Genomic DNA, 107,284 nt, shown 5'->3' on the forward strand with positions numbered 1-107,284 from the left:
TCGCGGCTGGCTCACCACCCCCGACACCGGGTTCATCGAAGCCCGCAGCCTGTTCGTCGACGTCGAAGGCGGCGACCTCCGCAAGGCCGCCAAGGCGGGCATGGCGCTGCGTCAGGCCATAGGCCGGCTGCCCCTGCACTGCCCGGACCCGATCGAAGACCAGCTCAAGGCCGACACCGGCATCAGCATGGTCGCCGGCGGGCCCACCGGAAAAGGCACCGCGGTCCAGGCCGAGGAGGAGCCGACGATCCTCGACCACATCGTCAAAGCCGTCACCGCCACCGGCCGCGGCGAAGCGACCCGCGGCGAGGTCTTTGCCTACCTGGCCACGGTCGACGAGCGGTACGAGCGGGGTGACTCGGAGAGTGACGCCCAGTACGGGTCGCGGGCCGGGAAGCTTCTGTCCGCCGACCTGGACGCCGACGAGGTCGAGCTGAAGGCCGTGAAGGTGTCGACGGCGGACGGCGGGGAGGGGCGCGGGTTCAAGCTCGCCGCCCTCCATGCCGCCCTATAGATCACATTTGTACCCTGTCCCGACCCTGCCCGGACTCGCGTCACCGCAGGTCAACGAACCGAGCACCCTGCCCCGACCCTGCCCCGTCCGGGCAGGGTCACCCAGGACCGGAACCGCACCCAGCCCGACCAGGCAGGGGCCGGGCAGGGTCGCCACCTGCGGAAACATGACCGCCGGGCACGGTCCAGGCAGGGTCCAGCACCCCCGTACTCACTTCGAAGGAGCCCTCTCATGCAGCTGCCCGAGCAGCCCGTCGCCGGGCAGCCCGACCCCACCGACCGTGCCGAAGTCCGCAAGCTCGCCCACGCCGTCGAGACCGTCCTCCTGGAGGAGATGGCCACCTACCACCGGGACGACACGGAGCTCCCCGCGGTCGGCGACACACCGCCCGTACCGCAGCCGGGTCAGCCTCCGATGTCGCAGTGGGCGATCGACGTCAGCGGAGTCCTCAAGGCCGTGTCCGTCGCCTCGCTGCCCATCGGTGGGGCCCTGTGGATCGTCGGCCAGGTCGAGCCGCTCACCCTCGGCATCATCCTCGGCTCGCCGGCCGTCGCAGCCCTCGCCGTGGCCCGGCTCGTCGCGAAGGTCAAGGACGCCAACCAGGCCGCCCAGCCCGTCGTGCAGAACTACTACGGCAACGTCCACCACGACACCCGCACCGTCACCAGCACCACCCGCGGCGTCATCGCCAACACCCGGAACCACAACTGAGAGGACCATCTGCATGCCCCGCTTCGCCTACCTGATCCAGAGCGCCGACAACGGCCGCCGCATGAGCTCCGGCGTCATCACCGCCGGACCAGACCCCGACACCGCCGACCTGGCCGCCCACCTCGTCGAAGACAACCGCGCCGGGCACTCCTACTACACCGGACCGCGAACCTGCTGGATCTGGCCTCACGACGGACGGCAGAGCCTCACCCGCCTGGAGACCGCACCGGACGTAGCTGAGCGCTTCGACCTCTGACGGCTGTCACGCCTCCGCAGTTGCCTCACCGGTTCACCGCACAACAAGGCCCCGGACCTCTTGGTCCGGGGCCTTGCGTGTTGCGCGGGCGATCCATGCTCCACCGAGCCGGTCCGTGGGCGGCAGGGTCACCTCGACGTCCAGCAGCCGGCGCAGCTCATCCAACGCCTGCTGGCATTCCTGCTGGGTGCGGCCGTGGACCGTGAACCTCGCCATGGGGGCATTCTGCCGGGGGAGTGGGGGTGGCGGGCGGGAACGGTTAAGGCCGCCACTCCGAAAGGTAGTCCGGGTGGTCGGCGTAGACGGCGGCGAGGGCCTTGATCGACCAGTAGTGCGCGGCGGCAAGGGCGTCGACCTCGGCGACGTTCATGAGGCTTCCTCGGATCCGCCGGGTGTCGACCATGAGCCCGCTGCTGGCCTGTCGGGCTGCTTGGCGCCGCCCTCGTGGACGTACCAGCGGAGGAATTGGCGGAGCACCTTCGACATGTCGGCCTCGGGATCGGGGCTGGCTTCGACTGCGTCGCCGAAGCGTTTCCACAGGTCAGTGGGTGCGCGGAACTTCCGGTAGTTCGACGGAGCCTTTGCTGGCGTCACGGGTCCTCCTTGTGGGTTGCTTTGTGGCCACAGTAATGGTCCCACAGGTGTTGCTATGTGGCCACAGTGCGTACTACGCTGTGGCCACAAGAACGAACGAGGGGGACCCGTGAACATCAGTCGCCGTATCGCCCGCATCCACACCGCCGCCCGCCACACCGCGAAGGCCCTCCGCTACCGGTGCCTCTCCGGCCTCATCGCCGTCGCCGTCGACGCCGGCACCCTCATCCGGGTCAGCACCTACCTCACCGGCCTTGGCCTCGACGACGAGTTCATCGACCGCTACGGATCTCCCTTCGGTAAGCACGTGGTGAAGGCGCACCGGGCGGACGGGCGCGGCGAGCCGGTGCGCGTGTGGATCTGCAACGCCCGCGGCCGCTACGTGCACGTCTTTGCATACCGGCCCGGTGACCAGGCATTGCATGCCGCAGTCGCTAGCTACGCCCGCACCCGTCACCTAGTCCAGTCCGACCTTGCGGAGGCCGCCTAAACCAACTTCATTCCCTTTGGCCACCCCAGGAGTGGATGGACGATGCACGACGAACTACGCGAACTTGTAGACAACTGGACCCCGAAGGCGATCACTATGGCCAACGGGTCCGAACGGCTCGTAACCCAGCAGGTCATCCGGCGCTTCGCCGAGAAGATAGAAATCTCGACCGACGGCTGCTGGCGATGGACTGCCAGCCTCGGCCCGGCTGGCTACGGATTCTTCAAGGTCCAGCGGATCTCACTCGGGGCTCACCGCTTTGCCTACCTAGCGTTGCAAGGTCCGATCGCCGAGGGCCTGCACCTCGACCACCAATGCCACACGCGAGCAATCGCAGCGAGCCAGTGTGCCGGCGGGGGGACGTGTTTGCACCGACGGTGCGTCAACCCGATGCACTTGAAGCCCGTGACTCCCCGCGAGAACACCCTCACGAGTCTTTCGTGGGCGGCTGAACATGCCGTCAGGACCGAGTGCGTCAACGGTCACCGCCTGGAAGGGCCCGACCTCTACGAGCGGCGTGGGGGTGGCAGGGCCTGTTACGTCTGCCATCGCGAATCTGATCGACGCTTGAGACTGGCAAAGGCCGAGCAGGAAGGTCGCGTTCTGCGCCCGCCGCCAGCCGATCGAACTCACTGCCCGCAAGGGCACGCCTACGACGAGGCAAACACCAAGTACAGCCGCGGGCAGCGAACCTGCCGAGCCTGTAGCGCCGAGAGCTCCCGCAGATACAACGCCCGCAAGAAGGCCGAGCGTATGGCTTCCCGCACGCAGGTCGACCCAATGCCTCCTGCGCCCCCTGCCCTGTCTCCGGAAGGACCTCGATGATTCACACCGCCCCCGCGCTCACCGCCGAGCAGCTCGCGGACCTCCTCCTCACCCCCGGCATCAACGAGGCCGCGGTCAACGCCGAGATGGCCGCCGAGCTCGGCGCCCGCCCCGCCCGCCGGCTGCTGGCCGCCGCGCACGGCATCGCCGCCAACCGGCTGTGGGGCGACCCCGCATGACCATCCCAAGCCGGAGGACTCCGATGACCCCGCACCCGCTGCTTGCCACCATCCCGGCCGACCGCCTGGGCGACGTCCTCGACACAGTCCCTGTCGGCGCCGGCCTCATCACCGTGACTGCGATCCCGGCCGGCCAGTGGGGTTCGCGGGCGGTCATCGCCTGGCGGCCGGCTGACGGCACGGCCCGGGTCGTTGCGGCGACGAGCCTGATGCACGCCGTTGATGTGCCGGGCGCGGTCGCCGAGTTCACCGCGACGCTCCGGAAAGTGCTCGCTCTCGAAACGTTCAGAAAGGGCACCCGATGACCGACACCCCGATGACCTCGGACGCTGCTCTGGCCCGTCTCCGCCAGTACGGGGAGCGCACCTCGACCTGGTCGACGGCCACGTACAACGACGGCACGGAGAGGGCCCTGCACCAGATCGCCGTCACGCTCGCCGGGGAGGTGGCCGATCTCCGGGCCCGTGTCGCTGAACTGGGGTCGGCGTTGGCCGATGCCACCGAGCCCGACGTGGACGGCGCAGGCCGGACGTACCAGGAGTACCAGCCGCCCGCCACGCGCGACCTTCGCTCGGGCGCCGCAGCGGCCCGCAGGATGCTTCGTCGCCGCGGCGCCTGCTTCACCTGCGGTGACGTGCCCGACGAGTGGTGCCCGGACTGCGCCTGCTGCAAAGCCGGCTGCGACGGCGGGCGCACCAACAACCCCTGCACCCACCCCAACGCCCCCTGGAACACGGAGGCCAGCCAGTGACCCCGCCGCCTGCCCCGGCCCCGTTGCCGCCGTGGGAGGAAACCCTGGACGAGATCAAAGCCTGGGACCGGCACTGGTTCGACCAGGACTATGACAACGACAACGAGGAATGACATGAACGAGTACCCGTACCTGCCCGCCGAGTGCCGCAACAACCGCTGCGACCACGAACCCAACCGCTGCGTCCGCTACCGGTCCCGCCGTTGCCTCTCCGGCGAATGCACCCACGCCCGGCAAGACCTGATCTGCGCCGTGAACTACCCGACCGGCGGCGACCAGCAGTGACCGCACCCAACCCGATGGGCTGCCACTGGTGCGGCATCGACCAGCGGGAACACATGCAGCAGTGGAAGCCGCCAACTGGCTGGCACACCTGGACCCAGCCCACCCAGGACCAGATCAAGAACCGGATGCGCGCCCGGCGGGCAGCCCGCACGGAACGCATCCGGCACTCCGGGCCCGACACCCGGTTCTGCGTCCTCTGCCTGTCAGGGGAACACCAGCGCATCGACAACGAGGAGTAGACCGATGACCACCAGGAAGTCCCGGAACCCGTGGCGGGTCATCATCACCGGGCCGGACGCGAACGCCACCTCCGACCACACCAGCGAGGCCGAGACCTACGCCCTCGTGTGCGTCGCGCTCAGCGACCAGCCCTCGCCGCCAGACCACAGCGAGTGCATCGGACCCCACCTCGCCCCGGACGGCGAGCACATCGACTGCGACGGGAACCTCCTCTGAAAGTGCCATCCGGCCAGCCAACAACACTCACACACTGCACCCCACCCGAAGGAGACTGACCATGACCGAAAGCGCCCGCCCCAGCGATGTGCACGACGCGACCGAGCACATTGTGCGAGAGATGACCGAAGCCCAGCTGAAGCAGGCAGGAATTCAGGCGGACTACTGGCACGGAGGTCCGACGTACTACCGCGACGGGCGGGAACTCAACCCGTGCGAGAAAGTGCTGCTCCCGGCCGTCGCCCCCGACACTGCTCCGGTCGATCAGCAGACGGAGAGCACCTGATGACCGGCACGTCTACGCACCGCACCTGCTGTAAGACCGGTACTTGCTTTACCTGTGAGTTCTGGGAGGAGAAGGTTCGCTGGGCTGCGAACGGGGACGAGGCGCCCGCCCTAGGCCGGGACGCCGCCGCCCCGGTGGCCAGAGTCAACGGCTGGCACTACATCATCAAGCCCATGGACCGAACCAGTCCGCCTTCAACTCTGGGGTTCGGGGGAGCCCTGTGGACGTTCCGGCTCCACGACGGGCGCACCATCACATCGAACGACGTCATGTGCCAGGGCGAGATCCCCGCGCACTTCCGCAGCCGGCTCCCCGACAACGCGATCACCGCCCCGCCGAAACCATCATCAACGAAGGCCCCGTTCGGGAGATTCGAGGGACTGCTGTGACGTGCCCGCTCCTCGCCGCCGCCACCATCATTCGTCGCAAGGAGGACCGGCCATGACTCCCGACCCTGTACCCATGGGCCCCGTCCACACAGCTCCTCGCGGCTTCGTCTCCGGGCCGGACCAACACCAGCAGATGCTCGCCGTACTCGCCGACGCCAGCGTCGACCTCGGCGACTACGACCACCGCATCGTGGACTGACTCACAGAGTCCCCCGGCCAGGACTGGTCCACCGTCGCCACCATCGCATCCTGGATCCAGCGAGCCGCCAACCGCACGTCCTAACCGCCCCTGGGCCGCTGTGTACGGCACGGCGGCCCACAACCCGAAGGAGAACACCGTGGAACCGCAGGAGCGCGCCGACCTGAAGGCGTCCTACTTCTACCCGAACGGGGTGCACAGAATGGCCTGCCCCTCCGACGAAGACGGCGTACCCACATGTATGGGGGACACCGGCTACTGCGGGTACAGCCCGGAGCTGGACACGCAAGTCTGCGTAAACCTCGACACCGCCGAGGAGCAGGGCTGATGACCGACCACGGATACGCCGGGATCAGCCTCGCCGGGCGCTGGGAGTGCGGTACCTGCGGCGCATCCGGAGACGGCTGGTGGGACGAGGACGACGGACTGCGTCTCGACGAGGACCACGAGTGCGAGGAGCCCCCGCGATGATCCAGCCCGGACAGACCCGCGACGGGGCCGCCGAGCCGTACTGCACCGGCGACCGGTGCGCCGACTGCGAACCACCGGACCCTGACCACATCCACGGCGAGGACGACTGCTGCGAGGCCACCTGTGGATGCTGCCCCCGCGTCGAAGCCCACGGCCACTGCTTCCTCTACCCCGGCAGCGAAGAGGACTCCCACTACTGCGACCAGCACGGCGAAGGCACCCTAAACGACCGCCACCCCGAAGCCGAACGCCGCTACCAGATCCTCCGCAACGCCTAGCCATCCCCCACCCTGGGCCCGTCCTGAACCAGCAGGCGGGCCCGAGGCGCGCCGAGACCACCATTGGCCCAGGGTTGTCATCCCGCCAGCGCACAATTGGCCTACAAGCCACTTGCTTCCCGCACCCACCACGAGGAGCCGCTGTGCACGACAACTATGACGACGACAGCTACTCGTGGCCCACATGCGCCGCAGGACCCGAAACTGGGGCGCGCAGCCACAAGCTCTGGGCCGCAGAAGTAGGGCGACTCGTTTGTCGCCCCTGCGAGGACCAGACGGCCAAGCGTCTCGCCGAACTCGGGCCGCTGTTCCGCCTGCTCAACGAAACCGCCACCCTGATGCGCGGTGCCCGCCGGCCCGGCGGTGCCACGTCTGGTTCCCGTACCCCGCCGATACCCCCGCGCCTCGAAGTGTTGGCTCTCACCGCGAACGGGGGAGTCGCCACCCGGTTGCAGGCCATCGAGGACTCGTGGCGGCAAGCCCTCGGCTGGGAGACGTCGCCGACGGTGGAGGGGCGGACGACGTTCCCTGTCACCCGGGACGCCGCCGGGCGCACCCAGGTTGGGCGGCCGGTGAAGGGCGACCGGGTCTACCCGCACTGGCGCACCCAAACCGCCAGCAGTGCCGTCCCCGGGCACCTCACGTTCCTGGCCAACAACCTGCCGTGGGCGGTGTCGAGCTACGAGTCGGTCGGTCAGGACATCGACGACCTCCGCCGCCTCCACGCCGAATGCGTTGCTGTGGCCGCCAACGAACACCGGCCCGGACGCGTTCAGATCGGTCGATGCCCCACCCGGGGCGACGACGGCAACCTGTGCCGGGCTGACCTCACCGCCACCGCCAGCAGCCACCGCGTCCACTGCGGGGCCTGCGGGGCACGGTGGGAAACGCTGGGGGAGTGGAAGCAGCTGCGGGAACAGCAAGACGCCGTACTGCGGGAAGACGCGGGGGTCGCGGCATGAACAAGCAGGACCGGCTTGAACACCTCAACCAGATCTTCTATGTCGACCTCGGGCTCTGCGGATGCGGCGACCCCGAAGGCGCCTACGACCTCGTCCGAGACCTGCTCCAACTCTGCCCCCTCTACGAAGAGCAGCGCTGGGAGAAAGCCCAGGAGCTCACCGGAGGCGGCCCCGCCCACCACATCGTCATGTCCACACTCGATACCGCAGGCCTCATCGAGCACGGCTCCACCATCAACGGATCCTGGCTCGCAGAGAAAGGAACCTGGTTCCTCAATGCGGCGAAGGGCGTCCCCTTCTCAAGGTTCGACGATGCCGGGCTACCCCACGACAGCGGCGAAACCTGCACCGACCAGTGCTGGCAGGCACCCCCAGAACTGCCAGCGCAAAGCAAGGCCAGAGCATGAAAGCTCGGTAGAATTGGGGCAGTTGAGACCCCGGCGAGGTGGCTAGACCTCCCGGGGCATGGTCGACCTAAGCAGGAGATCGACATGCAGCAACTTACCGTCCGCTGCGGTTGCGGGCGAACCATGGCGCCAGAGAACCGAAGAGGCGCTAGGCACTACCGCTGCGGCTGTGGCGCCCGCATCTACGCCGCCATCACCGAGCCCGACAAGCGCGTGTGCTGGTTCAAGGGATGCAGCATCCTCGCCACCACCGCCGACCCCATCCAGCTATGCCACGAGCACGAGAAGGAGACGGCGCGGCTCGTCGTGCACGAAAGCGCCAAGGGCGTGATGAAGGGTTGGGTCGAGGCGCGAAGCCTGAACGGCGACGAATGGTCGCGCCCGCTCGACAGCTACGCGCGCGTCAGCCCGGAGTTTACGCAGCCCTGGGTGTACTTCATGCAGCGCGAGAGGCTCATCAAGATCGGCACGACGTACCACCTCAAGCAGCGGGCCGCCGTACTCAACGCGGTGATCCTGGCCAAAACCCCCGGCAGCTATAGCGAAGAGGCGCGCATGCACAAGCGGTTCGCCTCACTGCGGCGGCACGGCGAATGGTTCGAGCCCGGACCCGAACTGCTGAAGCTGATCAATGAGCTGAGGAAGGCTGACGGCGCCGGGCCCATAACGGGTTGACTGGATCTACTTGCCAGCAGATCAACGGGACTGTATCTTCCGTAATTGAGGCTCGAAACCTCCGTCACAAAAGCCACTGAGACCCCCGCCGTGAAGCATCCGGCGGGGGTTTTCGCGTACCTATGGGAGGTGCTGTGGTCGCCTACCCCAACCCGCCCGCGGACGAGATCCACTTTGCCAGCGTCGAGAGCGGCGAACGTCAACTCGGAGACCGGGAGGCGGCAGCACTGGCCGCCGGGGTGAAACCCGGAACCATCCAGGTCTGGGTAAGCCGTAAGAAGATCGAACCGGTCTTCACCGGCCCGGCAGGGCCGATCTTCCATCTGCCCACAGTCAAGCAGGCGGCTGAGGGCGGGGCCGCCCACAGGCACCCCACGCCGTGGCTCAATAGCCGTGGCCCACATGTCCACGCCGCCTAACCCCTGATCCCCTGCGCTGGTGGGCGCAGGTCGGGCCTTGATGCGCCACTGCGCTCGGCCCACTCTGTCCGCCCGGTCGAGGGTCCGGGCGGACACAGACCCGAGGCCCCCAGCCTCGCCGTGACCCCGCCGTCGACACCTCCCCCGTTCGACGGCGGGGCCACAAACCGCGAGGGGAGGCCGCCATGGCACTGCCCGACGACCTCCCCACCGTCACCCTCACCGGCACCTACACCCACCCCGACGGATCCCCGATGAAGGGCTCCGTCAGCGTCACCCCCACCCCCGGGAAGGTCGTGGCCGCCGACAGCGGGCTCACCATCCAGGGCCGAGCCAAGCAGAAGATCGGCAACGACGGGCGCGTCACCCTCACCGTCCTGGCGACCGACGCCCCTGGCATCAACCCGGAGAACTTCACCTACCAAGTGAAGATCGCGTTCCCCGACGCGCCCGGCGACGAATTCACCATCGAACTCCCCGCCGCCGCACCCGAAGTCAAGCTCCCCGCCATCACCCCGGCCACCCCGTCCGACGGCGACTACGTCGTCATCACCGGGCCCGAAGGACCGGAAGGGCCAGCTGGCCCCGCAGGTGCCGACGGCGAACCCGGGCCGCAGGGAGAGCCCGGCGTAGACGGCAGCAACGCGGACGCCGAGCAGTACACCGACGACGCCCTCGCCGCCGAAATCACCCGCGCCAACGCGGCATATGACCCGGCCGGCTCCGCGACTGCGGCGCGCACCGCCGCCATCAACACCGCGGCCAGCGACGCCACGACCAAAGCGAACTCGGCCCAGACGGCAGCGATCAGCGCAGCCGCCGCCGATGCCACGGCGAAGGCGAGCGCCGCACAGGCCGCCGCCATCGCAGCCGCAGCAACGGACGCCACCACCAAGGCCGCCGGCGCGCAAAGCGCGGCGATCAGTGCAGCCAGCAGCGACGCCACCACGAAGGCAGGCAACGCGCAGACCGCGGCAGTGTCCACCGCCGCCTCGTCGGCCGCCGCCCTGTACCTACCGAACGCCATCCAGACCGTCGACGCCTACCTGGCCGGCGCCACCCCGTCGGATCCGCGGTTCTTCGGACACCGCGGCGGTGGCATGGTGCGGCCTGAGCACACCCTGGTCGGCTACCGGTCCACTGCCGCCATGGGGTTTCCCCTGGAGGTGTCCGTGAACGTGGACGCGTCCGGCGAGTTGTGGTGCCTCCACGACCTCACCCTGGACCGGACCACGTACCAGACCGGGGCCCTGAACACGTACACAACGGAGGAGGTCGGCCAGGCCGTCCTCACCAACGGGCGGACCCTGCTGGGGCCGGGGTGGACCGACCAGCGGATGGTGCCCCTGCGGCAGGTTCTCGACGAGTTCCTCGGGAAGATCCCGATCCTGTTGGAGCCGAAGGGTAACGACGCCGTCGTGCCCTGCCAGACGTTGCTCGACACCTCGTACCCGCACGCCCCGCGGTCGGTGATCTGGAAAGCGCACATCGGCACCCTGTCCCTGCCGTGGGCGAAAGCCCGCGGCTACCGGACGTGGGTGTACCTCGACTCCAACACCACCGACGCCACCATGGACGGCAAGGACTCCATGGTGGACTACTGGGGCGTCTCGACCACGTTCACCGACCAGCGCATCCAGCAGGTTGTAGCCCGTGGCAAGCCGGTCTTCGCCTGGCCCGTCTACCGGCGCAGCCAGGTCGCCCGGCTCACCGGGCTGGGTGTCGTCGGAATGATGTCGTCCGACCCCCGGTACGTGTCCACCAGCGTCCCCCAGCGCACCTTCAGCCGGTGGGGGCTCGCTGTGAAAGAGTCCGGCGGCACCCCCACCCTGGACTACGACACCGCCTACGCCCTCGTGTTCGGGGAAGGTGCGGACGCCGGCTGGGTCAGCATCAACGCCCTGCCGAACCAGTCCTACGGGCTCGGCACCTACAGCCCCATCCAGGGCAGCGCGGCCGGCTACCGGATCGCGTTCGACATGAAGTACAAGGTCCTGCCCGGGGCAACGGTCCACGGAGGCTACTACTTCGGCAAGGCGAGCGACGACGCGTACCGGTTCGGTACGGCGAACACCACCGGCGGGTATCACGTGGTGATGCGTGCGTCGGGGGACATGCAGCTGTACCGGCACACCCCCGGGGTTACGGCGGGAACGCAGATCGGCAGCACCATCGCGACCACCGCGCCTGTCGCGGACGGTGCGATTTCGTTCCAGATCAACGTCACCCCGACCACGGTCGAGCTGCGCCGCACGGACAGCACCGGGTGGACCACCGGGCCCATCGCGGACACCACCTACCGGGGCGGGTATCACGGGCTGTCGAACGGCAGCATCACCGACCTCAACACCCGCCCCTACTGGCGGAATCTGATCATCACCCAGCTGTAGAAGGGCCCGCGCCATGGCCGACGATCTGCTCGTCATCATCCCGACCCGAGGACGCCCCCAAGCGATGCCCGCGCTCGTGCAGGCGTGGGACGAGACGGGGGCGACCGCAGACCTGCTGTTCGCCGTCGACAACGACGACCCGGAGCTCGACGCGTACAAGCGCGAGGCCGCGAAGCTGAAGGGCGACGGGCGCTTCCGGTTCGTCTACGGGAAGCGCCTCCGGCTGTGCGGCACCCTGAACCAGCAGGCGGTCAAGGCGGCGAAGAAGTACCGCTACCTGGCGTTCCTCGGCGACGACCACCGGCCGCGCCCGGCAGCCATGCCGTGGGATGCGCGGATCCGGGAGTGCCTGTCCGGCGGGCCGGGGATCGTGTACGGCAACGACCTGCTGATGGGGGAGCGGATGCCGACGGCGGTCGCCATGACCTCCGACATCGTGCGCACCCTCGGCTACTTCAGCCCTCCGGCCCTGGTGCACCTGTGCCTGGACCTGTGCTGGCTGGAGTGGGGCCGGGGCATGGCACGGATCACCTACCTCGACGACATGGTCATCGAGCACCTGCACCCGGCCGCAGAGAAGGCGGAGGTCGACCAGGGCTACGAGGAGTGCAACAGCCCGGAGCAGGTGTCGGCCGACAGCGCCGCCTACTACGACTACCGGGACAGCGGCGGGCTCGACACCGATCTGGCCAAGCTCCGGAAGCTTGTCGAGGAGGCGTCGTGAATCAGCCTTGCGGTTGGTGGGTGGGCCCCATCTGGAAGGAAGGCGGCGAGACCTGCGTCTGCTCTCTGGCCCCTGACCACCCCATGCCGCACGAATGCACCTGCGGTGCCTGGTTTGAAGGCTGCGGCTACCCTCCGGGAGCTCCGGCCCCTGAGAAGAAGGGGGCATCGTGACCGCCGACGACGTCATCCGGGCGTGGGACCAGGCCGACCCCACCGCAATCCACCCCCTGCGGAACGTGTCCGAGGACGCCTACTGGGAGTCCGGGAAGGGCCAGGCCGCCATGCTCGCGTCGGTCATCCCCGACGGGGCGAAGGTGCTCGACTTCGGGTGCGGGGACGGTCGCGTCGCCATCCCCATGGCCGGACTCGGGTTCGAGGTGACCGCCGTCGACGCCTCCCAACGGATGCTCGACCGGCTCGGCGAACGCGACCCCGACATCGCCACAGCCCAGGCCGACGCTGACGGCATCGCCGGGCACCTCGGACGGCGCCGCATGGACGCCGTCTACAGCCTCGCCGTCCTCATCCACCACAGCTACACCGACTGCCTGCACATCATCGGGCGGCTCCGGGCGGCGACCAAGCTCGGCGGGATCCTCGTCCTCGACTGGCCGCTCTCCGAGACGCCCGCCGAGACCGACGGCTGGATCGGCGTCACCACCTGGTCCCGCGAACAACAAGACGAAGCGTGCGCCGCCATCGGGCTGGAGCCCGTCGACAGCGACCTACCGTGGGGCGTCTACCGGGCCATCAAGCCGTGACCTCGCGCAGATGTACCTGTCATCACGAAGCCGACCAGCACCCCAACGGGCCCTGCACCGGAACTGACAGCTACGGGCTGCCCTGCGAGTGCCCCAGCTTCGAACCCTGCCCATGCGCCGCAACCGACGAGGAGGGTGACTGATGCGCGTCCTCCTCAGCGGAGCGTCAGGCTTCATCGGGCGGCACCTGCACCGGGCGCTGCTCGACCGAGGCGACCAGGTGTTCGGTATCGACCTCAACCCGACTCCCCTCGCTCACAGCGGTGACGCCCTCGACTTCTTCCGCCGCGACAACGAGCGCTTCGACCTCGCGATTCACGCGGCGGCGAACGTCGGCGGCCGGGCCAGCATCGACGGCTCCCCGCTCGCCGTCGCCACCAACCTTGCCCTCGACGCCTGGTATTTCCAGTGGTTGGTGCGCACCGGAACACCGCGCGCCGTGTTCTTCAGCAGCAGCGCCGCCTACCCCGTTGAGCTTCAGCAGCCCGGCGACATCCACCGGCTTGTCGAAGACGACATCGACCTGGACAACTTCCGCCTCCCGGACGCCAGCTACGGCCTCGCCAAGGTGACGGGGGAACGGCTCGCCCAGTACACCGAAGCCGAAGGATGCCGCGTCCACGTCCTCCGGCCCATGTCCGGGTACGGGGCCGATCAAGACGACTGCTACCCGTTCCCCGCCTTCATCGGCCGGGCCAAACGCCGCGAAGACCCCTTCGAAGTCTGGGGCGACGGCAGCTCAACCCGCGACTGGATCCACGTAGACGACATCGTCGGGGCCACCCTCGCCGCCATCGACCACGACATCACCGGCCCCGTCAACCTCGGCTGGGGCCGGGCCACCAGCTTCGACCAGCTCGCCGGCTACGTCACCCAAGCCGCCGGCTACACCCCGCGCATCAAACACCTGCCCGGCGCCCCGCAGGGGGTGCATCACCGGGTGTGCGACCCGACACAAATGCTCGGCTTCTACCAGCCCACGGTGACCCTGGAAGAGGGCATCCGGCGGGCACTCGACTCCTGACGGAGGTCCATGTGCCGACCGCCATCTTCAGGTACGAGGTCCCAGTCGACGACTGCTGGCATGCACTCGACCTGACCGGCCCGATCGTCCACGTCGCCAGCCGCAGTGTGCACACCGTCGAGGTGTGGGCCGTCCACGGCGACCAGCCCGTCGTCCGGCGCGGGTTCCGTGTCTACGGCACCGGTCACCCCATCCCCGGCGACGCTACCTACGTGGGTACGGCAATCCCGCCCGGCGGGCAGCTCGTCTGGCACCTTCTGGAAATGCCCGAGACCACCTGACCCTCATCGGAGCCCGCGCCATGGATCTCCACACCTGGATCACCCAGCAAGTCGAGGCGACCGAAGCTGAGGGGCGAGCGATGCTCATCGACCCCACGCCGATCCTGCGCCGCTGCGAGGCGGATCGCCGCATCCTCGCCCGGCACCAGGTCGACCCTGACGCTGCCGACAGCCGCCTGTTCGCGACCGCCTGCCACGGATGCGGCACCGAAGGCGAGTGCTACGACCCCGTCACCGACAACCTCAACGACTGCCCCGAGCTGCTCGACCTCGCGCACGCCCACGGCATCACACCCGACATGCTCGCCGGACTCGACCGGCCCCAGACGCCCGAGCCTGACCGCAACAGCGGATACACGATGCGCGTCACCCACTGGCCCACCTCAGCCATCACCACCAGCGACGTGCCAGAAGCACTACGCGGACCCCGCTGGAAGCCCTAACCCACCACACAGGAGCCCGCGCCATGGCCCGATACGAGATCAACTACCTCGACGGCAACACCGACACCGTCACCAACGCACCCGGCCACGAATGGTCCGCAGGCGTCTTCCTCGTCCTGGACGCCCAGAAGCGGACGATCTACCTCGCCCCCACCGCGAACATCCGCAGCATCCTCATCCACGACGAGACGGCGACCGACTGATGGCCGCCGTACCCAGCTACCGGGAACTCGCCGCCCGCACCCTCGGCCAAGCCGCCGACGACCTCAACGCCATGCCGCAGGGCAACGTCGCCAGCGCCGAGATCCAAGCCCGCGCCGCCAAAGCCCAAGCCATCGCCACCATCGCCACCGCCCAAGCCCTCCTGGAAATCGGCGACATCCTCCGCGAACACCTCAGCCGAGGAGACGCCTGATGGCCCGACGACGCGTCCCGCAACCCGAGCACGAAGCCATCCAGCTGACCCGACACCTCGGCAAGGGCACCACCGTCGACGTCGCGCCCCAACACGCCAAGATGGCGGTCGACTACCTCGCGCACCCCGGCACGTACCTGCGGGTTGAAAGCGGCGACATTGTCATCGCCGATCAAGTCGTCTACCGCATCACTGGCTACGACCCCACCGACTACACGCTCACCCTCGAACTCGTCCAGGACTGGCGGCCCGGCCAGAAGGACGACCCCAGCCGCACCGAGGCTCCCCATGGCTGACCAGCAGATCGGGCAACTCCTCGACACCCTCGGCGTCACCGCCGACCTCGCCATCGAAAACGGGCGCTACGTCAACATCGCCGAAGACGACGACTAGGAGGCGGGTATGAGCGGAGGGTGGGCAGGATCCCGACGCCGCCAACGCCTCCCTGCCGGATGGGCCAAGATCCGGGCGCGGATCCTCGAACGCGACCCGATCTGCAAGATCTGCAACGTCCGACCCTCCGCCTTCTGCGACCACATCGTCGCCATGGCCGATCAGCATGGGCCAGCAGACCTCCAGGGCGTGTGCGGACCATGCCATGATCAGAAGTCAGCCCGAGAGGGCGCAGCCGCAGCCAAGGCCAAAGGGCGGCCCAGCCGCACCAGGCCGCCGGAGCAACACCCCGGCCTCCTCTGACAAGGCGGTGACCATGACCGCCTACCTCATCCGCCACCCCGGCAAAGCCCGCGACGACATCCTCATCCAGGACGACCCGCTCACCCTCACCTTCACCGGGAACTGGGCCGTCTTCACCGACACGGACGGCACCTGCCTCGCCATCCCATCCGAGGCCGGCGCCCACATCGAACGCGTCGACCAACCCCCAGAGCACGAGCCCGCGCCGCAGAAGGAGTGAGAACTGTGGCAACCAAGGGACGAAGCCGACGAGGCAACGCCGCCGCACTCAAGGCGTACTGGGGCCCCGGAAAGGGCGGCACGACCAAGGTGCGGTGGAACACACCCGGCGACCACACCCGCTGCACCCGCCAACTCCGCAAGTACCTCGGCGGCCGAGCCCCCGCCTACTGCGCCACCCTCCACCGGCAAATGACCGGCGTCTGGCCCGGCGACCGCCGCAACACCGGACGGAGGCGCCGCCGCTAAACCCGACCAACAGAGCGGCATAGGTGGGACAATGAAGAACCCCGGCGAGTGCTGGTAACACTCCCGGGGCATGGCCGACCTGAGCGAACAGGACCGACATGACCCAGGCTACACACGCCTGCCCTTACTGCAGCGCGCCCCTCACCAACCCCCGCCGAGTTCAATGCGGGGCACCCGAATGCAAACGCCAGTACCGCAACAAACGGCAACGCGACTTCCAAGCCAAGCACCGCACGGCAACAGGACGCAGCTACAGCCGGCAGTACGACAAGCCGCAGGCTGCAAGACACCGGATCACGTGCGCCGAGTGCGGGGTCGAGGCCCTAGTGAGCAGAGCTGACGCCAGATACTGCTCGCTCGCCTGCTGGTACGAGTCAAGCCGAAAGGCCAGTCGCGCTCGCCATTCTCAGGTAGAGGTCGCCTGGAAGCCGACGCTCAGGCCAACATGCACCGTCGGCGTGACCGTGTTGCGACCACTGCGGAAGCGGTGGTTCAGCGCCTGCTGCCCCATGTGCCGATTGTGGTTCATCACGGACAACCCCCGAGACCAGAACTGCTCGCCGCAGTGCGGCCGGCGAGCAGCCAAGGACAAGCGGCGAGCCCTGGAACGGCAAGCCTTCGTCGCACCCGTGAGTCGACCTCAGGTGTACGAGCGGGACCAGTGGACATGCCAGCTATGCCGTGAGCCAGTGGCGCGCGACCAGGTCGTTCCACACCCTCAAGCGCCGACCATTGACCACATCATTCCGCTTGCACGAGGCGGAACGCATGAGCCGGCGAACGTCCAGCTCGCGCACTACTGGTGCAACACGATCAAGAGCGATGGCGAGTGGGTCCCGCGTGGCGAGCCAGCCGCTTGATGGAGCCAAGCACCCTGGCGGCCCCTCCCCCCGCCCGGCCTCTGGGACATCGGGGCCGTATAGCTCTCGCCTGTCTGTACGGGTTCCCAAGGCCCTTGGCCTGCGAGAACGCGTGACCAAGCGCTTAGGCCGCTCTTCGGGGTGAGCCGTACCGGTCACATCTGTGCAGGTCAAGAGGCTGTAGCCGTGACATCGGTGCGCTAGACTGGCCCCATGACCGCGACCGTGCGCCGCACTTGCTGCGAGGACTGCGCTGGCCCGATGCCGCTTCTGGCTCGGGCTGATGCGCGGTTCTGCGGCGCGACGTGCCGGAAGCGTGCGCATCGGGCGCGCACTTCGGCCGACCGTCAGCGTGTGGCTTCTGAGCAGGCGGCCCGCGTCCCGACGGAGCTGACGTCTCGTCCCAGGTGGGTTCGCTTCAGCTCGCGCAAGGTTCCGCTGCGGGTGGACGGCAGGTTCGCTGCGGTCAACGATCCGTCGTCCTGGTCGGACTTCGATGCAGCCGTCACTTCGACGGCCGGCGAGGGGATGGGCTTCGTGCTCACCCCTCATGACCGGTTTGTTGTCGTGGACCTGGACCATGCGGTGGAGGACGGCCGGGTGTTGCCGTGGGCACAGCAGATCGTGGACGCTCTGCCGCCGACGTACATGGAGCGTGGTCGGTCCGGCGCTGGCCTGCACCTGTGGTTCCGCGGTGAGGTTCCTGCTGGCCGGCGGATCCGGAAGGGCGGGCTGGCGGTTGAGGTGTACTCCGACCGCCGGTACATCATCGTCGGCGACCGGGTGTCCGGGACGCCTCTTGAGCTTGCCGAGCTGCCTGATGCGGCCGGTGTGATTGCCTCGCTCGTGTGACGCCCTGGCGGCGTCCCTGAGGGGGCGTTGTCGTTGATTCAGCCCTTCGCGCGTCCTGGTGGCGTGCTTTGACCCTGGAGGTCGTCATGGGCGCGCACGGACCTATCCCGAAGCGTTCCGAGGAGCGTCGTCGCCGTAACAAGGATGACGGCCCTGAGCTTGTCCAGGCCCCTTCCGGGGCGCCTGATGATCTGCCGGAGTTGCCCGGCCCTGATCCGCTGTGGCACCCGATCGCGTCAGACTGGTATCTGTCGCTGCGGGAGTCGGGGCAGTCGGCGTTTTATGAGCCGTCGGACTGGCAGATGGCCCGGTATGCGGCGCATGTGATGTCGCAGGTGCTGCTGTCGGACCGCGGTCCGAACGGGCAGCTGGTGGCGGCGCTGAACAGCGTGATGTCGTCGCTGCTCACGACGGAAGGCGATCGCCGCCGAGCCCGGATGGAGCTGGAGCGCAAGAAGCCTGACGGCCCCACGCTGGCGTCGGTGAGCCCTCTCGATTCGTACCGTGACATAGCGGGGGGCTGACGTGCTCAAGTACGTGATTTGTGCTGCTCGCAACGATGAGGCGCGAGCCTGGGCGAGGGGGCACGGGATTCCAGAGCGCCAGTGCATCTACGCGGGCTCAGTTCGGACGCTGGATGGCCTACGAGACTTTGCGGTGGTTCGGCTGCGGAGCTTCTTCGACCGTCCTGACCGGGAACAGATCGAGGCGGTTTTGCAGCGCTGCGAGATGAAGATGCCGTCACCTCTGGCTGGCCACTATGGCGCAGGAGGCTGAGGAGCAGGCCCCCAACGTCGTCGAACCCTTCACGCTCGGCCCCACGTGGCAGCGCGGCGAGGACGGCCGTTTCGTACTGCCGGAGTACACGCTGGGCTGGCATGCGCTGGCGTGGGCGAAGACGTACCTGCAGCACTATGTCGGCCGGCCGTGGCAGTACACCCCGGAGCAGGCGCGTTTGACCTTGTGGTGGTACGCGATGGACCCGGTGACGAATCGGTTCCTGTGGCGTGACGGGGTGCTCCAGAGGTTGAAGGGTTGGGGTAAGGACCCGGTCAAGGCGACGTGGGCGGGGTTCGAGTTCGTTGGCCCGTGCCGGTTCGACAGGGTGGCGGACGAGGCCAACGAGTGGGGTGTCCCGCCGGGGCAGCCGCTCGGCATCCAGCATCCGGCGGCGTGGGTTCAGATCGCCGCGGTGTCGCAGGATCAGACCCGGAACACGATGACCTTGTTCCCGTCGATCTTCACGAAGCGGGCGATCGAGGAGTACCGGATCGACCTCGGCAAGGAGATCATCTACGCCGACAAGGGTCGGGCCCGCATGGAGGCCGTGACGAGTTCCCCGCGGGCTTTGGAGGGCGGACGGCCGACGTTCACGTCGATGGGGGAGACGCACCACTGGCTGGAGTCGAACTCCGGGCACGAGATGGCTGCGGTCATCGAGCGCAACGCGACGAAGTCGGCAGACGGTCAGTCCCGGACGCTGGCGGACACCAACGCGTTCGAGCCCGGCGAGGACTCGGTGGCGGAGCGCACGCGTGACGCCTACGAGGCTGTCGAGGCGGGCCGTGCGGCGGACACCGGCCTGTTCTACGACTCGCTGGAAGCCCCGCCTGAGGCGAAGCTGACAGAGGCCTGGATCGAGCCGACACTGCGGGCGGTTCGCGGCGACTCGACGTGGTTGGACATCGGACGGTTGAAGTCGTCGATCCTCGACACCCGTAACCCGCCGAGCCGCAGCCGGCGCTTCTGGTACAACCAGATCGCCGCAGCTGAGGACGCGTGGATGGCCCGCTACGAGTGGGACGCCTGCAAGCGCGAGGATCTTTCGCTGGCGGATGGCGACGAGGTCGTCATGTTCTTCGACGGGTCTAAGAGCGACGACGCGACCGGGCTGTGCGCTTGCCGCATGTCGGATGGTCTGGTGTCGACGCTGGGGGTGTGGCAGAGGCCGCCGAACTGGCCGGCACCGGAGTCCCCGGGGTATGCGCCGTGGCAGGTGCCGCGGGAGGACGTCGACGGTGTTGTGCAGAACGCGTTCGCCCGGTTCAAGGTGCTGGCGTTCTTCGCCGACCCGGGGTCGGGTCAGGACGAGGACGGCGAGATGTACTGGGATGCGTTCCTGGACCGGTGGGGGCAGTCCTATGGCAAGAAGTTGTTGCTTCGCGCTGTGGTCGCTGGCCCAAAGGCACACGCGGTCCGGTGGGACATGCGTGACCGGCGGAACCAGGAGACGTTCACCGATGCGGTGAAGCGGACCCGTGAGGACATCTTGCAGCGGCAGCTCGTCCACGACGGGCACAAGGTGATGCGAACCCACGTGATCAACGCCCGGCGGCGAACGAATGCTTGGGGGGTCACGATCGGTAAGGAGCACCGCGAGAGCGCCCGGAAGATCGACCTTGCGGTCTGCATGATCGGCGCCCGGATGCTGCGTCGCACTGTCTTGAACAGCCCGAAGAACCAGAAGCGCACCACTGCGCGCGGCCGTGGACGGGTGGTGGTGCTGCGATGACCGTTTCCATCCCTGAGCTGCCGCTGCTGCATCTGTCGGACGACGAGATGGCCTTGGTCCAGGTGCTGCGCGCGGACATGATGCGCGACCGGTGGGCGCTCCAGTTGCGAGACGCCTACTTCAACGGCGAGCAGCTCGTCCGCGACCTGGGGATCAGCATTCCGCCGCAGCTGAAGGGCCTGCATACGGTCATCGGCTGGCCGCGGGTGGGTGTGGAGTCCCTGGAGGAGCGTCTCGACTTGGAGGCGTTTCGGTGGGCGGATGGCAGGGATTCGTCGGAGCTGTCGGAGATCGCCGAGGCGAACGACTTGTTCGACGAGTCGTCGCTGGCTCACCTGGATGCTCTGGTGTACGGCCGGGAGTACCTCGCGGTGGGCTCAGGCACAGATGACTCCCCGCCGCTGATCACTGCCGAGTCGCCGTTGGACATGACGCTGATGTGGGATGCCCGGCTTCGGATGGGCACGGCGGCCCTGCGCGAGTGCGCGGCCGACAGCTACATCGAGTCGGGCCCTGAAGAGCGGATGCTGGTCCTGTACTTGCCGGATCAGACGGTGATGTGCTTGCCGTCGGAGTCTGGTGGCTGGGAGGTCATCCACCGGGACAAGCACAACCTGCGCGCGGTGCCGGTGGTGCGGATGGCGAACCGCCAGCGCACCGCGGACCGGGTCGGCAAGAGCGAGATCACCCCCGAGGTCATGTCGATCACGGATGCGGCTTGCCGCCGACTGATGGGCATGGAGGTGGCGGCGGAGTTCTTCGGGGCTCCGCAGCGGTACATCCTCGGAGCGAGTGAGTCGGCGTTTCAGGATGCGGATGGTACGGCGAAGTCGGCGTGGGAGACGTACATCGGCCGTGTGCTCGCCTTGGAGCGGGACGAGGACGGTGCGGTTCCGACTGTCGGCCAGTTCGCTGCCCATGACCCGACGGGCATGACGAAGATCATTGACCTGTTTGCGCGGATCATGTCCAGCCAGTTCGGTCTGCCGCCGCACATGCTCGGGTACACCACGGACAACCCGGCTTCCGCGGACGCGATCCGGAGCACCGAGGCGAAGCTGGTAAAGCGATCTGAGCGCCGCATCCGACGCTTCGGCCGTTCCTGGCAGGACGCGATGCGTCTGGCGCTGTGGGTGCGGGATGGTGAGCCGCCGGACAAGGCTCGTCGTATCGAGACGGTGTGGCGGAACCCGGCGACGCCGACGGTGGCCGCGCAGGCGGACGCGACGGTCAAGCTGGTCCAGGCTGGCATTATCCCGGCGGAGTCGGACGTCACCCTGGAGATGGCGGGCCTGTCCGAGGGGCAGCGTCAGCGGGTGCGCGCGGATCGTCGCCGCTCCTCTGCTGGTACCGGGCTGATGGACCGCCTGGCTCAGCTCGACGGCACGGAGAGTGTGCCGTCGGGGGTGACTGATGGCGTCGACGGTCTCTGACGGGGACGGTGCCGCAGACCGGTACCGGCGTGCGCAGCGAGGCTTGACGCGCCTTCTGCTGCGGGACGTCGGCCGGTTGTGGCGTCTGTTCAGCCCGGCCCAGCCAGCGTTGTTCCCGGACTGGCTGGAGGCCGCCAGCGAGGTGGTCGCCCGGTATGGCGACATGTCGGCGTCGCTGGCGGCTGAGTTCTATGACGCTCAGCGGGCCGATGCTGATGTTGATGGTGCGTTCACGGTGCCGTTGGCGGATGCCGTTCCGGACCAGGCCGAGGCTTCTCTGCGGTGGGCGACGCACGATGTGTGGCCGGCCGAGGGCGAGGCGGAGGCGGGCCGTGATCCGTTGGCTTCGCGGTTGGCGGTTGCTGAGCGTCGTACCGAGGCGGTTACGCAGAAGCTGGTTGCGGATCAGGGCCGGGAGACGGTGCGGCGTGCGGTCCGCGAGGACCGCCAGGCTGTCGGGTATGCCCGCGCCGCTGCCCTGAAGGCTTGCGCCTTCTGTCGTTTGATGGCCTCCCGCGGGATGGCCTACAAGTCGGCTGGCACTGCTGGACGGGATGCCAACGACCGGTTCTCAGGGGATGCGTCGGTGGCCAAGTTCCACGACGACTGTCATTGCGGCATCATCCCCGTTTTCCGCGGGCAGCGTTTTGAGCTGTCCGCCCATGCGCAGGAGTGGGACCGCTTGTACCGCGAGTACGCGGCCCCATTTCCGGGTGATCAGTTGCGCCGGTTTCGGCGCGCGATTGCCGAGCACGGCTGAGGCCGTTGCTCATTGATTGATGTGGTCGCCCTGGTGGCGGCCTTTCTCATTTCGACAGCCCCTGGAGGGCCGATTCGTCATGCCTGAAGAGACCGAGAGTACCGAACAGCAGCAGAGCGAGACCGGCGCTGAGGACACCGTCGAGGAGACGGGAACCGAGGTGGAGGACGGTACGGAGTCCGCGGAGGCCGCCCAGGAGGCGGACAGCGACGAGGACAAGCCGTTCGACCGGAAGAAGTTCGAGGCTGAGCTGCGGAAGAAAAACAGCGAGGCCGCGAACCTTCGCAAGCGGCTCAAGGAGCAGGAGCCTCTGCTCGCTGAGCTGCAGAAGCGGAAGGACGCCGAAAAGTCCGACACGGACCGGCTCAACGACCAGCTGACCCGAGCCCAGGAGCAGATCACCAAAACGCGTCAGCGTCTGGTGCGTTCCCAAGTTCAGGCGCTGGCGATGGCCGGGTTCGCGGACCCGGAGGACGCGGTCGGCGCGCTGGAGCTCGACTCGTACATCGACTCTGACGGTGACATCGACGAGGCGGCCATCAAGGCGGACCTCGACGCGCTCTTGGAGCGCAAGCCGCACTGGGCGAAGAGCCAGCCCCAGGAGGGCCCGCGGCGTCCCGCACCGGATCGCACACAGGCGTCCGGCGCCAACAAGACCAGGCCCCCCGCCCCTGGCGATGAGTTCGCCGGGTGGCTCGCACCGCAGCTCAAGCAGTAGCTGCGGAGAAGGTAGGACCTCATGGCTACGGCCCCAATCAAGCTCTCTGACGTTCACGCGTCACTCCTCCCGCGAACGCTGGCGGGCCCCATCTTCGAGAAGTCGGTCGAGCAGTCGGCGGTGATGGCGCTCGCCCGCCCCGCCCCGCTGGCAATCGACGCAACCACCTCCGTCCCGATCCCGATGGACGTGCCGACGGCCGACTGGGTCGGCCAGGCGCAGCGGAAGCCGCTGTCGTCCGGCAGTGTCGGCATCAAGGAGATGACGGCGAAGAAGCTGGCCGTTCTCATTCCGGTCGCTGAAGAGGTCGTCATGACCAACGCGGGTGGCCTGTGGACGCAGCTCCAGCGCGACCTGCCGACCGCGTTCGCGCGGGCCTTCGACCACGCGGCGATCCACGGCAAGACAATGAAGGGTGCCACCGGCCCCTTCACCGAGTACCTGACGATGACTTCCAACGCGGTGGCGCTGGGCACAAATGCTCAGGGCCAGGGCGGCATCTGGGCCGACCTCGTCGAGGGCATGGAACAGGTCATCGACGAGGACTGGGACTACACCGGAACCGTCGCGGACCACCGGTTGAAGCCGAAGCTTCTCCTCGCAACGGACACCACCGGCCGGCCGATCCTCGTCGACACGCAGACCCCGGGCACGAACATGGCGGCGGCGGGCACGCTGATCGGGGAGCCGCTGGCTTACTCCCGGTCGGTGTCCGGCAAGCAGCGCCGGCAGTCGGCGTCCAGCGACTCGGGCCTGCGGGCCATCGGTGGCGACTGGTCGCAGGCGGCCTACGGGGTCGGCATGGACATCACCGTGCGGATCTCGAAGGAAGCGACGTACATCGACGAGGACGACAATGTCGTGTCGGCGTTCCAGAACAACCTCGTTCTGCTGCTCGCCGAGGCGTACTACGGCTACGTGCAGGGTGACGCGGACGCGTTCGTGAAGTACACCGGCACTCCGAGCGGTTCCTGATGGCTGCGGTCCCGGCTTCCGCGCCGGGCGGGACCGCCAAGCCGCTGTCGATCGTCGCCCGCGTTCATGCGATGCCGCCGGAGCACAACGCGGGCGCCGAGCACATGCTCGTGTCGATGCTCCGGCCGCTGGTCGAGCGTGGCCACGACGTGCAGGTGTGGCTGTCCCGGTACGGGAAGGCCCACAAGGAGTACGAGTACCGCGGCATCCGGGTCATCCCACTGGAGTCCCGCCTGGACTTCCCGACCGCGGTCCGTCGGGCGGACGCCTTGGTGGCGCATCTGGAGACGGTGCCATCAACGGCCTCCCTGGCCCGCGGATATGGGGTGCCGTTGGTGGTGGTGTGCCACAACACGCATCGGCCGACGTTCCGGGACATGGCCGCTGGGGGCACTGCGCTGGCGGTGTACAACTCTCGGTGGATGGAGCGGGAGGCGGAGGTGTTCTTCGCCGAGTTCCCGAAGTCCGTGCGCCCTGCGTCCAGCCTGATTGTGCGTCCGCCGGTGTTCGCCGAGGACTACGCGACGAAACCCGGCAAGGCAATCACGCTGGTCAACTGCAACCCGGAGAAGGGCGGCAAGGTTTTGAAGGCCCTCGCCGAGAAGATGCCGGACCAGCAGTTCCTTGCTGTGAAAGGCGCCTACGGGGAGCAGATCCTCCCGGACCTGCTGCCGAACGTGGAGATCGTCGACCACGTCCGCGGGGAGGACATGCGGGAGCAGGTGTACGCCCGCACCCGCGTCCTGCTGATGCCGTCTTCCTACGAGTCGTGGGGGCGGGCCGGCGTCGAGGCGTTGGCGAGCGGCATTCCGGTGGTGGCTCACCCCACCCCGGGGCTCACGGAGTCGCTCGGCGAGGCCGGGGTGTTCGTGGACCGAGAGGACCTGGACGGCTATGAGGCGGTTCTCCGGAAGCTACTGACGGCTCCGGAGTACCGGCTGGCGTCGAAGCGGGCGAAGGCCCGGTCTGCGGAGCTGGATCCGGCCGCCGAGTTGGCAGAGTGGTGCACTGCGATCGAGGGCCTGGCCCACTAGGAGGTCCCGATGGCGTTCGTGTCCCCGACCGCTGAGCAACTGGGCATGTACCTGGGGCTTCCGGAAATCGACGGCGACCGGGCTGATTTGCTGATTCAGCAGGCGGTGTCGCTGGCCGAGTCGGTGGTGAAGCCTCTCCCTGAGCAGGCGACTGCTGTCGTTCTGTCGGTGGCCGGCAGGGCTTACGTGAATCCGCAGCAGGTGTCTTACGAGACGATCGGCCCGATGTCGGTGCAGCGACCGACTGGGTCGGGGGGCTTGTACCTGACGAAGGCGGACAAGGCGGCGTTGAAGTCGCTGGCGGGTCGTGGTGGTGCGTTCACTGTGGATCCGACGCCGACTTCGGCGGATCCGTCTCCGACGTGGCCGATTGACGAGACGTACTTCGGTAACGGGTTCGAGCCGGGGTGGTCGTAGTGCCTGCCCCGTACCCGTATGGGGAGACGGTGCGGATCCTGCGCACCGGGACGTCTCCGGGGCGTGATCCGCGCGGCCAGCCTCTGCCCGGCCCAGATGAGTCGTTCGACTTGGCTGGGTGTGTGGTGGCTCCCCGTGCGGAGACTCCGCAGGTGGGTGGGGATCAGCAGCAGGCCCGGGACACGGTCATCGTCGGGTACACGGTGTACGCCCCGCCGGGCAGTGTTGTCCTGACGACGGACCGGGTTCGGATCCGTGACGAGACGTGCGAGATCACCGGGTTCCCGGGCGACTGGGGCCGGTCTCCGTTCACGGGCACCCGCGGCCCGGTGCAGTTCGCTGCGGACCGGGTGACCGGTTAACCGCGGGCCTGCTCGACAGCCTCGACCAGCATCGCGGCTGCGTCGTTGGCGCTGTGCCGGATGGACAGGCTGTGCGGGTCGGATTGGGGCGGTCGCCCTCCGGCCATGAGCCCTTTCTCCTCGATGGCGGGTGCGCTGCCGGGGAGCACGAACTGCACGTAGCCGTGGAAGAGGCGGGTGGCCGGCTTGAGTCGGGTGCCGGTGACGTCAGCAGCCCGGATTCGGTAGTCGCGTTGCTGCTGGCCGACTTCCTTCTTGGTGATGGTGATCCATTCGCCGTCGAAGTTGATGGATCCCATGACGCCTTTGACGTGCATGCCGCCCCCTGTGTGAGTCGAGGTGGTCATGATGCCCGCGAAGTTCAAGATGTCCAAGAAGGGTGTCGGGCAGCTGCTCAGGTCTCGGATGATCCAGGCGGACATGCTGGGCCGGGCCGAGGCGATCGAGGATGCGGCTATCGCGATTGCCCCTGTTGGTGGGCCGTCGGATCCGCACCCTGGCCGGTACAAGGCCGCCTTCACGGTGACGACCACGGCTCGTGGTGGCCGCAGTAAGGACCGGGCGACGGCGACGGTGACGAACACCGCCTACTACGCCCGGTGGGTGGAGTACGGCACAGAGAAGGTCCCGGCGCACCATGTGCTGCTGCGGGCCGCTCAGGCTGGCGGTGGTCGCTGATGGCCGCCACGGTGCACGTCACCCCGCTGAACGACCTGATCGAGCACGACACCGACAGCGAAGAACCGTCGTGCGTCTGCGGCCCGCAGACCGTGTCGGTTGAGGTCGGCGGGCTGATCGCCTGGGCCTACGTCCACGCCTCCCTCGACGGCCGCGAGTTCGAAGAGGAGGTTCCGTGACAGCACTCCTCGACATCGAGGCGGAACTGATCGGCAGGGCCACCCCGGTATGGCCTGCTGCTGTGGTCCGTGACGAGCTCGACAACAACCTGCTCGCCGAGTTGCCGACGATCCAGTTCGAGCAGATCCCCGGTGGCAGCGAGGACGGGCTGCGACTTGCCCGCGCCCTCGTCGACACGAACATCTACGCCAGCACCCGGGCCGGGGCTTTCACCTTGGCCATTGAGGTACACAACTGGCTGACCCGCACAGTGCGGGGCAGCACCAGCGACACGGCCGTGATCGGCCGCGTGGGCTGCCTGATCCTGCCCGCTGTTCGCCCCTACGAGAACGTTGGTCTCCGTCGCGTTGGCGGCACCTACGAGCTCTTCGTTCACCCGGTCTCCTGACCGGCTCATAGCCCGCGCCGCGCCCTTCTGTCCCGCCCGTGCGCGGGCTCTTCCATGTCTGGAGACTCATCATGGTCAACATCACCCGCGCCGCTGACCTGGCGCTCGTCGGGGCGAACGGTGGGGGGTGGGTGGCGCCGGTCGGTACGGCGGCGCCTGTGTCTCCGCTCGCCCAGCCCGCTGGCCCGTGGGAGCCGCTGGGGGCCATCTCGGATGACGGTCTGACTTACGGGTTCGACGAGGACTCGCAGACGTTCACCCCGTGGGGTCTGACGTCGCCGTTCCGTACCCAGATCACCCAGTCGATCCGGACGTTCGGGCTGACGGTGTGGGAGACGAACCGGGTCATCGTGCAGTCCCTGCAGTACCGGCTGGATGCGGCGGAACTGGAGCCGGACGGCGAGGGGCTGACGAAGTACGCGGAGACCGCCAGCCCGGTCCCGGACCGGCGGGCGTTCTGGTTCCTCGTCATCGACGGCGACGCCTACAAGGGCTTCTACGTCCCGCAGGGGGAGATCAACGACCGGTCCGACGTGACGTTCAAGCAGGACGAGATGTCCGGCTACGAGTGGACGATCACCACGTACCCCGACGAGGCCGGGAACACGGTCTACCACGTCGACAAGCTGCCCGTGACGCCTGAGTACACGGGCTCCTGAGCTGGGTGGGCGGGCCATTTCTGCTGGCGCGGGCCCGGCCCGCCCGCCCTTCACTCTTCTGCCCGCGCCACAATTTGAGGAGGCCCGCGCCGATGGCCGCGAACAGCCGCACCACCACCCGAAGGACCACAACCGCCCGCCCTGCCCGGACGCCCCGCGAGCTCGCCCCTGCGGTTCGTGAGGACGACTTCGACGACGAGGCCACCCCTGCCGAGGCGCAGGAGATCGAGGCCGAGGGACACTACGTGACGGCGGTCCTCGCCGACGAGGAGATCCGCATCGTCCCCCCGGGGGCGTGGCGGCAGTCGTGGCAGACGGCGCTCTCCAACGCGAACTTCCAGTTCTTCGCCGAGCAGGTCGTTCACCCCGACGACCTCGACCTGTACTTCGAGATCGACCCCACCAACGACGAGTTCGAGGCGTTCGTCGCGGAGGCCGCCCGGCGCGGCGGTGAGAGCCTGGGGAAATCGCGTGGACCCGCCGCATCGTCGAGGCGCACGCGGAGGCGGTAGAGAGCGACCTGTGGCGCTACTACCAGCGCGACTTGCTCGACGTGTACCGCGGCAGCATGTCCTGGCGGCAGGTACGGGTCCTCATTCAGCACTTGCCGCCTGAGTCGGCAACGATGACCGGCCTGCGGAACGCCCTGACTCCGGAGGAGTACGAGGAGCAGGCGAAGTCGGGGAAGCCTGAAGAGGGCCGTTGGTCCATGGACCAGCATCTTCTGGCGGGGGTCTCGGATTCGTTGCAGCAGATTCAGTACATCCTCGTGCGCGCGAATAGTGACAGTAAGGGGCCGAAGCCGAAGCGGCCGGAGCCGATGCGTCGCCCGGGTGTGGGCGGCCCGAAGAAGCGCGACAAGATCAATGAGGCGCAGGCGGACACCCTCTTCAAGCTGATCAACGGCGGCGCGGCCTGATGCGCGGGAGGAGGCTCCGTGGCGATCAGCGTGGGCTCGGTCGAAGTCGACGTCATCCCCAACACGAGAGGTATCTACCAGCGGCTCCAGCGTGGTCTTGTGCCTGCTGCGACGCGCGCCGGTGAGGACGCCGGTAACGCGGCGGGCCGGTCGTTCGGCCCGGCGATGCAGGGGCAGGTCGGCGACATCGGCCTCCGTATCGGTCAGCAGATCGGGCAGCAGATCGCGGCGCGCATCACTGCGGAGATCCGTGGGTCGTTGCGGCAGGGTGTCACTCAGGGTGGGGCGGCGGCTCGGGCGTCGGCGGTCCGGCAGGGTGATGAGACGGGCGGTGCGTTCTCCCGTGCGTTGAAGACTCGGCTGGAGGCTGCGTTCCGGTCCCTCCCGAAGATCACCATTGATGCGAACACCAGCGAGGCGGACGCCGACTTGCAGGCGCTCCGGGTCCGCATGGAGACCCTTGCGAACAAGCGCATCGGCATCGACATCGACGCCGGGGCGGCGAAGGCCGAGATCAAGCTGATCGAAGCTGAGCTGACCCGTCTCGGGGCGAGGCATCCGAACGTGCAGGTGCGGGCCGACACGGCGCGGGCTATCGCCGAGCTGACTGCTGTGCGGGCGCAGATCGCCGCTGTCGACGGGAAAACCGCCCGGGTCAACGTGAATACCACTGGGGCTGTGGGGGCGATCCTGCACCTAGCGGTCGCGATCGGCGGTCTGGCCTTGATCCCAGCGATCCCTGTACTTGCCGCGGGTATCGGTGCGATCGGCTCGGCCGCGGTAGCTGCGGCGGTTGGTGTCGGCGCTCTGGCCGCAGTGGCTGTTCCGGCGATCATCAGCATTGCGGGGGTTCTCCAGGCGCAGAAGGCCGCCCAGGACGCCGCCTCGGCGGCCACGATCAAGGGTGCGCAGACGTCCGGGCAGGGCGCCTCGAAGGCCCTGCAGATGGCTGGCGCCCAGCAGGCATTGGCGTCGGCGCACCGGAATGCGGCCCGGCAAATCACGCAGGCCCAGCAGGGTGTTGAGGATGCGGTCCGGTCGGCGTCGGAGGCGAACCGGCGGGCCGCCCAGCAGGTGAAGCAGGCCCAGCAGTCTTTGGCGGATGCGGTGCAGCAGGCCGCGGACCGGCAGCGCGAATCGGTTGAGGCCGTCGTTCGCGCCGAGGAGTCCCTTGCGGATGCCCAGCGCACGGCCCGGCAGGCCCAGCAGGATCTGACGCAGGCCCGCCGGGATGCGGCTGAGCAGCTGGCGGAGCTCGCTGACCGGGTGGCGAACGCCCAGCTGTCGGAGCGGGACGCGGTCCTCGACGTGCAGGAGGCCCGCGCCCGGCTTCAGGCTGTCCAGGCGGCCGGTTCGAAGGCGACGCTGCTGGAGCAGCAGCGCGCCCAGCTGGCCTACGACCAGGCTGTGCAGCGACTCAAGGAGCAGAAGGCCGAAACGAAGGCCCTGTCCGACGAGAAGAAGAAGGCCGACAAGGCCGGCGTCGAGGGCTCGGACACGGTCAAGGAAGCCCAGGAACGCATCGCTGCGGCGGAGAAGGCGGTCGCCGACCAGGACAAGGCTTTGGCGAAGGCCCGGGAGGATGCGGCCCGCCAGAACGTTCGGTCCCAGCAGGACATTGCGGAGGCCCAGGAGAAGGTCGCCGAGTCGCAGCGCAACGTCGCCACCACGCAGGCGGACGGTGCGCGGTCGGTTCAGCGTGCCCAGGAGTCCCTGGCCGCCGCCCAGCAGTCTGCTGCGGATTCGGTGGCGTCGGCTCAGCGTCAGGTTGCCTCCGCCGCGCAGTCTGCGGCCGGGGGTGTGGATCAGGCTGCCGTCGCGCAGGCGAAGTACCAGGCCGAGCTGGCGAAGCTGACTCCTGCGGCCCGGGGGACGTTCAACGCGTTCATGTCGCTGCGGACCGCGTTCAAGTCGTGGTCGGAGTCGCTGCAGCCGCAGGTGATGCCGTTGTTCACCCGGGCGCTCAACGGGCTGAAGAACAGCCTGCCGGGCCTCACCCCGTTCGTGCTGGCCGCGGCGAAGGCGATCAGCGGACTGCAGGACCGGGTATCTGCCGGCTTCAAGTCGCCGTGGTGGAGGAGCTTCAAGAAGGACCTGGCGGGTTCGGTCGAGCCGGCCATCACGGGGCTCGGTGTGGCCTTCGGCCGCCTGTTCAAGGGGATGGGAGGGATCGTCCAGGCGTTCCTGCCGCACATGGGGTCGATCTCGGAGACCTTGCAGGGGCTCACCGGGCGGTTCGCGAACTGGGCGACAAACCTGAAGGGGTCGCCCGCGTTCGAGAACTTCCTGGCGTACTCGGCTGAGATGGCGCCGATCATGGCTTCCGCTTTGCGGGACATGCTGGGTGCGGTGCTTCGGATCGCGAAGGCGCTCGCCCCTGCGGCAACGCTCGTCTATCTGGCGCTTGGTGCGGTGGCCCGAGTGGTCGGGACGATCGCCGAGCAGCTGCCGTGGCTGATCCAGCTGTTCTACGCGGTGTGGATCGCGACGAAGCTGTGGACCCTGGCGATGATCGCGTTCAACCTGGTCATGGCCGCGAACCCGATCACGCTGATCATCATTGCGATCGTGGCGCTCGTCGCCGCCGTCGTGTATGCCTATAAGAATTTCGGCTGGTTCCGCACCGCAGTGGACGCGGCGTGGAACGGCATCAAGACCGTGGTGCTGTGGGTGTGGGAGAACGCCCTGAAGCCCGCGTTCGAGAACATCTGGGCGGCTCTGCAGACGGTCGGCCGGTGGGCGATGTGGCTGTGGAAGAACGCGATCAGCCCTGCCTTCAAGTTCATCTGGACGGCCGCGAAGATCCTCCTCACGATCATTGTGATCACCGTCTTCCTGCCGATCATCGGGGTGTTCAAGCAGCTCGCCAAGGTCGGCATGTGGCTGTGGAAGTCCGTGATCGGCCCGGTGTTCGGGTGGATCGGCGGCAAGGCGAAGTGGCTGTGGGCCAACGCGCTGAAGCCCCAGTTCGACTTGATCAAGAAGGGGTTCGGTCTCGTCGGCGACGGGGCGAAGTGGCTGTGGAACAACGCAGTCAAGCCCGCCTTCAACTGGATCGCCGACAAGGGCAAGTGGCTCTGGGACAAGGGGCTCAAGCCCCAGTTCGACGGGATCAAGAAGGGGCTGAAGCTGGTCGCCGACGGCTTCGGCACCGCCAAGAACTACATCAGCGAGCAGTGGTCGAAACTGTCGGCGATCACGAAGAAGCCCGTCGCGTTCCTGGTGAACACGGTCTACAACGACCACCTGGTGCCCACCTGGAACAAGGTGGCCTCCGCCTTCGGGGCCCCGACCCTAGACAAGGCGAAGGGGTTCGCGAGAGGCGGCATCCTCCCCGGCCAGTCGACGTTCCGGCAGGGTGACGACCAACTGGTACCGATGCGCCGCGGCGAAGGCGTCTACGTATCCGAGGCCATGCGGGACCCGTATGAGCGGGCCCGGCTGCATGCGGTAAACGCCGCAGCGATGCGCGGGCAGTCGCTGTCCCAGTATCAGGGGTTCGCGAAGGGCGGGATCTTCGACTGGATTGGGAAGACCGCGTCGAAGGGTGTCGACCTGGCGAAGGCTGGTGTCAGCTGGTTGAAGGACGGCATCAAGGCGTCCGCTCAGGCGGGGCTGAACAAGGTGGTCAAGCCACTACTGGACAAGATCGCCGGGTCGAAGTCGGTGTACCGGGACATGATTTCCGGCATCCCGAAGAAGATGATCAGCACGATCCTCGACTTCTCCGGCAAGGCCGACAGCAAGATGGAGGCCGCTGGCATCGGCGGTGGCGGGTTCAAGGCCGGTCTGAAGTGGGTGCGCACTCAGCACGGCCTGCCCTACCAGTGGGGCGGCAACGGCAACCCCAGCTGGGACTGCTCCGGGCTGGTCAGCGCCATCGAGTCCGTGATTCGCGGGCAGAAGCCTCACCGCAGGTGGGCGACCGGCGCGTTCTCCGGGAAGACCGCCCCGCCGGGCTGGGTCCTCGGCGGCAAGTCCCCGTACATGATCGGCATCACGAACGCCGGTGTCGGCCACACCTCCGGCACGATCAACGGCGTCAACGTCGAAAGCCGCGGCGGCGACGGTGTCGTCATCGGCTCCAAGGCCCGCTCCTACAAGGACAGCCTGTACACCCACCAGTACGCCTACAAGGGCACCTACGACCAAGGAGGCTACCTCCAGCCCGGCCTCAACCTCGCTTACAACGGCACCGGTCGGCCCGAGCCCGTATTCACCACGGCACAGGCCAACGCGCTCAGCCGCGGCACCGTCGGTGGACCGTCCACGTTCGAGGGTGACCTGTACCTCGACTCCGGCGAGTTCCTCGGCCGGGTCCGCGGCGAAGCCAACCAGGTCGTCGACGGCAGATTCGGGCAGCTCACGCAGGCACTGAATGCGGGAGGGGGTCTCTGATGCCGATCCCCGGGAACATGCTGTCGGCTGCCACAGAGTCCATGGACCCCACGTTCACCGGGTGGAGGGTGCGCCTCAACTGCACCCTCCTCTCCGGAACCGGAGGCCGCAACGGGGCGAAAAGCCTGTCCGTGAAATCAACCACCGCGGGCGAGGTGCAGGCCGAGACCGTCACCATGTACTCGGTGACAGCCGGCCAGACCTATCAGGTGTTCGCCGACTCGTCGTCCGCGAACGAGGTCGAACGCATCGGCCTGGAATGGCTCACCAACCTCGGCAGCCCTGTCGGTTCGATCCTGTGGTCTCTGCCGACGGCTACTGCGTCTTCGTCCTGGCATCGGGTTGGTGTCGCCGGGATAGCCCCGGCTGGGGCTTCCAGGGTCCGAATCGTTCTGTCGTCCACGGCTGCCGGTTCGGCGGTTTCCCACTACTGGGAGAACGTGTACCTCGGGGCGCCGTACCGGACGACAGGGAACCTGTTGTCGTTCGCCACGGAAACCCCGGAAATCGACACGTCGGCGTGGGCAGCCGGAGCGAACACCACCGTTTCGCGTCAAGTTCCGATGATGTCGTGGTCGGTCAACTGGTACTGGGCCGGAGCCCATGTGCTTGCCTTGGCTGCCACAGGGTCAGGCAACGTGTCGGCGACCACGGTGGAGAATCCTGTGGTGACACCAGGGGTCGAGTACCTCGCTTACACGTACCTTGCGCCGCCGACGACCGGCTCGAACTGTTGGCTCGAACTGCGGTTCTTCGACGGGACCGGGACCCAACTGTCGGCCACTCGGGGAACCCTGGCACCGGCCAGCACCGGGTACCACCGGCAGCGAGTCTCGGCAGTCGCGCCCGCCGGTGCGGCCACCTGCCGCCTGGCCGTCGGCATGGACAGCGCCACGGCGGCACAAGTCCTGCGCGTCGAGCAGTCCGTCATCCAGGTGGCGCCCACGGTCCAGGCCGGGTCGGTGCTGCCCTACGCCGACGCCTCGTTCGAGCAAGGTGTCGCCGGGTGGACGAAAACCGCCGGAGTGGCAACCATCGCCCGGTCAACCCCGTGGGGTTCGGCCGCCCTGGACGGCAGCTACTCCCTGACGGTCACTTCCAGCACCACCGCCGCATCGACGATCCGTTCCGCCCGCTTCCCGCTGCCGGCGGGCTCTGGCGGGCTCGGGTTCCGCCTCCAGTTCGGCGAGACGGTCACGGCCGGCGGCTGGACGGTGACACGGGGAATCCGCTGGTACGACGCAGCGAACACGGACCTGGGGCTGACGACAACGTCGGCGGGCACTGTTCCAGGGCCTGGGTGGTGGTCTCTTTCCGCAGACCACACAGCACCCGCAGCGGCCACTCAGGCGGCTGTGGAGCTGACACTCACGGCGACGTCCACCAACTCGGTTGTCAACGTGGACAAGGTGGCCCTGTGGCAGGCCCTACCCCTGGTCACGCTGACAGCGTCAGAGGCGACGGCTTCTCTGCGGCTGACACTGCGGGAGCTATCCGTCGATGACTTGATCAAGGTGTGGCGGGTCGCCGAGGATGGAACCCGCACCCTGGCCCGGGGCCCGTCCGGGCTCCTCGACGGGACCGTGGCAATCACCTCGGACCTGATGGTCATCGACGACTACGAAGCCCCCTTGGCCACCCCCGTGTCCTACCGGGTGGAAATGACCAGCCCCGGCGGCAGCACCGCCATCCGGAACTCCTCCTGGGCGACGATCCCTCACTCCGACATCAACGTGGCGTGGCTGAAAGACCCGTCTGCTCCGCAACGCAACATGCAGGTGATGGTCAAGCAGGCCCCGAACTGGGCTCGGCCTGTTGAGCAGGGCGTCTACCGGGTCGCGGGCCGCCGCAACGCGGTGGTCCTCTCCGATGTGCGGGGCGGCCTGGAAGGCGAGCTGGTCATCTGGACCCGCTCCGATGAGGAGCGCCGCAACCTGCACTGGCTCCTCGACCCCGGCCGTGTCCTGCTGTGGCAGGCCGCACCCGGCATGGGCGTCGACGACCTGTACGTGTCGGTGGGGGCGGCCTCCGAGAACCGTGTCGGCGGGCCGGCTACGGAGTCCTGGCGGGAATGGTCGCTGCCTCTGTCCGAGGCCGACATGCCCACGACCGTTGGTGTTGGGGGCAGCGCGGGCCGCACCTGGCAGGACATCCTCACCGAGTTCGCATCGTGGGAAGCGGTGCGCGACACCTACGCCACCTGGGAAGCCGTTCTCCTCGACCAGCGCAGGGATTGACATGTACCCCGTGACCTCCCGGTTCCTGGACACACTCGGACAGGCGCACCGGGTCGTCACCCAGGTCACCCTGTTCCGCACCGACGGGGAAGTCATCGACCTCCCACACACAGGCGGGTCAGTGCCGGTGGACCGCGGACAGGCCATTCGCCGCACCTGCACAGTGACCTGCCCCGATGTGTCGCTCATCCCGACCAGCCCGGCCGACGAGCTCGCCGTATACGGGGCCCGGCTGCGGCTGGCCCGCGGCATCGACTACCAAGACGGCAGCAGCCCAGAAATGGTGCCGCTGGGAGTGTTCCGCCTCGACACCGTCGACGGAGACCCACTGCTCGGGCCCGTCACCCTGACCGGGAAAGCCATCGAGTGCATCGTCCAGGACGACCTGTTCACCGTCCCGTATCGGGCGACAGGCACCGTATCCACGGCGATCACGGAACTGATTCAGCGGTCGATCCCGGACGCCGACGTCATCTTCACCGCGTCGAACCCGACGATCGGCTCCCGCACCTGGGATGCCGGCGCAGACCCGTGGGCTGCCGTCCAGGAAATTGCGGCGGTTGCCGGCGCCCAGTGCTACACCACAGCCGACGGGTCGTTCATCGTCGCGGAACTCCCGGACCTGCTTGCCACGAACCCTGTGTGGACGGTGGCTGCGGGGGAGGGCGGCGTCTACGTGAAGGGCACCCGCGGCATGACCTCGGCGGGGGTGCACAACGGGGTCCTCGCCCAGGGGGAGAACGCCGCAGACGGGGTGGCCCCGGTGTCGTGGCTCGCAACGGACGACGACACGGGTTCGGCGACCTATTGGGGCGGCCCGTATGGGCGGCGCCCGAAGGTCATTTCGTCGTCGACGCTGATCTCCCAGTCGGCGTGCCGGAACGCCGCCGAGCTGGAACTCAGGTCGGCGAAGGCCCCGAACGCCACAGGGGACTTCAGCTCGATGCCGAACCCAGCTTTGGAGCCGGGTGACGTCATCCGGGTTGTTCACCCCGGAGGGCTGCGGGAGCTGCACCAGGTGCAGTCGTTCACCGTTCCCCTCTCCCAGTCCGGGGACTTCCCGATCGCCACGATCAGCGCGAAGGGAGACTCGTGACCTCCACCGACCAGCAGCTCTTGGGGGCGCTCCGCCGCAGAACCGTTCAGGCTGCCGCCGATGAGCCCACGGTGCGGGGCGGGGACTGGCGGCAGGCAACCGTCGCCAGCGTCATCGGCAACGGGACGGTTGTCACGACCGACGGGACGGTGGCGCGCCGCCTGGAGACGTACACGAACCCGGCGATCGGCGACCAAATCCGCGTCGACAGCAACGCCCTGGGGGACCGCACCACACCCGGGAGGGTGGCCGGTGCGGTCATCGACCCGCCTTGGACGACGTACACCCCGACGTGGACAGCGGGCACCACGAACCCCACGGTCGGGAACGCGGTCCGAACCGGCCGCTACCAACTGTTCGGCAAGACATGCCACGTAGCGATTCGCCTCGTGCCGGGCAGCACCACCGCGTTCGGGTCCGGGGCGTACCTGTTCGGCCTGCCGCTTCCTGTCGCCGACGACATCGTCGAGTACGTCGGCACGGCCCGGCTCACCGCCGGATCCACGTACATCGGCCAGTGCTTCGCCTCCCCAACGGCGACCACGATGAACGCCACCTTCCCCGCCTCGGCCACCCCGGCCACCGCCGCGAACATGACGCAGGTAGCCCCCGCCACGTTCGCCAACGGCCACATCCTGCGCCTCAACCTCACCTACCAGACCGCATAGAACAGGGGGCCCGTGTGGCCACCAGCGACGAACTGAACCAGGGGGCGTCACTCGCCACCCTGTCCGACCCACCCGACGCCTCCGTCCTGGTCCGCGGCATCACCGACGCCGTCATCCAACGGCTCGCGATGCGGCACGCGTCAGCCTCGGCGCGAACGGCGACGATCACGTCGCCCGCCGCCGGGATGCTGACCTACCTCGTCGACGTGAAACGCTTCGACTACTACGACGGCACCACCTGGGTGCCGGTCAAGGGCCAGTCCTCCAGCAGCCTCGTCACCGCCGGATCCCCGTCGACAACGACCGAGGTCACCACCGGCATGGTCATCACCCTGCCGACCCGGGCCGGCGTCCAGTACGAACTGACCGCGTCCTGCCTGGCCCGCTCCAGCAACACCGGGGACCGGATCGAGCTTCGTATTCGTCGCGGTACCACCACCGGGGCCACCCAGGTCGGCGGCGGCAGCATCAAGGCCTACTTGGCTGCCTCCGGCGACACCCTCGTCGGCCGCGGCCTCGACACCCCCGGAGCAGGCAACACCACATGGACGGTGTTCCTCGCCCGCGGCGCCGGCTCCGGAACGGTCGAGGTCACCGCCAGCGTCGCCCTGCCCGCCGCGTTCACAGTCCGGGAGGTCTGATGGTTGCGCTCAACACCGCGGGCCGGGTTCTGGTCGGCGCCCAGTCCGACACCCAGCTCATCACCCGTGACCTCCCCGTGGACGGCACGTCTCAGACGTGGCGGCGCCTGTACCGGCTCGTCACCGGCAGCCTGCAACCCGGGGACCTACTGGACATCGATGCTGATGCCCGGGTCACGAACGACTGCGGCAGGGACGGCGGCACCCGGTACACGATCGGGGTCGGCTGGCACCTGTGGGCGTACTCGTACACCGACCCGCTGCGGGACGCCGGCCCGTGGTGGCAGATCTCCCACCTGATGGGCGACAACGTCGATGCGATCCGGCACCACATGCCGCTGCACATCAGCTGCCTGTACCAGGTGCCCGACGACTGGCCGCCCGGCCACCGCATGGTCATCGTCCTCCAGGCTGACGCCCACTCGACGAAGTGGGCGATCAACGGCGGCAAGGACCTGCTGACCGTCGATGACGGGTACGGGCAGCTCATCGTCCGCCACTGGGCCACCCCCACCACCTGAACCCCAACACCACCCCACGCCACCCATGGCCTGGGGCTCTTTCACGTCTGGAGGCCATCGTGGCCACACCGCTCTCCGCCGAGAAGCACCTGAAGGCCCTCCGCGACGAGGGCCTGAAGGTCTCCGAGCACCGCAGCTGGCGCACCAACAACCGCAACCACAAAGGCCCCTGGGGGCCAGCCCACGGGGTAATGATCCACCACACCGTGAGCTCCGGCGACGACTCCTCGGTCGAGCTCTGCTACAACGGCCACTCGGCTCTGCCCGGGCCCCTGTGCCACGGCGTCGGTCGCAACGACGGCGTGGTCGCCCTCGTGTCGTCCGCCCGCGCGAACCACGCTGGCTCCGGTGACGGGGATGTGCTGCGCGCCGTCATCAACGAAACCGCCCTGCCTGCACCGAACGAGGCGAACACCGACGGGAACCGGCACTTCTACGGGCTGGAGATCGTCAACCTCGGCGACAACAAGGACACCTACACCAAGAGCCAGTACCGGGCTGCGGTGCTGTGGGCAGCCGCCCTGTGCCGAGCACACGGCTGGTCGGAGAAGTCCGTCATCGGCCACAAGGAATGGCAGCCCGGAAAGATCGACCCCCGCGGCCCCATCGAGGGCGGCGGCAGCTTCTCCATGCCCCAGTTCCGCGCCGACGTGCGCGCCCAGCTCGCCGCCAAGCCCGGCACACCTACGCCGAGCAAGCCGGCCACCCCCAGCAAGCCTGTCCCCCCGAAGGAGAACCCTGTGGCCCTGTCCGATGCCGACGTGCAGCGCATCGCGAAGGCTACCGCCGACGAGGTCTGGAAGGTCATGGCCAAGTCCGACGGCGTGTACCTCGCTCCGACCGACGCACCCGACTACAGCCCCACCGTCACCGATCCCGGCCACTACTGGTCCGGGCGGCAGGTGATGGCAGACCTGGTGCGCCGGGTCCGCGACACACAAAAGGCGGTCGCCGACCTGGTGGCCGCACAGAAGAAGGAGTCCTGATGCGCATCTTCGGCAGAGAACCGGTCTACATCCTCGGATTCCTCGCAGCCGCCCTGCAGGCGCTCACCGCGTTCGGCCTCGACGTCACCGAGACCCAGCAGACGCTTGTCAACACGTTCGCCGCTGCGGTCGTCGGCGTCATCACCGCAGTCGTCCTCAAGACCGGGGCGCTCGCCGCGGCACTCCTCGGGTTCGCCCAGTCCGGCATGGCGCTCGCCGTCGGCTTCGGCCTTGACTGGTCCACCGACATGCAGGGCAAGGTCATGGCCGCCGTCGCCGCCCTCCTCGCCCTGTGGCTCCGCGAGAAGGTCACCGCCCCCGTGCCCACGACCGGCCTGGAACAGTCCAGCCCCGTCAAGGCGCCTGCTGCCGTAGGCGGCTAGGTGCCGTGCCGTGCGGCCCGGTGGTTGCACCGGAGGCTGGGTCGCCGTGGCATCTTCCTGGCCATCATCGGGATCGGGAAGACCTGCTGGGGCGTCTCGTTCCTTGTCGATCCGCCAAGCGCCGAAGGGCTCCGGCTTCTTACCCAGCTATGCTCGATACGCCACTGGTCCTGGCTGTGGATCATCGCCGGGCTCGTCACCTTCGTGTCCGCGTGGCTCCGCATCGGCCGCGACCGCTTCGGTTTCATCGCCGCACTCATTCCCCCCGCAATCTGGGCAACCGCCTACACCTCCGCCGCGTTGAGCGGCGAGTACTCCCGCGGCGGGTTCGTCGCAATCTGGTACTGCACCTCGCACGTCGGGGTCATCTTGTGGGCGGCCACGGTGCCCGAGCATTCGGTCCCCCCAGCTCCGCGGCGCGCCAGGAAAGGTAAGGCGCCGTCGTGAACATCTGGGTAGCCGTGATCGGCATGGTGGGGACGGCTCTGGCTGCTGCCTTCGCAGCCAAGGCGACGCGGGCCGCATCGAGGGCGACAGCTGATGCGACCCGAGCTGCCGCCCTCGCCCAGGCTGAGCCCAACCAGCGGGCCGCAGACCTGGCGTCCTTTCAGGCGATCAGGGACGACATGAAGGGTGAGATCACCAAGATGCGGGACGAGACCCGGTCGCTGCGATCGTTGGTCCGGGCGTTCGCCGGGTACGTCGGTGAGCTGACGTCCCAGATGCGCAGCCACGGCATCGAACCCCCTGCACCGCCGGAACGGATCACCGAGTACAACCGAACTGGAGTGTGACCGTGGCAGACATGCCAGCACGACAAGTCGAGCGTCGTCTCGACGAGGGTGCGGGGGACCTCGAAACGCTCATCGAACTCGGCCTCGCCGAAGAACAACCCGTGCCCCAGTACCAGGGCCTGTTCCTGGAGCCCGACCTACCGCCGGCCGAAGAGCCGTGAACAGCCCCCTCCCTCACGGGAGGGGGCCACTTTCGCGTCCTGGCGCACCACGGCGTGGCGGCACGGTAATGCCGTGGCGTTGTCGCTTCGCGTATCTGCTGCCAGGTGGAATACTTGCCCCAGGTACTCCCGGTGCGAAGGCTGCGATCTGCTAGCAGCCAAACGACCTTGGATCTCGGGAGGCGCACCCCGCCGTGTCGATGACACGGGCGGGCTCTATGTCGCGTGAGGACCATTGAGCGAGACCGAGATCCAGACGTGCATGCACTGCGACCGGCCACTTCCGCTGACCGAGTTCCATCGGCCTGACAGGGACGGGGGCTCCCGCAAGTGCCGCTCCTGCCGAGCAGCGACCCGGAAGACGTGGCGGGAGACTTACCGCGAGAAGCAGTCGGTCTACCGCCGTCGCTTCAAGCTCTCGCAGTATGGCCTCACGGAGGCCGAGTACGACTCCATGCTTGCGGCTCAGGGTGGCGTATGCGCCATGTGCCGGGAGACCTGTGTTTCAGGCCGCCAGTTGGCCGTTGACCACGATCACTCAACGGGTGTTGTGCGGGGCCTCCTGTGCGTGAAGTGCAACCGGCAGCTTGGGATCTTCGAGGCGCTTCGCTCCACGGCGGAGGAGTACCTTGCGGCCTACGGGGCGGGCAACCCGCACATCTCGCACGGGGAAGCTCTCAGGGAGCAGCGCGAGGCTCCTCGCCCGCGAGGGTCTGCGGCTACGAGCAGGCTGACGGAGGGCGATGTTGCTCAGATGCGTGCGCGGTACGCCGCTGGCGGCGTGACTCAACGTGGGCTTGCTGCGGACTACGGGATCTCCCAGAATGCCGTGGGCTTGATCTTGCGGCGGGTCACGTGGGGTCACGTGGCCTGACCGCGACGCGCCTGCGCCCCGCCCTCGGATGAGGGCGGGGCGCAGCGATCAGAAGCCTGCCTGTACGGCCTTCTGGTGTATTCCTCGCCGGAGGGCGTCGACTACAGCCTGAGGTTTGCCGAGGGGTGCCAAGTCCTCTTCGATGTCGATGTCGCCGACGCCGGCGGTGTACACGGTGTGTTGGGCGCAGAGGGCGGTGCCCTGCCACATGGTGGCGGCGCGAACCCAGGTGGCTTCTCGGATGCATTCCGCGCACCAGCCGAGCGGAGGGAGCTCGCGAGGATCGTCTACGGATCGAGTCATGGTGCGGACCGTACAGCGTGGCACTGACAAAGGCTTCGGATTCGGGAGAGCTCGCCGGAGCTGGCGCTGACCTACTCTCGATAACATGCCGTATCGCGGGCCCTGCTCCTCTCGGAGCGGGGCCCTTCTTCGCGCCGGAAGCACTCCATCACGGCGTCCACAAACGATCGTCTGCGAGACAGTCGAAACCCAACCTCGCCACGCTGGACCTTTGTTGTTACGCAACTCGTGTACGCATCTATGTAACGCCTAGCTCCCTTTGCGATACAATCAAGCATGAGGATCGGCGTAGCGCGAGTCTCAACTCGCGACCAGAACCCCGAAGCCCAAGAAGACGCACTCCGAGCCGCAGGCTGCGAGAAAGTCTTCACCGACAAGGCGTCCGGCAAGCTCGCCCGCCGCCCCGAACTCGACAAAGCCCTCATGGTCGCCCGCGAAGGCGACCAGATCGTCATCACCAAGCTCGACCGCCTCGGCCGCTCCCTGAAGAACCTCATCGAGCTGTCCGAGGAACTGAGGTCCCGTGACATCGGCCTCGTCGTCCTGGATCAGGGCATCGACACCGCCACCCCGGCAGGACGGCTCTTCTTCCAGATCATCGGTGCCATCGCCGAGTTCGAGCACTCCCTCATGTCCGACCGCACGATCGAAGGTCTCGAAGCAGCCCGAGCACGCGGACGGACCGGCGGGCAGAAGCCGAAGCTCAAGGCCCGCCAGATCAAGCTCGCCCAGGAGATGTACGACGAGCTCGGCGCCGACGGGAAGCGCAAGTACACCGTCCAGCAGATTGCCGACGAGTTCGGCGTCAGCAGGCCCACCATCTACCGCCATCTCTCCAAGGAGGGCTGACATGCACTTTCGCTACGACCCCGACGAATGGCGCCCAGCGCAGGGCCACTCCCGGCTGCGCGCCAACACCGGCCGACTCAAGCCGGGCAGCATCCTCGTATGGGACCGCCAGCCCTACCGCCTGATCGAAGTCCGCGAACGTGACCACGCTGACTGGCCCCAGAACTACCGTGACGCATGGGTGAAACACGGCATGCCCGACCCCGCCACCTGGGGCTACAGGCCTCGCGTTGCCGTACTCCGGCACGACGACCAGCCACAATCCAAGCCCCTTCACCTCCTGTGCCCGGACAGCACCTACTGGTACGTCCTGCCCGAGCACTACTGGGTGTGCCGAACCTGCCAAGAGCTGCCCCCGTGCAGGCACGTCCACAACGAAGCCGTCATGGAACGTGCCGCTGAGCGCATGGAGAAGGAGATGGCGATCATGCCGGGCGTCTGCCACGGGTGCCGCGAACCCATCAGCAGCCGCCAGAAGTCGTTCGCGTTCCCCGGCCCGAACCTGATCCGCCCCGACCTCGGTGACGACTCGGCTGTCTTCCACACGCGCAACGGCTGCGCAGGCTCTATGAAGGCTTACGACGAGCGCTGGGCCGCCGCCGAGGAAGGGCGGCGCCGCTACTTCTACTGCGAGGGCACGAAGACCGTGCACCACGACGGAACCAGCGAGTGCAGCACGCCTGACTGTTTGGCCAAGGGGAATCTCGCCGACTGGGTAGAGCACAAGCTCTGGATCCAGCACCACCCCGGAAGCGGCCCCGAAGTCCAAGGCTGCTGGTGCCTGGCTGCCGCTGCTGCGTGACCTGACACAGCGCGACGCCCCAGCCCGAGGAAAGCGGGCTGGGGCGTCACTGCGACACCCTACTGTTCACTCATCCGCACCGCTCAGGGGGACTCATGAGAATCCGCATGCTCGCCGTCACCGCGCTGCTCGCCACCGCGCTCACCGCCTGCTCCGGCGGCCAGGAGCCCGACTCGAAACCCAGCACGAAGCCGACACCCACGGCGAGCAAGTTGTCCGCCTTGGCGCCCGCCTGGCAGCCGAAGCTCGACGCCGCAGCCGAGGGAGCTGTGGCCACCTGTCAGACGCCCAGTAGCGACGCCTGCGCCGAGGTTCTCACCGACATCATGATCGTCGTGAACGAGCTGGAGGGCGAGATCGAAGCTCCGGGGCGCGGCCCGTACCGCGAGTCAACGAAGCAGATCGCGAAGATGCAGGCGGCGACGGACAAGTACGTGGACGAGGGATGCCAGGGCGATCCGGCGGCGGATGACCCGGACTCGGACTGCTGGGGGATCAGCTCCATCACGGTCGGCGCGGCCACTCTCGGCATGACGCTGATGACCGACGACCTCGCCCAGCCGAAGTAGCACCAACAGTTTCCGGTCACACCTCTACCCCTGTGGCCTGAAGAGGTGCATCGTTGCCTGTGTGAGACCCCTCCTTCCAGGGCGAGGTTTCCACCCTCAGGCCCTGCCCGCGCCCCCCGTCGTGGGCGGGGCCTGCCGCTCCTCCCGGCTCCCCACGGGAGGCCAAGCGGCTGCCCGGGCTCTGGCTACAGGCAGCTTTTGAACGAGAAGCGGATGCTGGAACCGTCCGGGTGGACTACATAGAAGCAGCGGGTGTTCCCGATCCCCTCCGGATTCACCTGCACTTTGAACCCGGCAACGCCCGGCTTGGTCCGTTCCTGCGCATCCGGGTGCCGCGCGATGAGCGCCTGAAGGAATGCGATGTGTGCAGGATCCGTGACGGCCTGGGGCTGGCCAGGGCCTGAGCCCGGTGTCCCCGGGTAGGCGCGCAGGATCTCCTGGCAGCGCGCGATGGCTGCTGCCTTGGTTGGGAAGTGCTCGTTGCCGATGCTCACTGGGATTGCCATGTCTCCATGATGCGGACGGAGTGGTAGGCGCGGCAGCTCGTTATCGCATGCGGGTGACGGTGAGCGTCCCGTGCCTGCCGGTGCCGGCGAGGACCTCGACGACAAGGTTGCTCTCGACCCGGGTGTACGTCTCCCCGTCCGCCCGCCGCTCCCCAACAACCTCGGCCGCGGCGAGCGCCTCGCCGATCCTGCCGACGAGTACGGGGTTGAGTCGCGCGGACAGCCGGATGGGCCCGCCCTCATCACCGATGGCGAGCGCGAGCCGGTGTGGCCGGCGCCGGGGGCCGAGGTATCCGACGACGAGCGCGTCTTCGGTGTCGGCATGCCGGACCTTGGTCCATCCGCGGCGGCCGGCGGGGTAGCTGCCTGTCCCCTTCTTGCAGACGATCCCCTCGATGCCCTGCTCTTGGAGCCCGTCGTACCAGGCGATGGCCACTGCCCGGTCGTCGGTGGCGGGCACGGCTTGGATGGGTGGCGGGATGTCGTGGAGGAGTTCGACGAGCAGCTGCCGCCGTTCCGTGTAGGGGAGTCCTGCGGTCTGCCCGTGCTGGGGGTGTTCGAGGATGTCCCAGGTGGCGTAGCTGGCGGGGTGTTGTGCGGCGAGCGCCCGTGCCCGGGTGATGGTGGAGGCGGCCCGGGATTGGGCTGCGGCGAAGTCGATGCGGCCGTTTCGCCAGATGACGGCTTCTCCGTCGAGTGTGGTCCCGGATGGTAGCTGCATGGCGGCGACGGCGAGGTCCATCCAGTGGCTGGTGACGACCCTGCCGGAGCGGGCGTAGAGGGTGACGGTGTCGTCGGTGCGCTGGAGGATGGTGCGGTGCCCGTCGAATTTCGGTTCGTACCACCAGTTCGGCCCGTGGGGGATGACGGGGACGGCTTTGGCGAGGGCGGGCCGGACGGGGTGTTCCACGTGTTCAGGGTGCGTCAGGGTTGTGGTGGTGGCATGCCGAGTGGCCTGTCTGGGCGGCATGCGTCGCAGGGTTTCGCTCCGTCGCCGAGTTCTGCGCGGGCGCGTTCGGTGGTGATGGGTTGGAGGGTTTTTCCTGCTGCCCAGCAGTCGCCTCGGTGGATTTGGGTGGTGGGTGTGCCGATGCCTGCTTGGACGATGCCCCAGTCGGGGGTGCGTGGCTGTCGTGGTGGGGCTGGCGGGGGTTCGGGTGCAGGTTGCTGCTGTTGTTCGACGTCTTTGATCTGCTGCCGGACGCGGTCGAGGGTGAGGGTGAGCCATGTTTCTAGGGTGCGGAGGCGGTCGAGGTCGGGCGGCAGATCGTACATACGTTCGAGTCTAGTGTGGCCCGCGTCCCGCTTCACGTAGACCGAGAACTAACGTGACCTAACGGCAGACAAATGAGTCGCGCCGCGCTACTCTCGTAAGGCAGGCATTAATCCATGTCTGTAGAAACGAGGACTGGTGAAGATCACGATCACCGTCGAGCAGCCCACTGGGGACTTCCAGCAGAAGCTCCTGACCCTGCTCGCCGACCACGCCGCCGACATCGAACCCGACGCCACCTGGACCAAGGAGCGCGCCGAGCGCCTCTACCTGGCCCTGCCGACCAACGCGCGCCGCATCATCAAGGAAGCCGCCAACCGTGGCGGATACGTCTCCGCCGACGACCTCCGCAGCGGAGAGGACAGCAGCCTGCGCGGCCACAGCGCAGCCATCAAGCGAGCCGTCGACCGTGGGGCACGCGAAGGCTGGTGGCCGGACAGCCTTGAGTCACCGGTGCAGGCGCAAGGCCCCGGCTTCGGAAAGGTCGTCGGCTACCTCATCCCCGACGACCTCGTCGAGACCTTCAAGTACGCCGCCAACAAGCCCACCCGCGACTGGTAACTCACCCCACCACAAGGAGGCACGACCATGGGACGTGAAGTCCGACGAGTTCCGCTCGGCTTCGACTGGCCGCAGAACAAGGTCTGGGAAGGGTTCCTCAGCCCCGACAAGTTCGACGAGGACCCCTGCCCCGACTGCAAGAGCGGCTATTCGCCGCAGGCGCAGAACCTGTACGACCTCTGGTACGGAAAGATCCCCTTCGACCCGGCCAGTACCGGATCGACGCCGTGGCGGCACGACAGCCCTGCTGTCCGAGCGTTCGCCGAGCGCAACGTCGGCAACGCCCCCGACTACTACGGGACCGGCGAGATCTCCATCGTTCGCGAGGCGCAGAGGCTGGCAAGCCTGTTCAACGGGCAGTGGTCCTGCCACCTCTCGCAGGACGATGTCGACGCACTGGTAGCGGGCGGACGGCTCTACGACTTCACGCACGACGTGGTTCCCGGCAAGGGGTGGCAGCCCAAGCCCACCCCTGTGGCGCCGACTGCCGCCGAGGTCAACGAGTGGTCGCTCCGCAGCATGGGACACGACAGCATCAACGCCCACGTCGTCATCAAGGCCCGCTGTAAGCGAGAGGGTGTAACCGATACCTGCCCGACCTGCGATGGGCACGCTGGCTTGGAGAGGTACGAGGGGCAGCGCGCTGAGGCTGAAGCGTGGGAGCCGACCGACCCTCCCGAGGGTGAAGGCTGGCAGCTGTGGGAGACGGTCAGCGAGGGCTCTCCGATCAGCCCCGTGTTCGACTCGGCGGACGGTCTGGCTGGGTGGATGTCGGACCCGGCGCGCGGTGACCGTTGGGTGCCTGGTGATGTGGCCAGGAAGTTCGTTGAGGAGGGCTGGGCTCCGACTGGCGTCTTGTCTGCCGGTCATGGGTTCCAGTCCGGCGTAGAGGCGATCGGCTGGAACGACAAGGCCTGAACGCGCAGCGCGACGCCCCGGCCAAGGTCTAGTTGGCCGGGGCGTCGCCGTGTCAGCGTATCGCCCACCCTGCCCGCGCCTGCCCTGCCACACTGGCGTTGCCCCCGTCGCCTCCCCCGTCGACGGGGGCACCCCGAGGAGGACACCGTGAACGACTGCGGCATCAGCGAGACGAACAACCCGCGCGTCCGGGTGCTCTGGGAACGCGAGGGGAAGACGGTGACTCTGCACCTTGCCGTGGAGCCCGTGCCTGCACCCCAGATCGCCACGACCCTGCCGCCCACGCCACGCCAGGACTGATCAAGCCCGGCCTGTCAGCGCTCGGTCGTAGGCTTGTCACATCAACCCCCAGGGCTCACGGCCCGCGAACAAGGGGATTGCTTACCGCCCCCATCCTGGCTGCTCCCGGGACGGGGGCGGGGCTGCGTCCGGGGCTTCTCGACAGCGCCCAGGCGCTTGGTCATCCGCTCGAACAGTGCAGCGGCGGCCTGCTTGTCGGCCTGGGACGGTGATCCGTCGGGCCGTGCCACGTTGAGCGCCGCACGCAGCTCGCGCTTCGTGAAGTACAGGGTGTACACCGCGTCCTCGTCGACTTGGGCGGCGGCGTGGGCCTCTGCGAAGGTCGTCATGCCCCGCTAACGGGCCCGCCAGCGGAAGGTCACCTCAACCGTCCGTGGCGTCCTCCGGGTGCAGCACGATCTTCTTTGCCGCCTGCTCCAGCTTCAGGCGGCTCTGCTTCGGCTCCTGTGCGGCCTCGGCTGTCACCGCAGCCTGGAACGTTTCCGCAGCCTCAAGCCACGGCCGCCAGCCTTCCTGTGTATACGGCTCGGAGGTTGCCACGCGCTGCGCCTCGACAGAGGCACGGCACAGCTCGATCAGGTTCTCACTCGGATTCGCCACGGCCGGAAGCCTAAACGAGGGGTCTGACAACGGCCGGGCTGCCATGCAGGTCAGGGCGTCACTTCCGCAGCACCGCGCACGCGATCATGCCGCCTCAGCCACATCCCCGCGCACCGCCGCAGCCCACTCCACCAACAGCTCCTGATACCGCAGGCGGCCCTCCACGGACACCAGACCACCCGCCTCCAGCAGCCCCCGAATCTCCTCATTCACCACAGCCAACGAGCGGGCACGCGGCGGCTGGGTCGGAGGAGTCGGCATGCCCGCAGTCTACGGGCGAGGTGTGACAATCAGCCCAGCCCGCAGCTCGTAGGATGCCCACATGATTCGTGCAGTCGTGTTCGACGTCGGAGAATGCCTCGTAGACGAAACCCGGGAGTACGGCACCTGGGCCGACTGGCTCGGCGTACCCCGCCACACCTTCGCCGCCATGTTCGGCGCCGTCATCGCCCAAGGCCGCGACTATCGCGAAACCTTCCAGGCCTTCCGCCCCGGCTTCGACCTCTACGCCGAACGCGACGCCCGCGCGGCAGCCGGCCAGCCCGAACACTTCGACGAAACCGACCTCTACCCCGACGTCCGCGACAGCCTCAAGGCCCTCCGCGCCGACGGGCTGTGGCTCGGCATCGCAGGCAACCAGACGGTACGCGCCGGCGGGATCCTCCGCGAACTGTTCACCGACGACGTCGACCTCATCGGCACCTCGGACGACTGGGGCGCCAGCAAACCCGACCCCGAGTTCTTCCACCGCGTCGCCGCCGTCGTCCCCGCCGAACCCGACGAGATCCTCTACGTCGGCGACCGCGTCGACAACGACCTCCGCCCCGGCGCCGCCGCAGGCATGCACACCGCGCTCATCCACCGCGGGCCCTGGGCCACCATCCAATGGCACACCGAGGAAGCGGAGAAACTCCCCACCTTCCGGGTGGAGAGCCTCCTCGAACTGTCCCCGCTCATTCAGCAGTTCAACGGGCAAGGGCGCTGACGGTCGTCGACCACCCGTACAGGCGCTCATCCAGGTCCCGCACACACTGCTGATGCTGGTGCGGGGCCAGCGCCCTCCGCACGTCCCGCACCCGCTCCATGCCCGTCGCGTACCAGGTGACCTCCAGTTGATCGAGGGCCTCGCACGCGTACCCGCATGCCGCCTCCGGGTTCCCCGCGGCGACCTCGACCGCGGCCAGGTCGCCGAGGATCACGGACCGTTGCTTCTCCTCCGCCGGGGGCAGTGCGTCGAGGACACCCTGGAGGGTGGTGCGGGCCTGCGGCAGGTGCCCGGCCTTCAACTGGGTGTTGCCCTTGAACGCGGCCAGCCGGACCGGGCTGAACCAGTCCAACCACGGCGGGGACTCGTGCTCGCCGCCTGCGGCCAGCACGTCCTCGCCGTGACCGATCAGGTGCAGGGCGGTCTTCGAGTTCCCGCACCGGGTCTCGCACTCGGCCTCGACCGCGTCCAGCCACGCCAGCAGCTCCGCCGAGGCGGGACCGCGACGGGCATAGGTACGGGCCGCGGTCATCCGCTCCACTGCATTGTCCCGACGGCCTGTCCAGGCGGGGATGAACGCGGTGTGGGCGAGGATCGCCGCCCCCAGCAGACTGTCGTCAGCCTCACCGGCGGCCTGTAGCGCCCGGTGCCAGGTGGCGCCGGCCCGGTCGGCTTCACTCAGGTCGAAGAACTCAATGCGCCCGGCGAGCAGCCACGTCTCCGCAAGGGCAGCAGCCACCGCCTGCCGGGTGCGGCCCGCGGACTCGGGAAGCAGCGCACACCCGAGAGTGGCGTGAGCAACCGCAGCCGGATGCAGGGTCGCAGGGGCCACCGACCAGTACAGGCGCCGGTGCGACCGGGTGACCGCCTCGTAGTCGGCAGCCACGGACGCGGGCTGGATCGTCGCGGAGGCCTGCGACGGCACCGCGGCCAGGCCCACCGCGGCGGCGGTTCCGGCGATGAGGGTGCGGCGCACCGGGTCATGCCCGGCCGGCGGGGTGAATCCGAGGGCTTCGAGGTCCTGGCCGAGGACCCGTGTGAGAGCCTGCTGAAGGTCGGGGTGCGGCCACGGCGGCGCTTCGGACTCCCACCGGCGAACCTGACGCACACCGACACCGAGGGCATCGGCGAGGGCCTGCTGAGAGTGGTAACCCGCGGCAAGGCGGGCGGCTTTGAGTCGGGTGTTGCTGGGTTTCGGCGGCACGCTGGTCCTCCATCGTGGCAAGTGCCGCCCAGTTTCACATCGGGCCCTGCGGGTGGCCAGTCGTACTCCCGATGGGCGCATCAAAGTCCTCTTCTGTGACGGCAAGAGTCCTCTGAGAGCCCTCGGAAACCCGCACTCGTAGGTCCAACCTTGGTGGACGATCACCCAGCCACCGGGAGAACCCAGTGCCATCCACCACCACGATCAAGAACTGCCGGTTAGAGCCCGCCGGAGACACCTGGGATGCCGTCCGCGTCCCCCGCAGTGTCGGCAGCGACGCCGTCGCCATCCTCGGCAGCCGAGCCGGAGCAGCCCTCCAGGACCCGCACGAAGGATGCCTGTACTTCTTCATCGCCCCCGGCACCGCAGACTCCTGGAAGCCCGAGGATGCGCCCGGCGCCCGGATCCTCGGGGCGGGGTCGCATGTGGTGTTCCCCCCGCCGAGACGCACACAGGGACCCGGCCCGCACTGGCGGATCTGCCCCGGCGACGACGGACTCCTCACCGACACCGCCGCACTCCGGGCCGCACTGGAAGACGCAGCATCCGCAGCGGTCCGCCGGTGACCGACATGGCAGCCGAACGCCAACTGCCGGCCCTCGCCGAGCTGACGTGGGACCAGTCCGCGGGCCGGGCCTGCGTGTGGTGCAAGCAGCCCCTCGACCGCGGCGCCGTGCCGGCCGGGGTGATCCGGGAGCGGGACGGGGCGCACGTCCTGGACACCGAGGTGTGGGCCGGGCCGTGCTGTGCTGGGGGAGGGGTGTGAGCGAATCGGTTTCGGCCACGGGCACCGGAGGGTCACAAGCCCACCGACGAGTCCCTCGGTAAGGGCTTCCTTGCCTCTGGGCTGCGGTTATACGCGCGGTGAACCTGACGGGTGGTTAGGCCATCAGTTTCCGCAGGACACTAGTTTTTTGGTCAAAAGTGAGCAAGGCTCGATGGGCTGACTGACCCCAGAGTCAGTAGGCGCAGCCTGTCACCGGCCGCGCAAGCGGATCAACCAGCGATCAATGGGGAGGACGAGATCAGCAGTCTCCACCGGAGCACCGTCCTCACCGAGGCGAGTCCGCACCAGACGAAACGCCGTCATATCCACCAGCAGGCCCAGAGCGTGAGCCTGATCCGCGGTCAGCGGTGCTGTGCCCACCTCCACCACATGGCTGACGTGAGCCCTACGCTGCCCGCGCCACCACGACGACACGATCATCGCCGAATGGCCACCGGGATCGAGGCACTCCACGGTCTCGTGGTGCAGCATCAACCCGGGCCGGACGCCGAGCCGCGCGGCAAGTTCCTCGGTCGCGGGCCGCGGGCGGGTGTCGGTGGTCTCGCTGCTGTACGGCCAGGGCAGGTCGGCGTTCGTGAGGGTGCGCACAGCAGGAGGATGCGCCACCGTGACGTGACGACCCTTCTCTCCGTCGAGAACACCACTCCTGCGGAGCAGGTCGTAGGTGAGGCGCATCGTCTGCTCGTGGACCCGGTACTCGACGGCCATGTCGCGGCGCGAGGGCAGCGGCTGACCGATGGTCCACTCGCCGGCCCGGATGCGGCGGCGGATGTCGGCGGCGATGCGCCTGTGCGCCGCTTCTGGCATCCGAACCTCTTACATCGATCGATGATCATCGAGTGAAGTTCGAACCTATGAAGTGGGACGGCCTCCTGATATATCAGGAGGCCGCTCAGCTTGAAGATCAGCTAACGAGAGCGACACCCCACCCTCATTCACGACCGAGCACGAGAGAGCGCACATGAGCAAGCACGAGATTCTGAGCCTGTACACATGGACGGCGGGCGCCTGCTTCCGGCACCCGGCAGACGGGGTGATGGAGACCGCGGTCGTCAGGGAACTGCATCCTCGCTCCGGACCTGCAAAAACGGTGCGCGCCTGCGAGCGGTGCGTGCTGTCGATGGAGACCGAGCGTGAACAGATGGCCCGGGAGCTGGGTTACGACTACGAGCCGGGGCACGCAGGAGCGCCGTTTCCCCCTTGAAGGCCAGTTCAGAGGGCCCCTCCCCGGGGAGTCTCTGGGGAGAATCTGGGGAGTGAAGCCCGTTCGGGGAGGCCACGGGGAGACTCAGGAATGGAACTCGCAGAAGCTCAAGGGAACTCGCGGGAACTCAAAGGAAGCAGGTCAAGGGCCTGAGAAGCCTCCGCGGATCACATCTGCCCACGTCAGTTCCACCATGGCTGCCGGAAGTAGTAGTTCAGGCCCAGCCAGTCCAGCGGGGTCGCGATCGTCTCCAAGTCGCCCGGCTGTACCGGAAGTTCGACGCCGTACTCCTCCACCATGTCCTGCGGGTAGCCGCGCCCCAGGATCGGGTCCAGCCACCAGCGGTTGATGTGGCCGTCGGCGCGGCGGGCGGCGGCGAGGTCGGCCTCGCTCCCGCTCGCCGGCTCGATCGGGCTGAGGTTGTTGACGATGCCGACCCGGGCGTCCGAGGAGGCCGCCCGGATCGCCTGGACGGCGAGACCGTGGCCCAGGTGCAGGTGGTAGGAGGCGCGCACGGCGGCGGTGAGGTCGGTGAGGCCCGGTGCCATCCGGCCCTCCAGGTGCCCGATCCACGCCGAGCACAGCGGCTCGTTGAGCGTCGCCCAGTCCTTGACCCGGTCGCCCAGGCGCTCCACCACATGGGAGGCGTACGCCGCGAAGTGCTCCGAGGTCTCCCGTACGGTCCAGCCGCCCCGGTCCTGGAGCACCTGCGGCAGGTCCCAGTGGTAGAGCGTGGCGAACGGGGTGACGCCCGCCTCCAGCAGGCCGTCCACGAGCCGGTCGTAGAAGTCCAGGCCCGCCTTGTTGACCGGCCCGTCGCCGCCGGGCACGACGCGCGGCCATGCGATGGAGAAGCGGTAGGCGTCCGCGCCCAGTCGCTTGATCAGGCCGATGTCCTCAGGGACCCGGTGGTAGTGGTCGCAGGCGGTGTCGCCGGTGTCGCCGCCGTCGACCTTGCCCGGGGTGTGCGAGAACGTGTCCCAGATGGAGGGGGAGCGGCCGTCCTCGGCCACGGCTCCCTCGATCTGGTACGCGGCGGTGGCGACGCCCCAGGTGAAGTCGGCCGGGAGTGCGGTGAGGTCGGACACGTACTGCCTTTCTGTGGAAGTCACTTGACGGCTCCCGCGGTGAGACCGGCCACCAGGTAGCGCTGGAGCAGCAGGAAGCCCACGACGATCGGGACGCTGACGACGAGGGACGCGGCCATGACCTGGTTCCAGTACACGTCGTTCTGCGTCGCGTAGCCCTGGAGGCCGACGGAGAGGGTCCGGGTGGCGTCGTTCGTCATGACGGAGGCGAAGAGGACTTCGCCCCAGGCCGTCATGAAGGAGTAGACGGAGACCGCGACGATTCCCGGGACGGCGGCCGGTACGACGACCTGGAGCAGAGCGCGGACGGGTCCGCAGCCGTCGACCAGGGCCGCTTCGTCCAGGTCCCGGGGGATGGAGTCGAAGTAGCCGATCAGCATCCAGATGGAGAACGGCAGCGAGAACGTGAGGTAGGTGAGGATGAGTCCGCCGCGCGAGCCGTACAGGGCGACGCCGGTGCTGTTGCCGATGTTGACGAAGATGAGGAACAGCGGGAGCAGGAAGAGGATTCCCGGGAACATCTGCGTGGAGAGCACCGTGACGGTGAAGACCCGCTTTCCCCGGAACCGGTAGCGGCTCACCGCGTACGCCGAGAACACCGCGATGGTCACCGACAGCACCGTCGCCGAGCCCGCCACGATCAGCGAGTTGACGAAGTACTTGGCGAGCGGGACGGTCTCCCAGATGTCGAAGTACGGCTGGATCGTCAGCGTGGACGGGAGCCACTGGAACTTCCCCGACACGTCCTGGAGCGGCTTCAGCGAGCTGCTGACCATGACGTAGACCGGCAGCAGGACGAAACCGGCGAGCAGGGTGAGGATGATGCGCCGGGTCCACAGGAAGGACTGCGGGGCCGCCATCGGCGAGCGGGCCCGCGACCTGGTGGTCCGGGTCGGCCGTGTGAGGCTAGACATCGGCGCCCTTCCTTCCGCGCGAGGTGAAGAACAGGTAGACGGCCGTCACGATCAGGAGGAAGAGCAGCAGCAGGACGGACATCGCCGAACCGGTGCCGAAGTTCCAGGTGACGAACGACGACTGGTAGATGTGGATCGAGATCAGGTCCGCGTTCTCCGGCGCCGATTTCCCGAACAGCACGAACGGGGTGTTGAAGTCGTTGAACGTCCAGAGGAAGAGCACCAGGACCAGCACCTGGTTGACCGGGCGCAGCGAGGGCAGCGTGATGCGGCGGATCTGCTGCCAGATGCCCGCGCCGTCGATCGAGGCGGCCTCGTACAGTTCGCGCGGGATGTTCTGGAGCCCGGCCATCAGCATGAGGAAGGCGAACGGCCAGCCCTTCCACACCGAGACGATGATCAGGGTGTAGAGACTGTTGTCGCCGATCAGCCAGAACGACGGCTCGTCCGTGATGCCGAGCTGGTCGTGCAGGACGTGGTTGATCATCCCGTTGTCCCGCTGGAACATGAACGCCCAGGTGATGACGGCCGCGTAGACCGGCAGGGCGTACGGGACCAGGAAGATCGTCCGCAGGACGCCCCGCCCCCGGAAACTCTCCTGGAGCAGGATCGCTGCTGCTGTGCCGAGCAGCCAGGCCAGGCCGACGGAGAAGAACGTGAAGACGCAGGTGACGAAGAACGAGTGGAGCAGGGCCTCACCGATCGGCGCGTCGATGTCGACGGCGATCCTGTAGTTGTCGAGGCCGGACCAGGGCGCGGCGCCCCAGTTGTTGATGAAGAACTGCGTGAGCTGCCGGAAGCTCATCACGATCCCGATGACCATCGGGATGATGTGGATGAGGAGTTCCAGCAGGACGGCGGGCAGAAGCAGGAGATAGGGCAGTCCGCCTTGGCGGATCCGGTCGGGGATGCGCGGCAGTCTCCTGCGCGCACCCCCGGTGCCCCGGCTCGCACCCCTGCCGGTCGACTTGTCGACCTCGGGGTCCGTGATGACGGTGGCGGTCATGGATCAGGGCCTCACTGCTGCATCGTCTGCTGGGCCTTTTCCAGGCGCTCCTTGACGGATTCCTCGGTCACGGGGCGTCCGGCCGCCGCGTCCGCCCACAGCTCCTTGACGGCCGTGCCCACGGCCGTCTCGAACTGCGACTCGTTGGGGACCTGGGGGAGCGGGGCGGCGCTGGTGGCGAGGGTGTCGCGCAGGACCTTGAGGTCGGGGGCCCCGAACGCGGCGTCGGCCTGGGCGGCCTTGACCGGAGGGATGGATCCGTAGGTCTTGTTGAGCAGCTTCTGCTCGGCGTCGCTCGTCATGAACTTCACGAACTTCTTCGCGCCGTCGATGTTCTTGCTGTTCTTGAACACCGCCATGTTGATGCCCGCGACCATGGAGTTGACCTGCCGGCCCGTGCCCGGGGCGCCCGAGGGGACCGGCACCGGGGCCGCGCCCCAGTCGTCCGGCTTCATGCCCTGGGCGGCGAAGGTGGAGGCGGCGGCCTGCCACAGCACCATCGCCGTCCTGCCCTTGGCGAAGTCGGTGAGCGACTGGTTCTGGGCGTACTCCGCGTTGCCCGGGGCGATGATCTTGTCCTTGGCCATGAAGTCGATGTACTGCTTCACCGCCGCGACCGCACCGTCCGAGGTGAACGTTGCCTTGCCGTCCTTGTCGAAGAAGTCGGCGCCGTGCTGCTGGCCCAGGACGAAGGTCTGGTGGATGTTGTTGGAGAGGTTGCCGCCCTCGGCGCCCAGACCCCACTTGCCGTCCTTGGATATCTTCTTGCCGGTTGCGACGAGCTCGTCCCAGGTGGCCGGGGGCTTCTCGATGCCCGCCTCGGCGAACATCTTCTTGTTGTAGTAGAGGGCGTACGCCAGCGAGTACAGCGGCACGGCGGCGGGCGGTTCGCCCTCCTTGCCGGCCGAGGCGACCGCCGAGTCGACGAAGCGGTCCCGGCCGCCGATCGCCTCGAAGTTCGCCTCGTCCCACGGCAGGAGCGCGCCGGTCGCCTGGAGCGAGGCCGACCAGGTGTTGCCGATGTTCAGCACGTCCGGGCCCTGACCGGAGGTGGTGGCGGCGAGGATCCGGTTCAGCAGGTCGGCCCACGGCACGACCTCCAGCTTCACCTTGATCCCGGTCTCCTTCTCGAACTTCTTCAGCTCGGGGGTGAGGATCTTCTTGTCGGCCTCGATGCTGGGTCCCTGGTTGGACGCCCAGTAGGTGAGGGTCTTCGGCGACTCGTTGCTGCCGCCCGAGGTGGTTCCCCCACCACAGCCGGTGGCGGCCACGGCGATGGAGAGGGCGAGGGTGACGGCGCTTGCGGCTCTGAGATGACGCATGAGAGGTGGCCCCTTTCCGGGGATGGCTGCGTTCGGGAACCGAACGGCCTCCATGACTTAATTTATGCCGTGATTTAAGAGGTGAGAGAAGGTCGCGTCAAGGCCTTGGGCCGGGGTATGTTCCTGGACGGGAAGGAGCACCATGGCCGAGCGCAACAGACGAACCGTGCGTGACCTGCGGCGGGGCAACCGGGCGCGGGTATTGCAACGGTTGTATTTCGACGGGCCGCTGAGCCGTCAGGAGCTCGGCCCGGTCACGGGCCTGAGTTCGGGTTCCATCAGCAACGTCGTCGCGGAGCTGTCCGCCGAGGGCCTGCTGGAGGAGGCCGGCGTCGTCGACTCGGACGGCGGCCGCCCCCGTACGCTGCTGCGCGTCGCTCCGGACGGCGGCCTCCTCGTCGGCATCGACATCGGCGAGACCCGCGTCCGGGTCGAGCTGTTCGACCTCTCCCTCACCGAACTGGCCCGTACGGAACGGCTGTTGGCCCAGCATGGTTACGACGTCGAGCGCATCGTCGCCCATGTCCGCACCGGCGTCGCGGACGTGCTGCGCGACGCGGGCGCCGATCCGCGCCGGCTGCTCGGCATCGGGATCGGGGTCCCCGGCATCATCGAGCGCGACGGCCCCGAAGGCCCCGACGGCACCCGCGGCGCGGTGGTGCACGGCCAGACGATCGGCTGGCGCGCGGTCCCCTTCGAACAGCTGCTGCGCGAGGCGGTCGACGTACCGCCCGAGGTGCCGCTCTTCATCGACAACGGCGCCAAGACGCTCGGCCAGGCCGAGATGTGGTTCGGCGGCGGCCGGGGCGCGGGCGCCGCCGCCATCGCCCTGATCGGCTCGGGTGTGGGCGCCTGCGTCGACCACGGCGACATCCTCGACGAGGACCGCACCAGCCTCGCCCTCGAATGGGGCCACACGACTGTCCAGCTCCGCGGACGCCGGTGCCGCTGCGGATCCATCGGCTGCCTGGAGGCGTACGCGGGCGCGGAAGCCCTGCGCGAGCGCTGGCGGGAGGCGGGCGGCCCGCTGCCCGAGGGCGCCGACGACGAGACCGCTCTCGCCGCCCTGCTCGCCGCCGCCTACCCGGGGCGCCGTGCCACCCCGGACCCGGTGGCCCTCGCGCTGCTCGACGAGACGGCCGAATGCCTCGGCGCGGCCCTCGCCGACCTGGTCAACCTCTTCCTGCCCGAGCGGATCCTGATCGGCGGCTGGGCGGGCCTGCTCCTCGGCCCCCGCCTGCTCCCGGAGATCCGCCGGTACGCCAACGAGTACGCCCTGAGCCACGCGGCTGCCCGCACCACCATCGAGATGGGCCGCCTCGGCCCGGACGCGGTCACCGTGGGCGCGGCGACGCTCCCGCTCGCGGACTTCCTGACCCGGGGCGGCAGCCGCCCCGAGCCGGGCGGGTCGGGCACCCCACCACGTACGGCCTTCGAAGCGGTACGGGAACGGCACCGGACCCCGGTCAACTGAGGGGGCGTGCCTTGCCGGGCCGCCCTCGGCCTGCCGCCTCGCGCTGCGCTACCCAGCCCTGGTCCACCCGGCCCAGGTGCGCGTCCTGGGCGTCGGCGAGCGGGTGCGCCAGGGGAAGCGGCACGAAACGGCAGACGAACCGCATGCCCGCGTCGCCGCCATCGCCGTGGACCCGGTGCTCCCACTCCTCCGGTCCCTCCGGCGGTGCGTCGAGCAGGAGATAAGTCGTCAGCCGGGGCTGCCCGGTCCCGGGGTGCGGCCGCCCGTCCACGGCGATCCGCCGGACGACGCGGGCCCCGGTCAGCCCGGTCTCCTCGGCGACCTCGCGCAGGACGGCCCGCTCCGGATCCTCACCGGGCGCGACACCGCCCGCGGGCACCTGGGTGCCGGCCTCGGGGAAGGCCGGCTGGTCGAACACCAGCAGAGCGGGGGAGGGGTGACGCCGGATCACATAGGCGGCGACCCGGACGCGAGGCGGGAGAGGGGGCGAGGAAGAGGGAGAGGGAGAGGAAGAGGCCATGAACGGCATCCTCGCGCACGCCGGGGAGCCGTGAGCCCCCGCCTGACAGGCCTCAGGGGAGCCGTCGTTCAGGCCGACCCCCGCACCACCAGCTCCGGTTCGAAGATCACCGAGGTCACCGGGCCGTCCGGCCGCGCCAGCCGGTCCAGCAGCAGGCGGGTCATCTCCGCCGCCATCCCCTCCACCGGCTGGCGGACCGTGGTCAGCGGCGGACGGCAGGCCAGCGCCGCGCTGCTGTCGTCGAAGCCGACCACCGCCACGTCCCCCGGCACCGAGCGGCCGTGCTCCCGCAGGACATGGCAGGCCCCGAGCGCCATCAGGTCGTTGGCGGCGAAGACCCCGTCCAGGTCAGGGTGTTCCGCCAGCAGCCGCTCCATCGCCGCCTCGCCGCTCTCCTGGGTGAACTGCCCCTCGACGACAGGGATGTACGGGTGCCCATGGCGCGCCATGGTGTCCCGGAACCCCGTCAGGCGAGCCTGCCCCGCCGGGACGTCCAGCGGACCGCTGATCGTCGCTGTACGGCGGCATCCCCGGCCGAGCAGATGCTCCGCCGCCAGCCGTGCGCCGTCCTGGTGCGCGAGATCGACGTAGCTGACCGGGACCGGCCGCGCCGGGCGTGCGAACAGGACAGCCGCCAGGCCGGCTTCGGCGATGAGGGCGGGCAGCGGGTCCTCGGCGTGCGTGGAGACGACCAGGGCGCCGTCCGCGCTGCCCTGCCGCAGGTACGCCACCACCTCCTCGCGCGACCGCGAGGACTCCGCGAACATCAGCACCGGGTGCATCCCGCGCGGCCGCAGGTAGTTGACCACCCCGGTCACCACCCGGCCGAAGAACGGGTCGGCGAGGACCTGCGCGGTGAACGAGCTCCCGTCCCCGGACTCGGTGGTGTCTTCGGATTCTTCTGCCGCCCCCGGCTCGACACCCGCGCCCGACACCACCAGCGCGATGGCGTCGGCCCGCCGGGTGACCAGGGACCTGGCCGCCCGGTTGGGGGTGTAGCCCGTCACGGAGACCGCCCGGCGCACCGCCTCCTGGATCACCGGGTCGACATTGCGCACCCCGTTGACGACCCGGGAAACGGTGGCGCGCGAGACGCCCGCCGCCCGGGCCACGTCCTCCAGGGTGGGCGCTCCGGCCGACCGCAGATCATCCGTCATGAGCGCCTTTATAGCACTGATGGAGAGCGCTCTCCATGGAACGGTCTTCCTGTCGATACCGATGCGGAGGCGGCCACGCTTGCCTGGCCCGAGAAGTCCCAGGAGGGTTGAACGCGGCCGGACGAGGGGGAAGTTCAGGGCGGCGGTATTCGGCCATGGACCGGCCGGGGGCGGCCGAGTATCACGTTTTGCTTGTGATCAGTCACTGTGCGGACCTACGTTGCCCCTTGCGAGATGTACCGAAGCCAGTGGGGGAGCCACGTATGGCCGCGACCGGACGGCACCGCAGATATCAGCCCAGTCGGATCAACCGTGCCTCGCTCACGGTGACGGCGGGCGGCGCGGGCATCGCGCTCCCGCTCATCACCGCGGCCTCGGCCGGGGCCGCGTCGGGCGAGGTCTGGGAGAAGGTCGCCGCCTGCGAGTCCAGCGGCAACTGGGCCATCAACACCGGCAACGGCTATTACGGCGGGCTGCAGTTCAGCGGCTCCACCTGGGCCGCCTTCGGCGGCACGCAGTACGCGCCGCGCGCCGACCTCGCCACCCGGGATCAGCAGATCGCCATCGCCGAACGGGTGCTGGACGGCCAGGGGCCCGGGGCCTGGCCCACCTGTTCCGTACGGGCGGGGCTCACGCGCGGCGGCGACGCACCCGAGACCACCCCGGGGACCGGGACCGCCCCACAGAGCGCGGGCAGCTGGACGGCCCAGGCAGCAGCGGCGCCGCAGAGCGCACCGCCCAGGAAGGCGCAGGCCCGTCCCGCCGAGGCGACGCCCACCCATGTGCCGGGCAAGCGCGATGCGTACACCGTCGCGACCGGCGACTCCCTCTCCGGGATCGCGTCCGAGCAGCGGGTCCCCGGCGGCTGGCAGGGCCTCTACGCAGCCAACCGCACCGTCGTCGGAGACAATCCGAATCTCATCTTCCCCGGGCAGCGGCTGAGTCTGGACGGAAGCCGGGCGCCGAAGGCGGGGGAGGGGACGAGCACCGGGAAGCCCGCACGGCAGACCGCTCCGAAGCCCTCGGCCACCGCGTCCGGGGCCAAGAAGGCGGACAGGCGCCAGGCCGAACCCGAGAAGGAAGCGCCGAAGCAGCAGGCGCCCAAGAAGGAAGCGCCGAAGCAACAGGCCCCGAAGCAGGAGGCGCCGAAGAAGGCCGCCCCCAAGAAGGAGCAGCCGGCTCCGGAACAGGCCGTGCGGCACTCCGGGTTCAGCGCCCCGGTCGCCGCCGGCACCGGCACCCCGTACCGCCAGGCCGGCTCCTGGTCCAGCGGCTACCACACCGGTGTGGACTTCCCCGTGCCCACCGGGACGTCCGTGAAGTCGGTGGCCCCGGGCCGCGTCGTCTCGGCCGGCTGGGCCGGAGCGTACGGCTACGAGGTCGTCATCCGGCACAGCGACGGCAAGTACAGCCAGTACGCCCATCTCTCCGCGCTCCACGTGCGCGCCGGCCAGTCCGTCTCCGGCGGGCAGCGCATCGCCCGCTCCGGTTCCACGGGCAACAGCACGGGGCCCCACCTGCACTTCGAGATCCGCACGGGCCCGGGCTACGGCTCGGACATCGACCCGCTCGCCTACCTGCGGGCAGGCGGCGTCAGGGTCTGACCCCGTGCTCGCCTGAGAGCAGTCGGCGTCGGGCCCGACCGTCCGCCTACCTCCGGGCAGGCGGCATCAGGGTCCCCACCCTCCGCTCGGAGCGGGAGCGCCGCAAGGTGGCTCCCCCTCGCCGCTGCTGCTCCGCGAGCGGGCCCGGCGTGCCGAATTCCACCTGCGGCACGGAGCGCCCCGGCGGCAGGGGCGACGACTTGGCCGCCGGGGGCAGCCCACCCGACGCCGGTTCCGGCACGTCCGGCACAGCAGACGCATCGGGCGACGCCGAGGGGCGCCCGTCCTCCTGCCCCTCCGCGCCGAGGACCGTATCCCCCGCGCCCGGGACCGCGAGCCGGGCGCCGGGGCCCGTCGGCTCCGGCGCCGGCCGCGCCTCCTCGGCATGTTCCCGGTTCATCCGCTCCCGCGTCAGCATGATCAGACCGGCGGCGGCCAACGCCCCGGAGGACAGGGCCAGGACAGTGCCGGGGACGCCGAGCCGGAAGTGCTCGCCGAACAGGGTGATGCCGATGGCGGCGGCCACCACAGGGTTGACCACCGTCACCGTCGCGAGCGGGGCCGTGAGCCCGGCGCCCCGGTACGCGGCCTGGGACAGGAACAGGCCCGCCGCGGCGAGCCCGGCGATCACCAGCAGCGGCAACGCACCCGAGCGCACCGAACCGGACGTCCACTCCACGGCCACGGTCTTCGTGAACACCGAGGCCATACCGAACGCCGCGCCCGCGCCCGTGGCCAGGACGATGCTGCGCAGAACCGGCCGGCGCAGCGTACGGGAGAGGACGACCAGCGCTCCGACGGCCCCGAACGTCACCGAGGCCAGCAGCGCCTGCTCGGGACCGTTCAGGGTGTGCGGTTCGGCGTTCCCCGTGAGCGCCAGCAGTCCGCCGAGCCCGGCCGTCGCCATCAGCGCCCCGCGCCACGCCGTCGCCCCCGCCCGCCGCCCGACGAACAGGGCCGCCATCGGCAGGGCGAAGACGATCGTCAGCGCCCCGAGGGGCTGGACCAGGCTGAGCGGACCGTAGGCGAGCGCCACCACGTGCAGGACCGCGCCGATGCCGTTGAGGACGACGGCGACCCACCACACGCTGTTGCGCAGCAGGGCGTACCAGGCGTTGTCATCGGTCGTGGCCACGCGCTCCTGGATGATCGCCCCGGCCGCGTAGGCGACCGCGGAGATCAGTGACAGCAGCACGGACAACGCAAGGGAGCTCATGTACACCACGATGTCCCGTCCGGGGCCCCACGTCGTCGCCCTTGAGTCTTCACTTCGGCGTACTGCCCCAGTAGTACGCCCGTCGGACCGACGTCCTCCTCCCGACGGTAGTCCTGCCGCCCCCGGCCGTCAGAAGTTGGCGCCCGGCGGATACGGTGAGCCGCCGGGACGCCACAGGCGGTGTCCGCGGCGGCGGCCTGAGGAACGGGACCGCGGGCGGACCGGAAACGGAGGGAGAGCGGGCCATGGACCTGGCACTACTGGCACCGGTCGGGGGGTTCTTCGCGCTCCGGACCACCCCGGTGCCGGACGGCGGGCACCGGCCGCTGGAGCGGTTGTACGCGGGCGAGAACGCTCCGCTCGCCGCGCGTGTCGACCGGGTCGCGGTGCGGCTCCAGGCCCCCGAGCGCCGGGTCGCCGCCTCCATCGCCCATCTCGGGCTCGCCGCGCGGCTCTGGTCCATCGCCCTGGGCCCGGCCGCGCTGTTCGGGCGGATCCCCGCCCTGGCCCCCGGCGACCTGCACTGGGACCCGGCGTCCACCTCGCCGGACGACCTGTGGCTGGCGGGGACGGCCGAACATCCCGGCACGGCGGCCCGGATCCGTGAGGAGGTCCAGTACGGGCATCTGGTCCCCCTGGCCGAGGCGTTCCGGCGTGACGGGAACATCTCGCCGCAACTGCTGCGCGGTAACGCGGGATCCGCGCTCGCCGGGGCCGTACGCGAACTCGTCGCCTTCGCACGCGCCCACGACCGGCCGGACGTGGCCGCACGGGCCCGCGCGCTGGCGGCCGAGCTCTTCGACGACGAGACGCTGCGCGACACAGGGACCCCGCACGGCCCGGCGTTCCGGCGGCGCAGCTGCTGCCTGTACTGGCGCTGTTCCGGCGGCGGACTGTGCGGCGACTGCGTGTTCGACCGGGCGCCCGGTTCCGCACGGGCCGGGGCGTGACGTCAGGAAGACAGGCGGGAGAAGGTCAGGAAGGCAGCACGGCGTCTATGGCGTCGTCCACGGATGGCAGGACGGGCAGGGCGCTGTCGAGCCCGATCATGCCGATCAGGCGTTGCATGAACGGGGACGGGGCCGCGAGACGCAGACGGTCGCCGAGCGCGGTGTGTCCCTGGAGGAGCACGTTCACCGTCGTCGAGTCCGCGAAGCCGACGCCGGAGAGATCCACGACGACCGGGCCCGAACCGTCGTCGGCCGCCGAGGTCAGAGCCAGGCCCAGGGGGGACACCGTGTCGATGTCGAGGTCACCCGAGACGGTGAGGACCAGAGCGCCCCGCTCCTGCCGGGTGGTGATTCTGACGGCTCTGTCCTCGTTGGGCGATGAAAGCACGGAAGGCACCTCGGGCGGGATCGGAAGGGAGCGGAGAGCCGCCCCGCCGGAGGGGTCGGCAGCACTCCGTCCCTGGTCGCGGCGGGATAGCGCGATAACGATAGAAGTAACAGTTGCCATTTGACAACATTCTCCATCGGGTAACAATCTGATCCCCGACGGTTGATCGTCGGACTGCCGACGGCGGAGTGCCGATGGATGCGGAAGCAGGGGCTGGATGAGGCTAGGCGCTGTCGGCGACATCATCGCGGAGCGGCGAGGTGTCCGTATCCCGTTCCGGGGAAAGGCGCTCCAAAGCCGCGGCATGAAAGGCCGCGAGTCCGTCCGTGAGCGCGGCGAGGTCGGCGGGAGCCATCCGCTCCAGCACGGCGTTCAGCTCAGCGGCGCGCAGGGCCCGGTATTCTTCGAGGAGGGCGCGGCCACGAAGACTCAGCCGCAGTTCCAGCTCGCGTCGGCTGGTCGGGCTGGGTGCTCGCAGCACGAGCCCCATCGCCTCCATCCGGTCGCAGAGCCGGCTGACGGAGGGGGCGCGCGAACCCAGAGCTTCCCCCAGGGCCCGCAGATTGGCGCCTTCGTGCTTCTCGATCACGAGCAGGGCGCGGAGCTGGGAGGGCGATACGGTTCCCGGGGCGGCGGATTCCTGGCCCCGGCCCCACAGCACCTCCAGCAGCTCCGAGGCGGCGACGGCGTAGACGGAGGCCTGTTCGCCTTCGCGGGGGCGGAATCCTCGGTGGGGCATTCAGCCACTCTGTCATCCGTCAGCCCTCCTTGTCAGCCCGGGCCCGGCCCCGACCACATCGCAGGACGAAGAATGCGCGAGAGACCGTGAACAGACGAACCCACATCGAGGCCGCAGTGCGGGCCGCCGCGCCGCACGCCCTGCTGGCCGCCCTGCGCGCCGAGCTCATCAGCGCCTACGGGGCCCTCGCGGTGGAGCTGCACCTCGCCGACTACGGTCTGCGGGTCCTCACCTCGCTGGACGGGCCCGACGGCGAGGGCGAGCCGCTGTCCCTCCACAACACTCCCGAGGGCCGTGCCTTCGGCAGCCAGGAACCCCGCGAACAGCACGTCCGACACGACGACGCAGTCGATCACTACCTGCCCGTGACCGTCCGTGGCGAACGGCTCGGCATCCTCACCGTCCGGCTGCCCCAAACGCTGTCGACTCCGGAGCTGGTCGGCGAGCTGACCCACGTCGCCGACCTGCTGGGGCACGAGATCCTGGTCGCCGAACGGGACACCGACCTCTATCAGCGGGCCCGGCGCACCAGCCGCCTCACCCTCGCCGCCGAGATGCAGTGGCAGTTGCTGCCCGCCCGCGCCTGCACCGCCGCCGAGTTCGCCATCGGGGCCCAGCTGGAGCCCGCGTACGCCATCCACGGCGACAACTTCGACTGGGCCGCCGACGGCGAGGAGCTGACCCTCGCGGTGACCAACGGCATGGGCGAGGGCATACAGGCCTCCCTCCTCACCAACCTCGCCGTCAACGCCCTGCGCAACGCCCGCCGGGCCGGCATCGGCATCGCGGACCAGGCGGCCCTCGCCGACCAGGCCCTCTACGACCAGCACCGCGGCGCCTCCCACGTCTCGACCCTGCTGCTCCGTTTCGAGCTGGCGACCGGGCGGGTCGGCGTCGTCGACGCGGGATCGCCGCAGCTGTGGATCCAGCGCGGCCGTTCGGTCCGCCGGATGGAGCTGGAGGCGCAGCTGCCGCTCGGCATGTTCGAGGAGTCGCAGTACACGGTTCAGGAGTTCCACGTCGAGCCCGGCGACCGGCTGCTGCTGTTCAGCGACGGCGTGTACGACGCGGTGTCCCCGCTCGGCGAGGCGTACGGGGACCGGATGCTGGCCCGCGCCATCCAGTCGACCCGGCTCCTGCCCGCCGCCACCGTCCCGCGCGCGATGCTCGGCGAGCTGGCGGAGTACCGGGTCACGGAGACGCTCGACGACGCGCTCGTGCTGTGCCTGGACTGGTTCGGCCGGCAGAAGGACTGACCAGGGGGGCGTCAGACACTAGGGCTGGGGTGCGTCGAAGGCGCGGCGGGATGCCTCGATGTGGCCGATGTGCTCATGGGTCCAGTCGCACATCACATGGACCGTCCGGCGCAGCCCCTGCCCCGGCTCGGTGAGCGTGTACTCGACCCGAGGCGGCACGGTGGGGTGCACGCACCGCTCGACGAGTCCGTAGCGCTCCAGCATCCGCAGGTTCTGGGTGAGCATCTTGTGGCTGATGCCCTCGACCTCGCCCCGCAGCTCGCTGAAGCGAAGGGTGCCCTCGCCCAGCGCCTCGATGATCAGGAGCGCCCACTTGTTGGCGACGTCGGAGAAGATCTCCCGCGCCAGCGAGTCCGCGCGCCGCAGATCCGAGTCCTCGGGCGAACCGCTGAACTGCTTGGTCACCATCAGGTTCCCCTGTCACCGAAAAGTGCGTTCTTCCATGTCAGCTCACACTCTCCTACGGTTCCTGAGTAACCACAAGTGACCGGGAGTCGTCCGGTCCGGTGGAGAATCGGGGGCACGGCCCCCGGAACGAGGAGGCGGGCAGTATGGCCATCACCCTGGTGAACCCGAGCGGGCTGCCGGAGATCGGCGCGTACAAGCAGGTGTCGGTCGCGACCGGAACGAAGCTGGTCTTCATCGCCGGGCAGGTCGCCTGGGACGCGGAGGGCGCCACCGTCGGTGCGGGCGACCTCGCCGCGCAGGTCGAGCAGTGTTACGTCAACGTCGGCACGGCCCTCGCCGCGGTCGGCGGCACCTTCGAGGACCTGGCGAAGCTGACCGTGTACGTCGTGGACTGGACGCCCGAGAAGATGCCCCAGTTCATGGAAGGCGTCGCCCGGGCCTCCGCTCGCCTGGGGTCCACCCCCGTACCGCCCGGCACACTGGTGGGCGTCGCGGCCCTCGATGTCCCCGAGCACCTGGTCGAGGTCGAGGCCACCGCCGTGCTCGACTCCTGAGAGGAGCACCGGCCGGGCTCAGGTGCTGAGCTGGAACTCCGCGCGGATCCGCTTGCCCACCGGCACGCGCTCGGCGGTGAGCCGGTCGCACAGGGCCACGACGATCTCCATGCCGTGGCCGCCGAGGCGGGACGGGTCGGGGGCGTACAGCACGGGCATCGCGGTGCTGCTGTCGTACACCGTGACGCTGATGTGCTCCGCGTTGCCTTCCAACTCCAGCATGTAGGGCCCGTGGCTGTAGCGGTCGGCGTTGGTCACCAGCTCACTGACGGCCAGCATCAGATCGCTGCGCGTGCGCTCGCCGATCCGGGCGAGGCACTCCACCGTGAGCCTCGTCAGAAAGCGGTCGGCGAGCGCACGGGCCAGCGCGATGCAGCCCGGCTCGCCGTCGAAGACCTCGGCGCTGAGCAGGACCTCGGCGGAGGACGGTACCTCGACGGAAGCCGGCCCCTGACCCGGTTCTTCCGGTGGGGAGGTGACCTGTTCGTTCATGTGCTCCAGCCAGGGCGCCGCAGTGAGGTCGGAGACCTTTTCCGCCAATCGTCTACCCGTGGCGAAGGATCCCACTCCAGGAGATCCGGACCGATCCTACGCACGTCCGGGCAGTCGCACCACGGTCACGAAGAACTCGTCGATCTGGCGCACCGCGGCGATGAACTGGTCGAGGTCCACCGGCTTCGTCACGTAGGCGTTGGCGTGCAGTTTGTAGCTGCGCAGGATGTCCTCCTCGGCCGACGACGTGGTGAGCACGACCACCGGGATGAGGGAGAGCTCGGGGTCGCCCTTGATCTGCTCCAGCACCTGCCGACCGTCGTACTTGGGCAGGTTCAGGTCCAGTAGCACGAGGTCGGGGCGGGGGGCCTCCGTGTACTCGCCGCGCCGGTAGAGGAAGTCCAGCGCCTCCTGTCCGTCGCGCACCACGTGCAGGGTGTTGCGGATCTTGTTGTCCTCGAAGGCCTCACGGGTCATCAGCTCGTCGCCGGGGTCGTCCTCGACGAGCAGGACCTCGATGGGCTGCACAGGGGTGTTCACGAAGCGTCTCCCGACTGGCTGGTGAGCTGGGCGTGAGCGAGCAGCTCCGCCGTGGTGTGGGTGGGCGCCTCGGGCGCGACGGGCAGGGTGAAGTGTATCCGGGTACCTTCGACCGGTTCGGGCTCCAGCCAGATCCGGCCACCGTGGAACTCGATGATCTTCCGGCAGAGTGCGAGGCCGATGCCCGTGCCGTCGTACTCGTCGCGACCGTGCAGCCGCTGGAAGATGACGAACACCTTGTCCGCGAATTCGGGCGCGATCCCGATCCCGTTGTCCGACACGGTCAGGTGCCAGTTCTCGTCCTCGCGCATGCAGTCGACGGTGATCCGGGGCGACCGGTCGGGGTGGCGGAACTTCACCGCGTTGCCGACGAGGTTCTGCCAGACCATGGTGAGGGCGGTGGCGTCCCCGACGAGCTCCGGCAGCTCTTCGGGCCGCTCGACCACCGCCCCCGAATCCTCGACCGCCGCGGCCAGATTGCCCAAGGCGCGGTCGAGCGACCGTCCCAGGTCGACGGGCTTCCAGCCCTCGTGGACCCGGCCCACGCGCGAGAAGGTCAGCAGGTCGTTGATGAGGACCTGCATGCGCTTGGCGCCGTCCACGGCGAACGCGATGTACTGCTTGCCCCGGTCGTCGAGCTCCGTCCCGTACCGCTTCTCCAGGAGCTGGCAGAACGAGGCGACCTTGCGCAGCGGCTCCTGGAGGTCGTGCGAGGCGACGTAGGCGAACTGCTCCAGCTCGGAGTTGGAGCGGCGCAGTTCCTGCGTCTGGTCCGCGAGCAGGTCCTCGCGCTTCTGCGTCTCGGCCAGCTCGTCGGAGAGCCGTTGGCGCATGTTCTCGACGGCCCCGGCCACATCCTGGACATCGGAAGGACCCTGGATCTCGATCCGGCGGTCGAAGGTGCCCGAGCGCACCGCTTCGGAGGCGGCGCGGAGCCGGTTCAGCGGCCCGCCCACCACCCGGTGGAGCAGCACGCTCAGCGTCACGATGGTCAGTACGAGAACACCGAGCAGGATGCCCACCACCCAGTCGCGGGTGGAGCGCGCGGCGTTCAGGTCGGCCCGGGCCCGGTTACGGGCCTCGGCCAGATGCCCCTGCTGTGCGGTGTACGCGCGCCGCAGGTTGTCGAACTCCGTCTTGCTGCTCTGGAGCTGCGCGGTGGTGCCGGAGCGGCTGGGACCGCTCTCCCGAACCGCCGCGATCAACGGCTCGGCCTTGTCCTGCCGCCACCGGCCGGCGGCGGCCTCGATGGCGTCGAGGTCATGTGCGAGCCGCTCGTCGTCGCCGACCAGCTCCCGGGCCTGGGCCAGCCGCTCCCGCTCGGCGCTCTTCCCGGCCTCGTACGGCTCCAGGAAGGAGCGGTCACCGGTCAGGGCGAACCCACGGACCCCCGTCTCCTGGTCGAGCAGGGCGTTCTGCAGCTGGAAGGAGACCGATCGCGCCGGCTGGATGCGGTCCACCAGCTCGTCGGTGCGCTCCGACATCCGGGACAGCACCAGTCCGCCGACCACCAGGCAGCCGCAGACGACCACGACGAAACCGCCGAGTATCAGATGGACCCAGGACTGCACCGACAGTCGAGCGGCGAGGCTCGTTGCCGGTATCCCCTTGGTGCTGTCAGTGCTCATCGTCTTCCGATCCCCAGGCCAGGTGCAGCACGGCCACATCGTCCGCGAGCCCGCCGTACGGCGCGGCCCCTTCGGCGGCTCCCGCCACCAGGGCGTCGACGAACGCGGAGGCGGGCAGATGCCCGTTGGCCTCCGCCATCGCCAGCAGCCCTTCCTCGCCCAGGCGGCTTTCCGGTCCGTTGCGCCCCTCGAAGAGGCCGTCGGTGAAGAGCACCAGGCCTGCCCCGGGCGACAGCGGAATGTCCACCGTCGGCCATCGGCCCATTCCGGGCAGCAGCCCGAGCGCCATGCCGCCTTCGGGCTCGGCCCACCTCACACCGGTGCCCTGGCGCAGCAGCAGGCCGGGGTGACCGGCCCGCAGGACCTGGACGCTTCGCCGGTCCGGCGGGAACACCAGGGAGGTGACCGTGGCGAACACGTGCGCGTCCGAGCGCTCGGCGACCAGGATCTCCTCCAGCAGGGCGATCTGCTCGACGTGGGACGTGCCGCACAGTACGGCGGTACGCCAGGCCACCCGTAGACACACGCCGAGCGCGGCCTCGGCCGCACCGTGCCCGGAGACATCGCCGATCACCGCGTGCACCGTGCCGTCCGCGGTCTGCACGACGTCGTAGAAGTCACCGCTCAGCAGCCCGTGGACACGCCCCGGCTCGTAACGGGCGCGGGCGCGGAACAAGTCGTCCCGCAGCAGCGGTACGGGCAGGAGACCGCGCTCCAGCCGGGCGTTCTCCTGGGCCATCAGCTGGTTGGCGCGCAACGCCGCTGCGGCCCGCTCGACCTCCTTGCGCTGCAGGGCGTAGCGGATCGCGCGCGAGAGGACCTCGGGGCCCAGACGGCCTTTCACCAGGTAGTCCTGGGCGCCTCCGGCGACCGCGCGGAGCCCGGTGCCCGAGTCCTCCAAGCCCGTGAGGACGACGATCGCGGCCTCGCTGTCGGTCTCCAGGATCTGGCGCACGGCGTCCAGGCCGTGGACGTCGGGAAGATGAAGATCGAGCAGCACGCACACCGGTGCGGTCGAGGCGCGCAGGAACGTGCGGGCCTCACCCAGTGTCTTGCACCAGGTGAGGGCGGAGTCCAGCTCGCTGTCCGAGAGCATCTCCTCGACGAGTAGCGCGTCGCCCGCGTCGTCCTCCACCAGGAGGATCGTCGCGTCGAGGTTCCACAGCGGGGGCTCGGGGCGGTGAGGGATGCCGACCTGCTGGGTGGGGATGCCAGGGATGCCCGCAGGGATCTGCGACGTGCCCACGGGTGACTCGCTCAAGCCCTCACCCTCTCGTGCGACGGCACGGTGCGTCCGGCCTGATCATCGGAAAGCATATGCGAGGAACGCACTTCGTCGGCCCCCGCCCGGAAGAGCGGACGGCACGAAGCCGCCCGCCCGGAAGAGCGGACGGCACGAAGCCGCCCGCCCGGAGGGGCGGACGGCTTCGGACTTGGGACGGGACCCGAACGGTGTGCGGGGTCTCACGCCTCGACGCTCATACCCTTGCGCAACTGCTGGACGATCCGGCTGAGCAACCGGGACACATGCATCTGAGAAACGCCCAGTTCAGCCCCGATCTGCGACTGCGTCATCTCCGCCCCGAACCGCATCTGCACGATCCGGCGCTCCCGGTCGTCGAGCTGATCCAACAGCGGGGCCAGCGTGTGCAGGTTCTCGACGGTCTCCATGCCCGGATCCGGCTCGCCCAGGACATCGGCGTACGCCCGCTGCTCCTGGCCGGAGTCGCTGTCCGCGGACGGGGTGTCGAGCGAACCGGCCGAGTAGCCGTTGGCGGCCACGAGCCCCTCGATGATCTCCTCCTCGGGAAGGTCGAGGTGGGTGGCCAGCTCCTTGACGGTGGGGTCGCGGTCGAGCTCGGCGGAGAGCTGCTCCTTCGCCTTGGCGAGGTCCACCCGCAGCTCCTGGAGCCGCCGCGGCACATGCACCGACCAGGTGGTGTCGCGGAAGAACCTCTTGATCTCCCCGACGATGTAGGGGACGGCGAAGGTGGCGAACTCGACCTCGCGGGACAGGTCGAACCGGTCGATCGCCTTGATCAGCCCGATCGTGCCGACCTGGATGATGTCCTCGGTGTCGTCGCCGCCGCGGTTGCGGAATCGCGACGCGGCGAAGCGCACCAGGGAGAGGTTCATCTCGATCAGCGTGTTGCGGGCGTACTGGTGCTCGTGCGTGCCCTCTTCCAGCGTCTGGAGGCGGTCGAAGAAGATCTTGGAGAGGGCGCGGGCATCCTGCGGGGCGACCTTGCCGGCGTCCTCGATCCAGGGCAGTTCCCCTGTGACGTCCGCTGCCTGCGTGCCGAACCGGCCGTCGCTCAACGGCGTCGTGCTTCCGGTGGCTCGCGCCGACATCGTCGTCATGGTGACGCCCTCCCTGTTACCGATGCAGATGTGTCGGACCAGCGCATGCCCCGCCTTCGCGAAGTCATGCGCATCTTTTTTGAGATTCTTTCGATCGTCTCCGCACGCTCCGTCCTCAGTGCTCGGCCGCCCGAATGGAGCAGTGGCCCGCGCATGGCAAACTTGAGCGGGGTGTTTCGGCCTGCGGTGACCCACGACCCGCGGTGAGAAGACGGCAGAGGAACGGCGATGACGGTGACAGAGGACAGCGCGGAGTTCGCTCCCGGAATCGAGGAGTTCGGTCCCGGAATCGACCCGGAGCGGCTGGCCGTCTGCCTGAGCGTGCTCGATGAGCTCGACACGATCGAGGTCGACCACCCGGACGCCATCCTCGTCCGCCGCGCGACCGCCGGGATCTACCGCACCGTGAAGCAGCGCCGCCGCCAGGAGCGCCGCGCCGCGAAGACCGCCCACGACCGGGCCGTCACCGAGGCAACGGCGACCGGCTCGGCCGACCGCATCGACGACGAGACACAGGGCGTGCTGCCCTCCTCCTCCGCCACGGCCGAGATCGCGGGCATCCTCCAGCGCCCCAGGTCCTGCTACATCTGCAAGACGCGGTACGTCGAGGTCGACGCGTTCTACCACCAGCTCTGCCAGCCCTGCGCCAAGGAGAACCGCTCCCGGCGCGAGGCCCGTACCGACCTGACCGGACGCCGGGCGCTGCTCACCGGCGGCCGGGCGAAGATCGGCATGTACATCGCGCTGCGGCTGCTGCGGGACGGCGCGCACACCACCATCACGACCCGCTTCCCCAACGACGCGATCCGACGCTTCAAGGCGATGGAGGACAGCGACGAGTGGATCCACCGGCTGAAGATCGTCGGCATCGACCTCCGTGACCCGGCCCAGGCCGTCGCGCTGGCCGACTCCGTCGCCGCCGAGGGGCCGCTGGACATCCTGATCAACAACGCCGCCCAGACCGTGCGCCGCTCCCCGGGGGCCTACAGCGAGCTGGTCGGCGCGGAGTCGGCGCCGCTGCCCGCGGGCGAGCTGCCCGCCGCCGAGGTCATCGGCACCTTCAACAGCGGTTCGGTCGACCGGGTCGCCGCCCTGCCCTCCGCCCGCAAGGAGGGCCTCAGCGCCCAGGAGGTCACCGACCTCGCCCTGGTCACCGGCTCCGCATCGCCGGCCCGGATCGCCGCGGGCACCGCGATCGACGCGGGCGGCCTCGTCCCCGACCTGCACGACACCAACAGCTGGATCCAGACGGTCGACGAGGTCGAGCCGATCGAGCTCCTCGAAGTCCAGCTCTGCAACTCCACCGCGCCGTTCATCCTGATCAGCCGGCTGCGCCCGGCGATGGCGGCCACCGCCGCCAAGCACGCGTACGTCGTCAACGTCTCCGCGATGGAGGGCGTCTTCAGCCGCGGCTACAAGGGCGCGGGCCACCCGCACACCAACATGGCCAAGGCCGCGCTCAACATGCTGACGCGCACCAGCGCCCAGGAGATGTTCGAGAAGGACGGCATCCTGATGACGGCCGTGGACACCGGCTGGATCACCGACGAGCGCCCGCACCCCGACAAGATGCGCCTCGCCGAGGAGGGCTTCCACGCCCCCCTGGACCTGGTCGACGGCGCGGCCCGGGTCTACGACCCGATCGTGCGCGGCGAGAGCGGTGAGGCCCTCTTCGGCTGCTTCCTCAAGGACTACGCCCCGGCCAACTGGTAATCCGAACGGCCCAACCGGCCGGACGGTCTCCGCGCGGCGGCGGCAAACCCGGCCCAGGATGTTTCCTGGGCCGGGTTTTCGCTGTCCCCGGTGGCTGAAAGTGACCTACCGCACACATTCTATCGAGCGCGGCGTCGCTCATTTGGTTAGGCTGAGGCGAACGGACGCCATCGAGGGGCCCACGAAGGTTCCTGGACCGTCCTGGGACACGGTCGGTAACCCGGCCGCTGTTCCGCCCCGAACCGGCGCCACCGCGACCGAAATATCACCATCCCTGCCCCACTCGGGGCGGTCGTGCCCCGGCATCGATGCCGGAGCGTCGGCGACGCCCTGGGTGACGCGACACAGAGGAGTGCGCGGTGACGACACCGGAACTGACCGAACGCGAAATGCGCCCCGCCGAACGGACCCACGGGCGGCCCGGCCGGCCCGAGCAGCTGCGGAACATCGAGGTCTGGGCCAGATCCGCCCCGATCCGGCTCGCCGGATACGAGGACGACCTCGCCGAGCCGCACATCCTGCCCGGCATCGACTGACCCCGAGGCTTTCTAGCGCGACCCGCGGCCCGTCCCCCCGCCCCTCCGCTCCGGCGGCAGTGGCCGGGAGACGGGCCGCAGGAATTCCCGGACGTAACAGCGGTGCCACCAGCATCCGGTGGTCCGCAGCTCCCGGAGCCCGGTGAACCGGTAGCGGAACACCCGGGCGCGCACATGGCGGGGCGGTCCGTCGGGGAACGGGTTGTGGCCGAGCAGCCGGAGCGTGTCCCGGTCGCCTTCCAGCAGCCGGTCGACGAAGGGGCCGAACCAGGAGCGCGCGTACGCGGGGGAGAGCGCGGCGAACCACATCATCCAGTCGAGCCGCAGGTGGTACGGGGCGAGCAGGCGCGGCAGCCTGCGCGGATCTCCCGGCTTGCCCCGGAAGCCGTACTCCCGCCACTCCGCGCCCTCGTGCATCACCGGATCGGCGCTGCCCTCCACCACGACCTCCAGCCGCATCCGGCTGATCGAACCGAACGCGCCATAGGTGTTGACCAGGTGCAGGGGATCGTAGGACCGGTTCATCGCCTGCCGCCGCGAGAGCAGATTGCGCGCCGGGCGGTAGCTGAGCGCCAGCACCAGGGCGGTCACCGCGAAGACGACCACCTCGTACCAGAGGGGCGGCGCGGCCTGGGCCGGCGGCGGCCCGGCCAGCGGGGTCCAGTCGATCACGGAGAGCGCAAGCGCGATGGTGAGCCAGTTCAGCCAGGCGAAGTTCCCCGACAGGACCAGCCAGAGCTGGGTGAGGACCATCAGTCCGGCCGCCGCGCTCGCCACCGGCTGCGGGGTGAACAGCAGGAAGGGCACAAGCAGCTGGGTGACATGGTTGGCCGCCACCTCCACCCGGTGCACGGGCCGGGGCAGATGGTGGAAGAACCAGCTCAGCGGCCCCGGCATCGGCTGGGTCTCGTGGTGGAAGTCCAGGCACGTCAGCCGCCGCCAGCACGCGTCGCCGCGCATCTTGATCAGCCCCGCGCCGAACTCCAACCGGAACAGCAGCCACCGCAGCAGCCACAGCACCAGGACCGGGGCGGCGGTGTCCCCGGTGCCGAGAAAGATCGCCAGGAACCCCGTCTCCAGCAGCAGCGACTCCCAGCCGAACCCGTACCAGACCTGTCCCACCTGGACGATCGACAGATACAGCACCCACGGCAGCGCCCACAGCAGCATCCCGCCCCACAGCGGCAGCAGACCGTCGAGCCCGGCGATCAGCGCCACCGAGACGGCACAGCCGCCCCAGGCGACAGCGGCAAAGAGGCGGTCCGAGTAGTGCAGCCGGAAGAGCCCCGGAGCGGCTCGCCAGGGGGTGCGCCGCAGCAGCTCGGGGACGGGCAGCATGCCGCGCTCGCCGATCAGCGCCCGGAACTGGAGGGCGGCGGAGAGGAAGGCGACCAGATAGACCACGGCCAGGGCCCGCTGGAAGATCAGCCGGCTCAGCCAGTAGCCGTCCGCGGTGAACCATTCCATCCCTGCCAGTATCGGCCGACCGGCGGCCCGGGGCTCCCCGCCGGCCGCAACCGGCAGGTCCCGCCCGGGCCCCTCCGCTCGCGGGCCGGGCGGTCAGCCCGCGGCGACGATCCGGCGGAGCGTGCGGCCGAGCCTGCGCGCGTACCAGTGCTGCACGACCGGCACCAGCGGCCCGGCGATCCGGGCGTACCAGGTGGCGGGGCGCGAGAACGCCAGAACGGTGAACCACACCGTGCCGTCCTCCGCGAGATCCACCACGAAGCACTCCTCGCCGCGCTCCGGATGCCCGGTCAGGGTGCCGTAGCCGAAGCCGGTGCGGCCGTCCTCCCCGTACGCCGTCCAGATCACCTCGCACGGGGCGGTGAACCGCAGCGGGCCCAGGCCCAGGGAGACCCGGACGCCTCCGCCGGGCTCCGCGCGCCGGGCCGAAGCCTCCACCCGGGCGCCCGACGCACGGTGCATCCGCCACTCGGTTATCGCCGCGCCGGCGGCCGCGAAGTCCGCCTCTCCCCGGCCGACCCGGGTGCGGTGGTGGAGGTGGTGGTAGCCGCGGGGGAGCGGGCCGAGGCGGGTCGCGCCGACCTCCGGGTAGGTGAGGGTGCTCATGAGGTCCTGCCTTCGGTTCGGGTGAGGGCGTCGGTGAGGGCGTTGGTGCGGGCGTCGGCATGGGCCGTCGGTACGGCGTCGGTATGTGCTTCGGTGCGGGCGGCATCGTGGGTGTGGATGCGCCGCCAGGCCAGCAGCGAGCAGAGCGCGAAGCCCAGCGCGTTGCCCAGGCCGTGGGTGGCGGCCATCCAGGTCAGGGTGGGGTGGGGGAGCCCGGTGGCCTCGCCGAGCGCCCAGCTCAGCGCGAGCAGCATCGTCGCCACCAGGACGGCGGCGGAGCAGAGCAGCAGGAACCGCGTCGTCCGGTCCCGCCCCTCCTCGTGCCCCATGCGCCAGGTCAGCAGCCCCACGGTCCACATCCCGGCTGTCAGGACGACGGCCCCGGCGAGTTCGGCCCAGTCCCCGATGAAGTAACCGACGAGGACGAGCAGGGTGCCCAGTGGCACGCTCAGTGCGGCGAAGCGGCCCGCAGGGCCGTCGGAGACCCGGCAGACCAGCCCGGCGATCAGGGCGGCGGCGAATCCGGCGAAGTGGAAGTGCGGCACGGTCAGCGCCAGGATGCCGAGGTCGAAACCGAACAGCTCGTGCCCCGAACGCTCGGCGACCAGAGCGGTCGCGGCGACGGACGGGGTGACCAGCGCGGTGAGCAGGGCGATCCCGGCCGGGTCGAGGTCCCGGCCCCGGGCCGCCCGGCGCGGGGCGTGCAGGGCGAGCAGCACGGTCCCTGCGGCGTAGACGCAGGCGAGCGCCGTGGCCGTGGCGCCGCGCGGCAGCCAGAGGGCGAGCGCGCCAGGCGCGGCGAAGAGCGGCCAGAGCCGGCGGATCCGCTCCAGCTCCGGTTGCTCGGTCAGCCGCAGACCCGCCGGCACGACGACGAGCATGCCCAGCATGACGATGGCATTGACCAGTGCGGACACGGCTTCCCCCCTTGTTTGAACGTGTTCAACTCACGGTTGTGAGCGTAGAGGATTAATTGAACGCGTTCAATGCGGGGGTGGCGGTCGCCCGTCCGCTTGCGGGTCCGTGCTCGGTGCGGCACAGATGGTGACACCCGATCCGTATCCCCAGGGACAGGCAGGAGACCTCTGTGCGCTCACAAGGACGTTTCCGGCGTACCGCGCTCGCCGCGCTGTCCGCCGGGGTGCTGCTCGCCGTCGCCGGCTGCGGCGAGGACGCCGACCGCACGGCGAAGGGCACCACGGGCACCGCGGAGGCCAAGGACGTCCTGCTCCAGCCGCTCGCGTCCCCCGGCCCCGGACCGTTCACCGCGTCCACGGCGCGGGCGGCGGCCACCCCGTCCCCCACCGGCGCACCGGACGGCGAACCGGGCTCCGCCACCCGGACGGTCCATCCGGTCTCCGGCGCCGTCCCCGGTCTCTACGGCGGCACCCGGTCGGTCGCCGCCTGCGATGTCGAGCAGCAGAGCACACTCCTGACCGACGACAAGGGCAAGGCGAACGCCTTCGCCGAGGCGGCCGGCATCGAGGCGGTGCAGATCCCGGGCTATCTGAAGTCCCTCACCCCGGTCGTCCTGCGCGCCGACGCCCAGGTCACCAACCACGGCTACAGCGCCGGATCGGCCACCGCCTTCCAGGCCGTGCTCCAGGCGGGCACCGCCGTCCTCGTCGACAGCCGCGGGATGCCCAGGGTCCGCTGCGCCTGCGGCAACCCGCTGGGCCCGCCCGTGGTTGCCGAAGGGAAGGTCGCCCACCGGGGCGAGCGCTGGCCCGGCTACGACCCGGCGCGCATCGTGGCCGTCGAGCCCGGCGTCAAGGCGGCCACGAGCCTGATCATCGTGAACGCCGAGGACAACACCTGGATCGAGCGGGCCATGGGCGACAGCGGCGGCCGTGACCGGGACCCGGACGACCCGCCGCCCTTCGAGCCCGACGCCGACCTGCTCTTCCCGTCCCCGGGCCGCCCGTCCGAGCCCCCGGCCCCGGACTCCACCCCGTCCGGGCCGGCCCCCTCCGAGCCGGAGGCGCCGACGGACCCCGGACCCGGAGAGTCGTCCGACGACTTCGGCGACATGCCGCCCGAGGAGCCGTGGGAGTACGAGGAGGGCGACCCGGAGGAGGTGGTGCCTGAGCCGACCCAGGTCTTCCCCGCCGATCCGGAGGAGCCGGCCGGGCCGGACGGGCCCGCGCAGTCGGACGCGCCCATGGAAGCGGATCTCGGTGACGTGTTCGCTGGTTGACCGGACGAGGTCCGGCCGGCGGAATCGGACAAGAGGAATCGGAAAAATGGTGGCAGAGTGGCCCACATGGATGATCGGGTAGCGGGTGCCCTGTCACTCCCCGACGACTGGCCCGCCCACCCGGACCTCAGCCTCGCCCTGAACCGTATGGGCAGCTTCGACTGGGATCTTGACACCGGCCTCATGCACATGGACCGGACCGCCCTCGACGTGTTCGATCTGACCCCGGACGAATACGACGACCGGCCGGCCTCACTGTCGCCGCGCGTTCCGACGGACGAGGCCCAGCGCCTGGACGGGATGGTCTCGCACGCCCTGAAGAGCGGACGCACCAACTACGGCGCGTACTTCCGCATCCAGCGGCGCGACGGCACCCTGCGCTGGACCCACACCCAGGGCTTCGTCCGCCGGGACGGGACAGGACGCCCGCGCCGCATCATCGGGATCGTCCGCGACGCCACCCAGGAACTGGCCGACTCCACCGCCCGGCGCGAACTGGACGAGGAGCGCCGGCGGCGCACCAGCCTCGTCGAGGGCACCACCGCCGCCCTGGCCCACGCCCGTACGGTCCACGATGTCATCGCCGTCCTCAAGAACTCCCAGGGCCTCGCCCACCTCGGGGCCACCAGCCTCGTCATGGGCCTGCTGGAGTCCGGCCGCATCCACCTGGTGGCCGACGGCCCCGAAGGCGCGTACGTCCCCGGCACCCGGTACACCCGGGTGGACGAGCAGTACCCGATGAGCGAAGTGGTCCGCACACTGTCCCCGCGCTTCATCGAGTCCGCCGAGGACTTCGCCGCCTCCTACCCGATCCTGTGGCCCAACATCAGCCACCTCGGGATCACCTCCGCCGCCTACATGCCGCTGATCGCCCAGGCCCGCCCGATCGGCGCGCTCGGTCTGCTCTACCGGGACAAGGGCGGCTTCACCGCCGACGAACGCAATCTGCTGATGGCGCTCGGCACGTCGATCGCCCAGAGCCTCCAGCGCGCGATGCTCTACGAACAGGAGCACGACCTCGCGGAGGGCCTCCAGCAGGCCATGCTGCCGCGCCGGATCCCGTCCGTGCCCGGGGCACAGGTCGCCGTCCGCTACCGCTCCGCCCGCCTCGGCCGGGACATCGGCGGTGACTGGTACGACCTGATCCCGCTGCCCGGCGGCCGGGTCGGCGCCGTCATCGGGGACGTCCAGGGGCACGACACCCACGCGGCCGCCGTCATGGGCCAGCTCAGGATCGTGCTCCGCGCGTACGCCGCCGAGGGCCACAGCCCCGCCACGGTCATGGCGCGCGCCTCCGTCTTCCTGCACGAACTGGACACCGACCGCTTCGCCACCTGCACCTATGCCGAGGCCGACCTCACCACCGGGGTGGTGCAGCTGGTGCGCGCCGGGCATGTGGACCCGGTGGTGCGGGACGTGGACGGGAGCTGCCGCCGCGTGGTGTCCGAGGGCGGTCTGCCGCTCGGTCTCTCGGCGGAGTTCGGCCGGCTGGAGTATCCGGTCTCCACGGTCGAGCTGGACCCCGGCCAGACGATGATCCTGTTCACCGACGGTCTCGTCGAACTGCCGGGCTCCGACCTCGACGAAGGCATGCAGCGGCTCACCGCCCTCGTCGCCAACGGCCCCCAGGACCTGCAGAAACTGGCCGACCAGCTCTGCGACGCGGTCGACGGGCGCGGCGGCCAGGACGATGTCGCGGTCCTGCTGCTGCGCCGCCGGGCCGCGCACGCCCCGCAGCCGGGCGGCCGGCTCCAGCAGCACGTCGCCCAGAACGACCCCGAGGCGCTGAGCTCGTCCCGGCACATGATCCGGGCCGCGGTCCGGGCCTGGGGCGCGAAGGACCGGGCCGACGAAATCGAGCTCGCGGCCGACGAGCTGATCACCAACGCGCTCATGCACACCGACGGCGGGGCCGTCGTGACGATCCGGGTGCTCGCCGGCACCGAGCGGCGGCTGCGTGTCGACGTGGAGGACCGCTCCAGCGCCCTGCCCCGGCGCCGCGACGCGGGGGAGGACGGGGTGTCGGGGCGCGGCCTGATGCTGGTCGACCGGCTGGCCGACGTCTGGGGCGTGGAGTCGCGGGGGAGCGGCAAGTGTGTGTGGTGCGAGTTCCTCATTCCGACCCGCTGAAGGCCGACCCGCTGAAGGCCGGCCCGGGGCATGCCGCACGACCGTGACCGACGCACCGATGTAACAGTACGTAATATGTCTGTGCTTGACCGTGACCGACCGCAAACGATTGACTGCGGGGGACCTGCCCACCCCCGGCCCCGCCGCTTCGACGACATGAGGCCCCGTTGAGTACCGAGCTTCTGGCCCCGCTCGATCTTGCTTTCTGGCACCTCGAATCGGACGCCCATCCGATGCACCTGGGCGCGCTCGCCGTCTTCGCCCCGGCGCCCGGCGTCGGCCCGGGGCGGATCCTCGAACTGCTCGGGAGTCGTGCCGCCGCGATCCCCCGGCTGCGCATGTCCGTACGGGACGTCCTGCTGCCGGTCGGCGGCAAGGCCTGGACGGTGGACAAGGACTTCGACGTGCACCGGCACGTCGAGCGGGTCGTCGTGGCCGACGCCGACTTCATGGCCGGGGCCACCCGCCTGGCCGGCGAACTGATGGAGCGGCCGCTCGGGCGCGGGCTGCCGCCCTGGCGGATGTACCTGATCTGCGGAGCGGACGGCGGGCCCTTCGCCGTCCTGGTCAAGCTGCACCACGCCCTGGCCGACGGGATGCGGGCGGTCGCCATCGGGGCCGGGATCTTCGACGAGATCGCCGCCGTCACCAGCGCCCGAACCGCCGCCCGGGGCCGCACAGCCGTCCCGCCCCGCTCCTGGCTGCCCGACCCCCGCGAGATGGCGGGCATGGCGCTCGGCCGGCTCGGCGAGGTCGGCCGCGCGCTCGGCGTGGGGGCCTCCGTCGTCCGCGCCGGCCGTCTCGACCTGTGGGGCCCCTCCGCCCTCACCGCGCCCTCCAGCGGCACCCGGCGCCTGGCCACCGCCGACCTCGACGCCGGGGACCTCCAGCGGATCCGGCGCGCCGAGGGCGGCACGGCCAACGACATCCTCCTGGCCGTCGTCGCCGGGGCGCTGCGCCGCTGGATGGCCGAGCGGGGCGATTCCCTGCCCGCCGCCGACCCGCGCGCACTGGTGCCCGTCTCCCGGCGCCGCCCCGGAGGGGCCACCGCCTCCGGCAACCGGCTCTCCGCCTATCTGCTGGGTCTGCCGGTCACCGCGGCCGACCCGCGCGAGCGGCTCCGGGCGGTCCGGAGCGCGATGGACCGCAACAAGGCGGCGGGCCCGCTGAAGGGCGCCGGAGCCGTCGCCGTGCTCGCTGACCAACTGCCGCCGCTGGCGCACCGGTTCGGCGCGCCGCTGGCCGCCAACGCCGCCCGTTTGCTCTTCGACGTGCTCGTCACCAGCGTGCCGCTGCCCCGCTCCGCACTCTCGCTGGGCGGCTGCCCGCTGACCGCCCTCTACCCCATGGCGCCGCTGGCCCGGGGCCAGTCCCTGGCGGTCGCGCTGTCCACCTACGGCGGGCGGGTGCATGTGGGCCTGGTGGCCGACGGCAAGGCTCTGCCCGACCTGGACCGGCTCGCCGCCGCGGTCGAGGACGAGTTCACCGAGCTGTACGCCCTCGTCACCGGCACGGACCGTACACCGGTGTCCTGACAGGCAGCGGCACACCGGCTGCGGCAGGCTTGAGCCATGCCCGAACTGCCAGAAGTCGAAGCCCTGCGGGTCTTCCTCGACGACCACCTGGTCGGCAAGGAGATCGCCCGCGTCCGCCCGCTGGCGATCAGCGTCCTGAAGACGTACGACCCGCCGCTGACCGCCCTGGAGGGCACGAGGGTCACCTCGGTCGCCCGGCACGGCAAGTTCCTCGACATCGAGGCGGGCGGGCTCCACCTGTGCACCCACCTCGCCCGGGCCGGCTGGCTCCGCTGGAAGGACTCCTTCCCCGCCGCTCCGCCCCGCCCCGGCAAAGGCCCGCTCGCCCTGCGCCTGGTGACCACGGACGGCGACGGCTTCGACCTGACCGAGATGGGCACCAAGAAAAGCCTCTCGGTCCACCTCGTCCACGACCCCATGGCCGTCCCCCGTATCGCGACCCTCGGCCCCGACCCCCTCGCCGACGCCTTCGACCGCGACGCGTTCGCCGCACTGCTCGCCGGGGCCCGCCGCCAGATCAAGGGCGCGCTGCGCGACCAGTCGCTGATCGCGGGCATCGGCAATGCCTACAGCGACGAGATCCTGCACGTCGCGAAGATGTCCCCGTTCAAACGGACCGCAGACCTGACCGACGACGACGTCACCCGGCTGTACACCGCACTGCGCACCACCCTGCGGGAAGCCGTGGACCGCTCCAGCGGGGTGGAGGCGGGCAAGCTCAAGGCGGAGAAGAAGACCGGGATGCGGGTCCACGGGCGTACCGGCGAGGCCTGCCCGGTCTGCGGGGACACCATCCTGGAGGTCTCCTTCAGCGACTCCTCGCTCCAGTACTGCCCCACCTGCCAGACGGGCGGCAAGCCGCTGGCCGACCGCAGACTGTCGAAATTCCTGAAGTAGCGGCTGCCCGCGTTCCTGAGTGATCCGCCGGTCTACCGCGCCGCCTGCCTGAGTGATCCGCCGGTCTACCGCGTCACCGTCACCAGCCGCCGCCCGTCCGCCGTGCGCACCTCGAAGTGGTCGATGCCCTCCGGCCGCAGCGCCGCCCCGCCCGACACCTCCACCGGCCCGTCCTCCGCGCCCCCGGCCGACCAGCTGCCCACCGTCTCCTCGCTGCCGTCCCGGCCCACCGCGACCAGCGCGCACGCCCCCACCACCGGAACCCGCGCCACCTCCAGCGCCACCGCCGTCCCCCACTCGCGCCCCGCCGCCGTCACCACCGCCGCCACCCCCGACGCCCCGTCCGTCCCGGACCACCTCTGCGCGCCCGCCCCCTCCGCCGGACCGCCCGACCGCCCGGCCACCGCCGCCGGGCCGCCCACCGCCAGCACCACCGCGGCCGCCACCAGGGCGAGCCGCCGCCGGCCCGACCTGCGCCGCCCCGCCGCGACCGCGGCCGTCAGGCGTTCCGCGAGCCCGGGCCCCGGGTCCACCGGCGGCCCCGCCTCCGCCAGTCCGTCCCGTACGCCGGCGAACTCACCGGCCCGCAGCCGGCACCGCGGGCAGTCCGCCAGATGCTCCTCGAAGCGGAAGGTGTCGGCGCTCCCGAGCACACCCAGCGCATAGGCCCCCACCCGGATGTGGGGTTCGGTCGTCTGCATGTACTGCGGTACGGGAACAAGCCACGCATCACTCAAGCCATCAGCCTGGATACGCCCTAAACTCCGGCCTCATGCTGCGCGTACTCGCCGTCGACGACGAACAACCCGCCCTGGAGGAACTCCTCTACCTCCTGCGCGCCGACCCCCGTGTCCGCAGCGCCGAGGGTGCCACCGGGGCGACCGAGGCACTGCGCCGCATCGGCAGCGCCGTGGACGCGGGCCCCGACGACCCGTCCGCCATCGACGTGGTCTTCCTCGACATCCACATGGCCGGTCTCACCGGTCTCGACGTCGCCCAGCTCCTCGCCGGATTCGCCGCGCCCCCGCTCATCGTCTTCGTCACCGCGCACGAGGGCTTCGCCGTCCACGCCTTCGACCTCAAGGCCGTCGACTACGTCCTCAAACCGGTCCGCCGCGAACGCCTGGCCGAAGCCGTCCGCCGGGTCGCCGAACAGGTGGGGGACCGGTCCGCGCCCGTCCACGACAGCGCGGGCGACCAGATCCCCGTCGAGCTCGGCGGCGTCATCCGCTTCATCCCCATAGACGAGATCGCCTACGCCGAGGCCCAGGGCGACTACGCCCGCCTGCACACCGCCGCCGGCAGCCATCTCGTCCGCATTCCGCTGTCCACCCTGGAGGAGCGCTGGCGCTCCCGCGGCTTCGTCCGGATCCACCGCCGCCACCTCGTGGCGCTGAGCCGGATCGACGAGCTGCGCCTGGACGCGGGCAGCATGAGCGTGCGCATCGGAGAGGCCGAGCTCGCCGTCAGCCGCCGTCACACCCGCGCCCTGCGCGACCTCCTGATGCGCCAGGGCGGTCGCTGACCACAGCCGTCGGCCCGCCGCTGACCTGGGGAGACCTCCCGGAAGCCCTTCCCAGCACCACCCGGCGACGCCTACACTCCGAGCCCATGTCCGCAGAGCCAACCCCCCGGCGCGAAGTGGTCACGGGAGAGCCGCGGCGGGTCCGCCCGCTGCCCCGCTACCGCACCCAGTCGGAGATCGACGAGCAGACCGCCCTCGGCGGCGCCTATGTGCGCTCGCTGATGCGCGGCCAGCTCCGCGCCGGGCTCACCGTCTTCGGCGTCCTCGCCCTCGTCGCGGGCACCCTGCCGCTTCTGTTCGAGGCGCTGAACAGCTCCGCCCTGGTGTGGGCGGTCCTCGGCTTCGCCACCTACCCGCCGCTCACCCTCGCCGCCTGGTGGTACGTCCGCCGGGCCGAGCGCAACGAACGCGACTTCGCCCGGCTGGTGGAGGGCCGCCCCGCCCCGTGAGCACCCCCGACCACATGGCGTCCTGGGTGGCGGTCGCCCTCGTCGTCCTCGCCACCGTCCTCGTCGGCGGCTTCGGCCTGCGCATCTCCCGTACGACCTCCGACTTCTACGTCGCCTCCCGCACCGTGCGGCCCCGCCTCAACGCCGCCGCGATCAGCGGCGAATACCTCTCGGCCGCCTCCTTCCTCGGAGTCGCCGGGCTCGTCCTCGTCCACGGCCCCGACATGCTCTGGTACCCGGTCGGCTACACCGCCGGATACCTGGTGCTCCTGGTCTTCGTCGCCGCACCGCTCCGCCGCTCCGGGGCGTACACCCTGCCCGACTTCGCCGAGGGCCGGCTCGAATCACGGCAGGTCCGCCGCCTGGTCAGCGCCCTGGTCGTCGGGGCGGGCTGGCTCTACCTCGTACCGCAGCTCCAGGGCGCCGGGCTGACGCTGAAGATCCTCACCGGCGCTCCGGGCTGGCTCGGCGACGTCCTCGTCGCCACCGTCGTGGCGGCCGCCGTCGCCGCGGGCGGCATGCGCTCCATCACCTTCGTCCAGGTCTTCCAGTACTGGCTGAAGCTCACCGCCCTCCTCGTCCCCGCCCTCTTCCTGGTCCTCGCCTGGCAGGGCGACGGCCGGCCCCGGGTCAGCTTCGACGACCAGCTCGCCGTCTTCCGCGCCGACCACCCGCTGTACGCGACGTACGGGCTGATCGTGGCGACCTTTCTCGGCACCATGGGCCTGCCGCATGTCGTCGTCCGCTTCTACACCAGCCCCAACGGCCGCGACGCCCGCCGCACCACCGTCGCCGTCCTCGCCCTGGTCGGCCTCTTCTACCTGCTGCCGCCGATCTACGGGGCGCTCGGCCGGCTCTACACCCCCGAACTGCGGTACGGGGGAGACGCGGACGCCGCCGTCCTGCTGCTGCCCGCCCGGGTCATCGGCGGACTCGGCGGCGACTTCCTGGGGGCGCTGATCGCGGGCGGGGCGTTCGCCGCGTTCCTGTCCACCGCCTCCGGGCTCACCATGGCCGTCGCCGGGGTCATCACCCAGGACGTCCTGCCCTCGCGCGGGGTACGCCACTTCCGGCTCGCCACCGTCCTCGCCATCGCCGTGCCGCTCGCCGGCTCCCTGCTGGTGAGCCGGGTGCCGGTGGCCGACGCGGTCGGCATGGCCTTCGCCGTCTCCGCCTCCTCCTTCTGCCCGCTGCTCGTCCTCGGCATCTGGTGGCGGCGGCTCACCCCGCCCGGGGCCGTCGCGGGGCTCCTGCTCGGCGGCGGGTCCGCGCTCCTCGCCGTGGCCATCACCGTCAGCGGAGCCGTACGCCCGCCGGGCTGGCCGCACGCCCTGCTCGCCTGGCCCGCCGTCTGGTCCGTCCCCGTGGGGTTCCTCGCGATGATCCTCGTCTCGCTCGCCACCCCGGGGCGCATCCCCCCGGGCACCAACGCCGCCATGACCCGCTTCCACCTCCCCGAAGCCCTCTCCTCGGCGCGGGCCGCCGCGGGGAGGGAGCGATGACCGGGGCCGCCGTCGCCGTGGTCGTCGTCCTCGCCGGGCTGCTCCTCGGCGCCGGTTACCTGCTGGGGCGCCGTACCGCCCGCCCGGTGCGCCCCAGCGACGTCGGCACGCCCGTCGAGCACGCCACCTTCGAGACCCTGCACACCGCGTCGCTGGCCGCCCCGCCGCTGCGGGCCGGGCTCACCGAGGAGAGCGCCCGGCGCTCCGCCCGCGGGCTGCGCTCCCTCCTCGGCACCGACGCCCTCTGCCTCACCGACCGGGAACGGGTGCTGGTCTGGGACGGGGCCGGGCACCACCACGGCAAGGACGTGATGGAGCACCTGAAGGTGCTCCTCGACAACGGCCGCGACACCGCCTTCGACAGCGGCTGCGGCGACCTCGACTGCCCGCTGCGCTGGGCCGTCGCCGTCCCGCTCACCGTCGAGAACCGGGTCCTGGGCGCACTCGTGGCCTACGCCCCCCGCGAGTCGGCCGTGCTGGCCCGGGCGGCGGGGGAGGTCGCGCGCTGGGTCTGCGTCCAGCTGGAACTGGCCGAGCTGGACCGCTCCCGTACACAGCTGATCGAGGCCGAGATCAAGGCGCTGCGGGCGCAGATCTCCCCGCACTTCATCTTCAACTCGCTGGCCGCCATCGCCTCGTTCGTCCGGACCGACCCCGAACAGGCCCGCGAACTGCTCCTGGAGTTCGCCGACTTCACCCGCTACTCGTTCCGCCGGCACGGGGAGTTCACCACCCTGGCGGACGAACTCCACTCCATCGACCAGTACTTGGCCCTCGTCCGCGCCCGCTTCGGCGAGCGCCTCTCCGTGACCCTCCAGGTCGCCCCCGAGGTGCTGCCGGTCGCGCTGCCGTTCCTGTGCCTCCAGCCACTGGTGGAGAACGCCGTCAAACACGGACTCGAAGGGGCGGTCACCCGCAGCCGGATCACCATCAGCGCCCTGGACGCCGGTTCGGAGGCCGAGGTGGTCATCGAGGACGACGGGACCGGTATGGACCCCGAGCGGCTGCGGCAGATCCTGCGCGGCGAGGGAGGCGCCTCCACCGGTATCGGCCTGCTCAACGTGGACGAGCGGCTGCGCCAGGTCTACGGGGACGACTACGGGCTCGTCATCGAGACCGGGGTGGGGGCGGGCATGAAGATCACGCTGCGGCTGCCCAAGTACCGTGCGGGCGTGCACGGTTCCTGAGAACGGGGCTCAAGCTTCGAAGGGATGGGCCGTCAGCACAGATGGACGGCCAGGTGCCCCAGCGGCAGCCCCAGCTGCCAGGCGGGCGTCCAGATCCGGACCTCCTGGCCGTCGTCCGCCGGGTCGGCCGGGGCCTCCCAGGGGGCGGGGCCGATCGCGTCCAGGTCCGCCGCGAGCAACTCGGTCTCCTCCAGCCAGCGCCAGGCCGACCGGGCCAGCGCCAGGTCGGGGTCGCCGGGCCCGGCGCACCGCTCCGACTCCGCCAGCCGCTCGCAGATCCAGCTCCGCCAGGTGCCCTCGTACGCCGTGAGGACGCGCAGCTCGTCGACCCGCGGCTCGGGCAGGGCCCGGGGGGCGGGGGCGTCGCGGGGGAACTCGCACAGGAACATCGTCAGGGCGAGGGCGTCACGCCCCGCGCGGAACTCCAGCGTCGTCGGCTCCATCAGATCGCCGGTCCGTAACAGCTCGTCGGCCAGATACTCGGTGGTCAGCCAGGTCATCGGCACCCGGAGCCCGTTCCCACCGGCCTCATCCGTATCCTCGGGACGCATCCCGTCTCGCCTCTTTCCTTGCTCGGTACCGGGCTTCACGCAGCATTGAACCGGGGGCGGACGCCCCGCGTGGGCAGAAGGGGAGGATCGCCCAGGAGATGCGAGGCTGCGAATGAGTGCCGACCCAGGCGACGACCCGCATGTGCGCCTGCTGCTGGGCGCGTACGTCCTGGACGCCCTGGACGCCGAGGAGACCTGCCGGGTCGCCCGTCACCTCCAGGGCTGCGACGGCTGCGCCCAGGTCTATGTGGAGGTGGCCGAGGCCTCCGCCCTGCTGGCGCTGCTCCGGGCCGAGGACCTGCGGGAGTAGCCGGGGAGCGTACGGGAGAGGACCCGCAGGGCGTAGTACGAACGGGATTTGACGGTCCCCGCCGGGATCCCCAGCACCTCCGCCGTCTCGCCGACGCTCAGTCCGCGGAAGTAGATCTGCACCAGCACCGCGCGGTGCTCGGGGCTCAGTGTGCGGACCGCCTCCCGCACGTCCAGGGAGCGCACCGCGCGGTCCGCGGTGTCCAGGACGTCCGGAGTGCTCTCCAGCACCGTGTCGCTGACCTCGACGGGACGGGCCTGGCGGGAGCGCCGCGCGTCGATGGCGAGGCGGCGGCCGACGGTGAACAGCCACGGCCGCATCGAGTCGTAGGGCGCGTCGAACGCCTCGGGGTGCTGCCAGGCACGTACGAGGGTCTCCTGCACCAGGTCCTCGGCCCGCTGCCGGTCCCCGAAGGTGAGGCCGAGGAGGAAGTGGAACAGGGCGGGCCCGTGTTCCCGCTGCAACTCCGCCAGGGTCCGTTCGTCGGTCGTCGTGGTGGTCTTCATGAACGTCCTCTCCCGCCGAGGCCCCTGACGGCCGCGTTGCCGACTGGCGTATACGAACGCATTCGGCGGCGCGGGAACACCCGGTGCACCGAGGCGTGCGACGAGCGGTCGCTCAGTGCGGCGAATGGTGCGGTGAACGGTCGAGGGGCCGTCGGGGTCGGCCGGTACGACCAGTTCAGCTAGATATGCGGCAATGCTCCTTGCTTATGCGATATGAAGATCTGTGTAGTCGGATGGTCGCAATCATCCGAACATGGAGTCGAGCAGATGACGCAGCGCATCCGACCGGGCGCCGTGGCCGCCCTCGCCCTCCTGCTCGCAACGGCCACCGGCTGCACCGGGCAGCAGCCCGGGCCCCCCGAGCCGAGCGGACCGCCCGCCGCCCGGGGCGCGGGCGGCCAGGGCGCCGACGGGCCCCGCCCGTTCACGCTGCTCGCCGCGGGCGACGTCCTGCCGCACTCCTCCGTCATCGACCAGGCCGCCGTCGACGCGGGCGGCGCCGGCCACGACTTCGCCCCGATGCTGGCCGGTGTCGCCCCGGTCGTCTCCGGCGCGGACCTGGCGTTCTGCCATATGGAGACCGTGTACGGGAAGGAGGGCGGCCCCTACACCGGCTACCCGAACTTCAAGTCGCCCCCCGAGATCGCCACCGCCCTGCGCACCACGGGGTTCGACTCCTGCTCCACCGCCTCCAACCACACCCTCGACGACGGGGCCGAGGGGGTCCGGCGCACGCTCGATGCCCTGGACGGGGCGGGCGTCCGGCACGCAGGCTCCGCCCGCACCGCCGCCGAGGCCGCCCGCCCCACGATCCTGTCCGCCGGACCGGGGAAGGGCGCGGCCAAGGTCGCCCACCTCGCGTACACCTACGGCACCAACGACATCCCGCTGCCCGCCGACCGGCCCTGGACGGTGAACGTCACCGACGAGCGGAAGATCATCGAGGAGGCCAGGGCGGCCCGCCGGGCCGGCGCCGATGTCGTCGTCCTCTCCGCCCACTGGGGCACCGAATGGCAGGACGAGCCCGACGCGGGGCAACTGGACCTCGCCGAGCGGCTCACCGCCTCCACGGACCGGGGCCGACCCGACATCGACCTGATCATCGGCACCCACGCCCATGTGCCCCAGGCGTACGAGAAGGTCAACGGCACCTGGGTCGTCTACGGCATGGGCGACCAGATCGCCGGCGACATGATCAACTACGAGGGTGCGCAGGACCCGCGCGGCAATCAGAGCTCGATGGGCCGCTTCACCTTCGCGCCGCCCGTGAAACCCGGTGAGCGCTGGAAGGTGAAGAAGGCGGAGTTCGTTCCGCAGTGGTACGACACCGTCACCGGACGCGCCGTCAACCTCAACGCCTCCCTCGACTCTCCCGAGGGCGGGGCCGAGCACCTGCGCGAGGTCCGCGACCGGATCCGTACCGTCGTCCTCGGCCGGGGTGCGGACCGGGACGGGCTCCTCATGGGCGAGTAGAGGCGGGCGGCGGGGTCCTACGGCACCACGGTGACCGGCCAGCGCCCCGCCTTCACCAGGCGTACGGCCACCGAACCGATGAAGCGGTGCCCGGCCGACTCCGAGGCCCCGACCACCACCGCGTCCGCCTTCAGCTCGTCGGCCGCGGTCACCAGCCCGTTGTAGGGGTCGCCCCGGAAGGTGTGGAACTCCCAGCGCACGTCCCACGCGTCCCTGAAGCGCTCCGTCGCCTCCCGGATCTCGGAGACCAGGGAGTCCGCGACCTCACCCGTCGTGTCGCCGACCGGTACGCCGAGGGCGGCGCCCGCCGTCAGGACCGGCTGGACGTACACCAGGGCCAGCATGGCGTGCTGCCGACGGGCCAGTCCGGCGGCGTAGGCCGCCGCGCGCATCGATGAATCGGAGCCGTCGAGCCCCGCGACGATCACCTTGGGGCCGTCCGTACCGCGTTCGAACCGATGAGGCTGCTGCTCTGTCACGGCTCCGAGGCTATCGGCTCGTCCGGAGGGGGGTCGTCCCGGCCGTCGGCAGGGCTCGGTGAATATCAACATACTGCGTCGATCGGGTACAAAACGGTCGGCGTCCGTGTCGGCTTCCGTGTCGACGGCAGGAGCGGACGTCCGGCCGTGCGAGCAGTTGGCCATGACACGTGATCACACCGGACCCGAGCGCCGCACCCTGCTGAGGGTCGCCCTCGGCCTCGGAACCGCCACCGCCGTGCACCTGGTCGTCGCCGATCCGGCGTCGACGCCCGGCAGCCCGGCCCGCACCGCGGGCACCCCGCCCGCCGCGGCCGCCGGGCCCCCGGCGAACGTCCGCGGCCGGCCCTCCCCGTACCGGCTCGAACCCATGACCGCGGGCACCCCGGCCCGGTTCAGACCGGCCAGGCCGCCCGTGCGCACCCGGCCCTTCGAGCACCTTCCCGACCTCGGACACTCGATGGTCCTCAGCTTCGACGACGGCCCCGACCCGCGGTACACCCCGGACATCCTGGCCACCCTGCGCGCGCACCGGGTCCGCGCGATGTTCTTCGTCTGCGGCGAGATGGCCGAGGGCAACCCCGACCTGCTGCGCGAGATGGCCGACGACGGACATGTGGTGGGCAACCACTCCTGGTCCCACCCGCTGATCCCGAAGCTCTCCCGCCCCGCGATCCGCGACGAGCTGGGGCGTACCAGCGAAGTGGTGGAGCGGGCGCTCGGCGCCCCGCCGCTGTGGTACCGCGCCCCCTACGGTGCGTGGAACCGCAACTCCTTCGAGATCGGGGCCGAGTTGGGCATGGAGCCGATGGCCTGGACCGTGGACACGCTCGACTGGAAGGAGCCCGGGACCGGCACGATCGTCCGCCGCGTGCTGGACGGGGCGGCGCCCGGTGTCGTCGTCCTCTCGCACGACGCGGGCGGCGACCGCTCGCAGAGCGTCGCCGCTCTGCGCCGCTACCTCCCCCGGCTGCTGGAGGAGGGCTACCGCATCACGGTGCCGCACCGCGTCTGAGCGCGCGTGCACAGGGTGGTGTCCCCGGCGGATCGCCGGGGACACCACCATCGCGGGACGTGCCCGGTCAGCGGGTGTCGACGAGCCGGGCGAAGACCACCACGTTGCCGTCGTAGCCGCCCGCCTTGGAGTAGCCCCCGCCGCAGGTGATCACGCGCAGCTCCGCGTGGCCGGTGTCGCCGTAGACCCGGGGGCCGGGGAAGTCGTTCTTGGCGAAGACCTCCACCCCGTACACCTCGAAGATCCCGACCCGGCCGTCGTAGCGGGAGACCTCGACGCGGTGCCCCTTCTGGAGGGAGCCGAGGCCGTAGAAGACCGCGGGGCCGGACGTGTTGTCGACATGGCCGACGACCACGGCGGTGCCCCGCTGGCCCGGGGCGATGCCGTTCTGGTACCAGCCGGCGAGGTTGGGGTCCTCTGCGGGCGGGGCGTCGATCCACCCGTTGGCGTCCAGGTTGACGTCGATGATCGGCGCGTCCACGTCGATGGAGCCGATCTTCACCCGGGAGGCCGGGGCGTACGGCAGCGGCTGCACCGGCTCGCCCTCCACCGGCGGCCCCGGGGCGTCCTGGCTCAGGTCCAGCGAGGCGGCGGCCGCGGGCTGAGGCGGGCCTGCCTCCGAGAACTCCGTGCCGTTGCGCATGAGAGCGAGGCCGCTGAGCATCACCAGAGCGATCGCACCCCATGGCACCCGTCTGGTCCGCTCGCCCCCGGTGTAGTCCCGGCCCATGGTTCTCCCTTCGTCGCGACGCTGTGAACGTTAAGGGCGTTGCGCCGGGTCGGCGATCAGGGAGAGGCGAACGGGTGGCGGCGGGGGCCGGTCCCCGGGGGGTGCCCCTGATGGCTGACTGCCCATCGGAGTAATGAGCAGATAAAAGTTCTGACGGCCCGTGACCTGCGGATCCGTCAGATTCGGAGGCTCCCGTACGGCGTGTCGCATCACCGGGGTGGAGCAGTGCCGAAGTGCGAGCCGCCGGTCGACTGGTGAGTGTTCGTCATGGGAGACGTTCTCGTCGATCCACCGGGGGACCAGCCCCCGGGGGCGTTTCCCGCTGGAGGTTCACACGATGCGTGCTTCACGCGCTCTCGCGGTCACCGCGACCGCTTTCGCGGCCGTCGGGCTCGCGGCCCCCATGGCCGCCGCCACCAACGGCCCGGTCAACGTCGCCGTCAACCCTCAGTCCGTCCACCAGGGTGGCACGCTGAAGATCACCGCGCAGGGCTGCGGCCACGGCGGCAAGGTCTGGTCGAACGCGTTCCCGACGACCACCCTCTCCGCGGGTGACGGCACCAACTACGCCCACGCCCGGGTCCGGGACAACACCACCCCGGGGCAGTACCACCTGTCCGTGAAGTGCAGTGACAACAACCGGATCGCGACGCACAAGTTCACCGTGCTCGCCGGCAACGGCGCGCAGGGCGGGCTCGGCGGCTCGATGGGCCCGAGCTCCGTCGAGATGCAGGTCGGCGGCGGTCTGGTGGCGGCCGCGGCCGTCGGCGGCGCGGTCTTCCTCGTCCGGCGCCGGCGGACCAGCCATGCGGCGTTCTAAGGCGTCGAACCTCCCGCCCGGCCCGATACGCCCGTCGCCCCGAGTCCTGGATCAGGACCCGGGGCGACTGCCGTGCGCCGCATGCTCGCGGTCAGTGGCGGCGGTCGGCGTTACGGCGACGCGCGAAGTAGAGGGCGCCCGAGGCCGCCGCGACCACCAGGGCCCCGCCGGCGGCGACCTCCACCGTGTCGGTCGTGCCGGAGCTGCCGCCGAGGCCGCCGCGCACCCCGCCCGGCACGAGCGCCGTCGAGCTGGCGGTCGGGACCGTGGTGGGCGTCGGGGTGGGCGTGGGGCTGCTCGTCGCGCCGCCGGTGATCGTCAGGTTGACGTTCCGGGAGGTGCCGGTGGAGCCGCACGTGAACGTCACCGCGTAGACGGCGCCCCGCCGCGCGTCGGAGTCGACGGTGGCGGTGGCCGTCGTGCTGCCGCTCGGGATGGTGGCGGTGTCGAAGATGCCCGAGCTGACGGTCGTCTCGCCCGTGCAGCCACCGGCGCCGAGGGTGACCCGGCCGCCCGGTGCGATGACCGAGGGGGTGATCGTCGGGTTGAACGTGCTGGAGGCCCCGTCCGGCGCGGCGAAGGCGGCGGACGGGGCGAGGAGCGTCAGGGCACCGGCGCCGAGCAGGGCGAGCGGTGCGACACGTATCGCGCGCATGGTGGATCCTCCGGGTTCCCCGAGGGGCAGCTGCGGAACCAATTTCCACATAGCAGGAAAAATGCACCTCGATGCCCGACACGCTAGGAGGGGTCCCCCCGGCCCGCGATCGGGGTCCGGCGAACGGGTCACGCTGTCCCCCGACCGGCGCACCGGTCTGCTGTCCGGCCGGGGGAGCGGACGTCAGCCGCTGATGCCCGGGAACGTGTCGAGGAACGGTTCGGCGGTGGCCGAGATGCCCCGGCCGAAGGGCGCGTCGAAGTCCCAGATCAGGAAGAGCAGAAAGGCGATCAACGCGCTGAACAGGCCCGCCAGGAGCAGTTCGCGGAACGTTCTGCGGATCTGGAGCGTGAAGATCAGCCCCACGGTCACCAGCGCCCCGATGATCAGCCCGAACCAGACCACCCCGGGCATCGTCGCCCCGGCGTTCTGCCCCCGTGAGCTGCGGGCGTCGTCCGCCGCCGCCACCTGGTCGACCAGCGGCTGGTAGGCCTGCCCCTCGTGATCGGTCTTCGGCTCGTAGTCGGTGACGTCCGCCCGCACCTTGTCCAGCAGTTCGGTGCCGCGCTCGGTGAGCGTGTTCCGCTCCGACATCACCTTCCACTCGTCGTCGACGACATGACGGACGTAGGCGTCGACGTCCGCCCTGATGCGGTCGCGGACCTCCGCCGGGTAGACGGACGCCCGCGCCTGCACCTCGTGCAGCGCCTGTGCCTCGATGCGTACGGACTCCTGGGCGGCGCTGCGCCCCTCCCAGACCCCGGCGATGGCCAGCCCCAGGACGATCGCGTAGACCACCCCGATCATCATCGTCATGTACTCGATGACATCAGGGGTCTCGGAAGGATCGTCGTCGTCCCCGATCCGCCGGTTGTTCAGCACGACGATGATCAGGACGACCGCGCAGGCGGACGCCATGGCAATGCTCAGTACGAGCCATTCGGACATACATCTCTCCTGGTCAGCGGGATGACCGCGGCCGCAGCACGGCAACGGCGAACACCGCCGGGGCGGTGATGAGCAGCGTCAGCGACACCAGCGACGGCCCGCTCCGCGGCTCTTTACGGGTCGGTTTGCGGTACGTCGGCAGCGCGACGGGCCGGGGTTCCGGCGGCTCGGTCCGCACCGGGGGCTTCGGCGAGGGTTTCGGGGGCGGTGGTGGCGGGGGTGGGGCCGGCGGCGGAGGGGGCGGGGGTGCAGGCGGCGGTGGAGGCGGGGGCTCCGCGACCACGGGAGGAGGCGGTGGCGGCGCGGGAGGCGGTGGTGGTGGCGGTGGAGGGGCCGGTTTCGGCGAGGGCGGAGGCGGCGGCTCCGGCTCGGAGACCGCGACGCAGCCCCCGTCGCCCGCCACGGCGACCGAGGAACCGCTCCCGCCCTGCCCGATCGAAGCCACCGCGCAGTTGTCGGCGGTGGCGGGCAGCGGTACGGCTGTCAGCCAGAGAAGTGCGGCGGCTGCCGTGAGCCGCGCGATGCGTGATCCGTGCACGACGGGGAGCATGATCCACGCCACCGGGGAACACGCGGTCGACGCAGGCGATTCGCCTGATCGTGCGGTTAATGGGCCATTCGTGTTTGCCCGGTCGCCCCGACCCGCCGGATTCTTCTCGGACTTCCTTTGAACACGACCCCGACGGTGTCCCGTACCTAGGGCCATGAACGGCGCGGTCCCGCGCCGGCATCACCAGCGTTACGACGAAGTACCACGGGAGTCGACATGAACACCTGGCGCAACGCCTCGCTCGCGGTCACCGCCGCGGCTCTGTTGACGCTCACGACGGCGTGCGGTCAGGAGCAGGGCACGTCGCCGAACGGCCAGTCGGTGGGCAACGCCGCCCCGGCCCAGCAGCCCGCCGAGAGCGGGTACGGATCGGCCGGCGGGGGATACGGATCCGAGGCCGGCAAGGAGGCGGCGGAACCGAAGGAGGCCGGCCAACTCGCCGTCCAGGAAACCAAGAAGCTCGGCAAGGTACTCACCGACAGCGAGGGATTCACGCTCTACCGGTTCGACAAGGACACGGCGAACCCGCCGAAGTCGAACTGCGAGGGCGAGTGCGCCGCGATCTGGCCCGTGGTGGCGTCGGGCGACACCACCGCCGCGGCCGGCACCGACGAGGAGCTGCTCGGCGAGGTCTCCCGCCCCGACGGCACCAGCCAACTCACCGTCGACGGCTGGCCGATGTACCGGTACGCGAAGGACATCGCCCCCGGCCAGATCAACGGCCAGGGGGTCGGCGGCACCTGGTTCGCCGCGGCCCCGGACGGGAAGAAGGCGGCGAAGAACGCCGACAGCGAAGGGGTCGCCGAAGACGGCGATGGGGTCGCCGAGCCGGCCGATCCCGCGGGGCTCTCGGTCCGCAAGGACCCGGAGCTCGGCGACATCGTGGTGGACGGCCGGGGCATGACGGTTTACCGCTTCACCAAGGACTCCGCCTGGCCGATGAAGACCGCCTGCACCGGAGAGTGCCTCAAGAAGTGGCCGGTAGTCGCCCCCATGGCCAAAAATGCGGTGGACGGTGTCACGACGAAGGGATTCGTCACCTTCGACCGCCCCGACGGCATCAAGCAGCAGACCATCGACTGCTGGCCGATCTACACCTTCGCGGGCGACAAGAAGCCCGGAGACACCAACGGGCAGGGTGTCGGCGGAACCTGGTACGCCGTTTCCCCGGATTCCGAACTCGTCGGAGCCACCAAGTAATCCCGGACTCCGCAGAACAATCGCCCAGGAGCCCCAAGTGGCCCCGAACCACCGGGAAACGGCGCCCGGAGTGCCGGTCCGTCGCTGTCCGCATACGCGCAGCGACGGACCGGCCGGGTATGCCACCGGAGTGTGACCAATAACGGATCGCTAATTTCCGTTTCCACTCGCTCTCTTGGCGGCCGATCAGTAGCCTCTGGTCAACACTGACCATGAACATGGCCGGATCGCCGTAGCGAACTTGTTGGAGACATCGATGGAGCGTCCCGCCTGGGCACCGCAGGGCATAGATATTTCGGTGCCGAGCGTGTCCCGCATGTACGACTTCTATCTGGGCGGATCGCACAATTTCGAGGTGGACCGGGAAGCCGCGCGCAAGGCCATGGAGTTCCTCCCGGGCCTTCCCAAGATCATGCAGGCCAATCGCGCCTTTATGCGCCGGGCCGTCCGCCACGCCGTCGACTCGGGCATCGACCAGTTCCTGGACATCGGCTCCGGCATCCCGACGTTCGGCAACGTGCACGAGGTCGCCCAGGCCGCCGACCCCGGCGCCAAGGTGGCCTACGTCGACCACGACCCGGTCGCCGTCGCCCACAGCCAGGCCGTGCTGGAGGGCAACGACCGCGCGGTCATCGCCGCCGCCGACCTGCGCCGCCCCAAGGAGATCCTGGCGAATCCGGAGATCACCGGACTGCTCGACCTGGACCGACCGGTGGCCCTGCTGCTCGTCGCGGTGCTCCACTTCATCGAGGACGCCGACGAGCCGTACGCCGCGGTCGCCGAACTGCGCGAGGCCCTGGCCCCCGGCAGCCTGCTCGTCCTGACCCACGCGTCGTACGAGGGCATCCCGCTGCCCAAGGCAGAGGCGGCCGGCACGGTCGGCGTCTACAAGAACATCCGCAACCCGCTGATCATGCGCTCGCACGAGGAGATCGGCCGGTTTTTCGAGGGCTACGAGATGGTCGAACCGGGTCTCGTGTCGATGCCCGAATGGCGGCCCGACACCCCGCAGTCGCCGGAGCAGGAAGACCCGTACGCCTTCTCGGGCTTCGGCGGGGTCGGGCGCAAGGCGTGAGCATTCCCGCCCAGGCGTCCGGAGAGCCGGACGCGGAACCCGACGGCCCCGAGGGCCGGCTCCGGAGATTCGCCAGGATCTGGAGCCGGGCCATCTTCCCCCTGACGGCCACCTCCCTGACCCGGCCGGAGTTCGAACAGCATCTGCTGCCCCTGGCACGCGAGCTGAACGGCATCCTGCACGCCCACCCCTTCGACGCCTCGCCCGCCCAGCGGATCGGCGCGGCCCTGATCGACGCGCACTGCACCGATCCGGACGCCCTCAGCTCCACGCTCGGCGTCGTCGACTCCTACCTCGTCCTCTACTGCGGCGGCAACGGACCCGGCCCGCTGTCCATCGAGGACGGCCGGGCGCGCTGCGCCCGGATCCAGCACACGCTGGCCGCCGGGTTCACCGGGGCCCTGCGCGAGCGCACGCTCGCCGAGCAGGAGGCCATCGCCCGCTCGGCGCTGACGGCCCGTTCGCACGCCGAAGAGGCCCTGCACGCCACCGAGGCCCGGTTCCGCGCGGTCTTCAAGGACGCCGCCATCGGCATCGGGATCGCGGACCTGGACGGCAACATCCTGGAGATCAACGACACGCTCACCAGGATGTTCGGCGGTCTCGAACACCATGTCCGCAGCCACAAGGTCAACGAGTGGGTCCACCCCGAGGACTCCCCGCAGGTGTGGAAGTACTACGACGAGCTGGTACGCGGTGAACGCGAGCACTACCGGGTCGAGAAGGCGTACTACCGCAACGACGGCACCGTCCTGTGGACCAACCTCACCGTCTCGCTGCTGCGCGACTCCGAGGGCCGCCCCGAGTACCAGCTCGCGCTGATGGAGGACACCACCGAGCGTCGGCTGCTCAATCTGCGGCTGCGGTACGAGGCCACTCACGACGCGCTCACCGGCCTGCCCAACCGGACCCTGTTCTTCGAGCGCCTGGAGAAGGCCCTCACCGCCCAGGAAGGCGGCCGCTTCGGCCTCTGCTACCTGGACCTCGACGGCTTCAAGGCCATCAACGACAGCCTCGGCCACGCCGCGGGCGACCGCCTCCTGGTCGAGGTCGCCGACCGGCTCCAGAGCTGCGCCACCGCGCCCGGCGAGATGGTCGCCCGGCTCGGCGGCGACGAGTTCGTCGCCCTGACCACCGGACCGGACACGGCCGAAGAGGTGCACGAACTGGCCGGCCGGATCCTGAACGCACTCGCCACCCCGATCCGCCTCGACGGGCGGGAACTCTCCGTCCGGGGCTCGATCGGCATCGTCGAGGGGCCCGCCGGGGAGCGCAGCGCCGCCGAGGTGCTGCGCAGCGCCGACATCACGATGTACCGGGCCAAGGCGGCGGGCGGCAACCGCTTCCAGCTCGCCGACGCGGAGGCGGACGAACGCGCCATCACCCGGCACGGGCTGACCACCGCGCTCCCGGCCGCCCTGGACCGGGGCGAGTTCTTCATCGAGTACCAGCCGCTGGTGCACCTGGGCGACGGTACGGTGCACGGCGCGGAGGCGCTCGTACGGTGGTGCCATCCGCAGCACGGGGTGCTCGGCCCCGACCGGTTCATCCCGCTCGCCGAGCACACCGGGCTCATCGTGCCGCTCGGCCGCTGGGTGCTGGAGGAGTCCGTACGGCAGGCGAACTTCTGGCAGGAGCGGCACAGCGACGGCGGCCCGCTGCGTATCAACGTCAACCTGTCGCCGACCCAGCTGCACCACCCCCGGCTGGTCGCGGAGACGGTCGACGTGCTGGAACGTTCCGGTCTGGAGCCGGGAGCGCTCTGCCTGGAGGTGACCGAGTCCGCCCTGATCGGCGCCGACGACGATCTCCTCAAGCCACTGCGGCAGCTCGCGGAGATGGGCGTCGACATCGCGCTCGACGACTTCGGCACGGGCTACTCGAACCTGGCGAACCTGCGCCGGCTGCCGGTGAGCGTCCTCAAGCTGGACCGGTCCTTCACCCGGGGCATGCAGCAGCACCCGGCGGACCCGGTCGACCTGAAGATCGTCGAGGGCATCGTGTCGCTGGCCCACAGCCTGGAGCTGGCCGTCACGGTGGAGGGCGTGGAGACCGGCGCGCAGGCCGACCAGCTGCGCCGGATCGGCTGCGACACCGCCCAGGGCTGGTACTACGCGCGCCCCGGCGCCCCGGACCGCATCCACTCCCTGCTGCTCGCGGACGCGGTCTGAGCCGCGGCCGGGCGGAGACCCCGCCCGGCACGCAGGGCCCACGTCAGCCGGGGACCGGCCGGTGCTCCAGCAGCATCCGCTGGAGCTCGCGCGCGGCCCGCGGCGGGTCCACGTCACTGCGGTGCGCCAGCGCGATCGTGCGCCGCAGCCCGCCCCCTGCCAGCGCGGTCCTGCGCAGATCGTGGCCGGCCCGGGCGGCGACCATGCTCGGCACCACGGCGATGCCGAGCCCCGCCCGTACGAAACCGAGCACCGCGTCCATCTCGCCGCCCTCGACGGTGAACGTCGGCTCGAAGCCCTCCGCGCGGCACGCGGCGAGTGTCAGCTCCCGCAGGTTGTACCCGTGCCGGAACATCACCAGCGGCGCCCCCTCCAGATCCGCGATCCGGATCGAGCCGTCCCGCCCCGGCGGCGGCTCCGTCGCCGCGGACACCACCACCAGGTCCTCCCGCAGCAGCTCCACCGTGGTCAGCGCGGGCGAGGCGGCCGGCAGCGGCAGCACCACGAGCGCCAGATCGAGCGCCCCGCGCGCCAGCTGACGTACGAGATCGTGCGAGCCGCCCTCCTCCAGCAGCAGTCGCACCCCCGGGTGCCGGTCGTGGAAGGCGCGGAGCAGATCCGGCAGCAGCCCGGTGCACAGGCTGGGCGTCGCCCCCAGCCGCACCCGGCCGCTGCGCAGCGAGACCAGCTCCTGGACCTCGTGGCGCGCGGTCTCCGCGTCGGCGAGGATCCGCCGGGCCAGCGGCAGGAGCGCCTCACCGGCGTCGGTGAGGGTGATGTTGCCCCGGGCCCGGCTGAACAGATCCGCGCCCAACTCCGCCTCCAGCGCCCGGATCTGCTGGGAGAGCGAGGGCTGCGACACATGCACCGCCTCGGCGGCCCGGGTGAAGTGCCGGGTCTCGGCGACGGCCACGAAGTAGGTGAGCTGCTGGAAGTGCATACGCCGACGATAGACCTCACCGATAGGCGCTGCCTATGGAGATCAGCCGGGCCATGTCTTGGACTGATCGGGCCCTCCGCCCCTACCGTCGTGTCCATGGCATTGGCAACGCGGACGGACCGACGGCCGTCGATGACGCGTACGCTCTGGGACTCGACCGTCGGCAAGAAGACGATCATGGCCGTGACCGGTCTGGTCATGCTCGGGTATCTCGTCGCCCACATGGTGGGCAACCTGAAGATCTTCTTCGGACCCGGTGAGTTCGACGGGTACGCCCACTGGCTGCGCACCCTGGGCGAACCGGTCCTGCACTACGAGTGGGCGCTCTGGATCGTCCGTGTGGGGCTCGTCGCCGCCGTCGTGCTGCACGGCGTCTCGGCGTACCAGCTGAGCCGCCGCGACATCAGGGCGCGCCCGGCCAAGTACGTCCACAAGAAGCCCCGCGCGAGTTACGCCACCCGGACCATGCGCTGGGGCGGCATCATCCTCGCGCTCTTCATCGTCTGGCACATCCTCGACCTGACGACCGGCACCGTGCACACGAGCTTCGAGGCCGGGCACCCTTACCAGAACGTCATCGACACCTTCTCGACCTGGTACGGCAACGTCATCTACATCGTCGCGGTGCTCGCCATGGGCCTGCACGTCCAGCACGGGTTCTGGAGTGCCGCGCAGACCCTCGGCGTCGGCAACGCGACCCGCGACCGCATCCTGAAGACCCTCGCCAACACGCTCGCGGCGGTGCTGACCCTGGGCTTCGTCTCCGTACCCGTCGCCGTCATGACCGGAGTGGTGAGCTGACATGCCCGACTACACGCAGTACCGCACGGGAGAGCCCGCCGTCGACACGAAGGCCCCCGAGGGCCCCGTCAACGAACGCTGGGACACCCGCCGCTTCCAAGCCAGACTCGTGAACCCCGCCAACCGGCGCAAACACACGGTCATCGTCGTCGGCACCGGCCTGGCCGGCGGTGCGGCCGGGGCCACCCTCGCCGAACAGGGCTACCACGTCGTCCAGTTCTGCTTCCAGGACTCGCCCCGGCGCGCCCACTCGGTCGCCGCCCAGGGCGGCATCAACGCCGCGAAGAACTACCGCAACGACGGCGACTCGATCCACCGGCTGTTCTACGACACCGTCAAGGGCGGCGACTTCCGTGCCCGGGAGTCCAACGTCCACCGGCTCGCCCAGATCTCCGTCGAGATCATCGACCAGTGCGTCGCCCAGGGCGTCCCCTTCGCCCGCGAGTACGGCGGCCTCCTCGACAACCGGTCCTTCGGCGGCGTCCAGGTCTCCCGTACGTTCTACGCGCGCGGCCAGACCGGACAGCAGCTCCTCCTCGGCGCCTACCAGGCGCTGTCCCGGCAGATCGCCACCGGCGGCGTCGAACTCCACGCCCGCACCGAGATGCTGGACCTGATCGTGGTCGACGGAAAGGCGCGCGGCATCGTCGCCCGCGACCTCGTGACCGGGAAGATCGACACCTACTTCGCCGACGCGGTCGTCCTGGCCACCGGCGGCTACGGCAACGTCTTCTACCTGTCGACCAACGCCATGAACTCCAACGCCACCGCGATCTGGCGGGCCCACCGGCGCGGCGCCTACATGGCCAACCCCTGCTTCACCCAGATCCACCCCACCTGCATCCCGCGCACCGGCGACCACCAGTCCAAGCTGACGCTGATGAGCGAGTCGCTGCGCAACGACGGCCGCATCTGGGTCCCCAAGGCCGAGGGCGACACCCGCCCGGCCAACGAGATCCCCGAGGGCGAGCGTGACTACTACCTGGAGCGCATCTACCCCGCCTTCGGCAACCTGGTGCCCCGCGACATCGCCTCCCGCGCCGCCAAGAACGTCTGCGACGAGGGGCGCGGCGTCGGCCCCGGCGGGCAGGGGGTCTACCTGGACTTCGCCGAGGCCATCCAGCGCATGGGCCGCAAGGCCGTCGAGGCCAAGTACGGCAACCTCTTCGACATGTACCAGCGGATCACCGACGAGGACCCCTACACGGTCCCCATGCGGATCTACCCCGCCGTGCACTACACGATGGGCGGCCTCTGGGTCGACTACGACCTCCAGACCACCATCCCCGGCCTCTTCGCCATCGGCGAGGCCAACTTCTCCGACCACGGGGCCAACCGGCTCGGCGCCTCCGCCCTGATGCAGGGGCTCGCCGACGGCTACTTCGTCCTGCCCTCCACCATCAACGACTACCTCGCCCGCAACCCGCACACCGAGAACGTCGACGCCGAACACCCCGCCGTCGCCGAGGTGGTGGCGGAGACCGAGGACCGCATCAACCTGCTCCTCTCCGTCGACGGCGACCGCACCCCCGACTCCTTCCACCGCGAGATCGGTGAACTCATGTGGGAGTACTGCGGGATGGCCCGCACCGAGGACGGCCTGCGCAAGGCGCTCGCGAGAATCCCCGAGATCCGCGAGGAGTTCTGGCACCGCATCAAGGTCCCCGGCACCGGCGAGCAGTTCAACCAGTCGCTGGAGAAGGCGAACCGCATCGTCGACTACCTGGAGCTCGCCGAGCTCATGTGCCTCGACGCCCTGCACCGCGCCGAGTCCTGCGGCGGCCACTTCCGCGAGGAGTCCCAGACCCCGGACGGCGAGGCCGAACGGCGCGACGAGGAGTTCTCCTACGCCGCCGCCTGGGAGTTCACCGTCACCGGCGGCGCCCCCGTCCTGCACAAGGAAGACCTCGTCTTCGAGTACGTCCACCCCACCCAGCGGAGCTACGCATGAAGCTCACCCTGCGCGTCTGGCGTCAGCGCAACGCCGAAGAGCCCGGCGCCATGGCCACCTACGAAGTCGACAACATCTCCGCCGACATGTCGTTCCTGGAGATGCTCGACACCCTCAACGAGGAACTCACCCTCGCCGGGGACGAGCCCGTCGCCTTCGACCACGACTGCCGTGAGGGCATCTGCGGCGCGTGCAGCCTCGTCATCAACGGCGACGCCCACGGCCCGGAGCGCACCACGACCTGCCAGCTCCACATGCGGTCGTTCTCCGATGGCGACACGATCGACATCGAGCCCTGGCGCGCCTCCGCCTTCCCGGTCATCAAGGACCTGGTCGTGGACCGCTCCTCGTTCGACCGGATCATCCAGTCCGGCGGTTACATCTCCGCCCCCACCGGCACCGCTCCGGACGCCCACGCCACCCCGGTGCCGAAGCCGGACGCCGACTTCGCCTTCGAGCACGCCGAGTGCATCGGCTGCGGGGCCTGCGTCGCCGCCTGCCCCAACGGCTCGGCGATGCTGTTCACCTCGGCGAAGGTCAACCATCTCAACGTCCTGCCGCAGGGCGCCCCCGAACGCGAGACCCGCGTCCTGGACATGGTGGCCCAGATGGACGAGGAGGGCTTCGGCGGCTGCACCCTGGCCGGCGAGTGCGCCACGGCCTGCCCGAAGGGCATCCCGCTGCCGTCGATCGCCGCGATGAACAAGGAGTGGCTGCGGGCCACCCGTAAAGTCCGCCGCTGACAGGGGGAGTCGATCCCGTACGGCTCCGATCACGTCCGGAGCCGTACGGGATCGGAGCCGTAGGGGATCGGCGATGTCAGCCGCCCAGCGCCTTCGCCAGATACGGGGCCGTGCGGCTCCCGGCGTCCCGCGCCACCTCGGCCGGGGTGCCGGCCGCGACGATCCGGCCGCCCCGGTCTCCGCCCTCGGGGCCGAGGTCGATGACATGGTCCGCGCCCGCCACGACGGCCATGTCGTGCTCCACGACCACCACCGTGCTCCCACCGTCGACGAGCGCGTGCAACTGCCGCATCAGCACTTCCACATCGGCCGGATGCAGCCCGGTCGTCGGCTCGTCCAGCAGATACAGCGTGTGCCCGCGCCGGGTGCGCTGGAGCTCCGCCGCCAGCTTGATGCGCTGCGCCTCACCGCCGGACAGCTCCGTGGCGGGCTGCCCCAGCCGCAGATAGCCGAGCCCCACGTCCAGCAGGGTCCTCAGCGCGCGTTCGGCGGCGGGCGTCCCGGCAAAGAAGGAGGCCGCCGACTCCACGGCCAGATCCAGGACCTGAGCGATCGTCAGGCCGTCCAGCGTGACGTCCAGCGTCTCCGGGTTGTAGCGCGCACCATGACAGTCCGGGCAGGGCGCGTAGGTGCTGGGCAGGAACAGCAGCTCCACCGAGACGAAGCCCTCGCCCTGGCAGGTCTCGCACCGTCCGCCGCTCACGTTGAACGAGAACCGCCCCGCCCCGTAGCCGCGCTCGCGGGCTGTCTCCGTCCGCGCGAACAGCTTCCGTACGGCGTCGAACAGGCCGGTGTACGTGGCCAGATTGGACCGGGGCGTACGCCCGATGGGCTTCTGGTCGACCTGGACGAGCCGGTCCACCGCCGCAAGACCGGTGACGGAAGCGCAGAACCGCTCGCCCGCCCCGGTTGCCTCCTCGCCGGACTGCCGGTCGGCCAGCACCCCGGCGAGCACCTGGCCGACCAGGGTCGACTTGCCCGAGCCGGACACCCCGGTCACCGCCGTGAACACCCCGAGCGGGAACGCCGCGTCGACGCCGCGCACATTGTGCCGCTCCACGCCGGTGAGCCGGATCCACCCGGACGGGGTGCGCGGCTCACGGACCGGTGCGGTGTCCCGGCCGTCCTCGGGGAACAGGAAGCGGCGCGTCGCCGACTCCGGGACCTGGGCGAGCCCCTCCGGCGGCCCGCTGTGCAGCACCCGCCCGCCGTGCTCCCCGGCCAGCGGGCCCACGTCCACCAGCCAGTCCGCCCGCCGCACCACGTCCATCTGGTGCTCGACCACGAAGACCGAGTTCCCGGCCTCCTTCAGGCGCCCCAGCACCCCGAGCAGCGCCTCGGTGTCCGCCGGATGCAGCCCGGCCGACGGCTCGTCCAGGACGTACACGACACCGAAGAGCCCGGACCGCAACTGCGTCGCCAGCCTCAGCCGTTGCAGCTCACCGGAGGACAGTGTCGGGGCCGTCCGGTCCAGGCTCAGATAGCCGAGCCCCAGCTCCGTCACCGTCCCGATCCGCGCCAGCAGATCGGCCGTCAGCACCCGGGCCGTCTCCTCGCCGCCGGCCCCCGCACCGTCGGCCTCGGCACCCGACAGCACGGCCGCGAGCACGGACAGCGGCAGCCCGGCCAGTTCCGCGATGGTCCGCCCCGCGAAGGTCACCGCCATCGCCTCGGCCCGCAGCCGGCTCCCGCCGCACACCGGGCACGGGGCGCTGGTCAGAAAGCGCTCGGCCTTCGCCCGCAGAGACCGGCTCTTGGTATCGGCGAAGGTGTGCAGCACATAGCGCCGCGCGCTCATGTACGTTCCCTGGTAAGGGCGTTGGATCCGGCCCGCGTCCCGCACCGGATGCACGGTCACCACGGGCTGCTCGTCGGTGAACAGGATCCACTCGCGGTCCTTCGGGTCCAGCTCCCGCCAGGGCCGGTCGACGTCGTGGCCCAGCGCGTCCAGCACGTCGCGCAGGTTCTTCCCCTGCCAGGCCCCCGGCCAGGCGGCGATCGCCCCCTCCCGGATCGACAGGGAGGGATCCGGGACGAGCAGCTCCTCGTCCGTCCGGTGGATCCGCCCCAGCCCGTGGCACTCCGGGCACGCCCCGACCGCCGTGTTGGGGGAGAAGGAGTCGGAGTCCAGCCGCTCGGCCCCCGGAGGATAGTCCCCGGCCCGGGAGAACAGCATCCGCAACGAGTTGGAGAGCGTGGTGACCGTCCCGACGGACGACCGGGCCCCCGGTGCGGAGCGCCGCTGCTCCAGCGAGACGGCGGGCGGCAGCCCGGTGATCTCCCCGAC

132 protein-coding genes and 1 pseudogene (2 of these 133 running past the window's edge) are annotated in these 107,284 nt (G+C 69.9%); 94 read left to right on the top strand and 39 right to left on the bottom strand.

The features are described from left to right. From IE140_RS22520 to IE140_RS22530, 3 genes are all read left to right on the top strand, one after another. Positions 1-514: the 3' end of an FtsK/SpoIIIE domain-containing protein gene (locus IE140_RS22520; protein ID WP_150196490.1), read on the top strand. The gene continues 1,697 nt to the left of window position 1, outside the view; the window shows 514 of its 2,211 coding nt (coding positions 1,698-2,211); its start codon lies off the left edge, out of view; the stop codon is at positions 512-514. A gap of 231 nt (positions 515-745) precedes the next feature. Further along, positions 746-1,225 (top strand): hypothetical protein, encoded by a 480-nt coding sequence (locus IE140_RS22525; RefSeq protein WP_150196489.1) that lies wholly within the window; start codon positions 746-748, stop codon positions 1,223-1,225. Between the two features lie 13 nt (positions 1,226-1,238). After that, on the top strand, positions 1,239-1,481 hold the full coding sequence (locus IE140_RS22530; RefSeq protein WP_150196488.1) for a hypothetical protein: 243 nt from the start codon (positions 1,239-1,241) through the stop codon (positions 1,479-1,481). Between the two features lie 33 nt (positions 1,482-1,514). On the opposite strand, the gene IE140_RS22535 is transcribed toward IE140_RS22530, so the two are convergent. Genes IE140_RS22535 through IE140_RS22540 form a run of 3 tightly spaced genes read right to left on the bottom strand, consistent with a single transcriptional unit; the run spans position 1,515 to position 2,075 of the window. Further along, a complete protein-coding gene (locus IE140_RS22535; RefSeq protein ID WP_150196487.1) occupies positions 1,515-1,697 on the bottom strand; it encodes a hypothetical protein in 183 nt (60 codons plus the stop codon). 43 nt (positions 1,698-1,740) lie between these two features. After that, positions 1,741-1,851, bottom strand: coding sequence for a DUF6221 family protein (locus tag IE140_RS36790; RefSeq protein ID WP_229826872.1), 111 nt, complete (start codon positions 1,849-1,851; stop codon positions 1,741-1,743). Further along, a complete protein-coding gene (locus IE140_RS22540; protein WP_150193320.1) occupies positions 1,848-2,075 on the bottom strand; it encodes a hypothetical protein in 228 nt (75 codons plus the stop codon). The genes IE140_RS36790 and IE140_RS22540 overlap by 4 nt, the downstream gene beginning before the upstream one ends. A 109-nt stretch (positions 2,076-2,184) precedes the next feature. Here IE140_RS22540 and IE140_RS22545 point away from each other — a divergent pair, with 109 nt between their 5' ends. From IE140_RS22545 to IE140_RS36145, 39 genes are all read left to right on the top strand, one after another. Then, positions 2,185-2,565 carry a hypothetical protein gene (locus tag IE140_RS22545; protein ID WP_150193319.1) on the top strand — a complete coding sequence of 127 codons (381 nt, stop codon included), beginning with the start codon at positions 2,185-2,187 and terminating at the stop codon, positions 2,563-2,565. Positions 2,566-3,386: 821 nt separating this feature from the next. Then, complete coding sequence (locus IE140_RS22550; RefSeq protein ID WP_150193318.1) at positions 3,387-3,569, top strand: hypothetical protein; 183 nt, start codon at positions 3,387-3,389, stop codon at positions 3,567-3,569. A 23-nt stretch (positions 3,570-3,592) separates the two neighbouring features. Further along, positions 3,593-3,874, top strand: a complete 282-nt coding sequence (locus IE140_RS22555; RefSeq protein ID WP_150193317.1) for a hypothetical protein — start codon at positions 3,593-3,595, stop codon at positions 3,872-3,874. After that, complete coding sequence (locus IE140_RS22560) at positions 3,871-4,320, top strand: hypothetical protein (RefSeq protein ID WP_150193316.1); 450 nt, start codon at positions 3,871-3,873, stop codon at positions 4,318-4,320. Before IE140_RS22555 ends, IE140_RS22560 begins: the two co-directional genes overlap by 4 nt. Before the next feature lie 114 nt (positions 4,321-4,434). Next, positions 4,435-4,605 carry a hypothetical protein gene (locus IE140_RS22565; protein ID WP_167372611.1) on the top strand — a complete coding sequence of 57 codons (171 nt, stop codon included), beginning with the start codon at positions 4,435-4,437 and terminating at the stop codon, positions 4,603-4,605. Further along, positions 4,602-4,844 (top strand): hypothetical protein, encoded by a 243-nt coding sequence (locus IE140_RS22570; protein WP_150193315.1) that lies wholly within the window; start codon positions 4,602-4,604, stop codon positions 4,842-4,844. Before IE140_RS22565 ends, IE140_RS22570 begins: the two co-directional genes overlap by 4 nt. Before the next feature lie 4 nt (positions 4,845-4,848). Then, the gene (locus IE140_RS22575) at positions 4,849-5,061 is read left to right on the top strand and encodes a hypothetical protein (RefSeq protein ID WP_150193314.1); all 213 of its coding nucleotides are present in this window, start codon (positions 4,849-4,851) and stop codon (positions 5,059-5,061) included. Between the two features lie 61 nt (positions 5,062-5,122). Further along, positions 5,123-5,347, top strand: coding sequence for a hypothetical protein (locus tag IE140_RS22580; protein WP_150193313.1), 225 nt, complete (start codon positions 5,123-5,125; stop codon positions 5,345-5,347). Positions 5,348-5,520: 173 nt separating this feature from the next. Then, positions 5,521-5,736, top strand: a complete 216-nt coding sequence (locus IE140_RS22585) for a hypothetical protein (protein WP_150193312.1) — start codon at positions 5,521-5,523, stop codon at positions 5,734-5,736. Between the two features lie 52 nt (positions 5,737-5,788). Then, positions 5,789-5,935, top strand: coding sequence for a hypothetical protein (locus IE140_RS22590; RefSeq protein ID WP_167533433.1), 147 nt, complete (start codon positions 5,789-5,791; stop codon positions 5,933-5,935). Positions 5,936-6,074: 139 nt separating this feature from the next. Then, positions 6,075-6,263 carry a hypothetical protein gene (locus IE140_RS22595; protein WP_150193311.1) on the top strand — a complete coding sequence of 63 codons (189 nt, stop codon included), beginning with the start codon at positions 6,075-6,077 and terminating at the stop codon, positions 6,261-6,263. Next, complete coding sequence (locus IE140_RS22600; RefSeq protein WP_167533432.1) at positions 6,263-6,406, top strand: hypothetical protein; 144 nt, start codon at positions 6,263-6,265, stop codon at positions 6,404-6,406. Before IE140_RS22595 ends, IE140_RS22600 begins: the two co-directional genes overlap by 1 nt. Further along, on the top strand, positions 6,403-6,684 hold the full coding sequence (locus IE140_RS22605; protein WP_150193310.1) for a hypothetical protein: 282 nt from the start codon (positions 6,403-6,405) through the stop codon (positions 6,682-6,684). Before IE140_RS22600 ends, IE140_RS22605 begins: the two co-directional genes overlap by 4 nt. Positions 6,685-6,827: 143 nt before the next feature. Beyond that, positions 6,828-7,646 (top strand): hypothetical protein, encoded by an 819-nt coding sequence (locus tag IE140_RS22610; protein ID WP_150193309.1) that lies wholly within the window; start codon positions 6,828-6,830, stop codon positions 7,644-7,646. Continuing rightward, positions 7,643-8,053, top strand: coding sequence for a hypothetical protein (locus IE140_RS22615; RefSeq protein ID WP_150193308.1), 411 nt, complete (start codon positions 7,643-7,645; stop codon positions 8,051-8,053). Before IE140_RS22610 ends, IE140_RS22615 begins: the two co-directional genes overlap by 4 nt. 84 nt (positions 8,054-8,137) lie before the next feature. Continuing rightward, entirely contained in the window at positions 8,138-8,728 is a 591-nt protein-coding gene (locus IE140_RS22620; protein ID WP_150193307.1) for a GIY-YIG nuclease family protein, read from the top strand. 134 nt (positions 8,729-8,862) lie between these two features. After that, entirely contained in the window at positions 8,863-9,147 is a 285-nt protein-coding gene (locus IE140_RS22625) for a hypothetical protein (protein WP_150193306.1), read from the top strand. Positions 9,148-9,332: 185 nt separating this feature from the next. Continuing rightward, entirely contained in the window at positions 9,333-11,537 is a 2,205-nt protein-coding gene (locus tag IE140_RS22630; RefSeq protein WP_229826873.1) for a glycerophosphodiester phosphodiesterase family protein, read from the top strand. A 13-nt stretch (positions 11,538-11,550) separates the two neighbouring features. Further along, entirely contained in the window at positions 11,551-12,261 is a 711-nt protein-coding gene (locus IE140_RS22635) for a glycosyltransferase family 2 protein (protein WP_150193305.1), read from the top strand. A 169-nt stretch (positions 12,262-12,430) separates the two neighbouring features. Next, positions 12,431-13,024 carry a class I SAM-dependent methyltransferase gene (locus tag IE140_RS22640; RefSeq protein WP_150193304.1) on the top strand — a complete coding sequence of 198 codons (594 nt, stop codon included), beginning with the start codon at positions 12,431-12,433 and terminating at the stop codon, positions 13,022-13,024. A 142-nt stretch (positions 13,025-13,166) separates the two neighbouring features. Then, positions 13,167-14,048: an NAD-dependent epimerase/dehydratase family protein gene (locus tag IE140_RS22645; protein WP_150193303.1), complete on the top strand. Its 882-nt coding sequence runs from the start codon at positions 13,167-13,169 to the stop codon at positions 14,046-14,048. An 11-nt stretch (positions 14,049-14,059) separates the two neighbouring features. Then, positions 14,060-14,329 (top strand): DUF7352 domain-containing protein, encoded by a 270-nt coding sequence (locus IE140_RS22650; protein ID WP_150193302.1) that lies wholly within the window; start codon positions 14,060-14,062, stop codon positions 14,327-14,329. 20 nt (positions 14,330-14,349) lie between these two features. After that, complete coding sequence (locus IE140_RS22655) at positions 14,350-14,772, top strand: hypothetical protein (protein WP_150193301.1); 423 nt, start codon at positions 14,350-14,352, stop codon at positions 14,770-14,772. A 23-nt stretch (positions 14,773-14,795) separates the two neighbouring features. Then, positions 14,796-14,975: a hypothetical protein gene (locus IE140_RS22660; RefSeq protein ID WP_150193300.1), complete on the top strand. Its 180-nt coding sequence runs from the start codon at positions 14,796-14,798 to the stop codon at positions 14,973-14,975. Then, positions 14,975-15,187 (top strand): hypothetical protein, encoded by a 213-nt coding sequence (locus IE140_RS22665; protein WP_150193299.1) that lies wholly within the window; start codon positions 14,975-14,977, stop codon positions 15,185-15,187. The genes IE140_RS22660 and IE140_RS22665 overlap by 1 nt, the downstream gene beginning before the upstream one ends. Continuing rightward, on the top strand, positions 15,187-15,483 hold the full coding sequence (locus IE140_RS22670; RefSeq protein WP_150193298.1) for a hypothetical protein: 297 nt from the start codon (positions 15,187-15,189) through the stop codon (positions 15,481-15,483). Before IE140_RS22665 ends, IE140_RS22670 begins: the two co-directional genes overlap by 1 nt. A gap of 413 nt (positions 15,484-15,896) precedes the next feature. Beyond that, positions 15,897-16,103, top strand: coding sequence for a hypothetical protein (locus tag IE140_RS22675; RefSeq protein WP_150193296.1), 207 nt, complete (start codon positions 15,897-15,899; stop codon positions 16,101-16,103). Positions 16,104-16,108: 5 nt separating this feature from the next. After that, positions 16,109-16,351, top strand: coding sequence for a hypothetical protein (locus IE140_RS22680; RefSeq protein ID WP_150193295.1), 243 nt, complete (start codon positions 16,109-16,111; stop codon positions 16,349-16,351). A gap of 509 nt (positions 16,352-16,860) precedes the next feature. Further along, positions 16,861-17,211 (top strand): HNH endonuclease, encoded by a 351-nt coding sequence (locus tag IE140_RS36650; RefSeq protein WP_351765782.1) that lies wholly within the window; start codon positions 16,861-16,863, stop codon positions 17,209-17,211. A gap of 213 nt (positions 17,212-17,424) precedes the next feature. Then, the gene (locus tag IE140_RS22690; RefSeq protein ID WP_229826874.1) at positions 17,425-18,063 is read left to right on the top strand and encodes a bifunctional DNA primase/polymerase; all 639 of its coding nucleotides are present in this window, start codon (positions 17,425-17,427) and stop codon (positions 18,061-18,063) included. Positions 18,064-18,131: 68 nt separating this feature from the next. Next, entirely contained in the window at positions 18,132-18,587 is a 456-nt protein-coding gene (locus IE140_RS22695) for a phage terminase small subunit (protein WP_150193293.1), read from the top strand. Positions 18,588-18,823: 236 nt separating this feature from the next. Further along, positions 18,824-20,575 (top strand): terminase large subunit domain-containing protein, encoded by a 1,752-nt coding sequence (locus tag IE140_RS22700; protein ID WP_150193292.1) that lies wholly within the window; start codon positions 18,824-18,826, stop codon positions 20,573-20,575. Beyond that, positions 20,572-22,008: a phage portal protein gene (locus IE140_RS22705; RefSeq protein WP_150193291.1), complete on the top strand. Its 1,437-nt coding sequence runs from the start codon at positions 20,572-20,574 to the stop codon at positions 22,006-22,008. Before IE140_RS22700 ends, IE140_RS22705 begins: the two co-directional genes overlap by 4 nt. Then, complete coding sequence (locus tag IE140_RS22710) at positions 21,989-22,768, top strand: VG15 protein (protein WP_150193290.1); 780 nt, start codon at positions 21,989-21,991, stop codon at positions 22,766-22,768. The genes IE140_RS22705 and IE140_RS22710 overlap by 20 nt, the downstream gene beginning before the upstream one ends. A gap of 79 nt (positions 22,769-22,847) precedes the next feature. Next, the gene (locus IE140_RS22715; protein WP_150193289.1) at positions 22,848-23,486 is read left to right on the top strand and encodes a hypothetical protein; all 639 of its coding nucleotides are present in this window, start codon (positions 22,848-22,850) and stop codon (positions 23,484-23,486) included. 21 nt (positions 23,487-23,507) lie between these two features. Beyond that, on the top strand, positions 23,508-24,461 hold the full coding sequence (locus IE140_RS22720; protein WP_150193288.1) for a phage major capsid protein: 954 nt from the start codon (positions 23,508-23,510) through the stop codon (positions 24,459-24,461). Then, the gene (locus IE140_RS22725) at positions 24,461-25,495 is read left to right on the top strand and encodes a glycosyltransferase family 4 protein (RefSeq protein WP_150193287.1); all 1,035 of its coding nucleotides are present in this window, start codon (positions 24,461-24,463) and stop codon (positions 25,493-25,495) included. The genes IE140_RS22720 and IE140_RS22725 overlap by 1 nt, the downstream gene beginning before the upstream one ends. 9 nt (positions 25,496-25,504) lie before the next feature. Then, positions 25,505-25,912, top strand: a complete 408-nt coding sequence (locus IE140_RS22730; protein ID WP_150193286.1) for a hypothetical protein — start codon at positions 25,505-25,507, stop codon at positions 25,910-25,912. A 152-nt stretch (positions 25,913-26,064) separates the two neighbouring features. After that, on the top strand, positions 26,065-26,274 hold the full coding sequence (locus tag IE140_RS36145; RefSeq protein WP_229826876.1) for a hypothetical protein: 210 nt from the start codon (positions 26,065-26,067) through the stop codon (positions 26,272-26,274). Here the strand turns inward: IE140_RS36145 and IE140_RS22740 are convergent. Next, the gene (locus tag IE140_RS22740) at positions 26,271-26,573 is read right to left on the bottom strand and encodes a DUF4429 domain-containing protein (protein ID WP_189460644.1); all 303 of its coding nucleotides are present in this window, start codon (positions 26,571-26,573) and stop codon (positions 26,271-26,273) included. The two genes, IE140_RS36145 and IE140_RS22740, sit on opposite strands and share 4 nt — an antisense overlap. A gap of 49 nt (positions 26,574-26,622) precedes the next feature. Between IE140_RS22740 and IE140_RS22745 the strand changes: the two genes are divergently transcribed. From IE140_RS22745 to IE140_RS22845, 21 genes are all read left to right on the top strand, one after another. Next, the gene (locus IE140_RS22745; protein ID WP_150193283.1) at positions 26,623-26,952 is read left to right on the top strand and encodes an HK97 gp10 family phage protein; all 330 of its coding nucleotides are present in this window, start codon (positions 26,623-26,625) and stop codon (positions 26,950-26,952) included. Next, complete coding sequence (locus tag IE140_RS22750) at positions 26,952-27,131, top strand: hypothetical protein (protein ID WP_150193282.1); 180 nt, start codon at positions 26,952-26,954, stop codon at positions 27,129-27,131. The genes IE140_RS22745 and IE140_RS22750 overlap by 1 nt, the downstream gene beginning before the upstream one ends. Continuing rightward, the gene (locus IE140_RS22755) at positions 27,128-27,520 is read left to right on the top strand and encodes a hypothetical protein (RefSeq protein WP_150193281.1); all 393 of its coding nucleotides are present in this window, start codon (positions 27,128-27,130) and stop codon (positions 27,518-27,520) included. Before IE140_RS22750 ends, IE140_RS22755 begins: the two co-directional genes overlap by 4 nt. Before the next feature lie 71 nt (positions 27,521-27,591). Further along, positions 27,592-28,179, top strand: coding sequence for a phage tail tube protein (locus IE140_RS22760; RefSeq protein ID WP_150193280.1), 588 nt, complete (start codon positions 27,592-27,594; stop codon positions 28,177-28,179). Positions 28,180-28,271: 92 nt separating this feature from the next. Beyond that, positions 28,272-28,691 carry a hypothetical protein gene (locus IE140_RS22765; protein WP_150193279.1) on the top strand — a complete coding sequence of 140 codons (420 nt, stop codon included), beginning with the start codon at positions 28,272-28,274 and terminating at the stop codon, positions 28,689-28,691. A gap of 41 nt (positions 28,692-28,732) precedes the next feature. Further along, positions 28,733-29,098 (top strand): hypothetical protein, encoded by a 366-nt coding sequence (locus tag IE140_RS22770; protein WP_229826888.1) that lies wholly within the window; start codon positions 28,733-28,735, stop codon positions 29,096-29,098. Between the two features lie 18 nt (positions 29,099-29,116). After that, entirely contained in the window at positions 29,117-33,496 is a 4,380-nt protein-coding gene (locus IE140_RS22775) for a hypothetical protein (RefSeq protein ID WP_150193278.1), read from the top strand. Further along, the gene (locus tag IE140_RS22780; RefSeq protein WP_150193277.1) at positions 33,496-35,733 is read left to right on the top strand and encodes a hypothetical protein; all 2,238 of its coding nucleotides are present in this window, start codon (positions 33,496-33,498) and stop codon (positions 35,731-35,733) included. Before IE140_RS22775 ends, IE140_RS22780 begins: the two co-directional genes overlap by 1 nt. 121 nt (positions 35,734-35,854) lie before the next feature. Then, positions 35,855-36,829, top strand: coding sequence for a DUF5047 domain-containing protein (locus IE140_RS22785; protein ID WP_229826877.1), 975 nt, complete (start codon positions 35,855-35,857; stop codon positions 36,827-36,829). Then, on the top strand, positions 36,826-37,497 hold the full coding sequence (locus tag IE140_RS22790; RefSeq protein ID WP_150193275.1) for a hypothetical protein: 672 nt from the start codon (positions 36,826-36,828) through the stop codon (positions 37,495-37,497). The genes IE140_RS22785 and IE140_RS22790 overlap by 4 nt, the downstream gene beginning before the upstream one ends. Positions 37,498-37,511: 14 nt before the next feature. Then, positions 37,512-38,138 carry a phage tail-like protein gene (locus IE140_RS22795; RefSeq protein WP_150193274.1) on the top strand — a complete coding sequence of 209 codons (627 nt, stop codon included), beginning with the start codon at positions 37,512-37,514 and terminating at the stop codon, positions 38,136-38,138. Continuing rightward, positions 38,138-38,659 carry a hypothetical protein gene (locus tag IE140_RS22800; protein ID WP_150193273.1) on the top strand — a complete coding sequence of 174 codons (522 nt, stop codon included), beginning with the start codon at positions 38,138-38,140 and terminating at the stop codon, positions 38,657-38,659. Before IE140_RS22795 ends, IE140_RS22800 begins: the two co-directional genes overlap by 1 nt. Positions 38,660-38,718: 59 nt before the next feature. Continuing rightward, positions 38,719-39,645, top strand: coding sequence for an N-acetylmuramoyl-L-alanine amidase (locus IE140_RS22805; protein ID WP_150193272.1), 927 nt, complete (start codon positions 38,719-38,721; stop codon positions 39,643-39,645). After that, positions 39,645-40,028 carry a hypothetical protein gene (locus tag IE140_RS22810; RefSeq protein WP_150193271.1) on the top strand — a complete coding sequence of 128 codons (384 nt, stop codon included), beginning with the start codon at positions 39,645-39,647 and terminating at the stop codon, positions 40,026-40,028. Before IE140_RS22805 ends, IE140_RS22810 begins: the two co-directional genes overlap by 1 nt. Positions 40,029-40,052: 24 nt before the next feature. Continuing rightward, entirely contained in the window at positions 40,053-40,475 is a 423-nt protein-coding gene (locus IE140_RS22815) for a hypothetical protein (RefSeq protein WP_229826878.1), read from the top strand. Continuing rightward, positions 40,472-40,822 carry a hypothetical protein gene (locus tag IE140_RS22820; RefSeq protein WP_150193269.1) on the top strand — a complete coding sequence of 117 codons (351 nt, stop codon included), beginning with the start codon at positions 40,472-40,474 and terminating at the stop codon, positions 40,820-40,822. The genes IE140_RS22815 and IE140_RS22820 overlap by 4 nt, the downstream gene beginning before the upstream one ends. Before the next feature lie 11 nt (positions 40,823-40,833). Beyond that, on the top strand, positions 40,834-40,983 hold the full coding sequence (locus IE140_RS22825) for a hypothetical protein (protein ID WP_167533424.1): 150 nt from the start codon (positions 40,834-40,836) through the stop codon (positions 40,981-40,983). A 262-nt stretch (positions 40,984-41,245) separates the two neighbouring features. Further along, a complete protein-coding gene (locus IE140_RS36655) occupies positions 41,246-41,857 on the top strand; it encodes an endonuclease VII domain-containing protein (RefSeq protein WP_351765779.1) in 612 nt (203 codons plus the stop codon). Positions 41,858-42,436: 579 nt separating this feature from the next. Continuing rightward, positions 42,437-43,009 carry a recombinase family protein gene (locus IE140_RS22835; protein ID WP_150193267.1) on the top strand — a complete coding sequence of 191 codons (573 nt, stop codon included), beginning with the start codon at positions 42,437-42,439 and terminating at the stop codon, positions 43,007-43,009. 1 nt (position 43,010) lies between these two features. Next, entirely contained in the window at positions 43,011-43,811 is an 801-nt protein-coding gene (locus tag IE140_RS22840; RefSeq protein ID WP_150193266.1) for a hypothetical protein, read from the top strand. A gap of 95 nt (positions 43,812-43,906) precedes the next feature. Beyond that, positions 43,907-44,380: a hypothetical protein gene (locus tag IE140_RS22845; RefSeq protein ID WP_150193265.1), complete on the top strand. Its 474-nt coding sequence runs from the start codon at positions 43,907-43,909 to the stop codon at positions 44,378-44,380. A gap of 185 nt (positions 44,381-44,565) precedes the next feature. On the opposite strand, the gene IE140_RS22850 is transcribed toward IE140_RS22845, so the two are convergent. Genes IE140_RS22850 through IE140_RS22860 form a run of 3 tightly spaced genes read right to left on the bottom strand, consistent with a single transcriptional unit; the run spans position 44,566 to position 46,161 of the window. Next, entirely contained in the window at positions 44,566-44,886 is a 321-nt protein-coding gene (locus tag IE140_RS22850; RefSeq protein ID WP_150193264.1) for a DCL family protein, read from the bottom strand. A 40-nt stretch (positions 44,887-44,926) separates the two neighbouring features. Next, positions 44,927-45,796, bottom strand: coding sequence for an ATP-dependent DNA ligase (locus IE140_RS22855; protein ID WP_229826879.1), 870 nt, complete (start codon positions 45,794-45,796; stop codon positions 44,927-44,929). A gap of 14 nt (positions 45,797-45,810) precedes the next feature. Beyond that, positions 45,811-46,161 carry a DUF6233 domain-containing protein gene (locus IE140_RS22860; RefSeq protein ID WP_167533423.1) on the bottom strand — a complete coding sequence of 117 codons (351 nt, stop codon included), beginning with the start codon at positions 46,159-46,161 and terminating at the stop codon, positions 45,811-45,813. A gap of 136 nt (positions 46,162-46,297) precedes the next feature. On the opposite strand from IE140_RS22860, the gene IE140_RS22865 reads away from it, so the two are divergent. The 3 genes from IE140_RS22865 to IE140_RS22875 all read left to right on the top strand — a co-directional run bounded on the left by IE140_RS22865 (position 46,298) and on the right by IE140_RS22875 (position 47,938). Further along, positions 46,298-46,720 carry a hypothetical protein gene (locus IE140_RS22865; protein ID WP_150193262.1) on the top strand — a complete coding sequence of 141 codons (423 nt, stop codon included), beginning with the start codon at positions 46,298-46,300 and terminating at the stop codon, positions 46,718-46,720. A gap of 27 nt (positions 46,721-46,747) precedes the next feature. Then, positions 46,748-47,638, top strand: a complete 891-nt coding sequence (locus IE140_RS22870; RefSeq protein ID WP_150193261.1) for a hypothetical protein — start codon at positions 46,748-46,750, stop codon at positions 47,636-47,638. A gap of 147 nt (positions 47,639-47,785) precedes the next feature. Continuing rightward, entirely contained in the window at positions 47,786-47,938 is a 153-nt protein-coding gene (locus IE140_RS22875) for a hypothetical protein (protein ID WP_167533428.1), read from the top strand. Between the two features lie 41 nt (positions 47,939-47,979). Here IE140_RS22875 and IE140_RS22880 read toward each other — a convergent pair whose 3' ends face one another. The 3 genes from IE140_RS22880 to IE140_RS36435 form a co-directional block, all read right to left on the bottom strand. Continuing rightward, entirely contained in the window at positions 47,980-48,267 is a 288-nt protein-coding gene (locus IE140_RS22880) for a hypothetical protein (protein WP_150193260.1), read from the bottom strand. A 34-nt stretch (positions 48,268-48,301) separates the two neighbouring features. Then, on the bottom strand, positions 48,302-48,538 hold the full coding sequence (locus tag IE140_RS22885; protein ID WP_229826880.1) for a hypothetical protein: 237 nt from the start codon (positions 48,536-48,538) through the stop codon (positions 48,302-48,304). 84 nt (positions 48,539-48,622) lie between these two features. Next, positions 48,623-48,751, bottom strand: a complete 129-nt coding sequence (locus tag IE140_RS36435; RefSeq protein ID WP_268252786.1) for a hypothetical protein — start codon at positions 48,749-48,751, stop codon at positions 48,623-48,625. Positions 48,752-48,860: 109 nt separating this feature from the next. Between IE140_RS36435 and IE140_RS22890 the strand changes: the two genes are divergently transcribed. Further along, on the top strand, positions 48,861-49,523 hold the full coding sequence (locus IE140_RS22890; protein ID WP_150193258.1) for an HAD family hydrolase: 663 nt from the start codon (positions 48,861-48,863) through the stop codon (positions 49,521-49,523). Here IE140_RS22890 and IE140_RS22895 read toward each other — a convergent pair. Continuing rightward, positions 49,504-50,727: a helix-turn-helix transcriptional regulator gene (locus tag IE140_RS22895; protein ID WP_150193257.1), complete on the bottom strand. Its 1,224-nt coding sequence runs from the start codon at positions 50,725-50,727 to the stop codon at positions 49,504-49,506. The genes IE140_RS22890 and IE140_RS22895 overlap by 20 nt on opposite strands. Before the next feature lie 571 nt (positions 50,728-51,298). Between IE140_RS22895 and IE140_RS22900 the strand changes: the two genes are divergently transcribed. After that, positions 51,299-51,493 carry a hypothetical protein gene (locus IE140_RS22900; RefSeq protein WP_150193255.1) on the top strand — a complete coding sequence of 65 codons (195 nt, stop codon included), beginning with the start codon at positions 51,299-51,301 and terminating at the stop codon, positions 51,491-51,493. 210 nt (positions 51,494-51,703) lie between these two features. Here the strand turns inward: IE140_RS22900 and IE140_RS22905 are convergent, their stop codons facing one another. Continuing rightward, positions 51,704-52,321, bottom strand: a complete 618-nt coding sequence (locus IE140_RS22905) for a GntR family transcriptional regulator (protein WP_150193254.1) — start codon at positions 52,319-52,321, stop codon at positions 51,704-51,706. 154 nt (positions 52,322-52,475) lie between these two features. On the opposite strand from IE140_RS22905, the gene IE140_RS22910 reads away from it, so the two are divergent. Beyond that, a complete protein-coding gene (locus IE140_RS22910) occupies positions 52,476-52,718 on the top strand; it encodes a hypothetical protein (protein WP_150193253.1) in 243 nt (80 codons plus the stop codon). Between the two features lie 197 nt (positions 52,719-52,915). Here IE140_RS22910 and IE140_RS22915 read toward each other — a convergent pair. From IE140_RS22915 to IE140_RS22930, 4 genes and pseudogenes are all read right to left on the bottom strand, one after another. After that, a pseudogene (locus IE140_RS22915) lies at positions 52,916-53,806 on the bottom strand (family 1 glycosylhydrolase); the annotation flags it as partial. Positions 53,807-53,826: 20 nt separating this feature from the next. Next, on the bottom strand, positions 53,827-54,720 hold the full coding sequence (locus IE140_RS22920; RefSeq protein ID WP_167533505.1) for a carbohydrate ABC transporter permease: 894 nt from the start codon (positions 54,718-54,720) through the stop codon (positions 53,827-53,829). Then, positions 54,713-55,726, bottom strand: coding sequence for a carbohydrate ABC transporter permease (locus IE140_RS22925; RefSeq protein WP_093437259.1), 1,014 nt, complete (start codon positions 55,724-55,726; stop codon positions 54,713-54,715). Before IE140_RS22925 ends, IE140_RS22920 begins: the two co-directional genes overlap by 8 nt. An 11-nt stretch (positions 55,727-55,737) precedes the next feature. Beyond that, a complete protein-coding gene (locus tag IE140_RS22930; protein WP_150195499.1) occupies positions 55,738-57,048 on the bottom strand; it encodes an ABC transporter substrate-binding protein in 1,311 nt (436 codons plus the stop codon). A gap of 142 nt (positions 57,049-57,190) precedes the next feature. Here IE140_RS22930 and IE140_RS22935 point away from each other — a divergent pair, with 142 nt between their 5' ends. Next, the gene (locus tag IE140_RS22935; protein WP_093437254.1) at positions 57,191-58,522 is read left to right on the top strand and encodes an ROK family transcriptional regulator; all 1,332 of its coding nucleotides are present in this window, start codon (positions 57,191-57,193) and stop codon (positions 58,520-58,522) included. On the opposite strand, the gene IE140_RS22940 is transcribed toward IE140_RS22935, so the two are convergent. Further along, complete coding sequence (locus IE140_RS22940) at positions 58,515-59,042, bottom strand: NUDIX hydrolase (protein ID WP_229826881.1); 528 nt, start codon at positions 59,040-59,042, stop codon at positions 58,515-58,517. The genes IE140_RS22935 and IE140_RS22940 overlap by 8 nt on opposite strands. A 68-nt stretch (positions 59,043-59,110) precedes the next feature. Then, entirely contained in the window at positions 59,111-60,199 is a 1,089-nt protein-coding gene (locus tag IE140_RS22945) for a LacI family DNA-binding transcriptional regulator (protein ID WP_093437252.1), read from the bottom strand. A 263-nt stretch (positions 60,200-60,462) separates the two neighbouring features. Here IE140_RS22945 and IE140_RS22950 point away from each other — a divergent pair, with 263 nt between their 5' ends. Further along, positions 60,463-61,803: a transglycosylase family protein gene (locus tag IE140_RS22950; protein ID WP_150195503.1), complete on the top strand. Its 1,341-nt coding sequence runs from the start codon at positions 60,463-60,465 to the stop codon at positions 61,801-61,803. A gap of 46 nt (positions 61,804-61,849) precedes the next feature. On the opposite strand, the gene IE140_RS22955 is transcribed toward IE140_RS22950, so the two are convergent. Further along, positions 61,850-63,019: a DMT family transporter gene (locus IE140_RS22955; protein WP_109181690.1), complete on the bottom strand. Its 1,170-nt coding sequence runs from the start codon at positions 63,017-63,019 to the stop codon at positions 61,850-61,852. 245 nt (positions 63,020-63,264) lie between these two features. Between IE140_RS22955 and IE140_RS22960 the strand changes: the two genes are divergently transcribed. Continuing rightward, the gene (locus IE140_RS22960) at positions 63,265-63,969 is read left to right on the top strand and encodes a (2Fe-2S)-binding protein (protein ID WP_150195505.1); all 705 of its coding nucleotides are present in this window, start codon (positions 63,265-63,267) and stop codon (positions 63,967-63,969) included. A gap of 25 nt (positions 63,970-63,994) precedes the next feature. Here the strand turns inward: IE140_RS22960 and IE140_RS22965 are convergent, their stop codons facing one another. Both IE140_RS22965 and IE140_RS22970 read right to left on the bottom strand, forming a co-directional pair. Continuing rightward, positions 63,995-64,357, bottom strand: coding sequence for an STAS domain-containing protein (locus IE140_RS22965; protein WP_093437247.1), 363 nt, complete (start codon positions 64,355-64,357; stop codon positions 63,995-63,997). A gap of 223 nt (positions 64,358-64,580) precedes the next feature. After that, positions 64,581-65,096: a MarR family winged helix-turn-helix transcriptional regulator gene (locus IE140_RS22970; RefSeq protein ID WP_093437244.1), complete on the bottom strand. Its 516-nt coding sequence runs from the start codon at positions 65,094-65,096 to the stop codon at positions 64,581-64,583. A gap of 86 nt (positions 65,097-65,182) precedes the next feature. Between IE140_RS22970 and IE140_RS22975 the strand changes: the two genes are divergently transcribed. Then, positions 65,183-66,352, top strand: coding sequence for a PP2C family protein-serine/threonine phosphatase (locus tag IE140_RS22975; RefSeq protein ID WP_093437241.1), 1,170 nt, complete (start codon positions 65,183-65,185; stop codon positions 66,350-66,352). An 18-nt stretch (positions 66,353-66,370) separates the two neighbouring features. Here IE140_RS22975 and IE140_RS22980 read toward each other — a convergent pair whose 3' ends face one another. Then, positions 66,371-66,760, bottom strand: coding sequence for a winged helix-turn-helix transcriptional regulator (locus IE140_RS22980; protein ID WP_093437239.1), 390 nt, complete (start codon positions 66,758-66,760; stop codon positions 66,371-66,373). Between the two features lie 143 nt (positions 66,761-66,903). Between IE140_RS22980 and IE140_RS22985 the strand changes: the two genes are divergently transcribed. Next, positions 66,904-67,314 carry a RidA family protein gene (locus IE140_RS22985; RefSeq protein WP_107414430.1) on the top strand — a complete coding sequence of 137 codons (411 nt, stop codon included), beginning with the start codon at positions 66,904-66,906 and terminating at the stop codon, positions 67,312-67,314. Between the two features lie 18 nt (positions 67,315-67,332). Here IE140_RS22985 and IE140_RS22990 read toward each other — a convergent pair whose 3' ends face one another. The 5 genes from IE140_RS22990 to IE140_RS23010 all read right to left on the bottom strand — a co-directional run bounded on the left by IE140_RS22990 (position 67,333) and on the right by IE140_RS23010 (position 72,335). Then, positions 67,333-67,806, bottom strand: a complete 474-nt coding sequence (locus IE140_RS22990) for an ATP-binding protein (RefSeq protein ID WP_150195507.1) — start codon at positions 67,804-67,806, stop codon at positions 67,333-67,335. A 96-nt stretch (positions 67,807-67,902) separates the two neighbouring features. Beyond that, entirely contained in the window at positions 67,903-68,346 is a 444-nt protein-coding gene (locus IE140_RS22995; protein ID WP_030089012.1) for a response regulator, read from the bottom strand. Beyond that, positions 68,343-69,974, bottom strand: a complete 1,632-nt coding sequence (locus IE140_RS23000) for a sensor histidine kinase (RefSeq protein WP_150195509.1) — start codon at positions 69,972-69,974, stop codon at positions 68,343-68,345. The genes IE140_RS22995 and IE140_RS23000 overlap by 4 nt, the downstream gene beginning before the upstream one ends. Further along, the gene (locus IE140_RS23005) at positions 69,964-71,235 is read right to left on the bottom strand and encodes a PP2C family protein-serine/threonine phosphatase (protein WP_150195511.1); all 1,272 of its coding nucleotides are present in this window, start codon (positions 71,233-71,235) and stop codon (positions 69,964-69,966) included. Before IE140_RS23005 ends, IE140_RS23000 begins: the two co-directional genes overlap by 11 nt. Positions 71,236-71,438: 203 nt before the next feature. Next, positions 71,439-72,335, bottom strand: coding sequence for an RNA polymerase sigma factor SigF (locus IE140_RS23010; RefSeq protein WP_150195513.1), 897 nt, complete (start codon positions 72,333-72,335; stop codon positions 71,439-71,441). Between the two features lie 228 nt (positions 72,336-72,563). Between IE140_RS23010 and IE140_RS23015 the strand changes: the two genes are divergently transcribed. Both IE140_RS23015 and IE140_RS23020 read left to right on the top strand, forming a co-directional pair. After that, positions 72,564-74,048, top strand: a complete 1,485-nt coding sequence (locus tag IE140_RS23015; protein ID WP_150195515.1) for an SDR family NAD(P)-dependent oxidoreductase — start codon at positions 72,564-72,566, stop codon at positions 74,046-74,048. Positions 74,049-74,407: 359 nt separating this feature from the next. Beyond that, complete coding sequence (locus IE140_RS23020; protein ID WP_158706104.1) at positions 74,408-74,584, top strand: hypothetical protein; 177 nt, start codon at positions 74,408-74,410, stop codon at positions 74,582-74,584. Between the two features lie 12 nt (positions 74,585-74,596). On the opposite strand, the gene IE140_RS23025 is transcribed toward IE140_RS23020, so the two are convergent. The 3 genes from IE140_RS23025 to IE140_RS23035 form a co-directional block, all read right to left on the bottom strand. After that, positions 74,597-76,051 carry a lipase maturation factor family protein gene (locus IE140_RS23025; protein WP_150195516.1) on the bottom strand — a complete coding sequence of 485 codons (1,455 nt, stop codon included), beginning with the start codon at positions 76,049-76,051 and terminating at the stop codon, positions 74,597-74,599. A gap of 93 nt (positions 76,052-76,144) precedes the next feature. Next, positions 76,145-76,657: a DUF1990 domain-containing protein gene (locus tag IE140_RS23030; protein ID WP_109181012.1), complete on the bottom strand. Its 513-nt coding sequence runs from the start codon at positions 76,655-76,657 to the stop codon at positions 76,145-76,147. Next, the gene (locus IE140_RS23035) at positions 76,654-77,574 is read right to left on the bottom strand and encodes a YndJ family protein (protein ID WP_150195518.1); all 921 of its coding nucleotides are present in this window, start codon (positions 77,572-77,574) and stop codon (positions 76,654-76,656) included. Before IE140_RS23035 ends, IE140_RS23030 begins: the two co-directional genes overlap by 4 nt. Positions 77,575-77,744: 170 nt before the next feature. Between IE140_RS23035 and IE140_RS23040 the strand changes: the two genes are divergently transcribed. The 4 genes from IE140_RS23040 to IE140_RS23055 all read left to right on the top strand — a co-directional run bounded on the left by IE140_RS23040 (position 77,745) and on the right by IE140_RS23055 (position 83,416). Continuing rightward, positions 77,745-78,854, top strand: coding sequence for a DUF6777 domain-containing protein (locus IE140_RS23040; RefSeq protein ID WP_150195520.1), 1,110 nt, complete (start codon positions 77,745-77,747; stop codon positions 78,852-78,854). A gap of 66 nt (positions 78,855-78,920) precedes the next feature. Then, positions 78,921-80,984, top strand: coding sequence for a SpoIIE family protein phosphatase (locus IE140_RS23045; RefSeq protein WP_150195522.1), 2,064 nt, complete (start codon positions 78,921-78,923; stop codon positions 80,982-80,984). Positions 80,985-81,151: 167 nt separating this feature from the next. Beyond that, on the top strand, positions 81,152-82,519 hold the full coding sequence (locus IE140_RS23050) for a wax ester/triacylglycerol synthase family O-acyltransferase (RefSeq protein ID WP_150195524.1): 1,368 nt from the start codon (positions 81,152-81,154) through the stop codon (positions 82,517-82,519). A 36-nt stretch (positions 82,520-82,555) separates the two neighbouring features. Then, entirely contained in the window at positions 82,556-83,416 is an 861-nt protein-coding gene (locus IE140_RS23055; protein ID WP_093437207.1) for an Fpg/Nei family DNA glycosylase, read from the top strand. A gap of 65 nt (positions 83,417-83,481) precedes the next feature. On the opposite strand, the gene IE140_RS23060 is transcribed toward IE140_RS23055, so the two are convergent. Further along, a complete protein-coding gene (locus IE140_RS23060; RefSeq protein WP_189460661.1) occupies positions 83,482-84,117 on the bottom strand; it encodes a zf-HC2 domain-containing protein in 636 nt (211 codons plus the stop codon). A 71-nt stretch (positions 84,118-84,188) separates the two neighbouring features. Between IE140_RS23060 and IE140_RS23065 the strand changes: the two genes are divergently transcribed. The 4 genes from IE140_RS23065 (at position 84,189) to IE140_RS23080 (ending at position 88,079) form a co-directional block, all read left to right on the top strand. Continuing rightward, positions 84,189-84,941 carry a LytR/AlgR family response regulator transcription factor gene (locus tag IE140_RS23065; RefSeq protein ID WP_032762435.1) on the top strand — a complete coding sequence of 251 codons (753 nt, stop codon included), beginning with the start codon at positions 84,189-84,191 and terminating at the stop codon, positions 84,939-84,941. Between the two features lie 86 nt (positions 84,942-85,027). After that, on the top strand, positions 85,028-85,390 hold the full coding sequence (locus tag IE140_RS23070) for a hypothetical protein (protein WP_006129159.1): 363 nt from the start codon (positions 85,028-85,030) through the stop codon (positions 85,388-85,390). Then, positions 85,387-86,892 carry a sodium/solute symporter gene (locus IE140_RS23075; protein ID WP_032774572.1) on the top strand — a complete coding sequence of 502 codons (1,506 nt, stop codon included), beginning with the start codon at positions 85,387-85,389 and terminating at the stop codon, positions 86,890-86,892. The genes IE140_RS23070 and IE140_RS23075 overlap by 4 nt, the downstream gene beginning before the upstream one ends. Then, on the top strand, positions 86,889-88,079 hold the full coding sequence (locus tag IE140_RS23080; RefSeq protein ID WP_150197558.1) for a sensor histidine kinase: 1,191 nt from the start codon (positions 86,889-86,891) through the stop codon (positions 88,077-88,079). The genes IE140_RS23075 and IE140_RS23080 overlap by 4 nt, the downstream gene beginning before the upstream one ends. Positions 88,080-88,111: 32 nt before the next feature. Here the strand turns inward: IE140_RS23080 and IE140_RS23085 are convergent, their stop codons facing one another. Next, entirely contained in the window at positions 88,112-88,630 is a 519-nt protein-coding gene (locus IE140_RS23085; RefSeq protein ID WP_150197559.1) for a hypothetical protein, read from the bottom strand. Between the two features lie 112 nt (positions 88,631-88,742). Between IE140_RS23085 and IE140_RS23090 the strand changes: the two genes are divergently transcribed. Beyond that, entirely contained in the window at positions 88,743-88,940 is a 198-nt protein-coding gene (locus IE140_RS23090) for a zf-HC2 domain-containing protein (RefSeq protein ID WP_032762428.1), read from the top strand. Here the strand turns inward: IE140_RS23090 and IE140_RS23095 are convergent. Continuing rightward, positions 88,874-89,446: a sigma-70 family RNA polymerase sigma factor gene (locus tag IE140_RS23095; RefSeq protein ID WP_093435496.1), complete on the bottom strand. Its 573-nt coding sequence runs from the start codon at positions 89,444-89,446 to the stop codon at positions 88,874-88,876. The two genes, IE140_RS23090 and IE140_RS23095, sit on opposite strands and share 67 nt — an antisense overlap. 267 nt (positions 89,447-89,713) lie before the next feature. Between IE140_RS23095 and IE140_RS23100 the strand changes: the two genes are divergently transcribed. Next, positions 89,714-90,919 (top strand): CapA family protein, encoded by a 1,206-nt coding sequence (locus IE140_RS23100; protein WP_150197560.1) that lies wholly within the window; start codon positions 89,714-89,716, stop codon positions 90,917-90,919. 17 nt (positions 90,920-90,936) lie between these two features. Here IE140_RS23100 and IE140_RS23105 read toward each other — a convergent pair whose 3' ends face one another. Then, entirely contained in the window at positions 90,937-91,398 is a 462-nt protein-coding gene (locus tag IE140_RS23105) for a universal stress protein (protein WP_006129166.1), read from the bottom strand. Between the two features lie 163 nt (positions 91,399-91,561). Between IE140_RS23105 and IE140_RS23110 the strand changes: the two genes are divergently transcribed. Then, entirely contained in the window at positions 91,562-92,413 is an 852-nt protein-coding gene (locus IE140_RS23110) for a polysaccharide deacetylase family protein (protein WP_150197562.1), read from the top strand. Positions 92,414-92,480: 67 nt separating this feature from the next. Here the strand turns inward: IE140_RS23110 and IE140_RS23115 are convergent, their stop codons facing one another. Next, on the bottom strand, positions 92,481-93,143 hold the full coding sequence (locus IE140_RS23115) for a class F sortase (protein WP_032762421.1): 663 nt from the start codon (positions 93,141-93,143) through the stop codon (positions 92,481-92,483). A gap of 337 nt (positions 93,144-93,480) precedes the next feature. On the opposite strand from IE140_RS23115, the gene IE140_RS23120 reads away from it, so the two are divergent. Further along, on the top strand, positions 93,481-93,963 hold the full coding sequence (locus tag IE140_RS23120) for a hypothetical protein (protein WP_010072898.1): 483 nt from the start codon (positions 93,481-93,483) through the stop codon (positions 93,961-93,963). A gap of 91 nt (positions 93,964-94,054) precedes the next feature. On the opposite strand, the gene IE140_RS23125 is transcribed toward IE140_RS23120, so the two are convergent. Together IE140_RS23125 and IE140_RS23130 are read right to left on the bottom strand one after the other, a co-directional pair. Further along, entirely contained in the window at positions 94,055-94,618 is a 564-nt protein-coding gene (locus IE140_RS23125; RefSeq protein ID WP_093435508.1) for a hypothetical protein, read from the bottom strand. Positions 94,619-94,801: 183 nt separating this feature from the next. After that, positions 94,802-95,566 carry a bestrophin-like domain gene (locus tag IE140_RS23130; protein ID WP_032774581.1) on the bottom strand — a complete coding sequence of 255 codons (765 nt, stop codon included), beginning with the start codon at positions 95,564-95,566 and terminating at the stop codon, positions 94,802-94,804. A 766-nt stretch (positions 95,567-96,332) separates the two neighbouring features. Between IE140_RS23130 and IE140_RS23135 the strand changes: the two genes are divergently transcribed. The 3 genes from IE140_RS23135 to IE140_RS23145 all read left to right on the top strand — a co-directional run bounded on the left by IE140_RS23135 (position 96,333) and on the right by IE140_RS23145 (position 100,562). After that, positions 96,333-97,316, top strand: coding sequence for an SCO0930 family lipoprotein (locus tag IE140_RS23135; RefSeq protein ID WP_150197034.1), 984 nt, complete (start codon positions 96,333-96,335; stop codon positions 97,314-97,316). A gap of 256 nt (positions 97,317-97,572) precedes the next feature. Then, positions 97,573-98,391: an SAM-dependent methyltransferase gene (locus IE140_RS23140; protein ID WP_150197033.1), complete on the top strand. Its 819-nt coding sequence runs from the start codon at positions 97,573-97,575 to the stop codon at positions 98,389-98,391. Then, positions 98,388-100,562, top strand: coding sequence for a putative bifunctional diguanylate cyclase/phosphodiesterase (locus IE140_RS23145; RefSeq protein WP_150197032.1), 2,175 nt, complete (start codon positions 98,388-98,390; stop codon positions 100,560-100,562). The genes IE140_RS23140 and IE140_RS23145 overlap by 4 nt, the downstream gene beginning before the upstream one ends. Before the next feature lie 43 nt (positions 100,563-100,605). Here the strand turns inward: IE140_RS23145 and IE140_RS23150 are convergent, their stop codons facing one another. Further along, the gene (locus IE140_RS23150; RefSeq protein WP_088573585.1) at positions 100,606-101,502 is read right to left on the bottom strand and encodes a LysR family transcriptional regulator; all 897 of its coding nucleotides are present in this window, start codon (positions 101,500-101,502) and stop codon (positions 100,606-100,608) included. 132 nt (positions 101,503-101,634) lie between these two features. Here IE140_RS23150 and IE140_RS23155 point away from each other — a divergent pair, with 132 nt between their 5' ends. From IE140_RS23155 to IE140_RS23165, 3 genes are read left to right on the top strand one after another with little or no spacing between them, the layout of a single operon-like run. Next, complete coding sequence (locus IE140_RS23155) at positions 101,635-102,303, top strand: succinate dehydrogenase (RefSeq protein WP_093435515.1); 669 nt, start codon at positions 101,635-101,637, stop codon at positions 102,301-102,303. A gap of 1 nt (position 102,304) precedes the next feature. Next, on the top strand, positions 102,305-104,254 hold the full coding sequence (locus IE140_RS23160; protein WP_150197031.1) for a fumarate reductase/succinate dehydrogenase flavoprotein subunit: 1,950 nt from the start codon (positions 102,305-102,307) through the stop codon (positions 104,252-104,254). Next, the gene (locus IE140_RS23165) at positions 104,251-104,997 is read left to right on the top strand and encodes a succinate dehydrogenase/fumarate reductase iron-sulfur subunit (RefSeq protein WP_093807024.1); all 747 of its coding nucleotides are present in this window, start codon (positions 104,251-104,253) and stop codon (positions 104,995-104,997) included. Before IE140_RS23160 ends, IE140_RS23165 begins: the two co-directional genes overlap by 4 nt. Before the next feature lie 76 nt (positions 104,998-105,073). Here IE140_RS23165 and uvrA read toward each other — a convergent pair whose 3' ends face one another. Continuing rightward, positions 105,074-107,284, bottom strand: partial view of an excinuclease ABC subunit UvrA gene (gene uvrA, locus IE140_RS23170; RefSeq protein WP_150197030.1) — the 3' portion only. Its footprint extends 231 nt past the window's final position; the window shows 2,211 of its 2,442 coding nt (coding positions 232-2,442); its start codon lies off the right edge, out of view; the stop codon is at positions 105,074-105,076.

The organism is Streptomyces parvus, from assembly GCF_014648875.1.
Classification (GTDB): domain Bacteria; phylum Actinomycetota; class Actinomycetes; order Streptomycetales; family Streptomycetaceae; genus Streptomyces; species Streptomyces parvus.

Excerpts from the sequence above, each read along its gene's own strand:
- IE140_RS22950 (WP_150195503.1), top strand. The coding sequence starts at position 60,463 with ATGGCCGCGACCGGACGGCACCGCAGATATCAGCCCAGTCGGATCAAC.
- IE140_RS36650 (WP_351765782.1), top strand. The coding sequence starts at position 16,861 with ATGTGCCGATTGTGGTTCATCACGGACAACCCCCGAGACCAGAACTGC.
- IE140_RS22880 (WP_150193260.1), bottom strand. The coding sequence starts at position 48,267 with ATGACGACCTTCGCAGAGGCCCACGCCGCCGCCCAAGTCGACGAGGAC.
- IE140_RS22700 (WP_150193292.1), top strand. The coding sequence starts at position 18,824 with ATGGCGCAGGAGGCTGAGGAGCAGGCCCCCAACGTCGTCGAACCCTTC.
- IE140_RS22745 (WP_150193283.1), top strand. The coding sequence starts at position 26,623 with ATGCCCGCGAAGTTCAAGATGTCCAAGAAGGGTGTCGGGCAGCTGCTC.
- IE140_RS22730 (WP_150193286.1), top strand. The coding sequence starts at position 25,505 with ATGGCGTTCGTGTCCCCGACCGCTGAGCAACTGGGCATGTACCTGGGG.
- IE140_RS23085 (WP_150197559.1), bottom strand. The coding sequence starts at position 88,630 with ATGCGTCCCGAGGATACGGATGAGGCCGGTGGGAACGGGCTCCGGGTG.
- IE140_RS22580 (WP_150193313.1), top strand. The coding sequence starts at position 5,123 with ATGACCGAAAGCGCCCGCCCCAGCGATGTGCACGACGCGACCGAGCAC.
- IE140_RS22710 (WP_150193290.1), top strand. The coding sequence starts at position 21,989 with ATGGCGTCGACGGTCTCTGACGGGGACGGTGCCGCAGACCGGTACCGG.
- IE140_RS22550 (WP_150193318.1), top strand. The coding sequence starts at position 3,387 with ATGATTCACACCGCCCCCGCGCTCACCGCCGAGCAGCTCGCGGACCTC.
- IE140_RS22925 (WP_093437259.1), bottom strand. The coding sequence starts at position 55,726 with ATGACCGCCACCGTCATCACGGACCCCGAGGTCGACAAGTCGACCGGC.
- IE140_RS23140 (WP_150197033.1), top strand. The coding sequence starts at position 97,573 with ATGGAGCGTCCCGCCTGGGCACCGCAGGGCATAGATATTTCGGTGCCG.
- IE140_RS22955 (WP_109181690.1), bottom strand. The coding sequence starts at position 63,019 with ATGAGCTCCCTTGCGTTGTCCGTGCTGCTGTCACTGATCTCCGCGGTC.
- IE140_RS22920 (WP_167533505.1), bottom strand. The coding sequence starts at position 54,720 with ATGTCTAGCCTCACACGGCCGACCCGGACCACCAGGTCGCGGGCCCGC.
- IE140_RS22660 (WP_150193300.1), top strand. The coding sequence starts at position 14,796 with ATGGCCCGATACGAGATCAACTACCTCGACGGCAACACCGACACCGTC.
- IE140_RS22760 (WP_150193280.1), top strand. The coding sequence starts at position 27,592 with ATGGTCAACATCACCCGCGCCGCTGACCTGGCGCTCGTCGGGGCGAAC.
- IE140_RS22850 (WP_150193264.1), bottom strand. The coding sequence starts at position 44,886 with ATGGCAATCCCAGTGAGCATCGGCAACGAGCACTTCCCAACCAAGGCA.
- IE140_RS23125 (WP_093435508.1), bottom strand. The coding sequence starts at position 94,618 with ATGCGCGCGATACGTGTCGCACCGCTCGCCCTGCTCGGCGCCGGTGCC.
- IE140_RS22835 (WP_150193267.1), top strand. The coding sequence starts at position 42,437 with ATGAGGATCGGCGTAGCGCGAGTCTCAACTCGCGACCAGAACCCCGAA.
- IE140_RS22935 (WP_093437254.1), top strand. The coding sequence starts at position 57,191 with ATGGCCGAGCGCAACAGACGAACCGTGCGTGACCTGCGGCGGGGCAAC.
- IE140_RS22590 (WP_167533433.1), top strand. The coding sequence starts at position 5,789 with ATGACTCCCGACCCTGTACCCATGGGCCCCGTCCACACAGCTCCTCGC.
- IE140_RS36655 (WP_351765779.1), top strand. The coding sequence starts at position 41,246 with ATGCACTGCGACCGGCCACTTCCGCTGACCGAGTTCCATCGGCCTGAC.
- IE140_RS22530 (WP_150196488.1), top strand. The coding sequence starts at position 1,239 with ATGCCCCGCTTCGCCTACCTGATCCAGAGCGCCGACAACGGCCGCCGC.
- IE140_RS22765 (WP_150193279.1), top strand. The coding sequence starts at position 28,272 with ATGGCCGCGAACAGCCGCACCACCACCCGAAGGACCACAACCGCCCGC.
- IE140_RS23155 (WP_093435515.1), top strand. The coding sequence starts at position 101,635 with ATGACGCGTACGCTCTGGGACTCGACCGTCGGCAAGAAGACGATCATG.
- IE140_RS22585 (WP_150193312.1), top strand. The coding sequence starts at position 5,521 with ATGGACCGAACCAGTCCGCCTTCAACTCTGGGGTTCGGGGGAGCCCTG.
- IE140_RS23130 (WP_032774581.1), bottom strand. The coding sequence starts at position 95,566 with ATGTCCGAATGGCTCGTACTGAGCATTGCCATGGCGTCCGCCTGCGCG.
- IE140_RS22890 (WP_150193258.1), top strand. The coding sequence starts at position 48,861 with ATGATTCGTGCAGTCGTGTTCGACGTCGGAGAATGCCTCGTAGACGAA.
- IE140_RS23100 (WP_150197560.1), top strand. The coding sequence starts at position 89,714 with ATGACGCAGCGCATCCGACCGGGCGCCGTGGCCGCCCTCGCCCTCCTG.
- IE140_RS22525 (WP_150196489.1), top strand. The coding sequence starts at position 746 with ATGCAGCTGCCCGAGCAGCCCGTCGCCGGGCAGCCCGACCCCACCGAC.
- IE140_RS22645 (WP_150193303.1), top strand. The coding sequence starts at position 13,167 with ATGCGCGTCCTCCTCAGCGGAGCGTCAGGCTTCATCGGGCGGCACCTG.
- IE140_RS22930 (WP_150195499.1), bottom strand. The coding sequence starts at position 57,048 with ATGCGTCATCTCAGAGCCGCAAGCGCCGTCACCCTCGCCCTCTCCATC.
- IE140_RS22575 (WP_150193314.1), top strand. The coding sequence starts at position 4,849 with ATGACCACCAGGAAGTCCCGGAACCCGTGGCGGGTCATCATCACCGGG.
- IE140_RS22800 (WP_150193273.1), top strand. The coding sequence starts at position 38,138 with ATGGTTGCGCTCAACACCGCGGGCCGGGTTCTGGTCGGCGCCCAGTCC.
- IE140_RS22985 (WP_107414430.1), top strand. The coding sequence starts at position 66,904 with ATGGCCATCACCCTGGTGAACCCGAGCGGGCTGCCGGAGATCGGCGCG.
- IE140_RS22560 (WP_150193316.1), top strand. The coding sequence starts at position 3,871 with ATGACCGACACCCCGATGACCTCGGACGCTGCTCTGGCCCGTCTCCGC.
- IE140_RS23095 (WP_093435496.1), bottom strand. The coding sequence starts at position 89,446 with ATGAAGACCACCACGACGACCGACGAACGGACCCTGGCGGAGTTGCAG.
- IE140_RS22740 (WP_189460644.1), bottom strand. The coding sequence starts at position 26,573 with ATGGGATCCATCAACTTCGACGGCGAATGGATCACCATCACCAAGAAG.
- IE140_RS22780 (WP_150193277.1), top strand. The coding sequence starts at position 33,496 with ATGCCGATCCCCGGGAACATGCTGTCGGCTGCCACAGAGTCCATGGAC.
- IE140_RS23015 (WP_150195515.1), top strand. The coding sequence starts at position 72,564 with ATGACGGTGACAGAGGACAGCGCGGAGTTCGCTCCCGGAATCGAGGAG.
- IE140_RS22720 (WP_150193288.1), top strand. The coding sequence starts at position 23,508 with ATGGCTACGGCCCCAATCAAGCTCTCTGACGTTCACGCGTCACTCCTC.
- IE140_RS23045 (WP_150195522.1), top strand. The coding sequence starts at position 78,921 with ATGGATGATCGGGTAGCGGGTGCCCTGTCACTCCCCGACGACTGGCCC.
- IE140_RS23055 (WP_093437207.1), top strand. The coding sequence starts at position 82,556 with ATGCCCGAACTGCCAGAAGTCGAAGCCCTGCGGGTCTTCCTCGACGAC.
- IE140_RS22910 (WP_150193253.1), top strand. The coding sequence starts at position 52,476 with ATGAGCAAGCACGAGATTCTGAGCCTGTACACATGGACGGCGGGCGCC.
- IE140_RS23135 (WP_150197034.1), top strand. The coding sequence starts at position 96,333 with ATGAACACCTGGCGCAACGCCTCGCTCGCGGTCACCGCCGCGGCTCTG.
- IE140_RS23090 (WP_032762428.1), top strand. The coding sequence starts at position 88,743 with ATGAGTGCCGACCCAGGCGACGACCCGCATGTGCGCCTGCTGCTGGGC.
- IE140_RS22870 (WP_150193261.1), top strand. The coding sequence starts at position 46,748 with ATGGGACGTGAAGTCCGACGAGTTCCGCTCGGCTTCGACTGGCCGCAG.
- IE140_RS22825 (WP_167533424.1), top strand. The coding sequence starts at position 40,834 with ATGCCAGCACGACAAGTCGAGCGTCGTCTCGACGAGGGTGCGGGGGAC.
- IE140_RS23115 (WP_032762421.1), bottom strand. The coding sequence starts at position 93,143 with ATGGGCCGGGACTACACCGGGGGCGAGCGGACCAGACGGGTGCCATGG.
- IE140_RS22810 (WP_150193271.1), top strand. The coding sequence starts at position 39,645 with ATGCGCATCTTCGGCAGAGAACCGGTCTACATCCTCGGATTCCTCGCA.
- IE140_RS22860 (WP_167533423.1), bottom strand. The coding sequence starts at position 46,161 with ATGTACGATCTGCCGCCCGACCTCGACCGCCTCCGCACCCTAGAAACA.
- IE140_RS22960 (WP_150195505.1), top strand. The coding sequence starts at position 63,265 with ATGGACCTGGCACTACTGGCACCGGTCGGGGGGTTCTTCGCGCTCCGG.
- IE140_RS22670 (WP_150193298.1), top strand. The coding sequence starts at position 15,187 with ATGGCCCGACGACGCGTCCCGCAACCCGAGCACGAAGCCATCCAGCTG.
- IE140_RS22655 (WP_150193301.1), top strand. The coding sequence starts at position 14,350 with ATGGATCTCCACACCTGGATCACCCAGCAAGTCGAGGCGACCGAAGCT.
- IE140_RS22945 (WP_093437252.1), bottom strand. The coding sequence starts at position 60,199 with ATGACGGATGATCTGCGGTCGGCCGGAGCGCCCACCCTGGAGGACGTG.
- IE140_RS22615 (WP_150193308.1), top strand. The coding sequence starts at position 7,643 with ATGAACAAGCAGGACCGGCTTGAACACCTCAACCAGATCTTCTATGTC.
- IE140_RS23025 (WP_150195516.1), bottom strand. The coding sequence starts at position 76,051 with ATGGAATGGTTCACCGCGGACGGCTACTGGCTGAGCCGGCTGATCTTC.
- IE140_RS23000 (WP_150195509.1), bottom strand. The coding sequence starts at position 69,974 with ATGAGCACTGACAGCACCAAGGGGATACCGGCAACGAGCCTCGCCGCT.
- IE140_RS23070 (WP_006129159.1), top strand. The coding sequence starts at position 85,028 with ATGTCCGCAGAGCCAACCCCCCGGCGCGAAGTGGTCACGGGAGAGCCG.
- IE140_RS22750 (WP_150193282.1), top strand. The coding sequence starts at position 26,952 with ATGGCCGCCACGGTGCACGTCACCCCGCTGAACGACCTGATCGAGCAC.
- IE140_RS23110 (WP_150197562.1), top strand. The coding sequence starts at position 91,562 with ATGACACGTGATCACACCGGACCCGAGCGCCGCACCCTGCTGAGGGTC.
- IE140_RS22900 (WP_150193255.1), top strand. The coding sequence starts at position 51,299 with ATGGCAGCCGAACGCCAACTGCCGGCCCTCGCCGAGCTGACGTGGGAC.
- IE140_RS22845 (WP_150193265.1), top strand. The coding sequence starts at position 43,907 with ATGAGAATCCGCATGCTCGCCGTCACCGCGCTGCTCGCCACCGCGCTC.
- IE140_RS22605 (WP_150193310.1), top strand. The coding sequence starts at position 6,403 with ATGATCCAGCCCGGACAGACCCGCGACGGGGCCGCCGAGCCGTACTGC.
- IE140_RS22555 (WP_150193317.1), top strand. The coding sequence starts at position 3,593 with ATGACCCCGCACCCGCTGCTTGCCACCATCCCGGCCGACCGCCTGGGC.
- IE140_RS22705 (WP_150193291.1), top strand. The coding sequence starts at position 20,572 with ATGACCGTTTCCATCCCTGAGCTGCCGCTGCTGCATCTGTCGGACGAC.
- IE140_RS22600 (WP_167533432.1), top strand. The coding sequence starts at position 6,263 with ATGACCGACCACGGATACGCCGGGATCAGCCTCGCCGGGCGCTGGGAG.
- IE140_RS22980 (WP_093437239.1), bottom strand. The coding sequence starts at position 66,760 with ATGGTGACCAAGCAGTTCAGCGGTTCGCCCGAGGACTCGGATCTGCGG.
- IE140_RS23080 (WP_150197558.1), top strand. The coding sequence starts at position 86,889 with ATGACCGGGGCCGCCGTCGCCGTGGTCGTCGTCCTCGCCGGGCTGCTC.
- IE140_RS23120 (WP_010072898.1), top strand. The coding sequence starts at position 93,481 with ATGCGTGCTTCACGCGCTCTCGCGGTCACCGCGACCGCTTTCGCGGCC.
- IE140_RS23165 (WP_093807024.1), top strand. The coding sequence starts at position 104,251 with ATGAAGCTCACCCTGCGCGTCTGGCGTCAGCGCAACGCCGAAGAGCCC.
- IE140_RS23030 (WP_109181012.1), bottom strand. The coding sequence starts at position 76,657 with ATGAGCACCCTCACCTACCCGGAGGTCGGCGCGACCCGCCTCGGCCCG.
- IE140_RS23010 (WP_150195513.1), bottom strand. The coding sequence starts at position 72,335 with ATGACGACGATGTCGGCGCGAGCCACCGGAAGCACGACGCCGTTGAGC.
- IE140_RS22635 (WP_150193305.1), top strand. The coding sequence starts at position 11,551 with ATGGCCGACGATCTGCTCGTCATCATCCCGACCCGAGGACGCCCCCAA.
- IE140_RS22940 (WP_229826881.1), bottom strand. The coding sequence starts at position 59,042 with ATGGCCTCTTCCTCTCCCTCTCCCTCTTCCTCGCCCCCTCTCCCGCCT.
- IE140_RS22990 (WP_150195507.1), bottom strand. The coding sequence starts at position 67,806 with ATGAACGAACAGGTCACCTCCCCACCGGAAGAACCGGGTCAGGGGCCG.
- IE140_RS22690 (WP_229826874.1), top strand. The coding sequence starts at position 17,425 with ATGACCGCGACCGTGCGCCGCACTTGCTGCGAGGACTGCGCTGGCCCG.
- IE140_RS22665 (WP_150193299.1), top strand. The coding sequence starts at position 14,975 with ATGGCCGCCGTACCCAGCTACCGGGAACTCGCCGCCCGCACCCTCGGC.
- IE140_RS23150 (WP_088573585.1), bottom strand. The coding sequence starts at position 101,502 with ATGCACTTCCAGCAGCTCACCTACTTCGTGGCCGTCGCCGAGACCCGG.
- IE140_RS22620 (WP_150193307.1), top strand. The coding sequence starts at position 8,138 with ATGCAGCAACTTACCGTCCGCTGCGGTTGCGGGCGAACCATGGCGCCA.
- IE140_RS22725 (WP_150193287.1), top strand. The coding sequence starts at position 24,461 with ATGGCTGCGGTCCCGGCTTCCGCGCCGGGCGGGACCGCCAAGCCGCTG.
- IE140_RS22630 (WP_229826873.1), top strand. The coding sequence starts at position 9,333 with ATGGCACTGCCCGACGACCTCCCCACCGTCACCCTCACCGGCACCTAC.
- IE140_RS22970 (WP_093437244.1), bottom strand. The coding sequence starts at position 65,096 with ATGCCCCACCGAGGATTCCGCCCCCGCGAAGGCGAACAGGCCTCCGTC.
- IE140_RS22840 (WP_150193266.1), top strand. The coding sequence starts at position 43,011 with ATGCACTTTCGCTACGACCCCGACGAATGGCGCCCAGCGCAGGGCCAC.
- IE140_RS22715 (WP_150193289.1), top strand. The coding sequence starts at position 22,848 with ATGCCTGAAGAGACCGAGAGTACCGAACAGCAGCAGAGCGAGACCGGC.
- IE140_RS23060 (WP_189460661.1), bottom strand. The coding sequence starts at position 84,117 with ATGCAGACGACCGAACCCCACATCCGGGTGGGGGCCTATGCGCTGGGT.
- IE140_RS23160 (WP_150197031.1), top strand. The coding sequence starts at position 102,305 with ATGCCCGACTACACGCAGTACCGCACGGGAGAGCCCGCCGTCGACACG.
- IE140_RS22905 (WP_150193254.1), bottom strand. The coding sequence starts at position 52,321 with ATGCCAGAAGCGGCGCACAGGCGCATCGCCGCCGACATCCGCCGCCGC.
- IE140_RS22535 (WP_150196487.1), bottom strand. The coding sequence starts at position 1,697 with ATGGCGAGGTTCACGGTCCACGGCCGCACCCAGCAGGAATGCCAGCAG.
- IE140_RS23065 (WP_032762435.1), top strand. The coding sequence starts at position 84,189 with ATGCTGCGCGTACTCGCCGTCGACGACGAACAACCCGCCCTGGAGGAA.
- IE140_RS22675 (WP_150193296.1), top strand. The coding sequence starts at position 15,897 with ATGACCGCCTACCTCATCCGCCACCCCGGCAAAGCCCGCGACGACATC.
- IE140_RS36790 (WP_229826872.1), bottom strand. The coding sequence starts at position 1,851 with ATGAACGTCGCCGAGGTCGACGCCCTTGCCGCCGCGCACTACTGGTCG.
- IE140_RS22565 (WP_167372611.1), top strand. The coding sequence starts at position 4,435 with ATGAACGAGTACCCGTACCTGCCCGCCGAGTGCCGCAACAACCGCTGC.